This is a genomic window from Streptomyces canus (assembly GCF_041435015.1).
GTDB classification, from domain to species: Bacteria; Actinomycetota; Actinomycetes; order Streptomycetales; family Streptomycetaceae; genus Streptomyces; species Streptomyces canus_G.
In genome coordinates, this window is the sequence record NZ_CP107989.1 from 114726 (window position 1) to 230068 (window position 115343).

96 protein-coding genes and 14 pseudogenes (2 of these 110 cut by a window edge) are annotated in these 115343 nt (G+C 69.6%); 52 read left to right on the plus strand and 58 right to left on the minus strand.

Annotated elements, in window-relative coordinates; genetic code table 11:
* Window positions 1-4, plus strand: partial view of a hypothetical protein gene (locus tag OG841_RS00565; RefSeq protein ID WP_328643344.1) — the 3' end only. Its footprint begins 500 nt before the window's first position; the window shows 4 of its 504 coding nt (coding positions 501-504); its start codon lies off the left edge, out of view; its stop codon occupies window positions 2-4.
* 30 nt (window positions 5-34) lie between these two features.
* On the opposite strand, the gene OG841_RS00570 is transcribed toward OG841_RS00565, so the two are convergent.
* The gene (locus OG841_RS00570; protein ID WP_371562485.1) at window positions 35-532 is read right to left on the minus strand and encodes a hypothetical protein; all 498 of its coding nucleotides are present in this window, start codon (window positions 530-532) and stop codon (window positions 35-37) included.
* A gap of 368 nt (window positions 533-900) precedes the next feature.
* Here OG841_RS00570 and OG841_RS00575 point away from each other — a divergent pair, with 368 nt between their 5' ends.
* Window positions 901-1437 (plus strand): hypothetical protein, encoded by a 537-nt coding sequence (locus tag OG841_RS00575; RefSeq protein WP_328635796.1) that lies wholly within the window; start codon window positions 901-903, stop codon window positions 1435-1437.
* On the opposite strand, the gene OG841_RS00580 is transcribed toward OG841_RS00575, so the two are convergent.
* From OG841_RS00580 to OG841_RS48590, 7 genes and pseudogenes are all read right to left on the minus strand, one after another.
* On the minus strand, window positions 1394-2311 hold the full coding sequence (locus OG841_RS00580; protein WP_328635795.1) for an IS5 family transposase: 918 nt from the start codon (window positions 2309-2311) through the stop codon (window positions 1394-1396). The genes OG841_RS00575 and OG841_RS00580 overlap by 44 nt on opposite strands.
* Before the next feature lie 300 nt (window positions 2312-2611).
* Entirely contained in the window at window positions 2612-3076 is a 465-nt protein-coding gene (locus OG841_RS00585) for a DUF4279 domain-containing protein (RefSeq protein WP_328643342.1), read from the minus strand.
* Window positions 3067-3369, minus strand: a pseudogene (locus tag OG841_RS00590) (ATP-binding protein); the annotation flags it as partial. The pseudogene OG841_RS00590 and the gene OG841_RS00585, both read right to left, overlap by 10 nt.
* A 145-nt stretch (window positions 3370-3514) precedes the next feature.
* On the minus strand, window positions 3515-3751 hold the full coding sequence (locus OG841_RS00595; protein ID WP_328643341.1) for a hypothetical protein: 237 nt from the start codon (window positions 3749-3751) through the stop codon (window positions 3515-3517).
* 100 nt (window positions 3752-3851) lie between these two features.
* Window positions 3852-4139: a hypothetical protein gene (locus OG841_RS00600; protein ID WP_371562490.1), complete on the minus strand. Its 288-nt coding sequence runs from the start codon at window positions 4137-4139 to the stop codon at window positions 3852-3854.
* Between the two features lie 329 nt (window positions 4140-4468).
* A complete protein-coding gene (locus OG841_RS00605) occupies window positions 4469-4948 on the minus strand; it encodes a hypothetical protein (protein WP_328643788.1) in 480 nt (159 codons plus the stop codon).
* Between the two features lie 403 nt (window positions 4949-5351).
* Window positions 5352-5571, minus strand: a pseudogene (locus tag OG841_RS48590) (transposase); the annotation flags it as partial.
* Between the two features lie 102 nt (window positions 5572-5673).
* Here OG841_RS48590 and OG841_RS00615 point away from each other — a divergent pair.
* Window positions 5674-6147, plus strand: coding sequence for an RICIN domain-containing protein (locus tag OG841_RS00615; protein ID WP_371562494.1), 474 nt, complete (start codon window positions 5674-5676; stop codon window positions 6145-6147).
* Between the two features lie 134 nt (window positions 6148-6281).
* On the opposite strand, the gene OG841_RS00620 is transcribed toward OG841_RS00615, so the two are convergent.
* The 4 genes from OG841_RS00620 to OG841_RS00635 all read right to left on the minus strand — a co-directional run bounded on the left by OG841_RS00620 (window position 6282) and on the right by OG841_RS00635 (window position 8775).
* Window positions 6282-6692, minus strand: a complete 411-nt coding sequence (locus OG841_RS00620; RefSeq protein ID WP_371562497.1) for a hypothetical protein — start codon at window positions 6690-6692, stop codon at window positions 6282-6284.
* A 210-nt stretch (window positions 6693-6902) separates the two neighbouring features.
* The gene (locus OG841_RS00625; RefSeq protein ID WP_328643338.1) at window positions 6903-7073 is read right to left on the minus strand and encodes a hypothetical protein; all 171 of its coding nucleotides are present in this window, start codon (window positions 7071-7073) and stop codon (window positions 6903-6905) included.
* Window positions 7037-7519: a hypothetical protein gene (locus OG841_RS00630; protein WP_328643337.1), complete on the minus strand. Its 483-nt coding sequence runs from the start codon at window positions 7517-7519 to the stop codon at window positions 7037-7039. Before OG841_RS00630 ends, OG841_RS00625 begins: the two co-directional genes overlap by 37 nt.
* A gap of 197 nt (window positions 7520-7716) precedes the next feature.
* On the minus strand, window positions 7717-8775 hold the full coding sequence (locus OG841_RS00635) for a PucR family transcriptional regulator (protein WP_328643336.1): 1059 nt from the start codon (window positions 8773-8775) through the stop codon (window positions 7717-7719).
* A 252-nt stretch (window positions 8776-9027) separates the two neighbouring features.
* On the opposite strand from OG841_RS00635, the gene OG841_RS00640 reads away from it, so the two are divergent.
* Window positions 9028-9438: a hypothetical protein gene (locus tag OG841_RS00640; protein ID WP_371562501.1), complete on the plus strand. Its 411-nt coding sequence runs from the start codon at window positions 9028-9030 to the stop codon at window positions 9436-9438.
* 112 nt (window positions 9439-9550) lie between these two features.
* On the opposite strand, the gene OG841_RS00645 is transcribed toward OG841_RS00640, so the two are convergent.
* Window positions 9551-10357 (minus strand): alpha/beta fold hydrolase, encoded by an 807-nt coding sequence (locus tag OG841_RS00645; protein ID WP_371562504.1) that lies wholly within the window; start codon window positions 10355-10357, stop codon window positions 9551-9553.
* 522 nt (window positions 10358-10879) lie between these two features.
* Here OG841_RS00645 and OG841_RS00650 point away from each other — a divergent pair.
* Together OG841_RS00650 and OG841_RS00655 are read left to right on the plus strand one after the other, a co-directional pair.
* Window positions 10880-12114: pseudogene (locus OG841_RS00650) on the plus strand (cation:proton antiporter).
* Entirely contained in the window at window positions 12101-12559 is a 459-nt protein-coding gene (locus OG841_RS00655; protein WP_328643333.1) for a CBS domain-containing protein, read from the plus strand. The pseudogene OG841_RS00650 and the gene OG841_RS00655 overlap by 14 nt, the downstream one beginning before the upstream one ends.
* Window positions 12560-12759: 200 nt before the next feature.
* Here OG841_RS00655 and OG841_RS00660 read toward each other — a convergent pair whose 3' ends face one another.
* Window positions 12760-13542 (minus strand): phosphotransferase enzyme family protein, encoded by a 783-nt coding sequence (locus OG841_RS00660; protein WP_328643332.1) that lies wholly within the window; start codon window positions 13540-13542, stop codon window positions 12760-12762.
* Window positions 13543-13844: 302 nt separating this feature from the next.
* On the opposite strand from OG841_RS00660, the pseudogene OG841_RS00665 reads away from it, so the two are divergent.
* The 5 genes and pseudogenes from OG841_RS00665 to OG841_RS00685 all read left to right on the plus strand — a co-directional run.
* Window positions 13845-14323, plus strand: a pseudogene (locus OG841_RS00665) (transposase); the annotation flags it as partial.
* An 89-nt stretch (window positions 14324-14412) separates the two neighbouring features.
* A complete protein-coding gene (locus OG841_RS00670) occupies window positions 14413-15708 on the plus strand; it encodes a sensor histidine kinase (protein WP_371562509.1) in 1296 nt (431 codons plus the stop codon).
* On the plus strand, window positions 15705-16355 hold the full coding sequence (locus tag OG841_RS00675; RefSeq protein WP_371562512.1) for a response regulator: 651 nt from the start codon (window positions 15705-15707) through the stop codon (window positions 16353-16355). Before OG841_RS00670 ends, OG841_RS00675 begins: the two co-directional genes overlap by 4 nt.
* A gap of 224 nt (window positions 16356-16579) precedes the next feature.
* Window positions 16580-17347, plus strand: a complete 768-nt coding sequence (locus OG841_RS00680; RefSeq protein WP_328643329.1) for an ABC transporter ATP-binding protein — start codon at window positions 16580-16582, stop codon at window positions 17345-17347.
* Window positions 17348-17463: 116 nt separating this feature from the next.
* Window positions 17464-19995, plus strand: coding sequence for an ABC transporter permease (locus OG841_RS00685; protein WP_328643328.1), 2532 nt, complete (start codon window positions 17464-17466; stop codon window positions 19993-19995).
* A gap of 333 nt (window positions 19996-20328) precedes the next feature.
* Here the strand turns inward: OG841_RS00685 and OG841_RS00690 are convergent, their stop codons facing one another.
* The 5 genes from OG841_RS00690 to OG841_RS00710 form a co-directional block, all read right to left on the minus strand.
* Entirely contained in the window at window positions 20329-20640 is a 312-nt protein-coding gene (locus OG841_RS00690; protein WP_365121795.1) for a hypothetical protein, read from the minus strand.
* A 211-nt stretch (window positions 20641-20851) separates the two neighbouring features.
* A complete protein-coding gene (locus OG841_RS00695) occupies window positions 20852-21622 on the minus strand; it encodes an SDR family NAD(P)-dependent oxidoreductase (protein WP_328643326.1) in 771 nt (256 codons plus the stop codon).
* A gap of 85 nt (window positions 21623-21707) precedes the next feature.
* A complete protein-coding gene (locus OG841_RS00700) occupies window positions 21708-22565 on the minus strand; it encodes a hypothetical protein (RefSeq protein ID WP_371562519.1) in 858 nt (285 codons plus the stop codon).
* 264 nt (window positions 22566-22829) lie between these two features.
* Window positions 22830-24314, minus strand: coding sequence for an APC family permease (locus OG841_RS00705; RefSeq protein ID WP_328643324.1), 1485 nt, complete (start codon window positions 24312-24314; stop codon window positions 22830-22832).
* Between the two features lie 83 nt (window positions 24315-24397).
* A complete protein-coding gene (locus OG841_RS00710; protein WP_328643767.1) occupies window positions 24398-26053 on the minus strand; it encodes an amidohydrolase in 1656 nt (551 codons plus the stop codon).
* A gap of 185 nt (window positions 26054-26238) precedes the next feature.
* Here OG841_RS00710 and OG841_RS00715 point away from each other — a divergent pair, with 185 nt between their 5' ends.
* From OG841_RS00715 to OG841_RS00735, 5 genes are all read left to right on the plus strand, one after another.
* Window positions 26239-26850 carry a TetR/AcrR family transcriptional regulator gene (locus tag OG841_RS00715; protein ID WP_328643323.1) on the plus strand — a complete coding sequence of 204 codons (612 nt, stop codon included), beginning with the start codon at window positions 26239-26241 and terminating at the stop codon, window positions 26848-26850.
* Window positions 26851-26911: 61 nt separating this feature from the next.
* Window positions 26912-27475 carry an MBL fold metallo-hydrolase gene (locus tag OG841_RS00720; RefSeq protein ID WP_328643322.1) on the plus strand — a complete coding sequence of 188 codons (564 nt, stop codon included), beginning with the start codon at window positions 26912-26914 and terminating at the stop codon, window positions 27473-27475.
* Between the two features lie 55 nt (window positions 27476-27530).
* Window positions 27531-27965, plus strand: coding sequence for an SDR family oxidoreductase (locus OG841_RS00725; protein ID WP_371562523.1), 435 nt, complete (start codon window positions 27531-27533; stop codon window positions 27963-27965).
* A 596-nt stretch (window positions 27966-28561) separates the two neighbouring features.
* The gene (locus OG841_RS00730) at window positions 28562-29002 is read left to right on the plus strand and encodes an Lrp/AsnC family transcriptional regulator (RefSeq protein ID WP_266554746.1); all 441 of its coding nucleotides are present in this window, start codon (window positions 28562-28564) and stop codon (window positions 29000-29002) included.
* Between the two features lie 715 nt (window positions 29003-29717).
* Complete coding sequence (locus OG841_RS00735) at window positions 29718-32669, plus strand: aminotransferase (protein ID WP_371562527.1); 2952 nt, start codon at window positions 29718-29720, stop codon at window positions 32667-32669.
* A gap of 188 nt (window positions 32670-32857) precedes the next feature.
* Here OG841_RS00735 and OG841_RS00740 read toward each other — a convergent pair.
* Window positions 32858-33657: pseudogene (locus OG841_RS00740) on the minus strand (IS5 family transposase); the annotation flags it as partial.
* A gap of 160 nt (window positions 33658-33817) precedes the next feature.
* On the opposite strand from OG841_RS00740, the gene OG841_RS00745 reads away from it, so the two are divergent.
* The 4 genes from OG841_RS00745 to OG841_RS00760 all read left to right on the plus strand — a co-directional run bounded on the left by OG841_RS00745 (window position 33818) and on the right by OG841_RS00760 (window position 37030).
* Window positions 33818-34516 carry an SDR family oxidoreductase gene (locus OG841_RS00745; protein WP_328643320.1) on the plus strand — a complete coding sequence of 233 codons (699 nt, stop codon included), beginning with the start codon at window positions 33818-33820 and terminating at the stop codon, window positions 34514-34516.
* A 213-nt stretch (window positions 34517-34729) separates the two neighbouring features.
* On the plus strand, window positions 34730-35128 hold the full coding sequence (locus OG841_RS00750) for a hypothetical protein (RefSeq protein ID WP_371562531.1): 399 nt from the start codon (window positions 34730-34732) through the stop codon (window positions 35126-35128).
* A gap of 425 nt (window positions 35129-35553) precedes the next feature.
* Window positions 35554-36456, plus strand: coding sequence for a hypothetical protein (locus OG841_RS00755; protein ID WP_371571048.1), 903 nt, complete (start codon window positions 35554-35556; stop codon window positions 36454-36456).
* Window positions 36457-36574: 118 nt separating this feature from the next.
* A complete protein-coding gene (locus tag OG841_RS00760) occupies window positions 36575-37030 on the plus strand; it encodes a hypothetical protein (RefSeq protein ID WP_328643317.1) in 456 nt (151 codons plus the stop codon).
* Between the two features lie 108 nt (window positions 37031-37138).
* Here the strand turns inward: OG841_RS00760 and OG841_RS00765 are convergent, their stop codons facing one another.
* The gene (locus OG841_RS00765) at window positions 37139-40984 is read right to left on the minus strand and encodes an nSTAND1 domain-containing NTPase (RefSeq protein ID WP_371562535.1); all 3846 of its coding nucleotides are present in this window, start codon (window positions 40982-40984) and stop codon (window positions 37139-37141) included.
* A 660-nt stretch (window positions 40985-41644) separates the two neighbouring features.
* On the opposite strand from OG841_RS00765, the pseudogene OG841_RS00770 reads away from it, so the two are divergent.
* Window positions 41645-41788, plus strand: a pseudogene (locus tag OG841_RS00770) (MarR family transcriptional regulator); the annotation flags it as partial.
* A gap of 23 nt (window positions 41789-41811) precedes the next feature.
* Here OG841_RS00770 and OG841_RS00775 read toward each other — a convergent pair.
* The 10 genes from OG841_RS00775 to OG841_RS00820 all read right to left on the minus strand — a co-directional run bounded on the left by OG841_RS00775 (window position 41812) and on the right by OG841_RS00820 (window position 51125).
* On the minus strand, window positions 41812-42042 hold the full coding sequence (locus OG841_RS00775; protein WP_371562538.1) for a hypothetical protein: 231 nt from the start codon (window positions 42040-42042) through the stop codon (window positions 41812-41814).
* A gap of 211 nt (window positions 42043-42253) precedes the next feature.
* Window positions 42254-42823, minus strand: a complete 570-nt coding sequence (locus tag OG841_RS00780; protein WP_371562541.1) for a hypothetical protein — start codon at window positions 42821-42823, stop codon at window positions 42254-42256.
* A gap of 162 nt (window positions 42824-42985) precedes the next feature.
* A complete protein-coding gene (locus tag OG841_RS00785; RefSeq protein ID WP_328643313.1) occupies window positions 42986-43792 on the minus strand; it encodes an SAM-dependent methyltransferase in 807 nt (268 codons plus the stop codon).
* An 81-nt stretch (window positions 43793-43873) separates the two neighbouring features.
* Window positions 43874-44125, minus strand: a complete 252-nt coding sequence (locus tag OG841_RS00790) for a DUF397 domain-containing protein (protein WP_371562544.1) — start codon at window positions 44123-44125, stop codon at window positions 43874-43876.
* On the minus strand, window positions 44122-44997 hold the full coding sequence (locus tag OG841_RS00795) for a helix-turn-helix domain-containing protein (RefSeq protein WP_328643311.1): 876 nt from the start codon (window positions 44995-44997) through the stop codon (window positions 44122-44124). Before OG841_RS00795 ends, OG841_RS00790 begins: the two co-directional genes overlap by 4 nt.
* A gap of 387 nt (window positions 44998-45384) precedes the next feature.
* Window positions 45385-46746, minus strand: a complete 1362-nt coding sequence (locus OG841_RS00800; RefSeq protein WP_371562548.1) for a CapA family protein — start codon at window positions 46744-46746, stop codon at window positions 45385-45387.
* A complete protein-coding gene (locus OG841_RS00805; protein ID WP_328643308.1) occupies window positions 46743-48641 on the minus strand; it encodes a CocE/NonD family hydrolase in 1899 nt (632 codons plus the stop codon). The genes OG841_RS00800 and OG841_RS00805 overlap by 4 nt, the downstream gene beginning before the upstream one ends.
* Window positions 48641-49513 carry a substrate-binding periplasmic protein gene (locus OG841_RS00810; protein WP_371562552.1) on the minus strand — a complete coding sequence of 291 codons (873 nt, stop codon included), beginning with the start codon at window positions 49511-49513 and terminating at the stop codon, window positions 48641-48643. The genes OG841_RS00805 and OG841_RS00810 overlap by 1 nt, the downstream gene beginning before the upstream one ends.
* Before the next feature lie 61 nt (window positions 49514-49574).
* Window positions 49575-50360: an amino acid ABC transporter ATP-binding protein gene (locus OG841_RS00815; RefSeq protein ID WP_371562555.1), complete on the minus strand. Its 786-nt coding sequence runs from the start codon at window positions 50358-50360 to the stop codon at window positions 49575-49577.
* 3 nt (window positions 50361-50363) lie between these two features.
* The gene (locus tag OG841_RS00820; RefSeq protein ID WP_371562559.1) at window positions 50364-51125 is read right to left on the minus strand and encodes an amino acid ABC transporter permease; all 762 of its coding nucleotides are present in this window, start codon (window positions 51123-51125) and stop codon (window positions 50364-50366) included.
* Between the two features lie 150 nt (window positions 51126-51275).
* Here OG841_RS00820 and OG841_RS00825 point away from each other — a divergent pair, with 150 nt between their 5' ends.
* The 3 genes and pseudogenes from OG841_RS00825 to OG841_RS00830 all read left to right on the plus strand — a co-directional run bounded on the left by OG841_RS00825 (window position 51276) and on the right by OG841_RS00830 (window position 54973).
* Window positions 51276-52358, plus strand: a complete 1083-nt coding sequence (locus OG841_RS00825; protein ID WP_328643304.1) for an ArsR/SmtB family transcription factor — start codon at window positions 51276-51278, stop codon at window positions 52356-52358.
* Between the two features lie 276 nt (window positions 52359-52634).
* Window positions 52635-52709, plus strand: a pseudogene (locus OG841_RS48595) (IS200/IS605 family transposase); the annotation flags it as partial.
* A gap of 347 nt (window positions 52710-53056) precedes the next feature.
* Complete coding sequence (locus OG841_RS00830; protein ID WP_371562563.1) at window positions 53057-54973, plus strand: PAS domain S-box protein; 1917 nt, start codon at window positions 53057-53059, stop codon at window positions 54971-54973.
* Between the two features lie 255 nt (window positions 54974-55228).
* Here OG841_RS00830 and OG841_RS00835 read toward each other — a convergent pair whose 3' ends face one another.
* Window positions 55229-55996 (minus strand): transposase, encoded by a 768-nt coding sequence (locus tag OG841_RS00835; RefSeq protein ID WP_328638698.1) that lies wholly within the window; start codon window positions 55994-55996, stop codon window positions 55229-55231.
* A 401-nt stretch (window positions 55997-56397) separates the two neighbouring features.
* A complete protein-coding gene (locus OG841_RS00840; RefSeq protein ID WP_371562566.1) occupies window positions 56398-57309 on the minus strand; it encodes an LLM class flavin-dependent oxidoreductase in 912 nt (303 codons plus the stop codon).
* Between the two features lie 61 nt (window positions 57310-57370).
* Here OG841_RS00840 and OG841_RS00845 point away from each other — a divergent pair, with 61 nt between their 5' ends.
* Both OG841_RS00845 and OG841_RS00850 read left to right on the plus strand, forming a co-directional pair.
* On the plus strand, window positions 57371-57832 hold the full coding sequence (locus tag OG841_RS00845) for a MarR family winged helix-turn-helix transcriptional regulator (RefSeq protein WP_328643301.1): 462 nt from the start codon (window positions 57371-57373) through the stop codon (window positions 57830-57832).
* Window positions 57833-58268: 436 nt separating this feature from the next.
* Complete coding sequence (locus OG841_RS00850) at window positions 58269-59006, plus strand: SAM-dependent methyltransferase (protein WP_328643300.1); 738 nt, start codon at window positions 58269-58271, stop codon at window positions 59004-59006.
* 79 nt (window positions 59007-59085) lie between these two features.
* Here OG841_RS00850 and OG841_RS00855 read toward each other — a convergent pair.
* The 4 genes and pseudogenes from OG841_RS00855 to OG841_RS00870 all read right to left on the minus strand — a co-directional run.
* A pseudogene (locus tag OG841_RS00855) lies at window positions 59086-59351 on the minus strand (IS256 family transposase); the annotation flags it as partial.
* Between the two features lie 59 nt (window positions 59352-59410).
* On the minus strand, window positions 59411-60628 hold the full coding sequence (locus OG841_RS00860) for a sensor histidine kinase (protein ID WP_328643299.1): 1218 nt from the start codon (window positions 60626-60628) through the stop codon (window positions 59411-59413).
* 1 nt (window position 60629) lies between these two features.
* Window positions 60630-61316 carry a two-component system response regulator CseB gene (cseB, locus tag OG841_RS00865; protein ID WP_328643298.1) on the minus strand — a complete coding sequence of 229 codons (687 nt, stop codon included), beginning with the start codon at window positions 61314-61316 and terminating at the stop codon, window positions 60630-60632.
* A gap of 77 nt (window positions 61317-61393) precedes the next feature.
* Window positions 61394-62251 (minus strand): endonuclease/exonuclease/phosphatase family protein, encoded by an 858-nt coding sequence (locus OG841_RS00870; protein WP_371570507.1) that lies wholly within the window; start codon window positions 62249-62251, stop codon window positions 61394-61396.
* Window positions 62252-62976: 725 nt separating this feature from the next.
* Between OG841_RS00870 and OG841_RS00875 the strand changes: the two genes are divergently transcribed.
* Window positions 62977-64536 (plus strand): trypsin-like serine protease, encoded by a 1560-nt coding sequence (locus OG841_RS00875; RefSeq protein ID WP_371570510.1) that lies wholly within the window; start codon window positions 62977-62979, stop codon window positions 64534-64536.
* A 624-nt stretch (window positions 64537-65160) separates the two neighbouring features.
* Here OG841_RS00875 and OG841_RS00880 read toward each other — a convergent pair.
* A pseudogene (locus OG841_RS00880) lies at window positions 65161-65355 on the minus strand (LacI family DNA-binding transcriptional regulator); the annotation flags it as partial.
* A 180-nt stretch (window positions 65356-65535) separates the two neighbouring features.
* Between OG841_RS00880 and OG841_RS00885 the strand changes: the two are divergent.
* Window positions 65536-67692, plus strand: coding sequence for a glycoside hydrolase family 36 protein (locus tag OG841_RS00885; protein WP_371562572.1), 2157 nt, complete (start codon window positions 65536-65538; stop codon window positions 67690-67692).
* A 275-nt stretch (window positions 67693-67967) separates the two neighbouring features.
* On the opposite strand, the gene OG841_RS00890 is transcribed toward OG841_RS00885, so the two are convergent.
* The 3 genes from OG841_RS00890 to OG841_RS00900 form a co-directional block, all read right to left on the minus strand.
* A complete protein-coding gene (locus OG841_RS00890; protein ID WP_371562575.1) occupies window positions 67968-68906 on the minus strand; it encodes a serine protein kinase RIO in 939 nt (312 codons plus the stop codon).
* 837 nt (window positions 68907-69743) lie between these two features.
* Window positions 69744-71363: a phytoene desaturase family protein gene (locus tag OG841_RS00895; protein ID WP_371562579.1), complete on the minus strand. Its 1620-nt coding sequence runs from the start codon at window positions 71361-71363 to the stop codon at window positions 69744-69746.
* The gene (locus OG841_RS00900; RefSeq protein ID WP_328643292.1) at window positions 71356-71853 is read right to left on the minus strand and encodes an SRPBCC family protein; all 498 of its coding nucleotides are present in this window, start codon (window positions 71851-71853) and stop codon (window positions 71356-71358) included. The genes OG841_RS00895 and OG841_RS00900 overlap by 8 nt, the downstream gene beginning before the upstream one ends.
* 210 nt (window positions 71854-72063) lie before the next feature.
* On the opposite strand from OG841_RS00900, the gene OG841_RS00905 reads away from it, so the two are divergent.
* Window positions 72064-72207, plus strand: a complete 144-nt coding sequence (locus tag OG841_RS00905; RefSeq protein WP_328643291.1) for a hypothetical protein — start codon at window positions 72064-72066, stop codon at window positions 72205-72207.
* A 348-nt stretch (window positions 72208-72555) separates the two neighbouring features.
* Here OG841_RS00905 and OG841_RS00910 read toward each other — a convergent pair whose 3' ends face one another.
* Window positions 72556-73050, minus strand: a complete 495-nt coding sequence (locus tag OG841_RS00910; RefSeq protein ID WP_371562583.1) for a lamin tail domain-containing protein — start codon at window positions 73048-73050, stop codon at window positions 72556-72558.
* 1099 nt (window positions 73051-74149) lie between these two features.
* Between OG841_RS00910 and OG841_RS00915 the strand changes: the two genes are divergently transcribed.
* On the plus strand, window positions 74150-74467 hold the full coding sequence (locus tag OG841_RS00915) for a hypothetical protein (protein ID WP_328643289.1): 318 nt from the start codon (window positions 74150-74152) through the stop codon (window positions 74465-74467).
* A 1386-nt stretch (window positions 74468-75853) separates the two neighbouring features.
* Here OG841_RS00915 and OG841_RS00925 read toward each other — a convergent pair.
* Window positions 75854-76300, minus strand: a complete 447-nt coding sequence (locus OG841_RS00925; RefSeq protein ID WP_371570513.1) for an ATP-binding protein — start codon at window positions 76298-76300, stop codon at window positions 75854-75856.
* A 598-nt stretch (window positions 76301-76898) separates the two neighbouring features.
* Between OG841_RS00925 and OG841_RS00930 the strand changes: the two genes are divergently transcribed.
* The 5 genes from OG841_RS00930 (at window position 76899) to OG841_RS00950 (ending at window position 84343) form a co-directional block, all read left to right on the plus strand.
* A complete protein-coding gene (locus OG841_RS00930) occupies window positions 76899-77069 on the plus strand; it encodes a hypothetical protein (RefSeq protein WP_057613752.1) in 171 nt (56 codons plus the stop codon).
* A 256-nt stretch (window positions 77070-77325) separates the two neighbouring features.
* Window positions 77326-80394: a SpoIIE family protein phosphatase gene (locus tag OG841_RS00935; protein ID WP_371562588.1), complete on the plus strand. Its 3069-nt coding sequence runs from the start codon at window positions 77326-77328 to the stop codon at window positions 80392-80394.
* Between the two features lie 144 nt (window positions 80395-80538).
* The gene (locus OG841_RS00940; protein ID WP_371562591.1) at window positions 80539-82071 is read left to right on the plus strand and encodes a sugar ABC transporter ATP-binding protein; all 1533 of its coding nucleotides are present in this window, start codon (window positions 80539-80541) and stop codon (window positions 82069-82071) included.
* Complete coding sequence (locus OG841_RS00945; RefSeq protein ID WP_371562594.1) at window positions 82068-83126, plus strand: ABC transporter permease; 1059 nt, start codon at window positions 82068-82070, stop codon at window positions 83124-83126. The genes OG841_RS00940 and OG841_RS00945 overlap by 4 nt, the downstream gene beginning before the upstream one ends.
* A 53-nt stretch (window positions 83127-83179) precedes the next feature.
* Complete coding sequence (locus OG841_RS00950) at window positions 83180-84343, plus strand: substrate-binding domain-containing protein (RefSeq protein WP_371562597.1); 1164 nt, start codon at window positions 83180-83182, stop codon at window positions 84341-84343.
* Between the two features lie 50 nt (window positions 84344-84393).
* On the opposite strand, the gene OG841_RS48600 is transcribed toward OG841_RS00950, so the two are convergent.
* A complete protein-coding gene (locus OG841_RS48600) occupies window positions 84394-84588 on the minus strand; it encodes a DUF7677 family protein (protein WP_419184329.1) in 195 nt (64 codons plus the stop codon).
* Window positions 84589-85340: 752 nt separating this feature from the next.
* Between OG841_RS48600 and OG841_RS00955 the strand changes: the two genes are divergently transcribed.
* The 3 genes from OG841_RS00955 to OG841_RS00965 all read left to right on the plus strand — a co-directional run bounded on the left by OG841_RS00955 (window position 85341) and on the right by OG841_RS00965 (window position 88529).
* A complete protein-coding gene (locus OG841_RS00955) occupies window positions 85341-85712 on the plus strand; it encodes a hypothetical protein (protein WP_328643284.1) in 372 nt (123 codons plus the stop codon).
* A 205-nt stretch (window positions 85713-85917) separates the two neighbouring features.
* Window positions 85918-87999: an NAD-dependent DNA ligase LigA gene (gene ligA, locus OG841_RS00960; RefSeq protein WP_371562601.1), complete on the plus strand. Its 2082-nt coding sequence runs from the start codon at window positions 85918-85920 to the stop codon at window positions 87997-87999.
* A gap of 161 nt (window positions 88000-88160) precedes the next feature.
* Window positions 88161-88529 carry a BlaI/MecI/CopY family transcriptional regulator gene (locus tag OG841_RS00965; protein WP_328643282.1) on the plus strand — a complete coding sequence of 123 codons (369 nt, stop codon included), beginning with the start codon at window positions 88161-88163 and terminating at the stop codon, window positions 88527-88529.
* A gap of 810 nt (window positions 88530-89339) precedes the next feature.
* On the opposite strand, the gene OG841_RS00970 is transcribed toward OG841_RS00965, so the two are convergent.
* Complete coding sequence (locus OG841_RS00970; protein ID WP_328643281.1) at window positions 89340-90965, minus strand: multicopper oxidase family protein; 1626 nt, start codon at window positions 90963-90965, stop codon at window positions 89340-89342.
* Between the two features lie 76 nt (window positions 90966-91041).
* Entirely contained in the window at window positions 91042-91452 is a 411-nt protein-coding gene (locus OG841_RS00975) for a hypothetical protein (RefSeq protein ID WP_328643280.1), read from the minus strand.
* A 348-nt stretch (window positions 91453-91800) separates the two neighbouring features.
* Between OG841_RS00975 and OG841_RS00980 the strand changes: the two genes are divergently transcribed.
* From OG841_RS00980 to OG841_RS00990, 3 genes and pseudogenes are all read left to right on the plus strand, one after another.
* A complete protein-coding gene (locus OG841_RS00980) occupies window positions 91801-92070 on the plus strand; it encodes a DUF5134 domain-containing protein (protein ID WP_371562606.1) in 270 nt (89 codons plus the stop codon).
* Between the two features lie 265 nt (window positions 92071-92335).
* Window positions 92336-92629 carry a heavy-metal-associated domain-containing protein gene (locus OG841_RS00985; RefSeq protein WP_328643278.1) on the plus strand — a complete coding sequence of 98 codons (294 nt, stop codon included), beginning with the start codon at window positions 92336-92338 and terminating at the stop codon, window positions 92627-92629.
* Between the two features lie 92 nt (window positions 92630-92721).
* A pseudogene (locus OG841_RS00990) lies at window positions 92722-93250 on the plus strand (RNA-guided endonuclease TnpB family protein); the annotation flags it as partial.
* A gap of 353 nt (window positions 93251-93603) precedes the next feature.
* Here the strand turns inward: OG841_RS00990 and OG841_RS00995 are convergent.
* Window positions 93604-95673: a putative Ig domain-containing protein gene (locus OG841_RS00995; RefSeq protein WP_328643277.1), complete on the minus strand. Its 2070-nt coding sequence runs from the start codon at window positions 95671-95673 to the stop codon at window positions 93604-93606.
* A 955-nt stretch (window positions 95674-96628) separates the two neighbouring features.
* Here OG841_RS00995 and OG841_RS01000 point away from each other — a divergent pair.
* On the plus strand, window positions 96629-97528 hold the full coding sequence (locus OG841_RS01000; RefSeq protein WP_328643276.1) for an aminoglycoside phosphotransferase family protein: 900 nt from the start codon (window positions 96629-96631) through the stop codon (window positions 97526-97528).
* Window positions 97529-97611: 83 nt separating this feature from the next.
* On the opposite strand, the gene OG841_RS01005 is transcribed toward OG841_RS01000, so the two are convergent.
* Window positions 97612-98718, minus strand: coding sequence for a serine hydrolase domain-containing protein (locus OG841_RS01005; RefSeq protein WP_328643275.1), 1107 nt, complete (start codon window positions 98716-98718; stop codon window positions 97612-97614).
* A 157-nt stretch (window positions 98719-98875) separates the two neighbouring features.
* A pseudogene (locus OG841_RS01010) lies at window positions 98876-99023 on the minus strand (IS630 family transposase); the annotation flags it as partial.
* Between the two features lie 321 nt (window positions 99024-99344).
* Here OG841_RS01010 and OG841_RS01015 point away from each other — a divergent pair.
* The 4 genes from OG841_RS01015 (at window position 99345) to OG841_RS01030 (ending at window position 104654) form a co-directional block, all read left to right on the plus strand.
* Complete coding sequence (locus OG841_RS01015; protein WP_328643274.1) at window positions 99345-99695, plus strand: hypothetical protein; 351 nt, start codon at window positions 99345-99347, stop codon at window positions 99693-99695.
* A 279-nt stretch (window positions 99696-99974) separates the two neighbouring features.
* Complete coding sequence (locus OG841_RS01020; protein ID WP_328643273.1) at window positions 99975-100550, plus strand: PadR family transcriptional regulator; 576 nt, start codon at window positions 99975-99977, stop codon at window positions 100548-100550.
* A 94-nt stretch (window positions 100551-100644) separates the two neighbouring features.
* The gene (locus tag OG841_RS01025) at window positions 100645-102369 is read left to right on the plus strand and encodes an acyl-CoA dehydrogenase family protein (RefSeq protein ID WP_371562614.1); all 1725 of its coding nucleotides are present in this window, start codon (window positions 100645-100647) and stop codon (window positions 102367-102369) included.
* A 290-nt stretch (window positions 102370-102659) separates the two neighbouring features.
* The gene (locus OG841_RS01030) at window positions 102660-104654 is read left to right on the plus strand and encodes a right-handed parallel beta-helix repeat-containing protein (protein WP_365122753.1); all 1995 of its coding nucleotides are present in this window, start codon (window positions 102660-102662) and stop codon (window positions 104652-104654) included.
* Between the two features lie 189 nt (window positions 104655-104843).
* Here the strand turns inward: OG841_RS01030 and OG841_RS48605 are convergent.
* Window positions 104844-105548: pseudogene (locus tag OG841_RS48605) on the minus strand (transposase); the annotation flags it as partial.
* 70 nt (window positions 105549-105618) lie between these two features.
* Here OG841_RS48605 and OG841_RS01040 point away from each other — a divergent pair.
* The 3 genes from OG841_RS01040 to OG841_RS01050 all read left to right on the plus strand — a co-directional run bounded on the left by OG841_RS01040 (window position 105619) and on the right by OG841_RS01050 (window position 107407).
* A complete protein-coding gene (locus OG841_RS01040; RefSeq protein WP_328643269.1) occupies window positions 105619-106008 on the plus strand; it encodes a hypothetical protein in 390 nt (129 codons plus the stop codon).
* 97 nt (window positions 106009-106105) lie between these two features.
* On the plus strand, window positions 106106-106375 hold the full coding sequence (locus OG841_RS01045; protein WP_371562619.1) for a hypothetical protein: 270 nt from the start codon (window positions 106106-106108) through the stop codon (window positions 106373-106375).
* 285 nt (window positions 106376-106660) lie between these two features.
* Window positions 106661-107407, plus strand: coding sequence for a phosphotransferase family protein (locus tag OG841_RS01050; protein WP_365122761.1), 747 nt, complete (start codon window positions 106661-106663; stop codon window positions 107405-107407).
* Window positions 107408-107573: 166 nt separating this feature from the next.
* Here the strand turns inward: OG841_RS01050 and OG841_RS01055 are convergent, their stop codons facing one another.
* Complete coding sequence (locus tag OG841_RS01055) at window positions 107574-107744, minus strand: hypothetical protein (RefSeq protein WP_328643266.1); 171 nt, start codon at window positions 107742-107744, stop codon at window positions 107574-107576.
* A 199-nt stretch (window positions 107745-107943) separates the two neighbouring features.
* Window positions 107944-108606: a non-ribosomal peptide synthetase gene (locus OG841_RS01060; protein WP_371562624.1), complete on the minus strand. Its 663-nt coding sequence runs from the start codon at window positions 108604-108606 to the stop codon at window positions 107944-107946.
* 566 nt (window positions 108607-109172) lie between these two features.
* On the opposite strand from OG841_RS01060, the gene OG841_RS01065 reads away from it, so the two are divergent.
* Window positions 109173-109754 (plus strand): hypothetical protein, encoded by a 582-nt coding sequence (locus OG841_RS01065; protein ID WP_371562626.1) that lies wholly within the window; start codon window positions 109173-109175, stop codon window positions 109752-109754.
* Here OG841_RS01065 and OG841_RS01070 read toward each other — a convergent pair.
* A pseudogene (locus OG841_RS01070) lies at window positions 109733-110274 on the minus strand (transposase); the annotation flags it as partial. The gene OG841_RS01065 and the pseudogene OG841_RS01070 sit on opposite strands and share 22 nt — an antisense overlap.
* A 153-nt stretch (window positions 110275-110427) precedes the next feature.
* Window positions 110428-111330 carry a LysR family transcriptional regulator gene (locus OG841_RS01075; protein WP_365122766.1) on the minus strand — a complete coding sequence of 301 codons (903 nt, stop codon included), beginning with the start codon at window positions 111328-111330 and terminating at the stop codon, window positions 110428-110430.
* Window positions 111331-111487: 157 nt separating this feature from the next.
* On the opposite strand from OG841_RS01075, the gene OG841_RS01080 reads away from it, so the two are divergent.
* Window positions 111488-111781, plus strand: coding sequence for a DUF1330 domain-containing protein (locus tag OG841_RS01080; protein WP_365122769.1), 294 nt, complete (start codon window positions 111488-111490; stop codon window positions 111779-111781).
* Window positions 111782-111954: 173 nt separating this feature from the next.
* Here the strand turns inward: OG841_RS01080 and OG841_RS01085 are convergent, their stop codons facing one another.
* From OG841_RS01085 to OG841_RS01100, 4 genes and pseudogenes are all read right to left on the minus strand, one after another.
* Window positions 111955-112119, minus strand: coding sequence for a hypothetical protein (locus OG841_RS01085; protein WP_371562630.1), 165 nt, complete (start codon window positions 112117-112119; stop codon window positions 111955-111957).
* 266 nt (window positions 112120-112385) lie between these two features.
* The gene (locus OG841_RS01090; protein WP_328643260.1) at window positions 112386-112715 is read right to left on the minus strand and encodes a hypothetical protein; all 330 of its coding nucleotides are present in this window, start codon (window positions 112713-112715) and stop codon (window positions 112386-112388) included.
* A gap of 302 nt (window positions 112716-113017) precedes the next feature.
* Window positions 113018-113547, minus strand: a pseudogene (locus OG841_RS01095) (ATP-binding protein).
* Between the two features lie 13 nt (window positions 113548-113560).
* Window positions 113561-114754 carry an MFS transporter gene (locus OG841_RS01100; RefSeq protein WP_365122781.1) on the minus strand — a complete coding sequence of 398 codons (1194 nt, stop codon included), beginning with the start codon at window positions 114752-114754 and terminating at the stop codon, window positions 113561-113563.
* Between the two features lie 105 nt (window positions 114755-114859).
* On the opposite strand from OG841_RS01100, the gene OG841_RS01105 reads away from it, so the two are divergent.
* On the plus strand, window positions 114860-115343 hold the 5' portion of the coding sequence (locus OG841_RS01105; RefSeq protein ID WP_328643258.1) for a TetR/AcrR family transcriptional regulator. Its footprint extends 125 nt past the window's final position; 484 of the gene's 609 nt are visible here — the first part of the coding sequence; it begins with the start codon at window positions 114860-114862; its stop codon lies beyond the right edge, outside the window.

Sequence of the window (115343 nt, forward strand, 5' to 3'; positions counted from 1 at the left end):
GTAGCTCATTGGGCCAGGTTGGGCGGCTGCGCCATCACAGCTGACCGCTGATCAGTCGAGCCAGCCCTTCGAAGAACTCCTGGAGGTCGGCGGCGGCGAGGTCGAACCGGTCGAACCACGAGGCGGTGGTGGACCGCCAGACCCGCCCGGAGCCTGCCAGCGCGAACAAATGGCCGCCGCCGTCGCTGGCGAATACCAGGGCAGGCTCCTCCCCGTCGATCTGGATGGCCCCGTACTCGCGGTAGTGGTCGGCGACCATTGAGGCAGGGTGGATGAAGTAGCCACTGTCCACGTCGGGCAGGGAAACCTCGTCGATCACCCAGTACATCGTGGTCAGGTCCGAGGGAATCGGCGTCAGTTCCACCAGCGCGTCTGTGGCTTGGTGGCTCTCGTCCGTTGCGAGCGCGACCAGGTTCGTGCCAGGTGGGAAACCGTGCCGCGCCTGGAACGACTCCATCACTTCCGTGAGTGTCACGTCCGCTTCCTCGCACCAACTGCGGACCCAGTCGGCCTCAAGCCGCTGATCAGCCACGATCGACCTCTTCAGCCCCTGTAGGACTCGCTCTCTGCAAGCCTCGAAGAACATACAAGAGGTTCAGAGATCTGATCACCGCTGGGTTCATCAAGCGCCTTCAACACCAGTCAGGGCGTCCAGCATGGCTTGTCCGGCATGGGTGGGGCGGAGTGATTCGCCCCGTCGGGGCGGATATAGAGCTGGGCGTCCAGGTCCCTTCCAGGGTAGCGAACTGGGTGTAGAGGACTGCCCGAGTGGTGCCGAGATGGCGTGAGAAGCTGTTGTCTTTTCGGGCGTGATCGGTGCGTTTCCGCTGGTCGGGGATAGCAGTGGTGATTCCGTGGGAGTCGTGGCCTGTCGGGTCGTCGCTCCCCGGGAGGTCACGAATGCCGTCCGTCGTCGGACTGCTGGAACAGCACGAGGTCGCCGCTCGCCGTCGAGTCGACGGGCTGCGGGAGGAGGCCGACCGCATCCAGGCCGAACTGGCCGCGGCCGAGCAGGAATGGCAGGAGTGGGCGATTGCCCGCAGGCGGGTCGACACGGTGCTGGCTCCGGACGGCGGCAACACCGCCGGCACAGAGGTCACTGAGGAAGCGCGGGATGCGGACGCGCCGCCGGAACCCCGGGACGCGGCGAAGCCGAAGTCGCAGGTTCCGGTGTGGCGCCAGGGGCTGGCCTGGTCGGTGCTGTCGGTCGACTACCAGCGCATCCTCACGACGCTCGCAGACCGGGACCGGCTCCATCAAGGGCCGCTGACCTGCCAGGAGATGGCCCAAGCGTTCGGCATGGACGTGGTGCCGGCACGAGTGGAGGCACTGCGGTCGAAGGCGAAACGCCTGGTCGCGCGGGGCTGGCTGGCCGAGCGGCAGCCGGGCCGGTTCACCCTCGCGGCAGGCGTGACCGGGCCAGGCGGCGCGTCATGAGCAGGGTCATCGACCAGTAGACCATCGCCTCGGCGCTGGCCGTGCGCCGCTCGAAGTCGCGCACCAGACGGCGGCTTCGCATCAGGTGGGCGAAGAACCGCTCGACGATCCACCGCTTGGGCAGCACCACGAAGCCGCGCATGTCGTCGCTGCGTTTCACGATCGCCAGGACCAGCGCGAGCGTGGCCAGGCAGTGCTCGACCAGGCTGCCGGTGTAGCCGCCGTCGGCCCAGACCAGTTCCAGCCGGTGGTGCACGTCGGCGACCTGCCCAAGCAGGCCCTGGGCGGCGATGCGGTCACCGGTGTCCGCGGCGGTGACCATCACACCCAACAGCAGGCCGAGCGTGTCGACCACGACATGCCGCTTGCGCCCGTTGACCAGCTTGCCGCCGTCGAAGCCCCGGCTGTCCGCGCCGACCACCGCGTCCGCTTTGACGGACTGCGAGTCGATCACCGCGGCCGTCGGCTCCGCATCCCGCCCCAGTTCCTCGCGGGCCCTCGCGCGCAACCGGTCGTGGAACTCCTTGACCAGAGCGTTGTCCCGCCAGCGGCGGAAGAATGCGTAGACGCGGTCCCACGGAGGGAAGTCGGCGGGCATCGCCCGCCACTTGATCCCGTTGTCCACGAGATACCGGATCGCATCGAGCATCGCCCGGTGGCAGTACCCCTCCGGCCGGCCTCCCCGGCCGCGCATCCAGCCCGGCACCGGCAGCAGCGGGCAGACCGCGGCCCACTCTCCGTCCGTCATGTCGGTCGGGTAGCGAGGCTGCCGCTTCCCGTTGTCGGCGGCGTTTCCGAACCGGTGAGCCAGGCAGTCACACTCCCAGGTGACCGCGCTGGACTGCCCGGCCATCGGCACGCAAGACTGCTGCACCAGGGCCTCCTGCTGCTCGGTGATTCGACACCAACGAGCTGTTCAGGAGGCCCTGTTCGTATGCGCCCAGCGTCCCGCGACCACCCGATCGGGACTCCCGTTCGACGCGCATCCCTCAAGATCGAAAAGACAACAGTTTCTGAGACCTCGGCGAGGGTGCGAAGCTTGGCATTAATGGTCTGATCTGGCCCCACTCTTTCGGCCCGAGTTGGCTCCAGAGAGACGACCGGGTCGGTTAGGTTCCAGCTCGAAGTAGCCCCGGGTTTTGGTCAGTTCTGGCCCCACTGGAGAGACGGGAAGTCAGTCGTTCTCTGCTGCCATGTCGTACTCGTCGACATCGAGCTCTGCCCCTGTTGCTGTGAGGAATTCAAGGACGTCGCGGCCCAGGTGCCAGCCGAAGAGGTTCGTCCTGTCGGCTGGTGAGAGGAGCTCTTCCTCCTGGTCAGTGTCGTTGAAGTAGCGCACCACATGCAGAACGGCGCTTCCGGGGCCTTCCTCGGTTGCAATGCGGCTGGCCAGTTGAGCGATGGCCTCCGTGTGAGGCTGGAGCCTTCCGACGACTCGGGACATCTGTTCGTTGACCCGCAGCTCGCGACCACGGCAGACGATCTTCCAGTGATGACAGGACGGAATGGCGACTGGTGAGGTGCTCCGGCTCGCCCTCACCGTCGTCTCGTCCGGCTCGATGCCCAGCAGCCGGGTGATCTCGTCGGCGGTGGTTCGCTCGCTGGAGAGAGCGAAGTAGACGTATTGAGTCAGCGACACCGGTGGAGACTACTGGGGTGATGGCACGGTCGCGTCGCAATTTTTTTCGCCTGCTGGCGGGCCTTGGTCTGGGCAAAGCGGCAGGACTCGGTGCCGGTCTGGATGATGGTGCCGTTGAAGGAGAGCCGGTGGACGATGGCCGCGCAGGGCCGGGGGTCGGTAAAGGTCTTGGTCCAGCCCCCGAACGACCTGTTCGAGGCTGTCGCAACACTGTCCTTTTCCTCCCGCTCCGTCAGAACCTGGACCAGCATCTCGGCGCTGCGGCGGTCCAGTTTGAGGTGGCCGAGCTCATCAAAATTCCCGGCGTGCTGTGGCGCCTCCCGAAGTGGTGAACGTCCCGCGGCGTCGTGGGCGTCCGGCTGAGGCAGAGGCAATCCATCAAGATCAGGGCCAGCAGGGAGAGCCCCAGCAGTTTCTGCCACCATCTGAACTCGACCATCAGGACCGCGGGTCGGGGCGGAGGGCCTGCGCGATCGTGGCGAGCCGCGCGGTCTGCTCAAGGCGGTCGTCCGTGATGTGCTTCGTCGCTACAGCCAGACTCATGTTCCAGCGGATCCGTTCCAGGCAGAAGGCGCGCATCTCTTCGTCGCTGACCTCGGCGGAGGCGGTTTTCGGGGCGTCCTGTGGGGTGGGATCCGGCTGGTGCGTCCGGTTCCAGGGCCTGTCTTTGGGCATGAGGTGATTCCCTACTTCCTGGCGGTGGTGGCGAGGTCGGGGTGTCCGGCCGCGGTGGCGTCCACCACCCCGAGTTCGTGATGACCGACGACGTGAAAAGTCAGGCGGAGAAGGTTCCGTCGGGGTACGCGGGGCCCGGCGTGCTGAGGGCCTGGAGTGCCCGTTCCAGTTCGGCGAGCGCACCGCGCATCACCATGACTGCCCCGCCGAAAGCGAGCCCGGCCATACCGGTCGAGACGAGGTCCGTCGGGTTGGCGGCGAAGCTGCGGGATACCCAGCGGGCGCCGGCGTCGTCCTCGTCGACGTACTCGGCCGATTGGAGGGCTGCCACGGCTGCGGGCAGCTCGGCCGCACCCCAAGGGCCGAAGTCGTCAACATCCTGAACCATTTCCACCACAGAAGCGCATGCGTCCTCGAGGGCTTTCCGTGCCTGTGCGACTCGGCTGAAGCCGGGGCCGAGTACGTCGTCGATTCGGTTCACGGTCAGCGGTCCTCCACGGTGCCAGCGGTGAGCCGTGCGGCCACGACCGCCAGCGTACGGGCCGGGCAGGGGCCAGTGGGCGTACTTGCGTTGCGCGCTCGGAAGGACAGGACGGCACGACGAAGTAGTCGGCCGAAACGCTGCCCCCGGCCGGTGCGCCGCTACGGTGGGGACGCAGAAGGCCCGGTACCGCATCCCCCGTCGGTACCGGGCCCTTCGTACGCATTGGACGAGCATCACGGTGCCGACGGGCCGGGTGCGCCATGCAGTTGGGCGAGGATCGTGATCGAGGTGCGGACCATTCCGACGGCCAGCGGTGGTGTCAGCACGGCGTGGGTGAGGTCTCCGTGGGCGTACTCGTTCCGGATAGGCCGGCCACAGCTGTCGAGGAGGTCGTACTGCTCCTCGGTGATCAGTCCGTCGGCGTGCGCTTTCTTCAGGTGGTCGGCGAGGGTTCCCCTGCTGCCGTAGCGGTCGGAGAGCGCCGCCTCGATGGCGATGATCGAGGTTGCGGCGCCGATCATCATGAACTCGTAGCGGTAGTAGCTCATGCGGATCAGCTCGCGGGCCGTGGTCAGCACGCTCTCCGCGGGCTGTGGCAGCCCTGGCGGGATGACGAGGTCGCGGACCAGGTCGTGCATGTCTTCGAACCGGCCGGCCCAGTGACGGAAACGCGTGTCGGGTACGGGCCAGGGCAGTTCAGTGGTCTCGCTCATGTCCGGATTCTGGCAGCGCGGCCCCGAGAGGACAGCTTCTTTACCGGCACCCTGTGAGGCCGTTCGCGGTTCAGCCTGCATAGTCGTGCTGGATCCGGTCCTACGCGGGCAGCCATGGTGTCGGCGGCCTGCTCGAAGGCGGCCCACCTGCACTGGTTCCGCCGCCTGCGGATCCGCTGGGAGCTCCGCGATGACATCCACGAAACTTGTCACTCGGCGTCGGCTCAAGAACCACCATGCATGAGCCGCGCGACCGCGGCCGTCTGCAGCAAGAACTTCCGTTCGTCGGCCCTGAGACCGCGGAGTGTCCAAGGTCCGTACAGACCTAAAGCGTGTCTCTTTGATGGGTTGGTCAGTTGATCGGATGTGTCTGTCCGGTTAGTGATCACTACGGTCCAGGCGATGTCGTCGACGGCATCCGCTGCGGCGAGGACGGCGGCGAAGATCTTCTCCCACGTGCCGTCGACGGCCCACCTGATCAGCCGCTTGTGGGCCGTCCGGAACGAGCCGAGCTCCTCGGGGAGGTCCCGCCGGGGCGAGTTGGTGCGGTACTTCCACGCGATGGCCTCGAGCGTGCCGCGGTGATCGGCCCTGCGCTGTCCCCGGACCGGATCGGCCGGCATGAGCGGCTCGATCCGGTGGTTTTCCCCATTTTTCAGGCGTAGGCGGTGGTGTTCAAGGATCCTGTCGAGGTACCTCTGAAAACCACTGCAAGGAGACCCCCAGTGCGCCGCCCGACCCGGAAAGCCTTCGCCGCCCTCATCGCCGCAGCCGGCCTCGCCCTCCCCCTCCTCACCCCCACACCCGCCTCGGCTGCCACCACCACCAGCCGCTTCGCGAACTACCGCTACGGTGACTGCCTGCGCGAGACCTCCGAAACCGGCCTCAAGGGCGACCGCTGCACCACCGGACGCGGCAGCCTCCTGTGGCAGTGGAACGGCCGCCTCAACACCAGCACCACGCTTAAGAACAACTTCTGGGGCCGCTGCCTCGACAGCAATGACCGGGGCGACGTCTACCCCCTGCGCTGTAACGGCGGCTCATACCAGAAGTGGCGCACCGTCCAGCCCACCGCCCGCAGCGCCATCATGCTCCAAAGCGTCGGCACGGGCCGCTGCCTCTACCAGCAGGACAACGGCTACTACCGCACTGCCCGCTGCGACCGAGGCGCCCAGAACCAGCGCTTCACCATCGGCTGAACGGATCTCCCGACCGCTTCAAGATGCCGCCGGGCGAGCAGCTCTTCTTTTTACGCGAGGCCGGAAGGCGGTCCGTTGGCCGCGGTGGGATGACCTTGAACGGGGTGTACTTCCCGTCGTAGATCAGATGGCGTCTACTGCCCGCCTTTCCGCGGTCGACCGGTGACGGGCCGGTCGCCTCGCCCCCCATTTTTCGCGCGGATGTGGGATGCATCCACGCAGGCCCGGGTCCAGTCCAGGGCGTCGGCCGCGTGCAACTCGGCGAGGCCGACGTCTTGCGTCCGCTTCATGGCCGAGGGGGTGCCGTGCCGTCGGTGCTGGGAATGCTGGAGGAACCAGAGGCGGCTGCCCGCGTGCGGGTGGAGGGCTAACTGGCCGACGCACGCCACCGCGAAGGCGACAATAGTCGAGGTGAGGTTGCCGTTTTTGAAGGTGACCAGCAGGGCGTCGTAGTTGGTGGACAGCACCAAGAGCGTCGCGTAGAGCACCGCGATGGCCGCGCACAGTCCTTCCAGCAGGCGTAATACCCGTCGAGCTCCACTCATCCGCTTCTTCCCCCCTAGCCTGGCCGACCGCAGGGGCCGTCAGTTGGTACGGATGGCCGTTCCTGGATGTTCTCGGTCAGCCGTCCGTCCGTGTCCGTTTCGACGGAGTGACTCTCTCCCGTCTTCCGCTGGGATATGGACGGGGGTCCGTACTGGGGTGCGGGAGGTCCGGAGGATTTGATCAGGCCGCGTGTCGTACTCATCACGCCGTCACTCCCCTTCGGCGCACGCCTCGACGTCTTCGATGCCGGTGGGGCGGCCGGCCCGCGTCCACCGCGCGTACGGGCCGGCCGCGATGAGCAGGGTGGCCACCAGGGAGAGCACCGGCCAGCCGCGCAGCAGATTCACCGCCAGGGTGAAGGCGACGGCCACGGCGGCCACGCGTTGACCCAGGACAGGGCCGTTTTGTCCTCGCCGCGGGCGAAGCGGGCCATGGCGACGAGTCCGACGAGGAAGCTGACGAAGACGGCGACCGCGTAGAACAGCACGAGCTCCTGCTCCTGGCCCGCCGCGGCGACGATGATGAGCGCGGCGGCAGCGAGGTAGACGACCACCGACCAGTAGGGGGTGTGGTGGCGGTTGACCCGGCCGAGGACCGGCGGCAGTACTCCGGGCTGTTCGGGTGTGCCGGACAGGGCCTTGAGCAGTCCGGGGCCGGCCTGGAAGGAGGAGCTGGCCGCGGCGAGCAGGAGCAGCGAGCTGGTCAGCTGGAAGGCCGTTGTAGAGCCAGCCGGCCCGGCTGCGGCGTGCGCGATGTCGGCGATCTGGGTGGAGTCCGTGCCGGGGAGGCCGGGGCAGCAGTCCCCGAGAGGCACGTGGAGGTTCACGAGATATGACGGCAGCATCGGAGCTAGAGGCTGACGGGCCGTTACTCGGTCGTGAGCTCTCGGACGACTTGGTCGACGGGTGGAATGAGTTGGCCCCAGGATCCGGACAGTTCTGCGGTCGGCGCTCCTTCCAGGCTTGACGTGATCAGTCATCTCGGGCGCGGCTACTTGGCACGGTGCGCTCGGGAGGTCTGGTGTCAGAGGTCCTTGGCGGGCCAGTCCAGCAGCCGGGCGCCGATCACCGCCGTCTGGAGCATGTAGCGGTGGGCGGGGTCGGCCGGGTTGGCGCCGGTGAGTTTGTGGATGCGTTCCAGGCGGTAGGTCAAGGCGCGCACGCTGAGGGTCAGGCGGCGTGCGGCCTCGGCGGCGACGCAGCCGGAGTCGAAGTACGCGGTGAGGGTGTCCAGGAGGGGCTGGGCGCCGCCGCGGGCCGTGGTCAGCGGGCCCAGAGTGCCGGCGACGAGGTCGGCCATGGCCTGGCGGTCGCGGGTGAGGACGGGGTAGACGAGCAGGTCGGCGGAGCGCAGCACAGGGTCGTCGAGGTGGAGGCGCTCGGAGAGTTCGAGGACGCCCAGGGCCTCTTCGTAGGACTGGACGACGCCTCCCGGACCCGGTTGGGGTCGTCCGATGGCGACCCGGCCGCCGTCGGTCGCGGCGTGCGCCTGTTTGGCGAAGTAGGTGAGGACCTCGTCCTGGTGGCCGGGGGCGATGCACAGCAGCCGGCCGTCCTTGGTGGTGAGCAGGATGCTGCGGTCGCCGAAGCGGGAGATGAGGGCCCGTTCCACCTGCCGCGGCACCAGGTCGCCCTCGTCGTAGGCGTCCGGGCCTTGGGCTACGGCGACGGCGTGGGCGTGGGACAGGCGCAGGCCGAAGCGTTCGGCGCGTTCGGCAAGGCGGCCGAGGTCGCTGCGGCCGTAGAGGAGGTCGTCGATGAACTCCCGGCGGGCGGCCTCTTCCTGACGCACCGCCAGGCGCTGGGCGTGTTCGTATCCCTCGGCGAAGGCGTCAATGACCTGCTGCACGGCAGCCAGGGCATCGTCGACGGAGCCGGGCGAAGTAGGCCACGCGGTGCGGGCAGCGGTCAGATGCGCGCTGACGAGGGCACGCAGCCCGTATCCGGCCTCGGCGGCCTGCTCCCCGAGCGCGCGGCGGGAGGAGATCTCGTCCCGGGTGAGGCGTCGCCCAGTGGCCGATACCTCGGCCAGTATCTGGGCGTAACCGTCCAGATAGTGCTCCGGGAGTTCCCGGTCTGTCACGTCGTCCCCCGGATTCTTGACGCGCCGGTGAGGATCCTGGCGGCCACCGGCATGCAGACCCTAATGAACGCTGCCGGGAAGCGGCAATGCGCGGCCGGGATCGGATCGTGCAGCATGGCTCGCGGGGAGCACAGCGGATGATTTTGGTGCCGGATACCGGCAGGTGCCCGGCACCAAGGACCAGAGCGGCCGCTGGACCAGAGCGGCCGTGCGCCGTCGGAGACGCGCCCGTGCCGTGAGGGGGGCCAGGAGATGCGGACCTTTCCAGCAGCGGCCACGGGCCCGCTCACGATCCTGCTGACCGCGGCGTTCGTCGTGGTTGTCTGCTTCTGGCTCCTGGCCGCCGTGGGCGTTGCCGACGTCGACAGCTTCGACACGGATGTGGACTTGAGGGCGTGGCATATGAGTCGGGTGCCCGTGACCATCGCTTTTTCGCTGCTGGCGGTGCTCGCCTGGTCCTTGAGCGTGGGAGCGGCGGTTGTGCTTGCTGTGTTCGCGCCCACGCTGCCTGCCAACGGGCTGCTGCGCCTGATCGTCCCGGTGGGAGCGCTGCCCGGCGCCTGGATGGTGACCTGCCTGATCGTAGGGCGGTTGCACCACCTTTTCCCCGATGTACCCGCGCTGTCCGGGCTCAGCGAAGCTCGCACCGACGATGACGCCTGACCGAGGGATGCGGGCGGCCCGGATCTCTGCGGGGGCGCATCACGTGACACCAGCACTTCACGCGCTACCGACGGCTTCCGTACGTCGGCGTCGTCCTTTGGCTCCCCTGGCGTTATGCCGGACTGCCGTCTGATGGCGTCCCCGTGGCGCGCCGGATGGGGAGCATCGTGGGGACCGGGTCGTTCGTGAGGAAGTCGAGAATGAGCCGGTTGACCTGCTCGGGCTTCTCCATCGGCAGCGCGTGAGAGGTTCCCGGGACGACGGCCAGTTCGGAGTTGGGGATCGCGCGGTACAGGGCAATCGTGTGTTCGAGTGTGATGAGGTCGTCGTCACCGACGAGGACGAGTGTGGGCGCGCTGATACGGGCCAGGTCGTCGGTGGAGATCGCTGGCTGTGTGCGGATCATGTCGAGCACCTTGTGCACGATGACCGGCCAGTGTTCGGCGCCGTCCGGCGACACGGCTTCGTACATCTCACGGAACGCCGCCATATCGGGAGCATCCGCTGACATGTGGTCCAGCAACGCCGGCGCCGCAGAGCTTTCCGGACCGGGGAGGAAGTTGGCCCCCATGGCCACAACCTTCCGGACCAGGTCAGGGCGGGCAATGGCGACGAGCAGGGCGACAATGCCGCCATCGCTCCATCCGACGAGATGGGCCGGGCCTTCGACGACCGACTCGATGAAGGCGATGGTGTCGTCGGCCATGTCCTGGTACGACAGCGGTCCCTCAGCGTCGGGTGTACGCCCGTGGCCGCGGCGCTCGGGGAGGAACAGGCGGTACCTCGCCGCGAGATCGGCCCGCTGAGCCCCCCAGGTCTCGTTCGTGCACAAGCCGCCGTGCAGCAGGAGCAGCGGATCGCCAGCGCCCTCTGCCTCGTACCACGTCTTCACGCCGGGTAGCTCCACATATTCGCCCATCGCCGCACGCCTCTCTGGGATGCCACCGTTCCTCCTCAGTCTCCGCAGCCGATGGACCGACCCGCAACGCGACGGTGCATCTGAGCGCCCAGGTGCGTGAGCATCCACGTGGCTGCCCGCCCGCTGACCGGCGCGATTGGCCTTCCGCCACCTGACGAGCCGCATTTCGTCAGTAGCCCTTCACCGGCAGGGAGTCGGCTGTACGTCTTGCCCGGCCCTGGCTCGCCCTTCCGCGGCCACCCAGCGGACCCGGGCCGACCAGGTCATCACCATCCGCACGACCAAGCACGGCCGGTCCTGCACCAGCCCGTATCACCCGCGAACTGGCGGCCGGGACGGCCACGGCACATGGGCAGACAGAGACGGTTTTCTTTCCGGAACCCGGCAGTGACCAGCACGTCAGAGTGCCCGCTGGCGGCCTGTAAGTGCCATGTAAAGAACGGGTAGGGTTCCCAGCGGTGTGCCGGAAAGCCTGGTCGGCGATGTGAGGACAGCTCTCTTCGTTGATCGGGGGTTCAGGTCATGGTGCTCGTTGTGGTCTTCGGGGTGGCGCTGCTCATCGCGGTGCTGCTGTCCGGTCTGGCCGCCCGGACCGTTCTGTCGACGTCCTTTCTCTTCCTGGCCGGCGGCGCGCTGGTCAGTGACGGTTTCCTGGGGTTGATCCACATCGCGCCGGACAGCGAGATCGTGTCCGTGACGGCCGATCTGGCGCTGTTCGCGGTGCTGTTCACCCACGGCATGCACGTCTCCTTTCCCAAGCTGCGCGCCAACTGGCGCAACCCGGCCCGCGCCCTCGGACTCGGCATGCCGCTCGCGTTCGCCGGCATGGCGCTGATCACGCACTACCTGGTGGGCCTGGACTGGACGACGTCGTTCCTGGTCGGCGCCGTGCTGGCGCCGACCGACCCGGTGTTCGCCTCCGCGATCGTCGGGCGCGAGGAGGTCCCGGCGAAGCTGCGGCAGCTGCTGAACGTGGAGAGCGGCATCAACGACGGGCTCGCTCTGCCGGTCGTGCTCATCCTGATCGCCACGGCCGGGCCGGCTTCCGGGCACGCCGAGGCGTCGCTGGGGAAGATCGCGCTCGAGCTGGTCCTCGGGCTGGCGTTCGGTGTGGTCCTGCCGTTCGTGGTGATCGAGCTGGTGCGGTTCCGGCTGCTGGGTGCCGAGCCCAAGCTGCAGCCGCTGCTGCCGCTGGCGATCGGCGTGATCCTTACGCGGTCTGCCACCTGACGCACGCCAACCCCTACCTCGCCGCGTTCTCCGCGGGTGCGGTGCTCACCGCGCGGGCGCTGGAGGCGAAGGAGTCGTTCGAGCCGCTCGGCGAGGCGTTGGCGGAGCTGGCGAAGTTCGCGGCGCTGCTGGTGTTCGGGGCGCTGCTGACGCCACAGCTGTTCGGCGACCTGTCCTTCGGCGGCTACGTCGCCGTGGTCCTGGCCATCGTGCTGATCCGCCCGGTCTCTCTGCTCCTGTCCCTGGTCGGGGCCCGGTTCGACCGGCGGGAGAAGCTGGTCGCGGCGTGGTTCGGGCCGAAGGGCTTCGCGTCGGTGGTGTATGGATTGCTGGTGCTGCAGGCCGGGATCCCGCAGGGCGAGGAGGCGTTCACGCTCATCGCCGTGTGCATCGCCTTCTCGATCATCGCGCACAGTTCCACCGACGTGCCCATCGCCCGCATGTTCGACGTCAAGGACCTCGTCGGTGTGCCCGACGGCGACGAAGCACCCCGTCCCGCCAAGGAGGCCGGCCGTGCCGACGTATGAACTCGCCGAGCCCTACCCATATGTGTCGACCGACGACGCGGCCACCGACGCGGCCCGGCTGCCGGCCGAGCACCAGCTGCCCGCACTGCTGGTCGTCGGCCGTGACGACCAGCCGTACGCCGTCGTGCCCGGCTCGCAGCTCCTCGGACGGCTCGTTCCCGAGTACGCGTTGCAGGATCCTCCGCCCGCGGCCAGGTTCGACGACCGGGACCTCGACGACGTATCTGACAGGCTCGTCGGGCTCACGGTGGCGGAATGGCTGCCGCGCCACCGGTTCCGGCCGCCGACGGTCGGCCCGGCCGCCAGTGTCCTGCACATCACGGCTCTCATGCAGCGCACGCACACCCCGCTGGTCGCCGTCGTCGGACGCGACGGCGACCGGACCTGGTTGGTCGGCGCGGTGACAGCCGCCCGCCTGATGGAACGACTCATCGGAGGAACGTGAACGGCTGGCACAGCTGGGCGGCGCCACCCTGCCACCGTGACGTTCCGTCAACTCTGCGCCGAGCAAGGCAGCGAACTGGCCGTCACCGGCACGCACCTGGCCCGGCGGAAGGGCGAGCTCTTCGCTCCAGCGTCCGGCGAACACCCAGGTGAGCGGCCTAGTTCGAGGCCCAATTCGACCTCAGACCATGAAGGACAAGCTCAGCCGGCGAGCAGGGCGTGCACCCACTGGTCTTCGCGTTGCTCGATGTATTCGGCGTCGTTTCGCCAGGCGTCACCGTGGCCTTCAGCCCACAGCCTTGCCCAGGGTTGAACACCTTGGGCTGCCTGGTCTCGCAGGAAGTCGTGCATGGAACGCGTACGGCGCCCCAGCAGAGGGACCAACCGACGACGTTCGGACTCATCGAGACCGTACGCGTCGGCGAAGACTCGCAGTCGTTCCGCCGCGTCCGGGCGCTGCCAGTCTGGATGTGCGGACAGCGGGATGAACCCGTGAATGGCGTATGCGACATCCCACAACAGGGAGCCGGGACCTGCTGCGTCCCAGTCGATGAGGGCCCACCGCGTCTCGTCTGCGACCACGAGGTTCCAGGGGGCCAGGTCGTTATGGACGATGATGTCGCTGCCCTCGGGAGGGATCAGTGTCTGCCAGTGCGCGTCGGACGGGGGCGTGAAGTCCTGCACGGCATCGTGGAAGTCGCGGATGAGGCGTGCAACGCGAGCCAGTTGTCGAGCGGGTTCCATCAGCGAGAACCGGTCGGGCCAGACCACATGTCCCGGCATGAAGGTCAGGACCTCACGTCCTTGATCGTCAATGCCGAGTGGGCGAGGCGCCGCGCTGAATCCCACCTCGTTCAAGTGGGCAAGCAGGGCATGCACGGAGGGAGTCCACGGTCCGGCCGGACGGCGAACGGTGTCTCCGACGCGAACGACACCATCACTGACGTTGCCGCCCGGCAACGGCTGTTCATCATCGTGCTGCATCGAACCAGTGTGTCGGACCAGCTCGCCATGATCACCCCATTAACGGGGGAACGTCAGAGTGCGGACAGAGGTCAAAGAACAAGCTGAAAGAGCGTTTTGCCCAGCGAGCTTGTTTGGTGGCGTTTCAAACGGTGAGCGGGTCTGCGCCTGCTGAGGCGAGAGTGGTGGATACGGCCTGTGCGACAGGAGACTCCGTACCTCTGCCCGTTTGAGTTGAGTCGCTCCCGTCTGATCCCAAAGCGCCCCCGGTTGACGCTGTTTGCGCCCTGGGGATGCGTCGGGCATGACGGTACTACCGAAACATGACGCGCCAGCGCCTGTATCCCAGCGACCTGTCCGATGCCCGCTGGGAGTTGATCGGCCCCACGCTCACTGGCCTGGACATCGGCCGGCCGCCTGAGCACGATCTGCGCCGCATCATGGACGCCATCCTCTACGTCGACCGCACCGGGATCCCGCGGCGTTACCTCCCGCACGACTTCGCACCGTAGGAGACGGCCTACGGCTACTTCGCCGCCTGGCAGAACGAAGGTGTCTTCGATCGGCTCGACGGCCTGCTGAGGCGCCTGGTGTGTGAAGCCGAAGGCCGCAACGCCGAGCCGAGCGCCTGCGTATGGGACGCGCAGAGCGTCAAGACCTCCGCCAACGTGCCAACGGCTGGCCAGGGCATCGACGTAGGCAAGAAAATTGCAGGCCACAAGCGCCACACGGCGTCGACACGCTTGGCCTGCTGCTGGCCGTCTGGGTGATCGCGGGGAGGGTCTCGGACAACTCCGGCGGGTGCGCGACGCCCAGCCCGCGCACACGCCCACCGACCCGCGCACGGCAGGCGGGCGGTAATCGCCGCCGTAGGTGCGTAGGGTGACGCGGATGCGCATAGCTGTGTCCTCCGGTCGGCGTGCCGGTTACCGAAGTTGGCCGGGGCGGATCCTGATCTCGGCGCTGGCACTGTTGTTCCTCTTCTCCGTCTATGAGGACGTGCGGGGACGGATCGTCTTCGACACGGCCTTCGACAGGGAGGCCTTCGCCGGGGACTGGGTGCCGGTCTGCTCCGGAGCCCTGGTAGGGGCGATGGCCGTGCTGGCCTTGGTGCGCGATTCCCGATGGGTCACGCGGGTCGCGCTGGTGGCCTGCGCCGGCACTTTCGTGGCCACGGTGGCCTACCACCTGCTGCCGGTGAACATGGTGACCAGCGAGAGCAGCGGCAGCGAACTCATCGGCCTGCTGGTCCTCCTCGCCGTGGCGGTGCGCCGCTGCACGCCCCGGTGGGCCCCGGTGGTCGTGGCGGCCTTGGGCATCAGCGTGTTCTCCGTCCCGGTGCTACGGGACTCGGATCCCGGCGACTTCTCCGAAAGCACCCTGCTGGAACTGGCCCTGGCCTTCGTCTGCGGCCTGGTGCTGCGCCTCTACGACGTCCAACAGGAACGCACCGGACAACTGGTCCGGCAGGAGGAACGGCTCGCGCTCGCCCGCGACCTGCACGACACCGTGGCCCATCAGGTGACCGCGATCGTGGTGCAGCTGCAGGCCGTGCGCCATGTCACCGGCCGGGGCACCCCCGACCCACGGATGCTGAACGAGATGCTCGCGGCCGTCGAACACGCGGGCGGCGAGGCGCTGACGTCGATGCGGCGTCTGGTCGGTTCGATGCGCGGTGACGAGACCCCGCGGCATCCGGAGAACCTCGGCGAGGTGCTGACCCGCATCGTGGACGAGGCACGGGCGACGGGACTGCCGATCCGGCTGGACCTCGGACAGGAGCTGCCGGGGCACGTCCCCACGGAGGTCACCGGCGGACTGAGCCGCGTCCTGCAGGAAGCCCTGACCAACGCCCAGCGCTATGCGCGCGGAGCGCGGTCGGTGGACGTGTCCGCCCGGGTCGCGGCACGCCACGCCGAACTGGTCGTCGAGGACGACGGACAAGGCTCTCCGTCCGGACACCACGGCAGCCTCGGACGGCTCGGCGGCGGCTTCGGCATCATGGGCATGCGGGAGCGGATCGAGCTGCTCGGCGGCACCTTCGAGGCGGGGCGCCGACCCGAAGGCGGGTGGCGGGTCCACGCCTCCGTACCGCTGCACCCCGACGAGGCTTCACGGAACGCCCGTGCATACGGGCGGCACGCCGTACGATCCGGGTTGCGGCTACGGGAGGGCAGGACGGCATGACCATACGCATCCTGGTCGCGGACGATCAGTATCTGGTGCGTGCCGGGTTCCGCATGGTGCTGTCGGCCGAGCCCGACATGGAGGTGGTGGCCGAGGCCGCCGACGGGGCCTCGGCCCTGTCGCTGGCCCGCGAATTGAGGCCGGATGTGTGTCTCGTGGACATCCGGATGCCTCCGCCCGACGGTCTGGAGGTCACCCGCCGACTGGCCGGCGGCGGTCATCCCGGAGCGCCGAAGGTGGTCGTGGTCACCACCTTCGACCTCGACGAATATGTCTATACGGCGCTGTCGAACGGAGCGTCGGGCTTCCTCCTCAAGGACGCCGGTCCGGTGCTGCTGACCGAGGCCGTCCGGGCGGCCGTCCGCGGGGACGCCATGGTCGCCCCGCAGATCACCCTCCGTCTGCTGCAGCACTTCACCAAGGCGCGGCGACGCGGCGCAGCCGAACCGGCCGAACCGCTCACCGACCGCGAGGAGGAGGTCATCCAGGGCATCGCCCGCGGACTGACCAACCCGGAGATCGCCGCCGAGCTGTACATCGCGCCCAGCACCGTCAAGACGCATCTGGGGTCGGTCCAGGCGAAGCTGGGCCTGCGCAACAGGGTCGAGGTCGCGGCCTGGGCCTTCCGCTCGGGGCGTGCCGAATAGCGATCGCGCCGTAAGAGCGGTCCGGCCGGAACAGCGGTCCGGCGGTCATCGCGGTCGGGCCGGAACGGCGGTCCCGCGGCGATCTCCCCCGATCGGGGGATGCGGTGCCGGATGTTCGGGGGATCCGTCGGCAGGTGGCCGGGCGGGAGGCTCATGGAGGTCGCCATCAGCGGCGACACCCTCTGGCACGAGGGCAATCCATCGAGCGTCCACCGAGGATCGGCATGCACGCACACCTGCCCCCTTCCGCCCCGGAGAGCTACGCGGCCCACGCCACCGACCTGACGAAGGTGTACGGCACGGGGGACACCCGTGTGGTGGCCCTCGACGCGGTCACGGTCGGCTTCGTCCGGAGCCAGTTCACCGCGATCATGGGACCCTCCGGATCGGGGAAGTCCACCCTGATGCACTGCATGGCCGGTCTCGACTCGCTGTCCTTCGGATCGGTCCACCTCGGCGACACGGAGATCGGCTCCCTGAACGACCGTCAGCTCACCCGGCTGCGCCGCGACCGCATCGGCTTCGTCTTCCAGGCGTTCAACCTGCTGCCCACCCTGAGCGCTCTGGAGAACATCACCCTCCCCATGGACATCGCCGGCCGCAAACCGGAACGGGCCTGGCTGGAGAGCATCGTCCAGATCGTCGGCCTGGCCGACCGGCTCGACCACCGGCCCGGCCAGCTCTCCGGCGGCCAGCAGCAGCGCGTCGCCGTCGCCCGCGCGCTGGCCGGGCGGCCCGACATCGTCTTCGCCGACGAGCCCACCGGCAACCTGGACTCCCGCAGCGGGGCCGAGATCCTCGAGTTCCTGCGCGGCTCCACGAGCGCACTGGGCCAGACCGTCGTCATGGTCACCCACGACCCCGTAGCCGCCTCCTACGCGGACCGCGTCGTCTTCCTCGCCGACGGGCGCATCGTCGACGAACTCCACGCGCCCACCGCAGAGGCCGTCCTGGGGTGCATGGGACGCCTGACACCCGCGCACCACGCCTGACGCCCACGCCACGCCTGACGTCCGCTCACCGCGCCTGACGCGCGTACGCCCCGCGCCTGACGCGCGTCCCGCTCCCCGAGCACCCCCTTGCCCGGCACCCTCCCGGAAGGCCGCACGTGTTCCGCACCGCCCTGCGCAACGTCCTTGCGCACAAAGCCCGCCTGCTGATGACCATGCTCGCCGTTCTGCTCGGCGTCGCCTTCGTCGTGGGCACCCTCGTCTTCACCGACACCGTCGGCAACGCCTACAAGGAGCGCTACCTCACCACCCTGCGCAATGTCTCGGTCCAGGCCACACCGCCGTTCGACGAGAAGACCGGCGAGCCCGGAACCGTGGGCGAGGACACGCTACGGCGCCTGCAACGGCTGCCCGGTGTGGCGTCCGTGACCGGCTCCGTCGAAGGTTTCGCCGCTGTGGCCGCGAAGGACGGCCGCCCCCTCGGCGAGGACAACGTGGCCATGGCGGGCAACTACTTCCCCCAGGCCGACGGCAAGGACGACCGCCATCCGCTGGCCACCGGACGCGCCCCCACCGGGCCCGACGAGGTACTGGTGGACACCAGCACCGCCGACCAGGGCGGCTACCAGGTGGGCGACACCGTCCGGCTGGCCGTCGACGGACCGGTGCTGCGCAAGAAACTCGTCGGCATCGTCCGCACCGACAACGCCTCCGGCTCCGGCGGCACCGCGGTGTTCTTCGACAACGCCACCGCGCAGAAACTATTGCTGAAGCGGGGTCAGTACGACGGTTTCTCCCTCAAGGCCGAGCGCGGCGCCTCCGAGCAGCGGCTCGCGGCCGAGGCGCGCGACCTGCTGCCCAAGGACTTCGACATCAGCACGGGTGCGCAGTTGCGCGAGCAGCAGCGGGCCGCGGCCGCCGAGGGGGCGAAGGGGCTCGGCCAGGTGCTGCTCGTCTTCGCGGCCATCGCCCTGTTCGTCGGCGTCTTCGTCATCGGCAACACCTTCACCATGCTGGTCACCCAGCGTTCGCAGGAAGTGGCCCTGATGCGGGCCGTCGGCGCCGAACGCCGCCAGGTGACCCGTTCCGTCCTCATCGAGGCCGCCCTGCTGGGGCTGAGCGCAGGGGCCGCGGGGTTCCTCCTCGGTATCGGCGTGGCCATGGCTATGCGACAGCTGTTCGCGTCCACCGAATCCGGCGTCCCCGACGGGCCGTTGGTCGTCGCTCCGGGCACCGTGCTGGTCTCGTTCCTGGTGGGCGTGGTCGTCACCATGCTCGCCGCCTATCTGCCGGCCCGCCGCGCCGCCGCCGTGCCTCCCGTGGCCGCCATGTCCGCGCTCCACACACCCCCGCCGGCCCGCAGCCTCCGCAGGCGCAACGCCATCGGTGTCGCCCTGATCGTGATCGGTGTGCTCGGCGTGGTGCTCACGGCGTCCAGCGGCGTACAGGGCCGCACCACCGTCCTCTTCCCGTCCGCCCTGCTGCTCATCGGCATCATCGTGGTGACCCCGGCGCTCTCCGGCCCGGCCATCGCCCTGGCCGAGCCCCTCCTGCGCCGTCTCGGTGTCCCGGGCACGCTCGCCGCGCGGGGCGCGCGACGCAATCCCCGGCGCACCGCCTCCACGGCCTCGGCCCTGATGATCGGGCTGTCCATGGTCACCGGCCTCACGGTGGTCGCGGTGTCCGCCACGACATCGCTGCACCAGCGGGCCGAGAACATCGTCACGGCCGACTTCGAGATCTCGTCGAGGAAAGGCGACTACCTGCCCGCGTCGGTCCATGACACGCTGGCGAAGTCCACGGCCGTGACCTCCTCGAGCCCGCAGCGCCGGAGCACCGTCCGGACCGGCCGCAACGAGGTGAACCTGACCGGTGTGGACGCCCGGAGCATCGGCGACCTCCTCGACCCGAGCTTCGCATCGGGGTCGCTCGCGGCACTGGGCGCGGGCGGCGGCAAGAACCTGCTGATCGACACCACCACGGCCGACAACTACGGATGGACCATGGGCCGGCGGGTTCCGGTGGTCTACGGCGACGGCAGCCGGGACACCCTGCGGATCGGCGGCATCTACCACGACGACGACTTCCTCCCGACCACCATGATGCCGCTCGCCACCCTCCAGCCCCATCTGAAGGAGATCGAGGACACCTCGGTCCTGGTGCACACCAAGGACGGCGACGGCGAGACGGTACGGCGGTCCCTGCAGCGCGCCCTCGACCAGAACCCCCTCATCCAGCTGCGGAACACCGACGACCTGGCCGATTCCGCCGGTGGCGGGGCCATCACCCTGCTCCTCAACATGCTGTACGCGCTGCTGGCCATGGCCGTGGTGATCGCCGTCCTGGGAGTCGTCAACACCCTCGCGATGTCCGTGTTCGAGCGCACCCGTGAGATCGGGATGCTGCGCGCGGTGGGACTCCAGCCCGAGCAGACCAAGCGGATGATCCACCTGGAGTCCGTCCTCATCTCGCTGTTCGGGGCCCTTCTGGGCATCGGCGCGGGCATCTTCCTCGGCTGGGCCGCGGGCAGGATGGCCTCCGACAGCATCCAGGGGTACGAGATGGTCATCCCCTGGGGCCGCATCGCCGTGGCCCTCGCGGGCGCCGCACTCGTCGGCGTGGTGGCGGGACTCTGGCCCGCCCGCCGGGCGGCCCGGCTGAACGTCCTCACCGCCCTCAAGGCGGACTGAGGCGCGCGGGACGGCTTGGTACCCGGGCGGCGGTCGGACTGGTTCCACGGCCGCCACGCGTGCCACCCAGCGCATTCCCCCGAATGCTCCGGGGCTGCCCGCCCGAGCGCTCAGGGGCAAAACCTTGGTGACCTGGCCACAACGGCAGCTGGCGAACCGGCGGACCAGCGATAGCCGCGGTTTGATCGTCCCGTCCCACTTCAGGAAGCGGGCCCGCTGCTGTTTGGCCCACCTCTCGGACATGGACTCGAACACGGCGGGTTCGGGGTACAGGTAGGAGATCGCGTGCACGGTGCCAGAGGATTGCAGAGCAGACCTCTCGCACCAGCGGATTCACTCGTACTTCGACCCTGCGGAGTGCTGCATCACGTACGACTCCGCCCCGTTCTCCTGGGGACGTTTTCCGGTGAAGTAGAGACAGATGATGGCCGCAGCGGTGCCGAGGTGCCGCATCAGAGCGGCGGACTCGTTGAAGTCCACGTGGTCGCGCCAGGGCCTCCCCTCGATCCGTCCGGTGACCGGCACCTGCAGCGGACACCGCCCCGGCCGCTGGACCACTAGCGAGGTGAGTCCGTGCCGTTTGGTGAACCGGTCGACCTGCGTGAGGCTGGCGCCGGTAGTGGCGGCGACAAGGATGCGGGCCACGGCCGGCGCGCCTTGGTGCCCAGCAGCGGGCAGGGGCGCACCAGTGTCGCCGGCCGCGCGTGACCAGCCGCCCGGCCAGAGGCGATCTTCGCTCTGCTGATGGCCTTTCAAGTACTGATCCCTGCCGAGGCCGATGTTGCGCCGAATGACGTACGGCAGTGGGCGGGTGCCGCGCACGGACCGTGCCGGATCCCGGCAGATGCGGGCGTCGTCAAGGGCGCGGCCAGGTCTCGGGAAGACCGTGTCCGCCGTCGGCGACCAGCACCGATCCGGTGACGAACGATGCCGACTCGTGCGCCAGGAACAGGACACATGCCGCGATCTCGTCCGGAGTTCCGCTGCGTCCGAAGGGACCCGCAGCGGCCGCGGCCGCCTCGAACTCCAGCTGGGAGCCGGTCGTCACATAACCGGGGGCCACGACGTTGACGGTGACGCCGTTGCCGACGGTCTCGAGAGCAAGAGCGCGGGACAGCCCCACCAAGCCCGCCTTCGCGGCCGTGTAGGTGGCCTGGCCCGGCATCGCGTTGACGGTGCCGGTCGTGGAGCCGATCGACACGATGCGTCCGTACCCCGCCGCTGTCATGGTCGGCGTCACGGCGCGGCACATGAGGAAAGAGGTCGTCAGGTTGCGGGCCAGGGCCGCGTTCCAGCCGGTCAGGGAGAGGCGGGCGACGTCGTCGGCGGCGTCCCAGCCCGACGTCACGGATGTCATGCCGGCGTTGTTGACGAGTACGTCGATGCGGTCCCAGCGCTCCAGGGCGGCCTGCACCAGGGCGTTCGCGGCGCCGTCGACGGTGAGGTCGGCGACCACGCCGACGGCGGCGGGGCCGAGTTCCGCCGCTCGCTGGTGCACCCGCTCGGACATCGCGCCCAGGACGACACGGGCGCCCTCCTCGACGAGGGCGCGGGCGACCGCGGCACCGATGCCGTCGGGGGCGCCGGCTCCCGTGACGATGGCTACTCGGTCCTGAAAACGCGTCATCCATTACCACCAAGGGTCGAGCGGGCTGGGGAGTCGGTGCGATGGGCGCGGCTGTGGTCGCGCCCACGCGGGGCGAGCGGGACGGTCATCGTGTCGCGTCGGCTCGCCGCTGGGCATGGGGGAAGGTCAGGACGGGGTCATAGCCGCCGTGGCCCCAGGGGTGGGGGGTGACCACACCGGCGACGGCGCCGAAGACCGTGGCGACACGGGCCGTGTCCCGGGCAGCGGTGAGGGCGTAGGCCAGGAGGTTGAGGTCGGCGAGGGCCGCCGCGTGCCTCAGTTGTCCCGCCGGGGTCCACGCTTGCAGAGCCCGGTCCAGGACGCGGGATGCCTCCGGTCCGTCCCGCAGGCGGTCCGCCATCAGTCCATGGACTCCTTCGCGCGACAGGGCTGCGTGGTAGCGGTCGATCAGCGCCATGAAGGGAAGGCCGGCTGCCGGGGCCGTGGCGGGAATCGCGGCCTGTGCCCGGTCGCCGAACTCCATGGACTGGGCGCGGGAGCCGCATTCGCGGGGCGACAGGTAGCCGTACATCTGCACGTGGGGTTCGCGGTGCGACAGGTAGCCGTACATCTGCACGTGGGGTTCGCGGTGCCACGGGTCTCGGGCGGCGATTTCCCGCCACACGGGAAAGGCCTCGGTGCGAGGCCTGCGCCGCTGCCGCAGGAGGCCGAGCCGCACCACCCACGGGTTGGGGTCGTGCGGGCGCAGACGCGCCGCCGTGACGCCAGCTCCGACGGTCTCGTCGAACTCGGCGTCTGCGGTGGGTGTGCGGGTGCCGCGTGCCATGGCTTCCCAGGCGAACAGGGTGTGTGCGTCGGGGTGCCGGGAGTCGTGCTGCGCCCAGGAGCGCTGGGTGCTCGGGCGCGTGGACGCGGTCAGGACGGCGAGTCGGTGTGCCCGGCGGTCCCAGTCGTCACCGGCGTCGTCGAGCAGGCGCTGCACGAGGGGGGGGCGACCAGGACACGGGTGTGTCCTGTGCCCCGCCCGGTGAGCCGACGGCACACCGGGCCCAGTTCTGTGTCGTCGACTTCGGCCGCCAGGCGGGGAGCCGGCTTCCTGTGGCGCCCGAGGATCATCAGGATGCACCGTCTCGTGGTCGGATGTGGGGCAGCGGGCGCGGTGCCCGGTACGGCGGAGGCGACGCGGGACGGAATGGTCCGCCGGGGCGGGAAGCCGCCTCCGTGTGGCGGGATCCGGCGGCGTCGGTCAGTCGATGTCGGTGGTGGCAAGCTTGGCGTAGACGTCGGGCCTGGTGCGGCGGATGCGGAGGGCGCCGAACACGCCGGTCAGGAACAGGGCCGGGGTGAGCGCGGCAAGCGTCCAGTTGACGACCGGACCAGCGCCGGTGAACAGATCGAGGCGCTTGCACACCAGCCCCGTGGTCAGGGTGAGGAGGATGCCTGCGGATGCTGGTGCGACCAGGGTGCGCAGGCGTCCCTCGCCCCGCGTGGCGGGGTTGCGGCGGAAGAAGGCCACCACGGCGAAGGCCGCCACGGCCTGCAGGACCAGGATCCCGACCACGCCGGGGGTGTTCACCCAGAGGAAAAACTGGTTGTAGGGGTGGACGCCGATCGCGGCGAAGACGGCGACGACCACGACGGCCAGGAGGCTCTGGGCGATGCCGGCGATCCATGGCGAGCCGTGGCGCGCGTGGACCTTGCCCAGGGCGGCGGGAGCGACCCGTTCGGCGGACAGCGCGTAGGCGTAGCGGGTGATGGCGTTGTGGAAGGAGAGCAGCGCGGCCAGCAGGCTGGTGATGATCAGGATGCGCTGGAGGTCGGTGGCCCAGGTGCCGACGTAGCGGGTCATGGCGGTGAAGAACAGCTCGGCGGGGTTCTGTGCGGCTGCCCCGGCCACCTGGTCGCTACCGAAGGCCTGGATGATGACCCAGACGATGAAGGTATAGAAGAGGCCGAGGAAGCCCACGGCCAGGTAGGTCGCACGGGGCACGGTGCGGTCGGGGTCGCGGGCCTCTTCACGGTAGATGGCGGTGGCCTCGAAGCCGATGAAGGCCGCGACGGCGAGGCCCAACGGACCGCTCATCTTCGAGGTGAAGACGTTGGAGGGAGCGAAGGAGTCCAGGGTCAGCCCGTGCGCCCCGCCCTTGATCAGGATCGCGCCGGCGAGCAGCACCAGGATCGCGGTCTCGGCCACAAGGAGGGCGGCCAGGACCTTGGCCCCGAAGTTGATCGAGCGGAAGCCGAGGAACCACACGACGGCTATCCCCGCGAAGGCGTACACCGGCCAGGGCAGGTCGATGCCGAGGAGGTCGTTCATGGTGGAGGCGGAGAAGAAGCCGAAGGCCCCGAACACACCGATCTGCAGGGCGTTGTAGGAGAACAGCGCCACCAGCGCCGCGCCGAGCCCGGCCGGGCGGCCGAGACCACGGGCGACGTAGGAGTAGAACGCTCCGGCATTGCGGATGTACGGCGTCATCGCGGTGAAGCCGACCGCGAACAGACACAGCACCACCCCGACGCCCACGTAGGCGGCCGGGGCACCGATGCCGCCGAAGAGGATCGCGAGGGGTGCGACACCGGCCATCACGGTGAGCGGGGCGGCCGCGGCGGCGACGAAGAAGACGATGTCGGCGACGCCGAGGGTGCCGCGCTGGAGGTGAGGGCTTGTCTCGGGCCCCGCGGGCTGCGGGGATCGGGGTTGGGCTGCGGTGGGGACGTGAGCGTCGGTCATGGAAGGTCTCCGCGTGATACGTGTGATCGAGGGAGGGAACGGGTGTCCCGGACACGCGGGCCGGTCGGGGCGACGACGGACGGCTATCGTCTCCCGGCGGGAACGTGTGCGGAGGTGTCGGCATGGTGGGTGGGCCGACCGGCGAGCCAGGTGCCCAGGACGGGCAGGCCCGCGAGCGCGGCGGGTGCGGTCTCGACCGGGTCGGCGGCGAGATGCACCAGATCGGCGCGCATGCCGGGGCGCAGGACGCCCCATTCCTTCTCCTCGAACGCCTGATGGGCGCATCCCGCGGAGTAGGCGGTCAGAGCGGTCTCGATGTCGATCCGCTCCTCAGGGAGCCAGCCGCCGTCCGGGGTCCCGTCGGGCGTCTGGCGGGTCACGGCGGTGGCGATGCCCCGCAGTGGTTCATGGGCGGTGACCGGCCAGTCACTGCCGAAGGAGACCTGAGCGCCGGAGGCGAGCAGGGCGGCGATCTGGTACTGCCGGCCGCCGCGCTCGGGGCCGATCCTCGGCAGCGTGAGCTCGGTCATCAGGGGATCCGACTGGGCCCACAGCGGCTGGAGGCTGGCGATCACCCCGAGTTCGGCGAAGCGCGGCAGGTCGGCGGGGTGGATCAGCTGGGCGTGGGCGATGACGGGGCGGCGGTCGCGGGTGCCGTTGATCCGGGCCGCGGCCTCGATGACGTCGAGGGCGGTGCGGACCCCGCCGTCGCCGATGGCGTGGATGTGCGGCCGGAACCCGAGCGCGTCCACCGCGGTGACGGCCTCGGCAAGTTCTTCAGGTGCCCAGTTGGCGATACCGTGCGAGTGCGCGCAGTCCGTGTAGGGCTCCAGGAGAGCGGCGGTGCCCGACTCGATGACGCCGTCCGCGAAGAATTTGACGGTACGGGCGGTGAGCAGTCCGGGCGCCGCGCTCTCCACCAGGTCCCGGTCGGCCGCGAAACGGGCGATCCGCTCGCGCCAGCCGTCGGGTTCCAGGATGAAGGCGAGATCCGCGCGGACGGGCAGACCCGGCTCGGTGGTCGCGGCGTCGATCCAGACGTCGGCATGGTGCGGCTCGACCCAGGCGTCCTGCACCCAGGTCACGCCGGCGGCGGCGAACAGGGCAGCGGCCTCCCGCAGCGCGGCCACCTGCGCCTCGTGGGACGCCGGGGGGATCAGGGCGAGTACGGGGCTCAGGGCGCCGAACTCGCGAAGCGTGCCCAGGGGTTCTGTCGTTCCGTCCCGGCGCAGGATCTCTCCGCCGACCGGATCGGGGGTGTTTGCCGTGTACCCGGCGCGGCGCAGCGCCTCGCTGTTCACCCAGGCCGTGTGGTGGTCCATGGTGCGCAGCACGACCGGGCGGTCGGGGACGGCGGCGTCCAGCCACCGGGCGTCGAACCGGCCGTCGGGTGCCAGCCACGGGTCGAAGCCGTCGCCGCTGACCCACTCGGCGTCGGGGTGCGCTTCGGCCCAGTGCCGTACGGCCTCGACGATGGCCTCGGCGCTTGCGCAGTCCCGGACCGGGACCCCGTGCAGCCCCAGGCCGCCCATCACCGGATGCACATGGCTGTCACCGAAGGCGGGGAGCAGTGCGCCGCCGACCAGATCGACGACGGTGGTGCGAGGACCCCGGGCGGCCAGCGCAGCCGCCCCCAGGGCGCTGATCCGGCCGTCGACCACGGCGAGGGCCTCGTGGACGGAAGCGCCCAAGGCGCCCGTACGGATGGTCCCGCCAGTGAAGACGATGTCGGCATGCATGGGTGTCACGGTGCCCTTCTCTCACCCGACCGCTTAATTGAAAGGCGTTCGGTTTCGGGTAATGTAGGCGCCGCCCGCGGCAACGGAAAGAGTTTTACCGAAAGAAATTCAGTAACGTTTGAGTTACGGCGAGCGCTGTGCACTCCGGCAGGCGCGGACCCGCGACACAACAGCGAGGAGCGACCGTGGGACGGCCACGCACCCCCCTGCTCGACCGTCGGCGCATCGGTGCCGCAGCACTGCGACTGGCGGACGAGAAGGGCACCCTGACCATCCCCGCCCTCGCCAGGGCTCTCGGCGTGGCCCCCTCCGCGCTCTACCACCACGTGTCCGGGCGGGACGAGATCATCTCCCTCATGCGCGAGGAACTCGTGCTCACGACCGGTGGCGACAAGGACTGGTCACAACCCTGGGAGAACGGTCTGGAGGACTGGGCACGCACCTACCTCTCCGCCTTCGCCGCCCACCCGGGAGCGGTCCCCCTCCTCGCCACCGCACCACTCGCCGAACCCTTCATGCACACGATGTACGAGAAGGTCGCCGAACTCCTCATTGCAGGCGGCTTCCCCGCGCACCAGGTCATGCCAGTGATCACCGCTCTGGAGAGCTTCGTCCTCGGCTCCGCCCTCGACCTCGTGGCGCCCCCCGTGATGCTTTCCGACGTCGCCCGCGACGCCACTCCGCACCTCAGCACCGCCCTCGACCACACACCCACTGACCACAGTCGGGCCGCACACGCCTTCGACATCGGCCTGCGCGCCCTGCTCACCGGCTTTCGTGACCTGCTCAACCACTGAGGGGAGTCCGAAAGGCCGGTCGAGCGGTGCCCCACGACGACCAGATCCCCAGGAGCCGATCATGCCCGCCGCGTTTCACGTGCTGACCACCGGCTACGCCCACGACCGCGTCGCCAGCACCGTCACCCTGCTCACCGAGGACGACACGGTGGCCGTCGTCGACCCCGGCATGGTCGCCGACCGCCGGCTCATCCTCGGCCCGCTCGCCAAACTCGGCATCGAGCCGCAGGAGGTGACCGACGTGGTCTTCAGCCATCACCACCCGGACCACACCCTGAACGCCGCCCTCTTCCCGGAAGCGCGCTTCCACGACCACATGGCCGTCTACCGCGACGACATCTGGGAGGAGAGGGACGCCGACGGCTATGCGATCTCCCCCTCCATCACCCTCATGACGACCCCCGGCCACACCCCCGAGGACATCAGTACAATCGCCACGACCGACCAGGGGCTGGTGGTCCTCACCCACCTGTGGTGGGGCGCCGAGGGCCCGGCCGACGACCCCTTCGCACCCGACCGCGACCAACTGCGCGCCGCCCGCGAGAAGGTTCTGGCCCTGAACCCCGCCCTGATCGTGCCCGGTCACGGCGTGCCCTTCGCCCCCTCTCCTTCTACCCCCCTCTAGCTTGACTCTGTCGTGGATCTTGGTGATTCCCGGCGCGGCGACATGATCAACGGGCATGCTCGGGGCTGTTCCGCAGGCCTGGCGTCGTACCGGGTCGACACCCCGGCCAGGACGGAGTAGGCAAGTGCGTCCCGCGCGGGTGGCGCGGGCGCGAGGCGGTGCCCGCATCGTCAGCCGCGGCAGCTCCCCGCCGACGAGTGGACGGATTCCTCTTGTTCGGCAGGGCTGCTGGGGCTGTCCGGGGCGCTCGCCCTTGGTGTCGTACGGCGTCACCGTGAACGTCGTGGCCCCCGGCTATGTTGCGACAGGCTCCCAGCTGGAGTTCGAGGCAGCGGCCGCTGCGGCGGGCCCGCTCGGACGCAGTGCCACACCGGACGAGATCGCGGCTGGCGTCATGTTTCTGGCGCACGAATCGGCGTCGTTCGTCACCGGATCGACTCTCGTGACCGATGGCGGGCACGGTCTTGCGGAGACGTGGCCACGACCGTGAGTCTCGTGCAGCTTCTCGGAGCCTTCTCCGAGGTAGAGACGAGCCCCTGGGGCCAAGCGGCCAGCAGGGAGTAAGGAAGACGCCCGGCTTGACGCGACGTGGGAGCGCCCGCCCTGCGGCACCTCCCCGAGCGGTGTCGTCCCCGAGCGCCGAGCCGCACGTTCAGGCCCGTCGGAGCGACGATCGGGAGGCAGGACGCGCTGCCACGGCACCTGCCGCCCGGCCATCGCGCGGCACTTGTCGATCCAGAACACCCGGCAGCCCGGATCACTCGGCGAGCAGGGGCTGCCTGCCTTCGAAGCGGTCGCTTCCGCGTCAACCACCGGGCCGGAACGGGGGACATGACGATCCCACCCGGAACCGCAGGTCGTTCGCCGAGAGTGACTGGTCCGTCGGTCACTGGGTCCTGGCAGTGCCTCCTGGCCGGGGCTTCGGCAGGACTGCCGACGAGGCAGGTTCCCTGGCCGGTGTCACGCGGCTTCCAAGATCCGAACGATTGATTCGACTTCGTCGGCGGAGAAATCAACTGCGCCCTGCGCGTATTGCGCGCGAATCGATTGCGTGCTTAGCTGCTCGCGCACCTAGGAGGTGTCCTTATGGACGACATCGATCGGGCCATCCTGCGCGAACTGCAGGCCGACGGTCGCATCCCCTACGCCGATCTCGGCCCGAAGGTCGGCCTGTCGGCGTCGGCCGCTCGGCAACGGCTGCAGCGGCTGATCGACTCCAAGGCGGTGCAGGTCGTCGGCGTCACCGACCCGATGGCGATGGGCGGGCAGGCCATGGCCCTACTCGGGCTCCGCGTCGACGGCGATCCGCGAGCGGTGGCCGACGAACTCTCACGCCACGACGAGGTCGTCTACGCCGTGTTGACCGCCGGCACCTTCGACTTGTTCGCTGAGGCCGTCTGTCGCCATCCGCGTGACCTGCTGGACTTCGTCAACGACGTCGTGCGTCCCATCGAGGGCGTGACAAAGGTGGAGAGCTTCCCCTACTTCGGGATTCACACGCACCGGTTCTTCTGGAACGTCGGCTGAGGAGCGCCGTGATCACCGTTTCCGCACCCCCGCACGCGGCACCCGGAAGGGACAGTCTGCCCAAGCCCAGCCCCAGTACGTGAGCGGCTGGTGTCGGCGTGAAGCCACTGTCGAGATCGGCAATCGCCGCACGCGTGCGCCGGGCATGGCACGGCCGCCCGTCGAACAAGCACGTCAAGTTCGACAACATCGCTTGACCGCAAGGACTGGCACCGCACGATCTGCGGGCACCGACAGCCCGCCACACAGTCGTAAACCGTCCGCCCATCCGGGGGACCGATCGCCACCAGGGGCCCTGACCAGGACACCCCTCCCGAAAGGCCGGCACGCGCATGGAGTAGTACGAGCTCGAACGCCTCTCCCGGGCCCAACTGGCGGCCATGCGGCGCAGCCTTTGACGTCGCCGCCGAACCGTCCCGGGCCGCCGAAACTCCGATGGGCACCAGGAGGTCTATCGCCGCGGTCTCGCCGAGGGCCAGGAGCACCGCGGTGCGCACCCGGGTGAGGCATCCGTGGACTCGGTGGCGGCGGAGTGAGGCGGCGAGGAAAACCCTCGACGCTACTGCGGGCCTCCCACTCTTTGTTTGTTGCACTCACTTCAGTGATCTGCGGGATGGCGTGGCCCGCCCCTCTGCATCACCTCTGTCCGATCACGCTCGCCGATCCGCAATGACCGGGCTGTCGCGGGTCAACCAACTGATGAACGGAGAATTCGATGGGCATCTCACCTGCCGAGTGGCTGGTGGCGCCGATGGTCGCAATCGAGGAGGAGCGGGCCGCAGCCCTCCTCACGGAGCGATTCGGCATAGAGGGAACACTCGAGGAACTGGGCAGCAACCACGACCGCAACTTCCGGGTGCGCACCGGTCTGAATGAGCACGGGTACGTCTTCAAGGTCTTCAACCCGGTCATTGACCGCGCGGTACTGAGGGCGCAGTCCGAGGCCACCGAGCGCCTCGCCCGGGCGCTGCCGAAGCTGCGGCTACCGCGGGCCCGGGTAGGAGTCGACGGGGAGCACATCCAGACCGTCTCCGTGGACGGCCGGGACTACGACTGCCAATTGCTCGACTACGTTCCCGGTGAACCGATCATGGACAGCCGCTATCTGGCTCCGCGGGTGGTGGCACGGCTGGGAGAGCTGGCCGGACGCATCACCGCGGCCCTGGAAGGTCTCGACATACCGACTCCGGACAGGCCGATGCTGTGGGACCTGCGCAACGCCCTCGAAGTCGTCGAGGCTCTGGCCCCGCACATGGTCGACCAGCGAAGGGCCGAACGTGTGCTGCGAGCCGCCCGCGCGGCACAACCACTGGTGGAGCGGCGCGCCGCGCGGATTCCCCTACAGGTCATTCACGGCGATGTGGCCGACAACAACGTGGTGTGCCGGACGGACCCGGACGGCCGCCCCATACCGGTCGGGCTGATCGACTTCGGAGATCTCACACACAGCTGGGCCGTGGCCGAGCTGGCGGTCGCCTGCACTTCCGTCCTGCATCATCACGGAGCCACACCGGCTTCGGTGCTGCCCGCGGTCCGCGCCTTCCACGCCGTACGGCCGCTCGGCGGAGACGAGCTGGACGTGCTGTGGCCCCTTGTCGTACTGCGCGGCTGCGTGCTGGTGGTATGCGGGCAGCACGCCGCGCTGCAGGACCCCGGCAACGGCTACGCCACGGCGGCCCTTGACCGTGAGTGGGCCATGTTCGAGGCCGGTGCGTCGGTACCGGCCGAGGTGATGGCGGCCCACTTCCGGCAGGTGATCGGCGAACCCGCCCCGCACAGCGATCCGCCGACCTCGAGCCACCCACTTCTCCCCGAACTTCCCTCCGAAGCAACAGTGCTCGACCTGTCCGTCACCAGCGACGCGCTGCACGGTGGCAGCTGGCTCGATCCGGACGCGGAGTCCGCTGTGGTCGCACGGGCACTCGCCTCGGGCGGCACGTCAGTGCTGACCCGGTATGGAGAGTGCCGTCTCACCCGTACACGGGTCGACAACACAGAGCAGAGCGCCACGCTCGCGCTCGGCGTGGAGGTGCACCTCACCAGCCCGCTGGCGGTCCACGCGCCGTGGGCCGGCACGGTCACCCGGCACGCCGAGCACGGAGTGACCCTGACCGCCGAGGGGCTGCATCTGGTACTCGACGGCATCAACCCGGCTGTCGCGGTCATCGACGGAGGAGAGGCCGTATCCGGTCAGCAGTTGGGCAGCGTCGCCGCACAGGGCAGCTGGTATCGGTTGGATGTGCAACTGTCCCGGCTCGGCACGGGAATTGCACCACGCTTCACTTCGCCAGGGCTGGACGCGGGCTGGCTGACGATGTGCCCTGATCCCACCGGCCTGATCCTCCCCCGGGCGGATCGCCCCGTGGTGGACACGTCCAGGGAGCCGGAGAGCGTCCTGCTGGAGCGTCGCGTGAGGTCTTTCGCCACCGTGCAGGAGCACTACTTCGAGACGCCTCCGCAGATCGAGCGAGGCTGGCAGCACCACCTCGTGGACACCCGCGGCCGCGGTTACCTGGACATGCTCAACAACGTGACCGTCCTGGGCCACGGTCACCCGCGACTGGTTGAAGCAGTGCACCGGCAGTGGCAGCGGCTCAACACCAACTCCCGTTTCCACTACGCATCGGTGGTCGAGCTGTCGGAGCGGCTGAGCGCGCTCCTGCCGGACGGACTCGACACCGTCTTCCTCGTCAACAGCGGCTCCGAGGCCGTGGATCTGGCACTGCGGCTGGCCTGGGCCGCTACCGGGAGGCGCGATGTCGTCGCGGTGGAGGAGGCGTACCACGGCTGGACCTACGCCGGTGACGCCATCTCCACCTCGACGGCCGACAACCCGAACGCCTTGGCCACCCGCCCCGCGTGGGTGCACACAGTCCCCACGCCGAACAGCTACCGCGGCCCGCACCGCGGCCCTGAGGCGCACCTCTACGGCCCCGAGGCCACGGCAGTGATCGCCGACCTGGTCAGGTCCGGACGCCCGCCGGCGGCGTTCGTGTGCGAGCCCTACTACGGCAACGCCGGCGGAATGGCTCTGCCCGACGGCTACCTCGAGCACGTCTATGCCGCCACCCGGGAATCCGGCGGTCTCTGCATCGCCGACGAGGTACAGGTCGGCTACGGTCGGCTGGGCTCCCACTTCTGGGGCTTCGAACAGCAGGGCGTCGAACCGGACATCGTCGCTGTCGCCAAGGCGATGGGCAACGGCCACCCCCTGGGGGCAGTGATCACCCGACGTGAGATCGCCGACGCCTACCGTTCGCAGGGCTACTTCTTCTCATCGGCCGGCGGCAGCCCGGTCAGTTCGATGGTCGGCCTGACCGTGCTCGACGTGCTCCGCGACGAAGGTCTCCAGGACAACGCCCGCACGGTCGGCGCACACCTGCGAACGCGGCTGCTGCGACTCGCCGACAAGCACCCGCTGATCGGCGCCGTCCACGGCAGTGGCCTGTACCTGGGCGTCGAGTTCGTCAGAGACCACGAGACACGGGAGCCGGCGACCGAGGAGACAGCCGCCATCTGCGAACGGCTACGAGAGCTGGGCGTGCTGATGCAGCCGACTTCGGACCGGATGTGCGTCCTGAAGATCAAGCCACCGCTGTGCCTGACCACGACGAGCGCCGACGTCTTCGTCGACGCCCTCGACGACGTACTCACTCACGGATGGTGACACACAATACGGACGTACCAGTCGGCGGCCGCCCTGTGGCACCGATCAGCTCCGGCTGAAAAACGTCGGCTCTCAGGTGTTCGACGACGCGCCGGACAACGACACCAAGGTCAAGGACACACAGGGCCGGCCATTCGACCCTCGTTCTCGGAAAGCTCTGCCGGTCCGGACTTCGGTGGAAGCGTCACCCTCTTCTTGTACCGCTCCTTGTCCAAGCCGGGCGGCCGGCCACCGGCGCTGCTGCGCCTGCGACGACCGGCCGCCTGGTCGGCCTTCTCCGGGATGACATGACGAATGCCTCGTTTCCGCAGGTAGGCAGGGGTACGGCGATTGCTGTATCCCTTGTCCGCGCTGACGCTGTCCGGTGTGGTGCGGGGCCGACCGGCAGCCAGGCGCGGCACCCGGATCCGTTCCATGACCGGCTCGAACCGGGTGCAGTCCGCCCGCTGCCCGGGAGTGACGAGCATCGACAGCGGGCGGCAGCGACCGTCCGCGCTCAGGTGGAGTTTGGTGGTGAAACGCCGCGTGAGCGGCCGAGCGTCTCACCTCCTGCACCACCTCCGCCAGGAGGTCGATCAGTTCCGCCCGGATCCGAGCGTTCCCGACCGCCTTGCCAAAGCCCCCTTTGGGACGCGGTGGCGGCGCCAGCCGGGCGCCGGCCGCGTGCCGGTGGGCTCGCACGGAGGTCGATTCCACGGACACATCCCAGTCGATGTCGCCAGCCGCGTCAGCCTCGGCCTGGACCCGCTGGAGGAGCAACTCCCAGGTGCCGTCCGCTGACCAGCGGCGATGCCGCTCGTGCACCGTCTTCCACGGGCCGTGGCGTTCCGGCGGATCGCGCCCACTGCACGTCTGTCCGGATCCGGTACAGCACTCCGTTGATCACCTGCCGGTGGTCCCGCCATCGGCCACAGCGTCGGTTGCTCACTGGCAGGAGCGGCTCAAGTCGCCCCCACTGGGCGTCAGTCAGATCATCCCTATGCCCCACAGTCCTATCAACGACTCAACTGATCGGCATGACATTGCCTAACTCCTGATCCACAGTCAGGAGCGGAGCCGTCGGAGAAAGCCGGGAGCGAGCGTCGAAGATCGCTGGGTAGAGTGCAGGCGCTTTGCCCCGATGACCCCGTCGCCGAGGAGGCCGTCCCATGGAACCCGTCACGCTGATCACCGGTGGCTCGACCGGAATCGGCGCCGCCACCGCCCGCGCCCTGCTCAAGCAGGGCCACCGCGTGGCCGTCACCGGACGCGACGCGGACAAGCTGGCCGCCTTCGCCACCACCGCGGGGGCGGGCGAGCGGCTGCTGATGATCACCGGCGACGCCGGCGAAGCGGATGACGTCGCCGCCGCCGTCCGCCACGTGCTGGACACCTGGGGCCGACTGGACAACGTCATAGCCAACGCTGGTTTCTCCCTGCCCGGCAACCTGGAGACCCACGCCCCTGAGGAGATGCGCGCCATGATCCTCACCAACGTCCTGGGCCCCGCCCTGCTGATCCAGGAGACCCTGCCCCACCTGAGGACCTCCAAGGGCCGCATCGTGATCATCGGCTCGGTCGCCGGCGTCCGCCACACCCCCGGCAACCTCTACTCCGTCACCAAGTGGGCCGCCCACGCCCTCGCCGAGAACACCCGCCTCCTGGTCGGCCAAGACGGAGTCGGCGTCACCGTTGTCGCCCCCGGCATCGTGGACACCCCCTTCTGGCACGCCCGCGGCGGCACCCCCGAGGCAGCCGCCACGATGACCGCCGAGCAGATCGCGGACACCATTGTGTTCGCCATCAACCAGCCCGCGGGCGTGGACATCAACCACATCACGGTGCGGCCGACGGGGCAGGTTGGCTGAGGTAGAGCTCCCAAGGGTCGTACGGGGAGGCGCCTTTGGCTCCGCCAAGCACAGTGTGGCGCGGGCCGGGGGCGCCTTCGGACATGGGCCGCCACCCCGCGGCGCTCCTAAGCACCGCTACCGCCGTTGCCTTGATCATCTGGCTTTGGACTTGAGGTCATCTCACCACGCAAGAGGACGGTAGGCCAGTCCATATTTCTCCCTTTCGTCCTCGTGATCGAGAAGGTGTGGGCGGCCTCGCGGTGTTTCCTTACCGCCACCGATCCCGCTGCCGAGACCTGGATCGGGGCCAAAGCCGCCCGGATCCTGGCCGGCGGCGCCTTGGGCGCCGTCGCCGGCATCCGCACGCAAGCCGACCGGCTGGGCCTGTCCGCAGATCAACGGGCCGCGGCGGACGGGGCCTGCCGCTACCTGGAGAACAGCGCCGCCCATCTCCACTACGACGAGGCCTGGGAGACCGGGTGGCCCATGGCCAGCGGCATGGTCGAAGGGGCAGCACGTCATCCGGTGGCTGACCGTCTCGATATCACCGGCAGCCGGTGGAGCGTCCCCGGAGCAGAAGCCGTCCTGACCCACCGGGCCCTCATCAGCAACGGCGACCAGGAACCCTGAGGGGCGGTTGCCGGGATTGCGCGTGGGTTCGGTGGGGGCGGTACAGGATCAGCCGGTGACGGAACGGGCCCGGCCGAGCGCGGCCGTGACCACCTGGGTGTAGTACCGGCTCTGGCGCGCGAACTCGTGACGCGCGGCCTCCCATACGTGCTCGCGTTGCAGCCGGGCGCCGGTTTCGGGCGGTTGGGGCGGCTCGCCGACGACATCCGCCTGAGCGGCTCGGCACGAGCAACGGCCCCGTCACCGACCGGCACAGCCGGGTTCAGAACCAGGTCAGGGCCCACACAGCCCGAGTTTTGTTCAGAGTCTGTTTGTTCAGCCCGTTCGGGCCGACGTCGAACAACCAAGACCGCTATCCCTTGGTCGGCGGGCACCGACCAGGGCCCGCCTGGAAAGGGGGCCCGGTGGTCGTGACAAGGCGGAGGGTGAAACGGGGGACGCTCCTCGCGGTGGCGCTCGGTTGTGTGGCCGCGGGCGCCGTGATCGCCGCGGCGGAACAACGGCCGCCGGACGCCGGAAAACCCGCCGGCGCTGCCGTACGGGACCTCACGGCTCAGGAGAAGAACCGGCTGTACCAGGCGGAACAGCTCCTGCTGCGCACCTGTATGCGGGAACACGGCTTCGAGTACCGCCCTGTACTGCAAAATCCCGTACCGCAGGCCAGGGAGTTCCCCTATGTCGTGGACGATGTCGCCTGGGCCCGGAAACACGGCTACGGCAGCGACATACAGCGCGAGATGGCCCGGGTACGCGAGACGGATGTCAACCAGCGGTACTTCCGCTCCCTGCCCCCGGATCGCCGCGCGCAGGCCTTGCGCGCGGCCAACGGTCAGGACCCGAACGGCGTCACCGCTCGCACGCTCGACGGCATGGTGCTGCGACGGAGCACCGAAGGCTGCCAGTCGGCGGCCGACCGCGTCCTCTACGGCGATCTGGCGGCCTGGTTCCAGGCCGAGGTGACGCAGGATTCGCTCCCGGAGGTACGCCACAAGCGCGTCATGGCCGATCCGGCCTTCGGGCGGGCCGTCACGCAGTGGGCTCGTTGCATGCGCGCCGCCGGCCATCCCTACGCCGACCCCGCTCAGTTGCGAGAGGAGGCGCTGCCGGGCCCGGGCGAACCCGCGCTCGCACAGGGGCAGGAGATCCGCCTCGCCGTGGCCGAGGCCCGCTGTGCCGCCGACAGCGGCCTGGCCCGTACGGCACACGCGTTGGACCGGACCTACACGATCCGGCTTCGCCACCAGTACCGCTCCGAGCTGGACGCCGCCCAGCGGCTTCAGCGCGGAGCCCTTCCCCGTGCCGACGAGGTCATCGACGACACTCGCTGACCCCTCGGGGCGGGGCGAAAAGAGAACGCACCACCCGCACCACCCGCACCACCCGACCAAGAAGCCGAGAACGGCCGTACATCGCGGCCGAGTCACATCACCCGTGAAAGGCATTGCCATGCGCGTATCACGCTCGCTCGTCCTCGGGACGGCCCTCGTCGCCCTGGGGACCGGGCTCCTTCCCGCCGTCACCGCCCACGCGGCCCCCGACACCTCCCGGACCACGTCCGCGTCAGCCGCCCCGACCGTGCCCGCGGGCGTCCAGGCCGACGGCTACCTCCACCTGTACCGCGACACCAACTACAACAACTACTGCGCGGGTTACGTCGGTAACTCCGCAAACTGGGGCACCTGCCGCAACCAGGTCTCCTCCCTGTGGAACAACGGGTACCCCGGCAGCCTGGACGACGTCTGGGTGTACTACAGCACGGACTACAGGGGCGCGCGGCGGGGCGTCTACAACGGTGTCGCGATTCCCGACCTCGCGCCGTACCCGTTCGACGCGGGGACGGGCACCGGAGCGGGCGAGTCGATCAACAACAACATCGCCTCCCACAAGTGGACGAACCTGTAGCCGACGGACGTGACGAGGTCTGCGGGCCGCTCTTCGCAGGCGGCCCGCAGCGCCTCACACGTCCTCCCTCCCGCACTCCTCCGATCGTCCCGCACAGCCGATCAGCGATCAGCACGGCGGCCGGTAGGACGCCTCCGGGAGGTGTTGGTGCCACTGACCGCGGGTGAGGTGCGGGCGGGCGGTCCGGCACACGCGGGCGGAGACCCGTTCGGGGTCGGGGTCCCACAGCCGCACCGTGTGGTCGTTGGAGCCGGTGGCCACGGTGCGACCGTCGGCGGTGAAGGCGACGGCGTTGACGTCTCCAGTGTGGCCCGTCAGCGTCGCGAACTCCTCGGGAGCCTGCCGCCCTGCCGGTACCTTCCACAGGCGCACCGTGTCGTCGTTGCCCGCGGTTGCCAGGGTCCGGCCGTCGGGGCTGAAGCCGACCGCGTGCAAGGGCTCGGCATGCCCGGTGAGGACGATGGATCGGCCCTGGAACCGGCCGTGGGTCAGGGGCCACAACCGTGCCGTGCGGTCGTCGCTCGCGGAGGCCAGCACCCGGCCGTCGCCGCGGAATGCGAGTGACTTGACGACCTGGGTGTGCCCTCGGAGCGTGCCCAGACTCCGCGGCGGCAGGGACGAGGTGAGCGCCCACAGCCGGATGACGCCGTCCGCACCTCCGCAGGCCAGGCTGCGACCGTCCGGCGCGAGGGCCAGGGATTCCGCCGTGCCGGGCAGGAGAGCCCGGGAACGCGGGCGGTGCGGGTCGGTGATGTTCCACAGGCGGGCGCCCTCGTCGTCGGCGGTCACCGCCACACGGCCGTCGGGGCTGATGGCGACCGCGTCGACCGCGCCGTGCGCCGTGAGAGCGGCCAGGAAACGGGGCCGACGTGGATCGGTCACGGACCACAGGCGGGCCGTGCCGTCCAGGCTCCCCGAGATCAGGGTCTCGCCGTCCGCGGTGAAGGCGAGCGCGTTGACCGCGGCCGTGTGCCCGGGGAGGGAGGCCAGTTCGCGTACGGCGCGGGGGCGCGCTGTCGACCACAGGCGGACGGTGCCGTCATAGCTGGCCGACGCGAGCACGCCGCCCCGGGGGGCGACCGCCACCCCGTAGACCGAACTGCTGTGCGCTGCAAGGGTGTCGGTGGCCAGGTCCCACAGCCGTGCGGTGCCGTCCTGGCTGCCGGAGACCAGGGTGGAGCCGTCCGGGGCGAAAGCCACGGACGTCACCGCCCCGTCGTGCCCCGTCAGGTGTTCCGCCTGATAGGGGCGGCCGGCACCGTGCAGGCTCCACAGCCGCACCCCTTCCACGCCTCCGGAGGCGAGGCTGTGTCCGTCGGGGCTGAAGGCGACCGCGTAGACCTTGTCCGTGTGACCGCTCAGGGTGGCCGCCCGGGGAGCGCTCCGGCGGTCGGTGACCGCCCAGAGACGTACGGTGTGGTCCCAGCCGGCGGCCGCCAGGGTGCGACCGTCGGGGCTGAAGGCCACGGACGTGACGATGCCACGGTGCCCTCGCAGCGGCGGCAACGGCCGTGGACGGCGAGGGCGGGTGACATCCCACCGGCGGACGGTGCGGTCGGTGCTCCCGGCGGCCAGCGTGCGACCGTCCGGGCTGAAGGCCACAGACGTCAGACGGCCGACGCTCGTGACGGGCCGTCCGGGCACACCGGTGACCGGACGCAGACCGGTCATCGGCCGCAGACCGTGCCGCCGCGAGGGGGACCACAGGCGCAGGACGCCGTCCTGTCCGACGGTCGCCAGGGTGCGGCCGTCCGGGCTGAAGGCCGCCGAGAGCGGGACGCTGGTGTGGCGGGTCGACAGCCGCCGGGGGCGCCGGTGATCGGTGATGTCCCAGAGCTGCACCGTGGCGGCCCTGTCAGTTGCCTTCGGGTCGCCGGGCGCACCGCCGGCGAGGAGCAGACGGCCGTCGGGACTGAAGGCCGTGGCACGTGTGGCTTCCGTGAGAACGGGACCGCCCTGGACAGCGGGTACCGTGCCGACGGCCCGCGGCGCGTGCGGGCGGGTGCCGTCCCACAGCCGTATTCCGCCGGCGTGGCCGGTGGCCAGGAGACGGCCGTCGGGGCTGAACAGCACGGGCACGTCACCCCGGTGGCCGGCCAGTTCGGTGGCGTACGGGGTGGTGAAGGCGCTGAGCAGGCTACTGCGGGCCTCGACCGTGGGCGCCAGCCGATAGGCGGCCAGCGACAGCTGCAGTGACAGGGCGGGGTCGGCCGACCGCAGCGCCCGGACCTGTTCGGCGACCCGCCGGGAGGTGGCGATGTCCCGTTGCTGATCGGCTCTGTGCTGGGCTCGGACGGCGACGACCGTGGCGATGCTCGTCAGGGTGAGCAGCAGGCTGAGCAGCGTGATCAGACGGCGCATGCGCCGCACCCGCCGTCGGGCGGCAGCCTGCTCGGCCAGGTCGGCGGCCCGAGAGGCATCGAGGAACCCGCGCTCCAGAGCGCTCATGTCCCGCGCGGCACCGGCGGACCACTCGGCGACCAGGGCCAGGCGCGATCCGCGGAGCAGGACCTCGGGGTCCCGGCCGACCGATGCCCAGGTCTGGGCGGCTTCGGTGAGCAGGCGGTGGGCCCGCACGCTGTCGCGGTCCTGGGCGAGCCAGTCGCGCAGGCGGGGCCAGCAGCGGATCAGTGCCTCATGGCTGATCTCGACGCTGTCCTGGTCCAGGGACAGCAGGCGTGCCGCGGCCAGCCGTTCCAGGGTCACCGCGGTGTCGGGGTCAGTGCCGTCCACCTCGTCGCGGGTGATGCGCCGCTTGGTGTCCTCGGTGCCCTCCCCCAGCGCGCACAGGCGCAGGAACACCCCCTTGGCGACCCGCTGTTCGGACGCGGTCAGGCCGGTGTAGACGCTCTCGGCCGTACGGGCCAGGGCACCTTCGATTCCCCCCGCGGCCTGGAATCCCGTCAACGTCAGCGTGTTGCCCCGTCTGCGCCGCCAGGTCTCCAGCAAGGCATGGGACAGCAGAGGCAGGACTCCCACCCGGTCGTGTGCGTGGGCCACCAGTTCCGCGAGCAGCGCTCCCTCCAGCGTGCACCCGGCCCGGACGGCGGGCCCGGTGATCGCCCGGCGGAGTTCGTCGGTCGTCAGCGGACCCACGGCGACCTGGGCGCCCCCGCATGCCTCCGACAGTTCCGGGTGTCGGGTGCAGTGCGGGTAGAAGTCGGCACGTACGCCCAGCACCACCCGGCAGCGGCTGTCCTCGGCGTGCGCGGCCGCGACCAACGCCCGGATGAAGCGGGACCGTTCGTCGGCCTCCCGGCACAGCGTGAAGACCTCCTCGAACTGATCCACGACCAGCAGCAGCTCCGCGCCGTCGCCCTGGTCGGCCAGCGCTTGCCGCACCGCCCGGTGCAGGGCCTGGTCGCCGGCGGCGGAATCGACGTGCTGGGTCTCGGCCGAACGCGCGGCAGACGGGACCAGAGCGGCCGCGCTCGTACGCACCGGGTGCGCACCGGGCACGAGCACCACCGTCCGTCGCTGACCGTGTGCCGTCTGCCAGCGCGGCACGACACCCGCGCGCAGTAGGGAGGACTTGCCCGACCCCGAGGCGCCGAACACCGCGACGAACCGGCTCTTCTCCAGCTGGGCCGTCACCGCGTCGACCAGTCTCTCCCGTCCGAAGAACCAGTCGGCGTCCTCCGCTTCGAACGCCGCCAGCCCGCGGTACGGGACAACCTCGCCGGTGCCGTCGGCCGGGCCGTCCCGCTCGGCTCCCCCCGCCTCGCTGTCTGCGGCGGCCAGCTCGGCCGCGACCTCCTGCCACCGCTCCCTCCACTGGCGTACATCACCGTCGCACGCCTCCACATAAGCCACGGCGACGGACAGCGTGGGCAGTCGACGCCCCGCGGCCGCCTCGGAAAGTGTCGCCGCCGAGTAGTGCGCGCGCTCGGCCAGGTTCCGGTAGGTCGGGCTGCCCGCCTTCTGCCGCAGTCGGCGCAGATCGGCGGCGAACATGAGTAACGAAGTCTCCCCCACGTCCAGCGGACGCTCTCTGCGCGGCACCCAAGTCCCCCTCATGCACCGGGCCCACATCTGTCTCATGGAGCATGGCCGAGTGGGTCGCCCGGAAACAGTCATTACGCGCCAGTTGGAGAGCACGCTGACAGCCGGCCTCGCGCCGAACTCCGGCGCGGCCCCGGGACCAACGGCCGCATGGCGCGCCGCGTCGCCTGTTCAACGTGACTTCGGCTGAACTCACGGAATGATCACTGCCAGAGTGATGGCGGCGAGGTAGCGGTCGGGCTGTCTGTCGTGGCGGGTGGCGGTGCCGCGCCATTGCTTGAGTCGGTGGCCGCAGCGTTCGACGACGTTGCGGCGACCGTAGACGGTCCTGCCGAAGCCGCAGGGACGCTCGCGGCGGCGTCGGCCCGCGAGTTGGTCGACGCGCCCGGGAATGGGCGCCTTGCTTCCGCGTCTGCGCAGGTACGGTGCCGGCCGCGGCTGTGAAGGACAGCGGCCGGCCCCGCCCGCCGCAGAGCGTCCGAGCCCGCGTCCTTCGAGCCCCGTCGGCGGCCGTGTGCTGCTGGGCCCCGACGATGGTGGAGTCGAGTGCGACCAGCCACTCCACCTCCGCCCGTCCCTGGGCTGCGGCCAGGAGCCCGTCGAAGGTTCCGTGAGCACCACGACGGCATCAACCTGCGCACCCTCGCCGAGTCCCTGGCCTCGACCCCGCCGTCCACCGGTCGGCTGTGCGACCGGCTGGTGGCGGCCGGGTTCGTCGAGCGGGTCGTGAGTGTCCGACTTCGCCGTGCCGTTCGGCCGCAACCGGACCGCTGGCGTGGCTAGGACTGACGGCGTGCGAAGAGGACCGCACCTGGAACGCTCTCGTCGGGGTCGATCGGCATGTGGGCCTCGACGGTGAACCCGGCATCGCGTAGCCAGGCCGCCACTTGGTCAGCCTGGCGGCGGTGGGCGTGGACGTTCATCGGGTGGCCGCCGTATCCCTGCGTCTTCAGCCTCGACTCGTCGCCGACGTGAAAGCCGAGCAGCAGTGGTCCGCCGGGACGCGACACGCGCCGGAGGTGGCCGAAGACCGTGGACACTGCTTCGTCGGGGACGTGAATCAACGACCAAAGTGCGAGCAGGCCGACGACTGAAGCATTTCGAGGTCGAGGTCGAGGTCGGTCATCGAACTGAAATCACCACACCAGCGCCGAGGGGCTTCGTCATGTCCCCCCTGCCCGGCCCGTCCCCACGGCACAGAAGGAAAGAGGCTCAGAAGCCCTACTTCAATGCGGACATCAGCGCTGAAGCAGTGGGCCCTGCATTCGTAGAAGGGATTTTCCAGCGGAATGCGATGCCGTTGCCGTCGACGTAGGCGAGGGTGCCACCCTTCTCGGCCGCGGTAATATCGAACGCAACAGAGTCGGCCTGGTAGGTCTTGGGCGAGACCTCAGGAAAACCCTCACTGAACCCAACGGGAGCGATCCTTCCCGCCCCCCTGCTGTTCCCCGCCTTGACGGTCTTCCCGTCAGGTGTCTCCCACCGGAAGCCGCCCTTGTCGGCTGTGGTCGTCACCGGGGTCTTGGACCGATTCCCGGCCTCGAACCTGACGACCGCGAAGAGACCGTGCTCCGGAGTTTCAGCGCCGGCCTTGTCGACGTAGACGACGGCATCTGGTGTGATCTGCGCGGTACCCCTACCACCGACACCCGCCGTGTCAGCGCTCTGCCCGAGCCTGAGCGCGATGTGCGGACTCGGCTGCGGATCGCTCTTGTCATCACTGTCGGAACAGGCAGTGAGACTCAGGCAGCAGGCTGCTGCGAGCGCGGATGCTCTGAGGATGGGGCGCATGGTCCTCCTGGGTAGAAGCAGACGCGGTAGGCAAAGTCTGCAACACGCCGGCACGGTAGGTGGATCAACGTCGGGGGACACGGATGCGCTCCGGATGAAGGGGCGCTCTCCCCCGCCGTGCGGGTGCATCCAACTCCCGCACGGCGGCTGGCCACTGCTGCGCTACGGCTTGATGCCCACCGCGGTCCACAGGCTGACCTCGGCGTCCGAGGCGACGGGCTCCTCGTCCGGGCGCCAGCGGTGACCGACCGTGACCCCGGGGTCGAGCAGCTCAAGGCCCTCGAAGAAACGGGCAACCTCCGCGTGGCTGCGGAACTGCACCGGCGTGCCGGCGTTGGTGTAGATGTCCGTGACCTTCTGCCACGTGCCCGGGTCGAAGTCCGGCGTGCAGTGACTCAGGGCCAGCGCGCTGCCTGAGGGGAGCGCCTCCAGCAGGCGGCTCACGATGCCGTACGGGTCCTGCGCATCCGTGACGAAGTGCATGAGCGCGTTGAGGGACAACGCCACGGGCCGGCCGGTGTCCAGTACCTCGGCCAGCTCCGGCGCGTTCAGCAGCGCGCCCGCGTTGTTGACATCCGCCTCTATGTACGTCGTGCGGCCCTGGGGCGTGCTGCGCATCAGGCGCTCGGCGTACCTGAGGACCAGCGGGTCGTTGTCGGCGTACACCACCCGGGCATCGGGCACCACCGACTGGGCGACTTGGTGCAGGTTCGGCTCGGTGGGGATGCCGGTACCGATGTCCAACCACTGACGGATGCCGTGTTCACGGGCGAGGACTCGGGTGGCCCGATGCATGAAAGCACGGTTCTCCCGGGCGCAGGTGAAGATGCCGGGGTAGACCGCCGCTACGGTCTCGGCCGCCTGCTTGTCGACGTCGAAGTGGTCCTTGCCGCCGAGGTAGTAGTCGTACATCCGGGCCGAGTGGGGCCGACTGGTGTCGATCTCCCGCGCGGCGTGCGAGTTGGTCATCCTGTCCATACCTTTCGGTGCTGTGCGTGGGGGTGTCGGGAAGGCGGTGGCCGGAGCTGGTTCAGTCCTACCGGTCCGGATTCAGCAGGCCGCCAGGTGGTCGGCGAGGCCTTGTTTGATGCCTGTGACGAATGCGGTGATCTCCTGCGGGGTGTAGATCAGCGCGGGTCCGGCCGGATCGGTCGACTGGCGCAGCGCCACCCGGCCGTCGGCCAGCAGCTTCGTCTGGACGCACTGGCCGCCGTTGGGCCCGCTCCACGGGGACTCCCAGCCCTGCTCGCCCAGGTCGGTGGCCGGCATCCCGTTGTAGACATGAGAGTCGGTGGTGGTCATGAGTACTCCTTGCGCATGCGGTTCAGCAGCGCCTTGCTGTCCGCGTCCGAGCTCAGCAGGGACATGCGGTTGTGCGCCTCCAGATGCGCCGACACGTCCGCCCGCTGGTCCAGGTACATCGCGCCCGAGAGGACCTCGGTGTACACGATGTCCGGCAGCTCCCGCTCCTCGAAACGGAAGTAGGTGAACGGGGCGCACGCTCCCACGTGGGCGCCCGCGGTGAACGGCACCACATCGACACTGACGTGCTCCAGCTCCGAGACCTCCAGGAGCCGGTCGATCTGCTCCCGCATGACCTCCGGGCCGCCGACCACCCGGTGCAGTACGGCCTCCTCCATCACCACCCACAGCGTGGGCGCGCCGGGTCTGTCCAGCAGGCTCTGGCGGCGCAGCCGCAGGTCCACACGCCGCCCCAGGTCCTCCTCGGACTCGCCCGGGAACCCGCCGCGCAGGACGGCGCGCGCGTAGGCGTGGGTCTGGAGCAGCCCCGTGACGTAGTGGGGCTCGTAGGCGCGCAGGGTCCTGGCCCCGGCCTCCAGGCTGACGTAGGCGCTGAACCAGTTCGGCAGGACGTCCCGGTAGGTGTGCCACCAGCCGGGCTCGTTGGCCCGCTCGGCGAGCTCGACGAACTCCTCGATCTCCTGCCCGTCCGCCCCGTAGGTCTCCAGCAGCTTCTCCACGTAGAGCGGCTTGAGGGCGACCTCCGCCTTCTCCAGACGGCGGATCGTCAGGGGTCCCACTCGCAGGGTCCGTGCCGCGTCTTCCAGTGAGGCGCCTGCGGCCTGCCGTCGCTCCTGAAGACGCCGGCCCAGGATCATACGGAGAACGGTGGGGGCACTACTGCTCCCCGCAGCCGACCGGCCGTCGCTCACTCTGGCACCTCCTGAGGGGCTGTCACCGGCTCGAGTCTGACACCGACTTGGCGACGTGACCACACAGATGCCAGCTTCCTGAAATTATCAGAAGGCTGGTTTCAGGTTGAACTTGGGTGTGGGGACTGTCACTTGTAGGAGCACTTTCCCCCAGGGCGCCGGCACGGCGGAGCCAACCACCGCTATGACAGCGCGTGTTGGCAGGCTTTCGGACTTCAGCACGTCCCCCTGACCGGGCGCATTCGGTCCCCACGGACGGCCGACATCTTCGGTCAGTTCTGCGGCATCGGACTCCCGGTCCGGAGCCAGCCCCTGAGCGGTCAAGGCGTAGATCATCGTGGGCGCGTTCGCCGGCCCGGTCATGCCCCGCACGTATCCATCGACGGGTCAGAGGCTGAGGTGTCCGATGCCCTCCCGGATGGTGATCTCCGTGCCGAACGGCTTGGAGAGCCGCTGCAGGCGTAGCAGGATCCGCTCCGAGGTGGGCCGGTCGGCGAGCCGGGGAATGCCACGGTCAGCATCGCGTGGGCCGTCCCAGTGCAGCTCGATCGGATGCAGTTCCACGGCCCGAAGGGCGCCGTCGTTGTCGAAGCGGCTGACCGCGGCCACGGACTCGTACCAGATCTGCTCGCCGAAAACACCGTGGACTCGTTTGCGTTCCAGGAACTCGGCCTCGGTCTCGTGCTCGCGACTGCCCTCCTTGTCGTAGGCACCCGGGGTCAGCGGCTGCTGCGTGTTCTCCATGAAGACGAAGTTGCCGAGGGAGTAGAAGATCGGGCGTCCCCGATACACCTCGATGCCGCGCAACTGATGGGGGCCGTGGCCCAGGAACACGTCGGCGCCGTTGTCGATCGCCTCGCGGGCGAAGAGCGGAAGGAAGTCGGGGGGCTCCTGGCTGTAGTTGCCCGGCTCGTGGGTGTGCATCGTGGCGATCGTGAAATCGGAGGTCTGCTTGGCCTGCCGGACGGTGTGCAGCACTTCGTGGCGGTCCGACTCGTGCACGGAGAAGCGGAACTCCACGGCATCGGTGTGGGGTTCTGGACCGGGCTTCGCCGCGTAGCGGGTGCCGAACAGGGTCACGGTGGCGTCCCTGCCGTCGGCGGCGAGGACGGAGGTGCGGACGAAGCCGCGTGGCAACGCGTCACGGATCAGGGCGAGTTCGCGAAGACGCCGGGCCGGGACGAGCACATGGCGGGTGGTGCGCAGGGCGTTGACGCCGGGGCGGCCGGGAACCCGTCCGAGGGGGTCGGCTGCCCGGGACATGGGCTCGAAGCGGGTGGCGACGGAGATCAGGGAGACGCGGCCCGCGGCCGTGGTGAGGAAGCGCGGAGAACGCGCGTCGGCGAGGGTGTCGCCGGTGCCGGCGTGGACGATGCCCGCCTCGGTGAGCAGACGGTCGGTGGACCTCATGCCGGCCACGCCCCAGTCGGTGGTGTGGTTGTTGGCCCTGGCCATCAGGTCGAACCCGATCCGGCGGAGATCCGCAGGCACGCGCGAGGTGCTGATCAGCCATGATCCGCCGGATTCGGCCTCGGGCCAGCCGTCGAAGTCCGTCAGGTCGACGGCTGTGCTCTCGAAGTTGCCGAAGGTCACGTCCGCCGACCGCAGCAGTTCCAGCAGGCCGGGCGAGCGGGTTTCCAGCAGCGGGGCGAGCGCGTCGTCCACGACCAGGTCACCGACGGCGGCCAGAGTGAAGCCGTCGCGCACATTCGCCCGGCGCCAGGCGGGAGACAGCCTTCCGTCGGTCATGCGGGGCGTCCTCCTTCGGGCTTCGGGCGGAGTGCGAACAGGGTCAGCCACGAACGGCCGCCCGTGTGGACGCGGTTGGTGGCGACGACCTTGCGCCGGTCGCCGACTTCCGTACCACCGGTGTTGGAATTGACGTCGAAGCGCGGGAAATTGCTGGAACTGACGTCGAGCCGCAGCCGGTGGCCGGCCAGGAACAGGTTCGCCGTGTCCGGCGCCTCCACCGTGATCTCGTACGTCTCCCCCGGCGTCATCAGCTCCGGCTCGCTGAAGGAATTGCGGTAGCGGCAGCGCAGGATGCCGTCGGTGAGGTTCATGGCGAAACCCTGCGGACAGTCCTCGCTGGGCGGGTGGACGTCGATGAGCTTGACCGTGAAGTCGGTGTCACGGGCGGTGGACGACACGGTGAGGTGCACGGCGACCGGTCCGACGACCGCCAGGTCCTCGGTGAGCGGTGGGGTCTGGAACACCAGCACGTCGGGTCTGCTGTCGAGGGGCAGGTGGGGCTCGGTCACGCCGAAGAACCGGTCGTCGGGATGCTGGTGGAAGGCGCCGCCGCTCATCACCGGTTCGCCGGAGGTGATTTGGCCGCCGAGGGTCGGCACCGGGTCGCGGGGGTCGAAGTCGTATTCCAGGAAGGAGCCTTGGGCGTCGCACGTGCGGGAGGCCGTCGCGAGGGTGCCCGCGCTGCCGAGGACGAGGGTGAGGTTCGCGCTCTCCTCGGGCGGCCACGAGGTCGCCGTGCACCAGTGGCCGCCGTGGTCGAGTCGGCCTTCGGCGGTGCGTCGGCCGGAGCCGCCCCCCATGAGGAAGTACCGCACCGCAGACGGCGGTTCCGCCATGCCGGCCGGGCCGAGGTGCGCGTCGAACCAGCTCAGCCGCATCGCCGCGTAGTGCTCGGCGAGGCTGCCGTCCAGCCGGGCCTGCGGACCGAAGTCGACGTCGCCGGCGAAGCTGTGGCTGCGCCCGCCGTGGGTCCACGGGCCGAGCACCAGATACGCCGGACTGTGCTTCTTCCGGCCGAGCTCACGGAAGTTCTCGGTGGCGGTGCGGACGTAGGGGTCGTACCAGCTGGACATGTGCAGGCTGGGGACGTCCGGGAAGGCGTCGTAGAAACCGCGTGCGTAGATGCCCGGTTGCTGCCAGTAGGGGCCGAAGGCGCCGTTCTCCCACTGTTCGAGGAGGTAGTCCTCGTACTCGGGGACGAAGCGGAGCGGGCTCGCGCCGCGCCGCCACGGCATGCGGGTGAACCATGCCTGAAGGTCCTCCGACTCCAATGAGGCGCGCAGGACCGGATCGGTACGCACCGTCTCGCTCACCTTGGCCCGGTGGAACGCCCAGGTGGCCTGCTTGAGTTCGAAGGCCCCGCCCATCCGGGTGCCGGCCTCGTAGGCGCTGGCGAAGCCGCCGGAGTCGAGGAACATCGCGGCCAGGTGCGGCGCGCCCAGGGAGGCCAGGGCTGCCTGGGCGTGTGCGGAGTAGGAGACGCCCATGGTCGCGACCCGGCCGTCGCACCAGGGTTGTTCGGCGATCCACTCGACGGTGTCGTAGCCGTCGGTCGCCTCGTTCAGGTACTTGACGAAGGTGCCCTCCGAGTCGCCCCGGCCCCGGCAGTCCTGTCGTACGATCCGGTACCCGCCGCGGGTGAACACCTCGGCCACGGTCTCGGGCGCCGGCGGGTTCTCGCCGCCGAGGGCGCCGTCCGAGGTGCGCGCGGCCCGGCGGCCGTACGGCGTGCGCTCCAGGATGACGGGGCCCGGTCCCGGGTCGGGCCGGCCGGCGTAGACGTCCGCGACGAGCTGGATGCCGTCCCGCACCGTCGTCCGCAGCACCCTCCGCCAACACGTCCGCCCGCCGGGCAGCAGGACCCGCTGCCACTCGTCGTCGACTGCGGGCATCACTTGGCTCCGGGGAACTGGGACGTCAACGCGGGCCATGCGGCGAGGAGTTCGGGCTGCGGCCGGGTGGTGAAGTACTTGCGGTAGAGCTTGGCGTAGGTGCCGTCGGCGACCATGGCGCCGATCTCCTTGTCGAGCGCCTTGAGGAAGGCGCCGTGCTTCTTGGGCACTGCCATCGAGGTCGGGTGGTCCACCGGAGCGGACACCGCCTGGCGCAGGCCCTTGTACTGCTTCATGAACTCCGTCGCGTCGGGGCCGCCCACCAGGAAGGCATCGATGCTGCCGTTGAGCAGCTGGCTCACCGCCGCGTTCTGGGCCTGGAAGCGGACCGGCTGTGCCTTCGGTATCCGCGTGGGCAGCTGAGCCTCCTGCGAGGATCCGGTCACCACTCCGACCCGCTTGCCGTTGAAGCCGTCGAAGGTGGAGATCGTGCTCTTCGAGGTCGTCAGCACGGTCACGGTGCTCCAGAACAGCGGCTTGGTGAAGTCGACGCTCTTCTGCCGTTCCTCGGTGACTCCGAGCCCGGACGACGCCAGGTCGTACTGACCGGCGGTCAGGCCGGCCAGCGATCCGGTGACCGATGTCGACTTGTAGTCGACCTTGAGTCCCAGACGCTTCGCGGCCTCGTCGGTCACGTCGACGATGAAGCCGGCGGGCTTGCCCGAGTCCTCGGCGTAGGCGAAGGGGGGCTGGCCGGTCTGGGTGGCGGATCGGATGGTCCCGGCCTCGATCAGACCGTACGGGTTCGCCGCCTTGCCGGTGTCCGCGCTGCCGCTGCCTCCGCAGCCGGTGAGCGGCAGGACGAGGCTGGAGAGGGCGGCGAGGGCGAGCAGTCTGCGACGACTGAGGCCATTACGGGACGATATGGACATGGAGGGGTCTCCTCGAGGAAGGGTGGGCGGTGGAAGGGGAGGGGCTCGAAGAAGCGGCGCTTCAGAGGACGCGGGCGAGGAACTCGCGCAAGCGCGCCGTCTGAGGGTGTTCCAGGGTCCGCCGGGCCGGGCCCGACTCGGCGATGCGGCCCTCATCCATGAAGATCACTCGGTCCGCGACCTCACGGGCGAAGCCGATCTCGTGCGTGACGGCGATCATGGTCATACCGGATGCGGCGAGCAGCCGCATCACGTCGAGCACGTCCTTGACGAGCTCGGGGTCCAGCGCCGAGGTGGCTTCGTCGAACAGCATGACCTCGGGCTCCATCGCCAGGGCTCGGGCGATCGCCACCCGCTGCTGCTGACCGCCCGAGAGCTGACTTGGCCGGGAGTGGGCCAGCCCTGCGAGGCCGAGCCGCTCCAGCTGGGTCATGGCGGCGGTGTCGGCCGCCTCCCTGCCCATCCCGCGGATCTTGCGCAGGGCGACAGTCACGTTGTGCAGGACACTCAGGTGCGGGAACAGGTTGAAGTGCTGGAAGACCATGCCGACCCGGGTGCGGACCGCGTCGACGTTCACGCCCGGACCGGTGATCAGGTCGCCGCTCAGGCGGATCTCGCCCGCCGTCGGTGCTTCCAGCAGGTTCATACACTTCAGGAGCGTGGACTTGCCCGAACCGGACCGGCCGATGACACACACGGTCTCGCCCGCGGCGACATCGAGGTCCACCCCACGCAGGACCTCCACGTCGCCGTAGCGCTTGCGCAGGTCGCACACGGCGACCGCCGCCGCGGTGCCCGTGCCCGCCTGGTCGGATCGGGAGTTCTCACCGGACAGCGTCTTGGCCATGGCTCAGACCTCCATTGCGGCGGGGGCGGGCGTGCCGGCGACCGGAGGGGCCGAGGGTTTGTTCGTCTTCCGTCCGCCGGTACGCAGGCGCAGGTCGAGCCGGTTGACCAGGAAGGTGAGCGGGACCGTCAGCATCAGATAGCAGGCACCGGCGGCCACGAGGGCCGAGGAGTTGTACGTCGCGGCCTGCCGCTCCTGTGCGATGAAGTAAAGCTCGCGCTGTCCCAGACCGAGCCCGAGCAGATACACCAGCGCGCTCTCCTTGATGTCGATGATGAACTGGCCGGCCAGAGCGGGCAGCACGTTCCGTACCCCCTGCGGGACAACGATCACCCGCATCGCGGTCAGATAGGACATGCCCAGGCTGCGGGCCGCGCTGAGCTGCCCGGACGGGACGGCCTGGATGCCGGACCGGAAGATCTCCGCCAGATAGGCCGCCGATATGAGGCCGATGGCAAGGACCGCATAGCCGAGCGGATCGCGGCCGAACGGTCGGATCCCGGCCGACGGCAGGCCCAGGCCCACCAGACTGACGGTCACGATCGCGGGCAGACCACGGAACACGTCCACGTAGATCCGCGCGGGCAGCCGCACCCACCGGCGGTGCGACAGCAGCAGCATCGCGAGCAACACACCGAGCACGACACCGAAGACGATCGCCAGCCCGGCGATCAGCAGGGTGTTACGCAGGCCCTCGGTCAGCAGGACGGGGAACGCCTTGAGTAGTTCGTCGGGGTTGAAGAACGTCTGCAGAAACAGGTGCATCGGCCGGAGCCTCTCGCTGCTCGGACTGCTCGGAGCGGAATCGACGACTGCTCTGAGCGGCGGGAATTGGACGCAGCCTAGGTCGGCCGGCCGGCCGCGGCCGTGATGCTTACCGCGCACGCGGTAAGCATCCGCTGTAACCTGCGCGGCATGGCCGTTGTCATCGCTTTGCAGGGCGCGGTTCCGGCGGACGTGGCCGTGGGCCTCTCACCGCTGGCCGAGCTGATGGCATGCCTCCATTCGATCGCCGAGCCCGAGCACCACCTCGGCGTACGCCCATGGCTGGAACGCGTGCGCACCGACCTGTCTCCTGAGTCCCAGAGCCTGATCGCGGTCTACGCACCCCTGTGGACCCGGCGGCGCTGCCGTCTGCTGATGCCGCTGGAACCGCCCCTGGGACAAACACTGGAGCAGGAACTCGACCGTCTGGAGGCGTTGCCGCTGAACGACTTCGTGCTGGGTGTCGCGCCGAGTGTGCACGGTGGTGTCTTCGACACCCGCGCCCTGCTCACCGACCAGGCGGTCCGTGACGCCTACACGGTCTCCAGCGAACGGCGCTCATTCAGCCGCGGCGAGCTGGCCCGCAGCCTGCTCCAGGCCCCCGAGCGGATGCGGGCAGGGCTGCTGGAACTGCTGCGGCGCTGTGCCGCCGAGTTCTTCGACGCCGAATGGACGCGGGTACAGCACCGGCTGGAGAGCGAATGCACCCGTCTGAGGGCCCGGGTCCAGGCCCTGCCGCTCCCCGAGGCACTGGCCTCGCTCAGCCCGAACGCCGTCGTCCGGCACAATCCGCCGGCGGTCGTCTACGACAAGCTGCAGTCACTCACGGCCGACCTGCGCGGCCGTCGCTGCCTGCTCGTACCGTCCGCGCACTCCCGACCGCATCTGATCGTCAAGAACGACCCGCCCTACCCGCTCGTCGTGCACTTCCCCGTCGAGAACACCACTCAGGTGGAACGGGCCACGCTGGCGCAGGTACGGCTCAGACTGGCGGTCCTGTCCGACCCCGCGCGGCTGTCCCTGTGCCGGCACCTGGTGAACGAGCCCATCACCACATCGGACCTGGCCGTACGGACCGGGATGACCCTGCCCCAGGTCTCCCGCCACCTCGGACGCCTGCGCGAGGTGGGCCTGCTGACCTCCCGGCGGGACGGCCGACAGATCCACCACCGGTTGGATACGGACCGCCTCATGCATCTGGGCGTGGACGTGCTGACCTCGATCGTCCGCTGAGGCCGGTACCTACGAAGCGCCGTACGGTTTCGTCTTCGCACACAGCCGATTGAGGCACGCGGGGCGGAGAGCTGCACCCCGTTCCTGGAGTCGACTCCACTCCCCTCGGGACAGTCCGGAGCCTCCATCGGGCCCGGAGCACTTCATGAGCCGGTGGGTGGGCAGATTGAAAAGCTCTCCAGGCTGAAGCCCGGATGTTCCCGCTTACCTTGCGGCAGTGTGCTTGACGCGCTTCGCGCGCCCGACGACTGCCCTCCCGGCAGCCGGGATGGACACAAGGTCCAGCTCTCGAAGCTGGTCAGTTCCGTCAAGGGCGTCAGCTCCCGGCGGCTCCGCCAGGAATACGCCAGCCCCAGAAACGGCTCAACTGCCTCAGCTCTGGCAAGTTCGAGGAGAAGCCCTTCGCCGGGCGGGCAACGACCGAACGAACGGCAACCCGCCCCCCCCTGACCAGCATCTCCCGCACGCCGAGGGAACCTCACAGGGGATTCGGCACAGCAGAGTGCGCGGCCGACCGGCTGACGTCGACAGCCTCCTCAGTTCGCCCCTTCCGCGGACGTGACCGCGCCACGGAAGCCGCGCCTCCATTCCGGCCAGGAAATGTCACGAAAGGACACTTCGCTACAAGGCGCCCGCACTCACTGAAGTGGATGCTGAAATGTGCCATGGAACCAGGCAGGCGCCGGACGCACCCCAGCATGATCCCTGTGGCTGAGGAGCCGTTTCGCGCGTTGCTGGAGGCGGCCCCCGACGCAATGGTCATCGTGGACGACACCGGCATCATCCGCCTGGTCAATGCCCAGACCGAAGCCCTGTTCGGGCATCCCCGCAACGAACTGCTCGGCCGTCCCATCGAGATGCTGGTCCCGCAGCGCTTCCGCGCTCAGCACCCCGGTCACCGTCTGGACTACTCCGCCAACCAGCAGGTCCGCCCCATGGGCGCCAACCTGGACCTGTACGGGCTGCGCCGGGACGGAGTCGAGTTCCCGGTCGAGATCAGTATCAGCCCGCTGCAGACCCCCGACGGACTGCTGATCTCCGCCGCCGTACGTGACGTCAGCGAACGCAAGGCCGCCGAGGCCCGCTTCCGCGCCCTGCTGGAAGCCGCCCCGGACGCCATCGTCATCGTGGACGACACCGGCACCATCCAGCTGGTCAACGCACAGACCGAAGCCCTCTTCGGCTACCGGCGCGAAGAACTCCTGGGACAGCCCGTGGAAATCCTGGTCCCCCAACGTTTCCACCATCACCACCCCGCCCACCGCCACGGCTACGTCGACAACCGTCGTGTGCGTCCCATGGGCGCCGGGTTGGAGCTGTACGGGCTGCGCCGGAACGGGGCCGAGTTCCCGGTCGAGATCAGCCTCAGCCCGCTGGAGACCCCGGAGGGCACGCTGGTCTCCGCCGCCATCCGCGACGTCAGCGAACGCAAGAAGGCCGAGACCCAGCTCGCCGAACTCTACGAACAGCAGCGCCATGTAGCCCTGACCCTGCAGCGCAGCCTGATGGGCTCACCTGCCCCGCTGCCCGGCATGGACACCTCCAGCCGCTACTTCCCCGCACGCCAGGGACCCGGCGTGGGTGGGGACTGGTTCGACCTGATTGCCCTGGGCGGCGGCCGCATGGGCGTTCTGATCGGCGATGTCATGGGCCGCGGCCTGGAGGCCGCCGCCGTCATGGGCCAGCTGCGCTCGGCCTCTCATGCCCTGGCCAAGACGGGCATGCCGCCCTGGCAGCTGATGCGGGCCCTGGACGCGGTCGTCAGCGAATTGCCCGACCAGCTCGTCACCTGCTGCTACCTGGTCCTGGACCCCGACGAGAGCGCCCTGACGGTGTGCTCGGCCGGTCATCTGCCGGTGCTGGTGGTCGATACCACCGGACAGGTCCGCAGGCTCCCGGTTGATGTCAGCGTGCCGCTGGGCGTCGGCGATGTGCCCCACCAGGAGACCCGGCTCACGGTGCCGCCGGCCTCGGTGCTGGCCCTCTACACCGACGGTCTGGTGGAAACCCCCACCAGTGACATCGAGTTGCAGATCGACGCCCTTGCCATCGCCCTGGAAAAGGCCGTCGCCGACACCGACTGCCTCGAGCGGGCCGCCAACTCCGTTCTCACCGCCTTGCTGCCCGACCCCCAGGACTACAGCGACGACGTGACGCTGCTCCTGGCCCGCATCCCGCCCGCCCCCGTGACCGCCGTGTCCGCGCTCCTTCCCGCACAGCCCATCAGCGTGCGGGAAGGGCGCCAATTCCTGCGTCACACGCTGCGGGACTGGCACTGCGAGGCTCTCACCGACACGGCTTGCCTGCTGGCCTCCGAGCTGCTGTCCAACTCGGTGCGCCACGCCTGCGACCCTCTGCGGCTGCGCCTGCGCCGGACCCGGGACGAGCTCCACATCGAAGTCTGCGACGGCAGCCCGGTCCTGCCCCGTGCCAGGACCGCAGGCCCCGACGAGGAGTCGGGCCGCGGACTGGCCCTGCTCGACCAACTGGCCTCCACCTGGGGCACCCTGCTCGCCGAGGAAGGCAAAACCGTGTGGTTCTCTCTCCCCCTGCCCGGCTCTCATGACCGCCAGGGCGAGAACACGTCAGGAGACGCGAGCGACCATCCGGAGTAATCGCTCCTGACCCAGGCAGTTCCCCCTGTCCCCGCGGAGCTGATCTGTCGCACGCCGAATCCGGCGAAGTGAGCGGACGTCGCCAACAGCCCTTCTGGCGACTCGACAGCCTTGGGATCGGTCACGTTCTCACTGGTCGACACCTTCCTGCGCTACCACCACGAGCAGGGCCTCTCCAAGCGTCTGCTGACCAGCCGCGACATCTTCGTCCCCGAGTTCCTCGACACCTAGAGGTTGTCCCGTATGGGGCGTGAGCTATCCGGTGAGGGCCAGGTTGTGGAGCCGGGCGATGCCGAGCATGGCCTGGTGAACGCCGTTGCCCTTGAGGCGGCAGTCCCGAAGGATCTTCCAGTTCTTCAGCCGGGATAGGGCGTGTTCGACTCGTGCCCGTGCCCGGCGGTGGACGGCGTTCTCTGCTTCCTGTTGCGGGCTGAGGTGTCTTTGGCCTCGTCGCCTGCGGTGCGGGATGAGAAGGCCAGTGCCCTGGTAGCCACCGTCGGCGATGGTCGGGGCACCGCGGCAGACCCGGTCCACACCGGATTCGGTGAACGCCCGGCAGTCGTTGCGACTGCCGGGCAGCGGCAAGCCGATCGCCACCACCAGGCGGCTGTTGGCGTCGATGACGACCTGCAGATTCGTCGAGTACCGATAGTTCTTGCTGGACGCGGCGACGCTGCGGTCCCGGGTAGGCACCAGGGTGCCGTCGACGATGTAGACAGTGTCCCTGCGCGGACGTCGGGCCGGCGCGATGGCCAACAGCGGTGCCAGGTGATCGAGGATACGGTCGGCCGCGGACTTCGAGACCCCGAACAACGGTGCCACCTGCCGCAACGTCAGGTTCGTGCGCCAGTACGTCGCCACCAGCAACACCCGGTCCTCCAGCGGCAACCGCCAGGGACGGCCCCGCTGAACGTCACCCCCGCGACGCCGCACCAACGCCACCAGCCTGGCGAACTGCACCTCGCTCAACCCGGAGAACGGCTCGATCCACTTCGGATCATCAGCTGAAATCACCCCACCCATGCCCAGCCAACGCACCAACCACCCCACCGGTTACGGGACAACCTCTAGTCGGGCCGATCAGGGTCAAGAGCACCCGCCAGCCCGCAGGGCAAGGTGAGCCGCCGCTGGCCGACACCGCCCTCCCTCGCGCCCCACGTCACCGCTGAGTTCTCCCCAGACGGCTGCCGCCAGTGCCGTGTGAAGACCGCCTGCGCACGCTGACGTCCGCAAAGCCGCCTTCCTGCCGCGGGTCAGGCCAGCGGTTGTGGCCTGACCCGCGGGGCAGCGGACGGCCGCAGTCACCGACGTGCCCGGGCCGGAAAACTCTCGGCGTCAGCTCCGGCGAGCTGGAGTGACCTGGGCATTCGCAGGGCTTGCAGGGTCAGCCAAGGAGGTTGTCAGCGTCGCTTGCCAAGGGCCGGTCAGGCGCCGTTCTCCCGGACAGGGGTGACAATCTCGTCGACAAGCCAGCGGGCGGCCTTGTCTGGATAGGGGCGGGGCAGCGCGAGTACGACGTGCTGGATGCCGGCGGCGGCGAGTGCGCGGACGTGGGCGCGGGTGGTGGCGGGGTCGGTGTAGTCGACGATGATCTGCGCGGAGCGGGTGATCTCGGCGGGATCGCGGCCGATCGCCGCGCAGTGCGCGTTCAGGACACGGGCGCGCTCGGCGATCCAGTCGGTGCCGTTGTGAGGCGGGCCGGGGACGTTCCAGATGGTGGCGTGCTCGGCGATGATGCGCAGGGTGCGGTCGCCCCATCCGCCGAGCAGCAGCGGCGGGCCGCCAGGCTGGACCGGGCCGGGGCCGTTGCGGGTGCCACGCAGGGTGGTGAAGGGGCCTTCGTGATCGAAGACCTCCTCGGCCCACATGCGGCGCAGAATGGTGATCGTCTCGGTGAGGCGGGCCAGACCCTCGCCGGGACTCGGGAGCGGGAGCCCGTAGGCGGCGTACTCGGCGACGGCCGGGTTGGGGCCGTCGGGCTGTCGGGTTCCGCCGACGCCCAGGCCCATGATCAGGCGCCCTTTGGAAATCACGTCCACAGTGGTGGCGATCTTTCCGAGGTGGGCGGGGGCGCGCAGCATGTTGCTGGTGACGAGCAGGCCGAGACGGAGTCGGGTGGTGCGAGCGGCCAGTGCGGCCAGCAGCGTCCAACCCTCCAGAACGGCGCCGCCGGGCGGCCCGGCCAGCGGCATCAGGTGGTCCCACAGCCAGGCGTCGTCGAGTTCAGGCAGTTCGTCGGCCTCCTCCCAGACGCGGAGGATGTCGTCGTAGGCCAGGTGCATGGGCGTCGTCTTGACGCCGAAGCGGAGCGCGCGGTGCGGTGCGTCAATGGACATAACCATCACCGTACGTGATCATCAGCACTACTGACTATCAGGTGATGGTTAAGATTTTGGGATGGCGGAGAATGACGACGACGGGGCCGCGGTCGAGGACCTGCTCGGTACGCGGCTGGGTTACCTGCTCAAGCACGCGCAGCTGCAGCTGGCCAAGCTCGCCGGGCCCGCACTGGCCCCGTTCGGGCTGGACGCGCGGGAGTTGGCGGTACTCGCGGTGCTGGCGGCAGGCCGCCCGCTGTCGCAACTGGAGGCCGCGCGGCGGCTGGGCGTGGACCGCACGACGATGGTCGCGCTCGTCGACGCACTGGAGGGCAAAGGGTTGGTGGAGCGGCGCCGCAATGAGGAGGACCGCCGCCGTAACGTCGTTGAGTTGACGGAGCGGGGCAGACGGGCGCGAGCCGATGCGGAGGACGCCCGCGAGGCGGCGGAACGCCAGTTCCTCGCCCCGCTCGGCGAGAAGGACGCGGCGCGCCTGGTGAAGGCGCTGCAGGTGCTGATCAGAACTCCGAACGGGTCCTGAAAGGCCCCATTCAACCGGAATGCCTCGGCAGAGGTCTCGCAGCTCTCCGAGGGCCACGGCGAGGTCGCGCAGTCTGGCGAGCAGTGGCGCGTGGGCAGTGTCTTAGAGGAATGTCCGGGAGATTCGTGCGCGGGTGGCGACGCCGGCGACGGTCACCGCTCCGCCGTCTGTCGGCGTACACGTGAACGTGCATGGCTACGGATGAACGTGCAGGGTCCCTGATGTGCTGAGGTTCGGGGTTCGGCACTCTGCTGCCTGTTGGTCGAGGTCGCAGAGACGGGGTGGCCGTGGTCCGTGGAGCCTCGTCAGTCGCGGTCCACGAAGGCGTCACAGTGAGTAATTGTCAAGACCTGTAGATCGACAGTTGCCCTGGAGGGCTTCAGCCCGCGACCGAAAACGAGGTGCGAGCGGCCTCTGGCGCTGACAAGCTGCGCCGGTGAATCGTGAACAGATCTCCGGGATCGCCCATGCTGATCACCCCATAAAGTCTCCGCTCGACGACGATTCGGTGCGCCGGCTTCTGGAACGCGGCGTCCCGCGTGGCGACGAGAGTGTGCTCGACCTTGGTTGCGGCGGCGGGGAATGGCTCCTGCGCGCCCTGGCCACGCGCCCGCAGCTGCACGCCGAGGGCGTCGACATCTCCGAGGACGCCTTGGCGCAGGCCAGCCAGGCAGCGAGCCACCTCGGGGTCCAGGAGCGCCTCGTCCTCCACCACCAGGAGGCCGCGGATTTCGTCTCCTCGCAGTCGTTCGACCTTGTGCTCAGCGTCGGGGCCACGCATGCCTTCGGCGGTCTGCTCCCCACCCTCGCAGCGGCGCGCAAGTACCTGGCTCCCGGCGGCCGCGTCCTGATCGGTGAGGGGTTCTGGGACCGCGAGCCCTCCCAGGAGGCCGTCGAGATGCTCGGAGACTTCACCGACCTGGCGACCACCGTGGACCGCGTCGTCGCCGACGGCTGGATTCCCGTGGACGGGCACGTCAGCACGCGCCGCGAACTGGACGACTACGAATGGGCATGCTGGGGGTCACTGGCCTCATGGGCCCTGGACCACCCTGGCGATCCGGACAGCGCGCAAGTGCTCGCGACGGCCAACACCCGGCGCTCCGAATGGCTGCGCGTCTACCGGGAGACTTGGGGGTTCGTCTCCCTGGTCTTGCGTCAGACCTCCGGCTGACGGACCTCGGCGCAGCCCAACCCCTGCCCTCGCAGATCGCAACACTCCTCGGCCGGTGTCTCGTGGGTTCGTCTCGTCCTCAGGCAGCGAGGGACACGGGGCGTTCGACGAGTTGGCCGCGTTCGACGCGGGCTCCAGCACGGACGAGGGCAACGAGGTGGGGTGCGTTCACGGCTCGCCAGCGGGCCTGGGCCGACTCGATCAGCTTGAAGACCATGGCCAGTCCGGCCGCGCGGCTGCCTGCGCCTTTGGTGACCTCGGTCCGCAGGCGGACGTGGCGAAGGTCGATTCGATCGGGCTCGTGGCCCGCGGGTGGATCCCGTGCTCGGCGGGGAAGTCGAAGAACGCCGGGAGCTACGCCGCAATGATCCGCGGCTCGGCCCTCGGGCGCATTCGGGCCTCGGTCAGCCGGGCGGGAGGCGCAATGTGGCCATAGCGCCTCCGTCGGGCGCATTGGCGAACTCCAGGCGTGCCCGGATGACTTGTGCCTGGCCCAGCGCGATCGTCAGCCCGAGGCCGTGGCCCTGGCCGCGCTCGACCGCTCCGGTTCGGAAGCGTTGCGGCCCGTGGGCGAGCAGCTCCGACGGGAAACCCGGGCCGTGGTCGCGTACGACGACGGTGGCGCCGTCCACCGCCACGGTGACCGGTGGCCGCCCGTGCCGGTGGGCGTTGCCGACCAGGTTCGCGAGGATCCGGTCCAGCCGCCGTGGATCGGTACGTACCGTCCCAGCACCCGCCGCCGACACCCGCACCGTCAGCCCGGTGCGCCGTACCGAATCCTCCACCAGCTCTCCGAGCGGAACGGTCACCGGCTCAGACTGTTCCGCGCCCGCGTCCAGCTTCGACACCTCCAACAGATCCTCAACCAGCGTGCGCAGCACCCTGACCCGGTCCCGCACCAGATCGGTCGCCTCGCTCGCGGGCAGCAGTTCCGCCGAGGTGACCAGTCCCATCAGCGGGGTCCGCAGTTCGTGCGCGACATCGGCGGTGAACCGCTGCTCGCTGCGCAGCCGACGCTCCAGGCTGCCCGCCATGTGGTCGACGGCCACCGCGATGTCCGCGATCTCGTCCCTGCTCCGCCCCGGGCCGCCGGTCCGCGCGTCCAGTTCACCTTCGGTGATGCGGCGCGCTGTGGCGGCGACCCGGCGCAGCCTGCGGACCAGGAGCTCGGTAACCAGTGCTGACAGCGGAAGAACTATGGCCAGCGCCGCGATCGCCGCGTACGTCATGTGCCGGTCGAGTGCCTTACGGCTGAGCCAGTCGAGGTCCATGTGGACCCGGACGCCCGTCCACCGGCCCTCGGACTCCTGGGCGGCCCACATCCAGGGAACATGCGCCACACGTGTGTCGTACCAGGTCTGGGGGCTGCCGTCGGCCTTGCGTACCTGCTCGCGGAGGGTACGGGGCAGTTCGTGGGGGCTTGTGATGATGGCGTCGGCCGCGCCGGGCTTTCGCTGCGACGCGTCGGCGAGCTCGCTGAAGGCCCTGGCCTGGCCCTCCGCGATCGAGCGCTCGTACGTCGCCGTGTGCACGAGGACCCCGATGACCAGGGCCACCACGCAACAGGTGATGCCCACCAGAGCAGTGATCTTCCAGCGCAGCGAGGCGAAAGGGCGTGTCATGTCAACGCACGAGCTTGTAGCCGAAGCCGCGGACCGTTTCGATCCGATCGGCGCCGATCTTCTTTCGCAGCCGCTGCACGCACAGGTCCACGACCCTGCTGTCCCCGTCCCAGCCGTAGTCCCACACCTTGCGCAGCAGCCTCTGCCGCTCCAGCACCGTCCCCGGATGCGCGGCGAACTCCAGCAACAACCGCAGCTCGGTCGGCGTCAGGACCACCGGCTCACCGGCCACTCGCGCCTCCAGCCCGTCCGTGTCGAGCGTCAGGTCTCCGAAGGTCAGCACCGACCGGCCGTCGACGGTCGGCTCGGCGCGTGTGAAGGTGGCCCTGCGCAGCAGCGCGCGTATCCGTGCCACCAGAACCGGGGACTCGACGGGCTTGACGACGTAGTCGTCCGCGCCTGCCTCCAGTCCCCCGACCACGTCGAGCGAGTCGCCGCGCGCGGACATCATCAGGATCGGCATCAAGCTGGTCTCCCGCACCCGCCGGCACAGTCCGATGCCGTCGAGGCCCGGCAGCATCACGTCCAGGAGCAGCAGGTCGTGTCCGCCCGCGCGGAACAGCTCCAGCCCTGCCAGCCCGTCCTCCGCGGACGCCACCGTGTAGCCGTAGCGCTCCAGCATGAGCCCCACGGCCCGGCGGATCACGGCGTCGTCCTCGACGAGGAGCACGTTCACGGACTCGGACACCTGCCTCACCTGCTTACCTGTCACACGCGCACGACTCAACAACCCAGGCACCACACGAGTAAGAAGGAAGAAAGCCCTCAGAGGTTGACCGAAGCGGCGACCGGGCGGTGATCGCTCCCGGTACGCGGCAGCGTCCATGCCGCCACGGGATCGACCCCTTGTGTGAACACGTGGTCGATCCGCACCACCGGCAGGGCGGCCGGCCAGGTGAATCCGAAGCCCGCGCCCGCCACCTGCTGCGCCGACCGCATCACCGAGGTCACCGGGGTCAATCCGCGGTCGTCCGCGGAGCCGTTGAAATCGCCCATGAGGATCCGCCGCCGCTCCGGAGCACGGTGGACCGCGTCAGCGAGCCGCACCACAGCGTGATCACGCCAGTTTGTTGTGAACCCTTCGGCCGGCCGCACCCGCACCGACGGCAAATGGGCCACGAAGACCGCGACAGGTCCCTTCGGTGTCTCGACCGTCGCATGCAACGCCCGCGTCCACGCCATGATCGGCACCGGCCGCACGTCCCGCAACGGCCGTTTGCTCCACAGCCCGACGGTGCCCACCACATGGTGGTACGGATATGCGTCGGCCAGCATTCGCTCGTAGGCGGGGGCGTTCGCGTCGGTCAGCTCCTCGAGCCCGATGACATCGGCGCCGGAGGCGGTCAGCAGACGGGAGGCCGGGCCGGGGCCGGCGTCACCCACGTTGTGGCTGACCACGGTCAGGTCGCCGCCCGTGCCGCGTTTGTCGACGAGTGTTCCGCCGAAGAGGGACACCCACGTCACGGCCGGCAGCAACACGGCGACCAGCGCCGTCGCAGATCGCCGGACCAGGGCAGTCACCAGCAGAGGGAGCACGGCTGCGCCCACCCAGGGCAGGAAGCTCTCGACGAGGCCGGCGGGCCGGCCGGGACCGTTGGGTATCCGGCGGTGGAGCAGGAGCATGGTGGTGCACAGCAGCGCGAGCGCCGCCGTCACCCGCCCGCGCCGCCATGACCACGGCGCTGTAAGCCCTTTGGCGCTGGAACTGGCCCTGGCCCTTGGCTCACCGGCGATCGGTACCGGCGTCCGCGCGCCCCGTGTCCCGAGGCTGCCCAGCCCTTCGACGTCCACGCTCGGCTGACCGTCGTCCGGCCCTGCCGGCTCTGCCGCAAAGGTGGAACCGGCCGGGTCCGCCGCCGCGTTGCAGCCGTTGCTGGATCCGAGTCGCTCGGCGCCCATGGTGACGGGCGTGACGGCCGGCAGCGAGGTGAGCGCGATCCATGGCGGCGCATGGCGCAGCCGTCGGCCGGCCTGGGTGTGCAGCGGCATGAGACAACCTCCGAACGGTGTGGAAAGGGGGATGCCGCCCACAGTCGGGCGCCCGTGTATCGGGGGCACGGTGACCGTGTATCAGCCGTAGCTGAGGTGTGTATCGGTTGCGCGTGCCTGCATCCGGCCGCGACCGTTCCACGGCGCGCGTCCCAGGGCTGACACACAACTGAGCGGCTGCCGCGACGCGCCTGATACGCAGGTGAGACCAGCCGGAAGACTGCTGGGCCCAGGATCGAGGCCGGAGGGGACGGCCGGGTGCTGTTCCTCCGTACAGGTCCGCCGGAGCTGGTGCCCGGCGGCGGACGAGAGAGGAGTCGCTCATGCGCAAGGGAACAAGCCGAAGGGCGGGAGCCGTCATGACGACGGGGGTCGCGGTGACCGCGACCCTGTTGGCCGCCTTACCGGCGCAGGCCATCGTGGGCGGCACCGAGTCAACCCGCGCTTACTCCTTCATGGGTTCGTTCCAGCCGTCCTATCCTGCGCCGCCGCGCCCGGACGGACACGGCTGTGGGGTGGAGGTCCTGGCGCCGCAATGGGTTCTGACGGCCAGTCACTGCGCCGGCCGGAATCCTACTGATGCGAAGGTGGGTGTCCCGCGTGGCTGGAAGGTCCGGGTCGGGTCACTGGACACCACGTCCGGAGGCGAGGTCGCCGAGGTCGACCACTACTACCGGTTGGCGACCACTCGCGATGACGGGGGGTTCTGGGGCCGGGACATGGCGTTGATGCACCTGCGGACCCCGGTTCGCGCCAAGCCGGTGCGGATCGCTTCGACCACACCGCCGGACAACACGCCCGTCCGCATCATGGGCTGGGGCATGACCTGCGACGACACTGACAACGCGGCGTGTTTCCCTACGCGGCTGCGGGAGGCCGACACCGTGGTTCAGCCGATCTCGACGTGTCCGTCAGCCGTGCCCGGCGGAGAGTTGTGTGTCGGTAGCGACGACGGCAGCGTCGCCGCGTCGAACATGGATTCCGGTGGGCCCGCGCTGGTCCGCGAGGGCGATCAGTGGGCCGTGGCCGGTGTGGTCAGTGGCCCCGACGAAAGCGGCAAGACGCTGTACACCGATGTCACCCGGCACGCCGACTGGCTCAACGGCGTCATCACGGGCACCGACGTGCCCCCCGATGATCCGATCCCGGACGTGGAAGGCTCGGTGGATCTGAGCGGCTGTGCGGGCTCAGTGGTCCGCACCCCCATCTCCCGGCCGCAGGACCCGGCTCTGTTGCTGACCAACGGTCACTGCGTGCAAGGACAGCGGCCCGGGCCCGGAACCGCGATGGTGAACCAGCCGGCCGACCGCGAGGTACCCATCGCCGACCGGCAGGGCTACCCGCAGACCACCGCACGTGCGAAACGGCTCGTGTACGCGACGATGACCGGCACCGACATCGCGCTCTACCGCCTGGACAAGACCTACGCGCAGTTGAGGAGCGAGGGCGCGAAAATCTTCCACCTCACCACCACCCCCGTGCGCGCGGGCGACCCGCTGACCATGGCCTACACCAGCCACCGCTTCAACTGCACCGCCGAGACGGTGGTCACGCACCTGCGGGAGGGCGGCTACCAGCAGGACGACTCGATCCGCTACGCCGCCGGCGAAGACTGCGCCCCCTGGCACGGCACATCCGGTTCGGCGCTGCTGGCCCCCGACGGCTCCACGGTCGTGGGGATCCACAACACCCACAACGAGGCCGGCGAGCAGTGCACCGACAACAACCCCTGCGAGGTGGGTCCGGACGGAGCCGTGACCTCCGTGCAGGGCCGTGGTTACGGCCAGCAGGTCGACATGATCACGGACTGCCTGGCCAGGGGATCGAAACTCGACCTCTCCCGTCAGAGCTGCACCCTCACCGGTGCCACGCGCCGCCCTGCCGACCACGACAGCCACCCCGGCGACCACAACCGATAGCGCCTCCGGCTGTGGCCACGGCAGGCATGATGGTGGGGTTTGCTTTCCGGTGCCGCGCATCGCAAGGCGCCGGAGCGCCCCGATGGGGCGCCCCCGCTCGAGTGAAGTCGAGCGTGAGGGAGGAGCTACTGGGCGTGTCTGTTTCGTTGGCTCATCAGTTGATCGGGGGCACCTGTCCGATGAGTGATCACTGAGGCGATGTGGAACCGGACCGAGCCGCTGATGTCGGCCGACCCGCTCCGCGGACGCCGGGGACCGACCACCGCCGCACGCTCGAGGCCATCGTGTGGAAACACTGTCCCGGGGCGTCCGGCCGGGCGGCGGTGCTTCGACGGCCGCGGCGCACGGCACGTGGGCCGGGACACGGTCCAGCGCCGCCGCCCCGAGCCGGTCGAACCCGATGACGATCACGCCGCCGACCGAGGCGGCCTCGGCGATGGTGCGGTCCAGGTCGTCCCCGGGAGTGACGACTCTTACGCCGACCGAGTAGCCCGCCACGCGGGCGGCCTCCTCCAGGCCCTGCAGGGTCGCTGCGTAGCCGTAGAGGACGGTGTTGGACGTCAGGACCGTGACCGACTTGGTCACCCCGCCGGCCAAGGCGAACGCGGTGGCGTTACGCCGGAAACCGAGGGATTCGACGGCTTCCTCGACCCGGCGGCGGGTCTCCTCCTTCACGTTCGGGTGGTCGTTGATGACCCTCGAAACGGTCTGGTAGGAGACGCCGGCCGCCTGGCCGACGTCGCGGATGCTGGCGGGCTTGCGCTGAGGTCCCGAGGGTTCGGCGTGGGCACCGGAGCTTGTGTGACCGGTCACAGACATGCGAGGATTGTGAGCGGTCACAACCCGGCCGTCAAGAGCCGGAACCCACGGCGCTACCTCTCCGGCAGGAAAACGCCGTCAGCGGTCTCGGCGCCGGGAACCCCGTCAAACCGTGTCCTCCCTGCGAAATCGCCAGTATCGGACCGCTGAGACGATCACCATCCCCGAAGGGAAATCGCGTTGACATCAGCACCGGAAACCACCCACGGGGCCTTGCTGTGGAGCCATGCCACCCTCGGGCTGCGTGCCGTCAAGGACCCCTCCGGATCGGTCCGACTCACCACCGCGGGGCAGGTATGGGACTCCCTCCTCCCCCTGGTCGAGGTCAATCTCACGGGACACGGCCGCACCTGGTCGGGAGAACGTTCCATCGACACGACCGTCGGCAGCCGCCTGGTGCTGCGCGACCACGAGACGGTCGCGGACGGGGAGTGGCGGCACACGACCATAGGGCTGACCGATCCGCAGACCCGCCTCACCGCGCACGTCACCCTGAGCACCGTCCCCGGGGCAGGTTTCGTGCGCTCGCGGGTACGTCTGGTCAACGAGGGCGACGAGCCCCTGCAGGTGGAGGGCGTGTCCTGCCTCACCCTGGGCGGCATCACCGACCAGGAGAGCGGTCTCGACGGGCTGACCCTGCACTGGGCGGACAACGACTGGCTCGCCGAATGCCGCTGGCGGCAGGCCGCGTTCCGGGACCAGGTGGTCCCGCTGAACCGGGCCGCCCACGGTCACGAGGGCCGCGGCTGCTTCGAGCGGTACTCACAGGGCTCCTGGTCCACGGGACGGCAGCTCCCGGTCGCCGGCCTCACCGCCGGTGACGGAGGGGCCTGGTTCTGGCAGATCGAGTCCAGCGCGGGCTGGCGCTACGAGGCCGGGGAACGGGAGAACGCCGCCTACCTCGCCCTCTTCGGACCCGATGACGCGCACCACCAGTGGCGGCAGACGCTCGCCCCGGGTCAGGAGTTCACGACGGTGCCCGCTGTCCTCGTCCACTCCACGAGCGGCGGCCTGGACGCGGCGTTCGGTGAACTCACCGCCTACCGGCGCCGTATCCGCCGCGCCCACCCCGACCACCAGGCGCTGCCGGTGATCTACAACGACTACATGAACACCCTCATGGGTGACCCCACCACCGACAAGCTCCTGCCGCTGATCAAGGCAGCCGGCGCCGCCGGCGCGGAGGTCTTCGTCATCGACGCCGGCTGGTACGACGACGACGCCCAGGGCTGGTGGGATGCCGTGGGCGCCTGGGAACCCGCCGGCCGCCGCTTTCCCGGTGGCATCCACGAGGTCCTCGACGCCATCAGGCAGCACGGCATGACCCCCGGTCTGTGGCTGGAACCCGAAGTCGTCGGTGTCCGCAGCCCCCTGGCCCACAGCCTGCCCCCCGAGGCGTTTTTTCGCCGGGGCGGGGTCCGGCTGACCGAGCACGGCCGCCACCACCTCGATCTGCGTCACCCGGCTGCCCGCGCCCACCTCGATCAGGTCGTCGACCGAATCGTCGGTGAATGGGGAGTGGGCTACCTCAAACTCGACTACAACATCAACGCCGGTCCAGGCACCGAGAACGACGCCGAAAGCGCGGGCGCCGGCCTGCTCGGGCACCACCGTGCCCACCTCGACTGGCTCGCCTCGCTCCTGGACCGGCACCCCGGCCTGGTCCTGGAGAACTGCGGGTCCGGGGGCCTGCGCATGGACTACGCGCAGCTGGCGGTGGCGCAGTTGCAGTCCACCAGCGACCAGCAGGATCCCCTGCGCTATCCGCCCATCGCGGCAGCGGCGGCAACGGCGGCGGCACCCGAGCAGGCCGCCGTGTGGGCGTACCCCCAACCGGAGTTCGGCCTCGACGCGATCGCGTTCACGATGACCACGGCCCTGCTGGGACGCGTGCACCTGTCCGGCTTCCTCGACCGCATGAGCGAGGAGCAGTCCGCCCTCGTCCGCTCCGGTGTGGACGTCTACAAGCACATCCGGCACGACATCGCCGGGGCGCTCCCGTTCTGGCCGCTCGGTCTGCCCGGCTGGGAGGACGACTGGCTGGCACACGGACTGCACACCGCCGACACGATGTACCTTGCGGTGTGGCGGCGGGAACCGACCGCGGGCAGTGCGGACACGGGCGCGAACCTCACGATCTCCGGGAACGCCGAGGCCGACAGCCGTGCTTTGCGGGTCCCGCACCTCGGCAACGGCCGGCTGATCCCCGAAGTGCTCTACCCGGGCGCCGCGGATGCCATGGCGACCTGGGAAGCGTCCGAGGGGCTCCTCACCGTCACTCTGCCCCGCCCGGACACCGCTCTTCTCATCCGCCTCGGCGCCACACCGGCCCCGTAGCCTCCCGAGACCGCCTTTCGCCGCCGGATGCCGGGGCGCGTTCCACCGGACGAGGAACGGTTCGCGCTGCGCCGCGCCCACTCCGCCGGCCGGTGGACGGTGCGGGCGTCGAACGCCCGCATCGCCCCTGACGCCGGCCGTCGCGCGCTCCGGACAGTGACCGCCAGCCGACATCACACAAGCGGCTCGTGAGGCGCTGACTGTCGCGCCGGGCTCGCTCATAACCGCCCAAGGACAGTTCATGAGCCGTCAGAAACGGGCCTGACCCGCCCGGTTCAGAAGGCGTGCGCCATCAGCTCCGCGAACAGCGCGTGTTCGTCGACCTCAAGGCCCCGCGAGCGGAACCAGCCGCAGATGTTGGCGCAGTCCCGCTGGAGGAAGGTCATCCCGTTGAGGTTGCCGACCAGATCGACGATCTGTGGCAGGTCGATGATGACCAGCCGCTCGCCCGCCGCCAGGATGTTGTACGCCGACAGGTCGCCGTGCACGACGCCGCTCTGGACCATCGTCGCCAGCGCATCGGTGAGCTGCTCGAAGTACGCCACCAGCAGCTCGCGTGAGGGGCGAGTCTGGGCGAGCCGGGGCGCGGTCGCGACGGCGCCGTCCTCGTCGACGACGGTGATCCACTCCATCAGGATCTCGGTGCCGTCGATCTGGACCGGGTAGGGAACCGGCAGCCCGAGATTCCACAGCCGCACCAGCGCACCCCACTCGGACACCGCCCACTCACCGGCCGCGACCTGCCGGCCGAAGGTGCTCTTCCGCTTGATAGCCCGCTCGTCACGTGAGCGCTTCATCGAACGGCCCTCGGTATAGGAGGCGGCGCGGTGGAAGGACCGGTGCTCGGGAGAGCGGTAACGCTTGGCCGCCATGACCACGCCACCGGAGGGGTCGAGCGGGTCGGCGCGTTCGACGAGGTGGACGTCGGCCTCCTTGCCGGTTTTCAGGACGCCGAGCTCGGTGTCGATCGCTCCCTGCGAGGTCACCACCCAGTCCGGGAGCGGCTCGGGGCCTCGGCAGAGGGGTTCGACACTGAGCCAGGTCGACCAGCGCTGGCCGTCGGCGAGGTCGTCGTAGGCACGGAAGTCGAAGACGAACCGGTCGTCGATGTCGCCCAGGTCGTCCGAGGGCGGGACGTAGCGGTTGGCGTCGGTGCTGAAGGCGTCAGGAAATTCCGGGTGCTGAGGGTGCTGCGAGAGATCGTCGTGAGACATCGCTGGAGGTGCTCCATGAGGCGAGAGAGAGGCGGTCTGCGGGCAGGCCGAGGACAGTCGTGGTCACGGTCGAGCCTCCTCTCGTGGAGCACCGGGCAGCTCCCGGTGGCTCGCCCATGGTGAGGGTCGGACACGGGGCGCGGCAACCGAATAAAGCCGGCCCGCGTCGGGCTGCCCCAGCGGTGCAGTCGGTTTCCGCCGTGATCCTCAGGACCGGGCTCGACCTGTTGCTCTTGGACGTCCCGCTGCATGCCCTCGTGGTCGGCACCCGGACGGGCAAGAAGTGGTGTCCTTCCGACCCGACGGCGACGACCGTGACGCGGCGGCGTCCTGATCCTCCCGGCCGGGCACCCTCCGGCCGACCGCTGCGCTGCCCCCGCCGTCTCTCGGGTCCGTGCCGACGGGGTGTTCGGATGCGCCTCAGGTCTCCGGGCCCGGTGGGCACGCGGCGTGGTCGGGGTGGCCGGGGGTGCGGCAGTCCTCCTTCACCTCCGCCTCGTACGCGCGTTCGCGGCCCTGTGCGAGCTCCGCCGCCGCGGGATGACGTTGCCGCCAGGATCTCCACGCGGACCTTCTCGGCCCATTCGGTGTAACTGGCTTCGCGCAGCAGCCGGGCGGCACGGTCCCGCTCCGGGTCGGCGCCTCCGGTCAGCTGGTGGAACGCGTACAGACTGCCTCTGGCCCGCTCGGTCGTCTCCGGGCATTGGACGGCGCGCCGAGAGCTTGGACGGCCTTGTCGTCGGCCCAGGGCGGCCACCGGTGGTTGCGGTCGGGTCCGTCCGGACGTTTGGGGCTGTCGGGGGCTTCCTGGAGGTGGTTCCCGGGTGCTCCTTGGCGTCAGCGGCTGGTTCCGGTGCGGTCGCGGCGAGTCAGCAGCCGTTGGGCGCGGGCCAGACCGGGTGGCCGGTGGCGGTGCAGTACGGCCCGGGCGGCGTTGGCGCCCGGTGCGCCGTGGACGCCGCCGCCCGGGTGGGCCCCGGCGGAGGCCAGGAAGAGGCCGGGGACGGCGGTCTCGGGGCGCCCGGTGCCGGGGGCCGGGCGGAAGACGAGCTGCTGATGGATCGCGGACGTGCCTCCGTTGATGGCTCCGCCGCGCAGATTGGCGTCGAGGGACTCGAGGGTCGGGGGTGCCAGGATGCGGCGGGCGCGGACCAGGGAGCGGAAGCCGGGGGCAAAGCGTTCCACCTGGCGTTCGACCCGGTCGGCCATGAGTTCCTGGTCCTTGCTGTCCCAGCGACCGGTGATGCCCTCGTCGCCGGCGTCGGCGCCGATCTCGTGGGGGATGTGCGTGTAGGCCCAGGCCGATTCGGTGCCCTGCGGGGAGCGGGTGGCGTCAGCGGTGGTCATCTGGCCGAACAGCAGGAAGGGCCGTTCCGGTACCTCCCGCAGGGCGATCTGCGCGGCGAAACGAGTGAGCTCGTCCAGGCCGTCGGCGAGGTGCACGGTGCCCGCCCGGGACGCCTGCTCGGCCTGCCAGGGCACCGGGCCGTCCAGCGCCCAGTCGACCTTGAAGGTGGCGAGGTCCCACTGGAACCGGCGCAGGTCCTCCTGAAGCTGCGCGGGCAGGTGCTCGGGGTCGAGGAGATCGCCGTACAGGGCGGGCACGGACACGTCCGCCAGCACCGCCCGGCGCGCCACCACCGCGTCACCGGCCGCCGTCCGCACGCCGACGGCCCGCCCGCCGCGGACGACGATCCGCTCGACGCGCTGCCCGCAGCGGATCCGCCCGCCGTGAGCCTGCAGGCGTCGGGTCAGGGCCCCGGTCAGGGCCCCGGAGCCGCCGACGGGGACCGGGAAGCCGTACGTCTGTCCCAGCATGCCCATCAGCCAGCCGAAGCCGCCGCTGCCCGCCGACTCGGGGGCGAGATCGGCGTGCAGGGCGTTGCCGGCCAGCAGCAGCCGGCCGCCCTGGCCGCGGAACTCCTCTTCACCCATACGGCGTACCGGCAGCACCAAGGTGCGTGCCATGCGCAGTCCGCCCGCGGCCCGCAGCCGCCGGGCCAGCCGTGCCGTCGCGCGCACGGGCGGGAAGGGGGTGAACAGGGCGTCCAGGATGTCGGGGCGCAGGGACTCCCAGACATCGTGCAGGTGCCGCCAGGCGGCCCCGTCGCCCGGTGCGAAGGCGTCCAGGGACGCGGCGGTGGTGTCGATGTCACGGTCCAGGAGGGCGCAGCTGCCGTCGGTGAGCGGGTGGGCGAGCACGCTGGGTGCGTGGCTCCAGCGCAGCCCGTACCGGTCCAGGCGCAGCGCGGTCAGGACCGGAGAGGCGGCCGCGAGCGGGTAGAAGGCGCTGAAGACGTCGCTGACGTAGGCGGCATCGACGCCGTGGTCGTGGCGGACGGCGCCGCCCGGCTCCGGCTGCTCCTCCAGCACGTCGACGCTCCACCCGGCGTCCGCGAGCACGTTGGCGGCGACCAGGCCGTTGGGGCCCGCCCCGATCACCACGGCGTCAGGCATGCCCGGCTCCCGCCGCGCCCTTCACCGACGCCGGTCGCGGAGCCCCGCGGGCCTCTCGCACCTCGTTCTCGCACAGCCGGGCGAGGCGGGCCAGCATGGTGCGGTGGCGCATCTGGATCAGCGCTTCGAAGCCGACGTTGTGCAGCCGGCCGCCCGCCCCCTGGAGGGGGTGCTCGTCCACGATCACCAGGCAGTGCTCGCCCCACGGCCGCAGTTCTATCGCGATGCGTGCAGTGCCCAACGGTCCGGCGTGGGCCTCCAGCTCCAGGCCCTCGCCTTCCTCGCAGCGGCGTACGACCGTCTCGTTGACCAGCTTGAGCGGGCCGAGCGGGACCTGGAAGCGGATTGCCGCGTCCTTGTGCGGCCACTGCCCGCGAACCGGCTCGGAATGGGAGGTTCCCACCACCCACTCCGCGTAGCGGTGGCCGTCGGCGAGGACGGCCCACACCGCGCTCGGGCTGACTTTGATCAGACGATGGCGAACGGCCACGGATACCTCCAAGGGACTGCCCGGACCGGGTTGCCCGTCGGCCGTGCCCCGAGTGCCCGAGCCTGACGGGTCCAACCGGTGCCCCCCGGAGACCGGGCTCTTGTCCCGCCGACGGCCCGGGCGGGGGCCAACGTGCGGCATCAGCCATTCGGACGCATCCTGAAGTCCGGTCACTTCCTCAGACCAAGGCCCACAGCCAAGGGAGGTCCTGTGATCGTGCTCGCGCTCGCGCTGCCCCTCCTGATGATGGCCGCTCTCTTCGCCCTCGACGCCTTCGAGAACTGGCTCTTTCCCCCCTCGGAGCCTGCCGGGAACGCACCCCCTGCGGACACCACGCAAGACCTCGCACCCTGACGACGGATACAGGGCAGCCACCAGCCGGTGGCTGTGTCGCATCAGGCGACGGCTCGCGGACCCTCGATCGTTCCTCCGTCCCGCAACCGGATCGCAAGACTGCCCTTCGGGGACGCGGCCCGGGCCACCCGCACCGTCCCCGCCTGGCTCCCCGCGGTCCCTTCGGCCGCATCGACATCCGCAGACACCCCGCACGACAACGTCGGCCTTCAAGACCACAACCAGGTCTCGAAGGCCGACGTGACGTTGGGCCCCGGAATCAACCGACCAGCATCCGGGCGAACCGTCCGGGGCCACATCCCGTCACACCTGCGGCGTCACCCCGTGCCGCAGGTGCGGGAAGGCGGGTCAGTGGTGGTGGCCACCGCCATGGTGGCGACCGTCGTGACCGCCGTGGCGGTGGTGGCCCCAGGATGCGTTGTCGATGAAGCGGTCGTGGTCGTTGCGCAGGGTGGCGGTGTCGGAGTGGTTGTCCCACACCTCGTTGTGGCGGTCCATGTAGAGGTCGCTGTCGGTGTCGTGGCCCCTGCCGGTGTGGATGCGGACCGTGGCGCGGCCCTCGAGGCGGTAGTGGTCGAAGGTGTAGGTGTCGCCGTCCTCGTTCTTCAGGGTCCAGCCGTCGAGGTTGACGGTGCGGCGGGAGGTGTTGATGAGCTCCACCCATTCCTTGTTCAGGGAGCGCCGCGAGCGGTCGTCCCGGCCGGGTGAGTCGTACTGGACCGCGCTGATCTCGACCTTCGTCCGGTCGGGCCGGGCGTGGTCGGCCGCCGATGCCGGCAGCGCCACCGCCCCGACGATCGCGGCGGCCGCGAGCGCGGCGGCGGACAGACGACGGGCGGTCACCGTGGAAGAAGACACAAGGCCCCCAGGCTGTACGGGCACCCGCCCTGGTCCCGGCCCCTTGCGGGGCGGCGGAACGGGCTGGTGCGGTGTGCGGGTGGCGGCCGGTCGGCCGCACATCCACACCATGGCCGTGCTGTGCAGGTTGTGAACGCAATACGGACGGTCCGTTACTGGTCATCCACATTGCTGTGACTCTTGGATGCATTGTCCATTTATGCGGCGAACGCACCAAGTTGACGCCACGCCAGATCACCGACCGGTATGCGCCTTGGCCACTCGCCCGCGATCGCCGCAGTTCGCCACCCCAGCCCCTGGCGGGCCGTCACCCGAAAGTGCGTAACAGGCTCTCTGGGCGCCGTGCGTCCTGGAGTGCGGGAGTTCGGGGTTGCGGGGCCAGGACGGGCGGCGCGTGGCGGGCCGGCTGCACCCAGTCCACCGAATGACGAATCGCCGCCTGGACCACCTTCATGGCCGGAACCGACTCCTACCGCGATGCAAGCAGCGAGCCCGGTCGGAAGTGCCCGGTCGACTCGCACCGAGGCAGTCGGCCGCCTCACCAGACCTCATGAGCGGCTGGCCGACGGCCCATCAGGACCGAGCACGACCCGCCACTCATTGAGGGACACCGAGAATCGGCCGGCTTCAGCCGGATCGGCTGTCGGCTGTCGGCCCACCAGGTCTCGAACTCACCGACAGTGCCTTCCGCTGGCCAATCCACACTCCGAACGGGAAACAACGCAGCATCGACGAAGCCTCCGACGGTCAGGCCGATGTCCACGAAGGTCCCGATCACGCCGGGCCGAGGAATGTTTTGGGCAGCAGAGTCCCGTTGCAGAATGCGCCTTCCCAGTCGTGACCTCCGGGACGCGCCACCCCCAGTAGCTGCGCGACCGTCGCGCGAAAGTGCGTAACGGCGCTCGGCCGCTGCCCGTGTCTACGAGCGGCTGGTCACGCGCGGCCGGCTTGCCGCTGTGTTGGTCGGAGAAGACGATGAGCCGCCGATGACGCCATCGGCGTGACATCACGCGGCAACCGCAACCGCAGGTGGCCGTGTCGGGCTCTCCCCTTGCACATCCACCCACTGCTGGAGGAGAACGACGTGACCATCGACCTTGAACACCACACGCCGCAGGCCTTCGTCGACCCCTACGCCGCCGATCCGGCGGAGAGCGCCTGGCCTCCAGCCGCAGCCTGGCAGGACATGGACTACCTGCTGCCGCCGCCCAACCCCTCCGAGCGACTCAGCATCCTCATCGACCCCCGCGACCAGCACCGCCTGGCCCTGCACGCCGTGCTGACCGCCGCCGGTATCCCGCCCCGGCCCGAGGACCGCGACGCCATCGACCAGCTCAGCGCCCTGCCCTCCAGCATCAACACCACCCTGCAGCGCTGGCTGCAGCACACGGCGTCTCAGTGACCGCGCTCATCGACGGCGAGGAAAGGCCGGTTCGATGTGTGCAGTTCCCAGTGATCGACGTGGAGCAAGCCACCGTGCGCGTGGGTCCCCGCTTCCCAAGGGGTGATCGATGGCCTCCAGGACACGGCTCTTCACATCGGACCCTTCAGGACCCGTGTGGGGGCTGAGGGCCAAAGACCCGGTGGAAGGCTGCATGACCTCTCGTGGTCACGACAGTGGCGTCGGGCCCTCCCCCCTGTTACCCCCGCCCGTACGCGGCCTGCACCGCCGCGATCGCCCGCTTGTAGGCGTCGGTCTGCGTGTCGGTCGTCGGCTGCGCACCAGGTCCGGCCTCAGCCGAACGGCGGGCGCCTCGTGCGCGGTGAGCGGGGCCAGCAGGCGGGCGGCGTCGGACGTCAGCACGTCCGACTCGAACAGGATGAACAAGCCGCGCCCGCTGCCCGGCGGATGCCAGCACTGCGCGTGCCCGGGACGCACCCACAGCCACCGGCCTCGGGCGAGGGTCCGCGTGACGTGGTCGACATCGTGGAGCAGCTCACCCTCGGTGACGTGGATCAGGTAGTGGAAGGTGGCACGGCCCGGACGGGGCGCATTCCACGGCCAGTCGTCATGCTCGGCGAAGAAGTCCTCGACGTGCTCACCTCCAGGCCGTACGGAGTACCGACCGGGGGCTGGAAACCGTACAGCGGAACCGTGGCCTGCCCGGCCTGCCCGCTGCGTCCGACACGCGGAGACGGCCTGGGATGTCGCTTGTCGACACATCGCCACGGTCATCGGCCGACGGCTGGGCCTGCCGGTCGAGTCGGTACCGGCGGAGACCTTCGGCCCCCTCGGCCAGATCTTCGCGAGCGACCAGCCCTCGTCCAGCACGTACACCCGGCAGGCGCTCGGCCGGCAGCCCAAGCACCCCAGCCTCCTGGAGGATCTGGAGAACATCCGGCCCTGACGGCCACCGAGACGTTCGGGCAGGCACCTTGCCGAAGCGAGCCCCCGTTCCCGGCCATGAACTTCGTGGTCCGAGCACCGGTTTCAGCCAACGGCCGTCGCGCCAGGCGGCCCACCTACCAGTTCACTGGAAGATCAGCTTCGAAAGTTCGCGCGCGTCCTTGGGCGCCAGCCGGGACGGATCTGCGACCTCCGGCAGCTCGACCGTCCGCGTCTGTGCTGCCGCGATGCTCATGGGCGCCATCCTGTTCCCCTCCCAGGTCGTTCCCGCCGCCGCGGCCAGCCGAAACGGCCGACGACGCAGCGCCTACCCCCACATCCTGCACCCACTCCCCCGTCCTCTCGGTCTGCCAGTGGTTGCAAGGGGACTCCCACGCCGTCGCCGAACCGAACCGCGCAGGCCGGGGGGAAAGCCAGTGGGGGCAGGGGAAAGGTCGGCCACTACTGAGGGCGGCGTCCTGCGAGGGCACCGTCCAGGTCGTCCGGCAGGGCGATGCGGGCCGTGATGCGTTTGCCGACCGGCTCCCGCTGCACTTCGAAGCCCTGCGCGACGGCCATGACAATCTCCAGGCCGTGCTGCCCGACCCTTCCCGCATCGGCAGCCCGGGCCACCGGCAGCACCGGATCGCTGTCCCAGACGACCACTTCGACCACGGCGCCGACGATCCGCAGCTCCATCAGCACCGGCCCGGGAGCGTACTTGCGGGCGTTGGTGACCAGCTCGCTGACCACCAGCTGCGTCAGGTCCATCACGCGTGCGGACACTGGCATGCCGTGCTCGGTCTGGACACGGGCAAGGAAATCCACCGCCCGGTGGCGTGCCTCGGCGATGCAGGATCCGTCACCGTCCAGGGCAACGGTGTCCTGAACCGGAAAGGCACCGGGCATCACGCTGCCCTCACCATCGCGGACTGATTCCGTCGGGTCCACCCTTGTTCCCCCCGTTCACACGCCTGCGGGTACCCGGCACTATGCCGCACATGTCCCGTGAGGACTGGGCAATGGGCCGTATACGTGTTCGCCGTAGCATCGGGGCACGATATCGGCGCACGATCGCGTCGCCGCCTTGAACCCCATCAGTGAGCGCACTCGGCGAGGACACGGTGACCGCGGCTCTTCGCCGCCCACGGGACGGCGAAGAGCCGCGGTGCCGCAGCAGACTCGGGGATGGCTGCGGCACCGTCCCGCCCGACCCAGCGGCGCGGCAGGAAGAACACACCCCGGGGCCAACCGTGCCAGTGCCCCGCCATCCGGACACCAGGCTGCGCCGATCGGGTGGGGCGCAGCAGACCCGCGGGCTCGTCGCTCGTGCGCCGACGGAGGACTCCGAACAGCGGCCACCTCTGCGTTCAACTCGGTCCCGACGGTGACGTGAACGCCGTGGAGAAACCGAGTCCAGTGCCCGGATGAGCAGTGAAGAAACCAGGGAAATCGACCGTGTGTTCTTGCATTCGCCGGGCACGAGGAGCGACGGAGGTTGATAACCATGGTTCCCCTGCTTGTCGTTCTTCTGCTGGCTCTGATCCTCTTCGGCGCGGGTTTCGCGCTGAAGGCACTGTGGTGGCTCGCGGTCATCGTGCTGGTCGTCTGGCTGCTGGGCTTCGTCATGCGCTCGGCCGGCACCGGCGGCCGCAAGGGCCGCTGGTATCGCTGGTAACCGCCCAGCGACAACATGCCTGTGGGCTCCGGATGTATCCGGAGCCCACAGGCATGTCCCGGATCAGGACACCACCCCGACATGCGCCAGCGCCTCTGAGTCTCCTGGGCTGAGTGCCGCCCGCCAGCCGCGTCCGCCCGTCACCGGGCCATGTGGCACGGGCACTCCGTGACGCGTGACCGTAATGCCCGTATCCTCATCAATGCCAGACTCTCTTCCGAGCAGCGGATTGTCGCGGGCGCAAGTGAGGCGAAGCGTGGTTCGGTCCGGCGAGGAACTCAAGCCGACGGGACGTGCGACGGACGGCACGGGGCCCGCCAGTCCGCGTGAGCTGTTCCTCCAAGGGGAGCCGGTCGCGGAGGGCGTACGGCCGTCCATCCTGAACTCGTGGCAGCGCTCCCGCTCCTTGGGCCTGTCTCCGGACACGCTCGACTTGCCCTACCGGGAGGATTTCGACCCGGGCGGCCGTATCGTCCGGGCGGCCGTGCCGGTGCTCGACCGGCTGCAGGCCACGTTCGCCGGGAGCCAGGTCAACATCTCCGTCGCCGACGCGAACGGGACGGTGCTGCTGCGCCGCTTCGGGGACCCGTCGATGACCAGGAGCCTGCCGGCCATCCAGGTCGTGCCCGGGTTCGTGTTCGCCGAGCAGGTCGCCGGCACCAATGGCATCGGGCTGGCACTGGCGGAGCGGCAGCTCATCCGCGTCTACGGCGCCGAACACTTCGCGGAGCGCTCCCAGCAGAGCGCCTGCGTCGCGCTGCCCGTTCGGGACCCGCTCAGCGGACGCATCGAGGGCGTCCTGTGCCTCGGCTATCCGCGCGGTTTCGAGCGGCCTGTCCTGGGCGTCGCGATCCGCAGGGCGGCGGAGGGCATCGAACGGCGGCTGCTGGCGCAGAGTTCCGCGCACGAGGGTGCTCTGCTGCGGACGTACTTGGCCGCCGGGACCGGAACCGGCGGTCCGCAGCGCGGCGTGGCGATGGACGCGCTGGCGAACGAGTTCCGTTCCCGTGACGAGGCGATCCTGAGGGAGAAGGCCGCCGAGCTGATCTCCGGCGCGCAGCGGGGTGCCGTCGAGGTGCCCCTTCCCGATGGCCGGCGGGTGACCCTCGTGAGCCGTCCGGTGACGAGCAGTTCCGGGGTGCGGGGCATCGCCATCGAGGCCGTACTGCCGGGCGCCCCGGTCGGGCAGCCGCTTGCCCTACGCCACCAGACGGACGAGCTTCCCGCCCTCGCCGTCCCGCTCTCGGCCGCGCGCCCGGCGATCATCTTGCCGCCCGGCCACCTCGCCGTGGTCCCCGGCCCGGTCATCACGGCCGACGGAGACGCAGGCCCGGCCGGGCCGCACGCGACCGCCGAGCCCGGCGCGAGCCTCTCGGCGGCGGGCGACGGGCGCGCCGTCGGCCCGGTCGCGGGCGACAGCGACCGGGGTTCCGGCGAGCCGGAAGCGGCCGGTGGTCACCACCGGCCCGGCGAGCCCGGCACGATCGGCGGGAATCAGGGCGCCACCGAGCCCGGCGCGGCCCTTACGGTCCGCGGGGGCCAGAACGCTTCCGAGCCCGACACGCCCCTCGTGGCCGGCGGAGACCGGGGCCCGGCGGATGAGCACTCCGAGGCCGCGTTCCCGGCCCGCGCGCTGGTGATGCTGGGGGAGCCGCACGTCGGGGCCTACGCCCTGGCCGCCCGCCGACGTCTGGAGCTGCTGTCCGAGGCCAGTACCCGCATCGGCACCACCCTGGATGTGCGCCGCACCGCCGAGGAACTGGCCGAGACCGCGGTCCCCGGACTGGCCGACTTCGTCACCATCGACCTGCCCGACGCCGTGCTGCGCGGCGAGGAGCCCGCCGATCCCCTCGCCGACCTGCGTCGTACGGTTCTCCACGGCATCCGTGGGGGCCTGCCCTTCACCCCGCCCGGCACGCGCATCGACTTCGGCCCGACCGCGCCCCAGCTGCGCTGCCTCACCAGCGGTGAGGCCGTGCTGGAGCCGGACCTGAAGGCCGCCGCGGGCTGGCTCGTCCAGGACCCCGAGCACACCGCGCACCTGCTGACCCACGTCCACTCCCTCATCGCGGTCCCGCTGCTCGCCCGCGGTGTCCTCCTCGGCATCGCCAGCTTCTACCGATCCGGTGACTCCTTCGGGGACGACGACCGCTCCCTGGCCCAGGAACTCGCCTCCCGCGCCGCCCTGTCCATCGACAACGCCCGGCGCTACACCCACGAACGCAGCATGGTCCTGGCCCTCCAGCGCCGGCTCCTCCCCCACGGCCTGCCCGACCAGGACGCCGTCGAGGTCGCCCATCGCTACCTGCCCGCCGAGTCCGACGTGGGCGGCGACTGGTACGACGTCATCCCCCTGTCCGGCTCCCGCGTCGGGCTCCTCGTCGGCGACGTCGTCGGCCACGGCATGCTCTCCGCGGCCACCATGGGCCGCCTGCGCACCGCCGCCCGCAGCTTCGCCGAGCTCGACTTCCCGCCGGAGGAGGTCCTCACCCACCTGGACAACCTCGTGGGCCGCCTGGACCGGGAGGACCCGGACGGCAAGGGCCCCGGCGTCATCGGCGCGACCTGCCTCTACGCCATCTACGATCCGACCTCGCAGCGGTGCCTGATGGCCCGCGCCGGGCACCCACCGCCCGCGCTCGTCCACCCCGACGGCACCGTGACCTACCCCGAGCTCCCCGCCGGGCCCCCGCTCGGCCTCGGAGGCCTGCCCTTCGACGCCGCCGAGGTCGACCTCCCCGCGGGCAGCCAGCTGGTCATGTACACCGACGGCCTCATCGAGGACCGCCACCGTGACGTCGACGTGGTCCTGGAGCAGCTGCGCGAGGCCCTGGCCCGCCCCGAGCGGGCCCCCGAGGAGACCTGCCGGGCGGTCCTGGACACCGTCGCACCCGCGCACCCGCACGACGACATCGCCCTGCTCGTCGCCCGCGTCCACGCCCTGGACCCCGACCGGATCGCCGCCTGGGAGATGTCCGCCGACCCGGCCCTCGTCGGCGAGGTCCGGGCGTCCGCCATGCGGTGGCTGTCCGACCGGGGACTCGACGAGGCCGCGTTCGCCGCGGAGCTGATCCTCAGCGAGCTGATCACCAACGCCATCCGGCACGGCGCCGAGCCCATCCGGGTACGGCTGCTCTACGGCCGAACCCTGATCTGCGAGGTCTCCGACGCCAGCAACACCGCCCCGCACCTGCGTCGCGCGGCCAGTACCGACGAGGGCGGCCGCGGCCTGTTCCTCGTCGCGCAGCTCTCGCAGAGCTGGGGCACGCGCTACCTGCCGGAGGGCAAGGTCATCTGGGCCGAATGCGAACTCGACGCCGCGTGACGAGGCGACCGGCCCCGTGCCGACCTCCTTTCCCGTCCTGTTGCCCGTCCGGTTCCCCGTCCAGGAGGGCGCCCCATCGGCGCCGCGCCGATCCGAGTGGCGCCCGAAATGCTGTAGTTTGATCGGGTGTGCGATGCTCCCGACATGCCGGCGAAGGCGGCTTCGCCCTTCGGGCCCGAACCCCTGGTCCGTATCCGCGGGCTCAGCAAACGGTTCGGCGGCACCGTCGCGCTGGCCGAGGTCGGCCTGGACGTCCACCCCGGCAGCGTCCTCGCCCTGCTCGGGCCCAACGGCGCGGGGAAGTCAACCCTCATCAAGATCCTCGCCGGAGTCCACGACGCCGACGCAGGACAGATCACCGTCGCCGGGGAACCCCTCGGCAGCCCGACCGCCACCCGGAGCATGTCCTTCATCCACCAGGACCTCGGGCTCGTGGAATGGATGACGGTCGCCGAGAACCTCGCCCTGACCGCCGGGTACGCGCGCCGGTCCGGTCTGATCTCCTGGCGACACACCCGCGAGCGCTGCGCCGACGCCCTGCGGATCGTCTCCACCCCACTCGACCCCGGCGCCCCGGTCTCCGCACTCGCGCCGGCCGACCGCTCGCTGCTCGCCATCGCCCGGGCGCTGGCGGCCCACGCACGGATCGTCGTCCTCGACGAGCCGACCGCCCGCCTGCCCGCCGCGGACAGCGCCCGGCTCTTCCACGTCCTGCACGACCTGCGCGACCGAGGGCACGCCATCCTCTACGTCAGCCACCGCCTGGACGAGGTCTACCAGGTAGCCGACGCCTTCGCCGTCCTGCGCGACGGCCGTCTCGTCAGCCACGGCCCGCTGGCCGGCCACAGCCCGGCCCGGCTGGTCCACGACATCGTCGGCGAGGCGGACGAACCACCCCTCCACCGCACCGCCCGAGCCCCGGCCGACGCGCCGCCCGCCCTGACCCTCGACGGCGTACGCACCGCCGGCACCGGCCCCGTCAGCCTCGACCTGAGGGCCGGAGAGGTCCTCGGACTGGTCGGCCTGTCCGGAGCCGGGCACATGGACCTGGGCCGCGCCCTCGCCGGCGCCCAGCCCCTCCTGGACGGGCGGGCCGTGCTGCACGGGCGGCCTTACCGCCCCCGCACGGTCGCCCAGGCCGTCGCCCTCGGGGTCGGCCTCGTGCCGGGCGACCGGCTGCGGGAGGGCTGCCTCGCCGAGCTGACCGTACGGGAGAACCTCTTGGCCAATCCCGGCGCCGGAGGCCTGCCCGCACCGCGCTGGATCGGCCCCCGCAGCGAACGGGCCCGGGCCGCGGCCCTGATCGAACGGTTCGCCGTGCGCCCCCGGGACACCGAGATCCCCATCGCCACGCTGTCCGGCGGCAACCAGCAGAAGGTCATGATCGGCCGCTGGCTGCGGTCGGACCTGCGGCTGCTGATCCTGGAGGAGCCGACCGCGAGCGTCGACGTCGGCGCCAAGGCCGCGATCCACCGGCTGCTCCAGGAGGCGCTGGAGGCGGGCCTCGCGGTCCTGCTGCTGTCCACCGACTTCGAGGAGGTGGCGAGCCTTTGCCGACGCACGCTGGTCTTCGTGCGCGGGACCGTGACGGCGCAGCTGAGCGGCCCCGCACTGACCGTCGCCGGACTCACCCGGGCGGCCTCGGCCCTGCCCCCGTCCACGGCCCGGCACGCATGACGCCGCCACCCCGGCACCGTCCCGGCGGCCACCTCGTCGGCGCCTACGGCCTGCTCGTCCTCACCGCCCTGCTCTACCTGGTCTTCTCCCTCGCGCTGCCGGACACCTTCCCCACGCGGGACACCGTCGACTCCATCCTGTCCAACCAGTCGATCCCGGCGATCCTGGCGCTCGCCGCCATGGTGCCCATCGTGACCGGCGCGTTCGACCTCTCCATCGGCTACGGCCTCGGACTGGCCCATGTGATGGTGCTGTGGCTCGTCGTCGAGCAGAGCTGGCCCTGGCCGCTCGCCTGTCTCACCGTGCTGGCCGGAGGACTGGCCGCGGGCGTCCTCAACGGCGTCATCGTCGAGTTCGGACGGATCGACTCCTTCATCGCCACCCTCGGCACCGGCAGCATGATGTACGCCGTGACCGGCTGGATCACCGACGGTGGCCGGATCGTCGCCGGCCCACAGGGCCTGCCGCCCGCGTTCACCGACCTCTACGACTCCTCGTTCCTCGGCCTCCCGGTCCCCGCCTTCTACGTGCTCGCCCTCGCGGCCGTCCTCTGGCTGGTGCTGGAGCGGCTGCCGCTCGGCCGGTACCTGTACGTCGTCGGCTCGAACCCGCGCGCGGCCGACCTCGTGGGCATTCCGACCCGCAGGTACACCGTCTACGCATTCGCCGCCTCGGGCCTGATCGTCGGTCTCGCCGGCGTGCTGCTCGCCGCCCAGCAGCAGATCGGCAACCCGAGCGTGGGCCTGGACTACCTGCTGCCCGCCTTCGTCGGCGCCCTCCTCGGCTCCACGGCGATCAAGCCCGGCCGGCCCAACGCCCTCGGCACCGTCGTCGCCGTCGCCGTCCTCGCCGTCGGCCTCACCGGCATCGGCCAGCTGGGCGCCGAGTTCTGGACGGTCCCGCTGTTCAACGGCGGCACCCTCCTCATCGCCGTGGGCCTGGCCGGCTACGCGGCCCGTCGGCGGCTGCGCGGCGGCGCGGCCCGCGACACACCCGCCTCGCCGCCCCCGGCCCCTTCCTCTCCGGCGCCGGGGAGCGGGACGTTACCGCCCTGACCCCTCGGCACGCCCGCCGCGTCGATCCCCTCACTCCCCTCACTGGAGTTCCCGTGCACCGCACCCACAAGGCCGCCCCCGCAGCCCGCACCGCGCGGCTCGCCTCCTGCGCCCTGCTGGCCACAGCCGCCGCCCTCGTCGGCTGCGAGCGCGGTTCCTCCAACAGCTCGGAAGAAACCGCGACAGGCTCGAACGGCTGCCCCGCCGTCCACGCCCGGGCTCAGCAAGCCGTCACGCGGGCGCAGCAAAACGACATCCCCTGGGCAGGGCCCACCAGCGGCCCCGAGGCGGTGTCCAACCGGACGATCGTCTACGTCGCCCAGACCATGACCAACCCCGGCGTCGCGGGCGCCGCCGACGGGGTACGGAACGCCGCGCGGGTCATCGGCTGGAACGTCCGGGTGATCGACGGCGGCGGCACCCCGGCCGGCATCCAGGCGGCCATGAGCGAAGCCGTGGCCCTGCGGCCCTCGGGCATCGTCATCGGCGGGTTCGACCCCGACTCGACGGCCCAGCAGACCGCCCGGGCCAACGCACAGGGCATCCCGCTCGTCGGCTGGCACGCCGTCCCCGAGCCCGGCCCCAGCCGGCAACCCGACCTTTTCACCAACGTCACCACCCGCGTCCAGGAGGTGGCCCGGATCAGTGCGCAGTGGATCATCTTCGACTCCGACGGCCGCGCCGGGGTCGTGCTCATCACCGACGCCTCGATCCCCTTCGCGCGGAACAAGTCCGACCTGATCCGCAAGGAGCTGGCACGCTGTCAGGGGGTACGGCTGCTCTCGGTGGAGAACATCCCGATCCCCGACGCCAGCGTCCGCACCCCCCAGCAGATCTCCTCCCTGCTGTCCCGCTTCCAGGACCGCTGGACCCACTCCGTGGCCATCAACGACCTGTACTTCGCCGACGCCGCCCCCGCCTTCCGCGCCGCCGGCGAGAAGGGCTCCGGCCCACCCTTCAACATCGGGGCCGGCGACGGCGACCCGTCCGCCTTCCAACGCGTGAACAGCAGGCAGTACCAGGCCGCCACCGTGCCCGAGCCGCTGTCCCTCCAGGGCTGGCAGATCGTCGACGAGTTCAACCGCGCCTTCTCCGGCCGCCCCCACAGCGGATACGTGGCGCCGGTGCACATCGCCACAGCCGCCAACAGCCAAGGCGCCACCACCTGGGACCCGTCGGGCTACCGGGAGGCGTACCGAAAGATCTGGGGGAAATGACGGCTGGTCAGATGCCCGTCCCGGCCACTCGAATGACATCACGTCAACGGTCAGTGAAGTTGGCATTCCCACGGCTCGATGTCCGGCTCCCCCGGGTGCAGCTCCCCCGTGCAGTATCGGTTGAGCCAGGTTGCAGCCCGGCACTCCGCGTGCTTCTCGTTGACCGGTTCTCCCTGCGCATCCAGTTCGAGGACATTGGCGAAGATTGCGACGCGGATCTCCATCTGGGAGGGCGACTCACGCAACTCCGCCCACTAGTCGATCCCTTTCGGCGTCGAGTGGCCTACCGACCCACGGGCGAGCCGTCCAGCAATGCGTCGGAGGGCTCCGGAAGCACCATGACTGAGGCCTCCCGCCGCAGGAGGCGACGAACTCTCGGGAGGTGGTGCCGATGGTTACGGGGACACTTCTCAACCAGTCCGGATTTCCGGAGTCAACGCAATCCTGCCGCTGGCACTTTGCTGCCCATCCAGAATTCCTGCGTTGCCGCCGAGGGCTACGACGGGGTCGTCAACGACTACTTCCTTGTACGCACCGTCCGTGTCAGTCCCCGCGGGACGCTGACAGACGACCATCTGGCCGCAGAGAACGTCAGCGGTCCGAGGTGGTGGCACCCTGACGAGATCGCTTCCTATGACGGTCCCGACCTGTTCTCACCGCGCGGCCTTGGAGCACCCTTGACGACATTGCTCACCTCTGGGGTTCCGGCCGGCCCGGTGCGGCTCGGCCTGTGAACAGGTAGCCCAGTCGCGGTGTGGTGAGGCTCCGACGCACCCGTGCACGTCCGCCGAATTCGCGCAAAGAATCGAAGTATGCGTGATTCAATGCCTGCGTGGTGGATGACGGTACTTTCCTGGGGCCACTGGAACGGGCCAGCGACCACTGGGTAGTTGGCGACCGGACACGAGCGGGCGGCCGTTGGGTGGAGTTCCGTCCAGATGGGCTCTTCCAACGCGAGCCGGACTCCGACGGACGGCTGATCCCATGGTCCAGGATCGTGAGCGGCATCCGCATCACCTGGGGCAAGCACTCCTGGAACATCAACGACAAGGGCGTATACACGCTGAAGGGAACGGTCGCCGGACGCAACGGCGGCTGGTTGCACATGACGCTGCGTCACTCGTATGAGGACGACCAGATGGGCTTCGACCGGCACGCGCGCCCGTACCGGGCTGTGGACGCCCTCCGGTTGGAGTACCTGCTACGACACCTGGTCGCCGAGGGCACTCCGCATCTTCTCGGCGACTCGGACTGGGTGGGCCGTGCCGTGGCGTACCTGGCCGGCGGGACGAACCTCTGGCTCACCGCCCCTTCGCTGCGACGTGTGGCAGCGAAGGCGCTCGCGGCGGCCGGCCCCGGCAGCGCCTGACCGCTCTACCGCGAAGCCGCCGCCGACTTCGTGATCGCATCCGCTATCCGCAGCGCCATCTGCACCTGGCTGGCGTCGCGGTGCGTCGGTGTCCACGAGGCACTCCCCCGTACCTCTGAGGACGCCGAGGGGCTTCTGTCCGCAACCACTCTGAAACGATCGGCCAGCCAGTGGTGTTGTCAGTGGTGGAGTGCAGGATGACTGCATGACCACACCAGTTGCGCAGATCGTGGACGCCGCTGCCTACGCGCAGGCCGTCGAGGACGTCGTGGCGGCCGCGGCCGCCTACTACACGGACGGCACCTCTCCACTCGACGACGACGCCTACGACCAGTTGGTGCGCGGCATCGCCGTGTGGGAGGACACGCACCCCGACCAGGTGCTGCCGCACTCCCCCACGGGCAAGGTCGCCGGCGGCGCGGTCGAGGGCGATGTGCCGCACACGGTGGCGATGCTGAGCCTGGACAACGTGTTCTCGCCCGAGCAGTTCACCGCGTGGACGGCCTCGCTGGCCCGCCGGATCGGGCACGAGGCGGAACGCTTCAGTGTGGAGGCCAAGCTCGACGGTCTCGCCGTCGCGGCCCGCTACACCCAAGGGCGCCTGACCCGGCTGATCACCCGCGGCGACGGGATCGCCGGGGAGGACGTCTCGCACGCGATCGGCACCCTCGAAGGGCTGCCGGAGAAGCTGGACCAGCCGGTCACCGTGGAGGTGCGCGGCGAAGTCCTCATGACGACGGCCCAGTTCGAGCACGCCAACGAGGTGCGCACCGCGCACGGCGGGCAGCCGTTCGCCAACCCGCGCGGCGCGTCCGCGGGCACGCTGCGGGCCAAGGACCGGGCGTACACGGTGCCGATGACGTTCTTCGGTTACGGCCTGCTGCCCCTGCCGGACACCGACGCCGGGCTCGCCGAACGGCTGGACGCGCTCGCCCACAGCGAGCTGATGGCTCTGGCCGCCCGGCTGGGAGTGCACACCGCCGACGCCACCGCGGTGCCCACCGTCACGGCCGCGACCGTGGACGAGGTCCTGGAGCGCGTGCGGGAGATCGCCGCGCTGCGCGCCGAGCTGCCCTTCGGGATCGACGGCATCGTCATCAAGGCCGACCTGGCCGCCGACCAGCGAGCCGCCGGTTCCGGGTCGCGCGCGCCCCGCTGGGCTATCGCGTACAAGCTCCCCGCCGTGGAGAAGATCACCCGCCTGGTGGCGGTGGAGTGGAACGTGGGCCGCACCGGGATCATCGCCCCGCGCGGCGTCCTGGAGCCGGTGGAGATCGAGGGCGCCACCATCACCTACGCGACGCTGCACAACCCGGCCGACATCACCCGCCGTGACCTGCGGCTGGGTGATCACGTCATGGTCCACCGCGCCGGCGATGTCATCCCCCGCATCGAGGCACCGGTCGCCCACCTGCGCACCGGCGACGAGCAGCCCATTGTGTTCCCCGACAGGTGCCCCCGGTGCGGCTCCGCCATCGACACCCGCCAGGAGCGCTGGCGGTGCGAACAGGGCCGTAACTGCCATCTGGTGGCCTCCCTCTCCTACGCCGCCGGCCGCGACCAGCTCGACATCGAGGGCCTGGGCGCCACCCGCGTGGTGCAGCTCGTCGAAGCCGGCCTGGTCGCGGATCTGGCCGACCTGTTCGCCCTGACCCGTGAGCAGCTTCTGGCACTGGAGAGGATGGGCGAGACGAGCACCGACAACCTGCTCGCCGCCCTCGCCACGGCCCGGACCCGGCCACTGTCGCGGGTGCTGTGCGCGCTCGGCGTACGCGGCACCGGCCGCTCCATGTCCCGCCGTATCGCCCGCCACTTCGCCACCATGGACAACATCCGTGCAGCCGACGCCGAGGCCCTGCAGCAGGTCGAGGGCATCGGCCCGGAGAAGGCCCCCTCCATCGTCGCCGAACTCGCCGAACTCACGGAGCTCATCGACAGACTCGCCGCGGCAGGGGTGAACATGACCGAACCCGGCGCCACTCCCCCGCCGGGGGCTGACGACGACCTGGCCACACCGGCCGACGCCCCGGACGACCGTCCGCTTACGGGTATGACGGTCGTCGTCACCGGCGCGATGACCGGGCCCCTGGAAAACCTCAGCCGCAACCAGATGAACGAGCTCATCGAGCGGGCCGGCGGCAAGTCCTCCTCCAGCGTCTCCAAGAAGACCTCCCTCGTTGTCGCCGGCGAAGGCGCCGGCTCCAAGCGGGCCAAGGCGGAAACCCTCGGCATCCGCCTCGCCGCACCACACGAATTCGCACGGCTGGTCGCCGACTATCTGCCCTGACACCGTCACCCCCGGCCGCCTGACCGCTGCGCCCACCGGCACGGCCCAGGGCAATGGGCGTCCTCCCGGAGCGAGGAGGCCGCCTATCACCCCGGGAAACAGAACCGACATGGCCGCCTACCATGGCCTTGCGTATTCGGTGGCGAGAGGAAGTCAGGGGCATGCGGCGACTGGGGGATCTCGAGGCAGAGATCATGGATCGCCTCTGGACGTGGAACCGGCCGACGACGGTGCGTGAGGTCGTCGACGACATCAACGAGACGCGGCCTGTCGCGTACACCACAGTGATGACCGTCACCAACATCCTGTACACGAAGGGCTGGCTGCTGCGCGAGAAGCAGCGCCGCGCCTGGGTCTACACCCCGGTCCGCAGTCGCGAGGCGTATGCCGCCGCCCTCATGGAGGACGGCCTGGAGGAAAGCAAGGACCGTCCGGCCGCGCTGGTCCACTTCGTGGAGAACATGTCCGAGGAAGAGGTCGCCGCCCTACGCAAGGCCCTGCGGAGCGTAGGACGACAGGCGAAGGCGTGAACGCGGCCCCCGCCCCAGCAGCTGAAGGCCCTTGAGCAGGCGCGCACCAAGGCCGGTCAGAAGAAGGACGTGGTCCAGGGCAAGCTCAGAGAGGCCCGCAAGCTCCTCAACAGCCTCACCGCCGAGCAGCACCAGGATGGAGGCCGCCCAGGAGCGCACGGACGCCGCCTCGGGCAGCAGCGACACACCGGCCAGCTACAACGGCCCGGCCGGCGACCGCGGCAGGACCGCCGTCGAGTTCGCGTACGCCCAGCTCGGCAAACCCTACGAGTGGGGTTCCGAACGGCAAGACCATCCACGCGCCCCGCGCCGCGAGCAGGCCCTGAGCGCCAACGCCCGTACGACCCGAGGATTTTCCGTAACCGCAAAACGCCAGACGGCCCGCGTCGCACTCGCCGCTCTCGGCCTCGCCGCCTGCGGAAGCGGGCCCTCCGCCACGATGGTCGCAGCCTCGGAGTGGTCGACGGCGCTGTCCCACGTGCACGGCCTGGGCGTCGACTCGGACGACGAACGTGTGTACGTCGCGACCCACAACGGCCTCCACACGGTTGCCGAAGCGCAGGAGCCCAAGGTCGTCGGCGAGCGCAAGGACGACTTCATGGGCTTCACCGTGACCGGCGACAGCACGGTGGCAGCACCGAGGAGAAGCCGGTCACGCGGAGGACGGACAAGGCCACTGATGCCGAGAGCGGGCATGGCACTTCGGCTTTCTACTGAGCGGCCGTACGACGCCCAACTCTCCGCGTGTCATCGGGGTCGTGCACATGCCGGAGGGCTGGAGCAACCCTTCGCCCTCCGGCATGCGTGCGGTCAGCCTCGGTATGCCACGTTCGCCATCATCCCGGCCTCACCGTGGTACGCGTTGTGGCAGTGCAGCATCCACTGGCCAGGGTTGTCGGCGTCGAAGAACACGGACAGCTTCTTCTTGGGCAGCACGATCGCGGTGTCCTTGCGCGGCCCCACGGCGCCGAGTTGGTACGTGTGGCCGTGCAGGTGCATCGGGTGCCACATGTCGGTGCCGTTGATGAAGTCGAGCCGTACGCGCTGGCCCTCCTCGATGACGATGGGGTTCGCCTCGGGGTCCTTCATGTCAAAGGGCCTGCCGTTGATGGCCCAGTTGTACTTGTGCATGCCGCCGGTGAGCTTGATCTGGTGCGTTGCGTCCGTCTTGGCGGACTTCAGGAGCACGTCGTCGGCGGCGCGCAGCTGGGACGCCGTCATGATCATGCCGTTGAGTTCCTTCGGGCGGACTGTCGCGGGCGGCTTGCTCCCCGAGCCCGTGCGCACCAACGCCAGACCGTTGGCGTTCTTGCCCTCGGCCAGGGCGACGAGCGGGAAGACGCCGTCGCCAAGGGTGACGAGGACGTCGTACCGCTCGCCCATGCCGACCAGCAGAGCGTCCACCTCCTGGTGGCGGACCGGGAAGCCGTCGGTGTGGGTGATGGTCAGTTTGTGGTCGCCGAGGGCGACGCGGTAGGCGGTGTCCCCGCCCGCGTTGATGATCCGCAGCCGTACCTTCCTGCCGGGCTTGCCGGTGTAGACGTCCGGGTCGGCCGCCACCCGGCCGTTGATCAGGTGGTAGGGGTATTTCACGTCGCCGGCGTCGCCGCCGAGCAGGTCGCTCTCGGCGCCCATGAGCATGAACTTCATCGACATGCCGCCGGACGAGGAGGCGGAGGCCGCGGCGGATGCCGAGTCCCCGCCCATGTCCATCCCGCCCATGTCCCCCATGTCGTGGCCCTGCATGCCGCTGGAGCTGGAGCCTGCGCTCTCCCCCATGTCCATCCCGCCCATGCCCTGCCTGAGCTCGGCGAAGACCTCGTCGGGGGTGCCGGTGACGCCGTCGACCCAGTCGTCGAGGAGGACGACCCACTCGTCGTCGTACGCGAGTGTCTCCTTGGGGTCCTCGACGATCAGCGGGGCGTACAGGCCGCGGTCGAGCTGGACGCCGACGTGCGGGTGGAAGAAGTACGTGCCCGGGGCGTCGGCGAGGAAGCGGTACGTGAAGGTGGACCCGGCCCGGACGGCGGTCTGGGTCGCCGGGGGCACGCCGTCCATGTCGTTGCGCAGTGCGATGCCGTGCCAGTGGATCGACGTGGTGGTCTTGTTCGGGAGTTGGTTGGACAGCTCGGCGACCAGGGTGTCGCCCACGGAGAGCCGGACCTCCCCGCCGGGGGTGCGGCCGTCGAAGGCCCAGGTCTTGGGCATGACGCCGCCGCCCAGGTCGATCATGGCGGGTGCGGCCGTCAGGGTGACCTTCCGCTGGTGTCCGGTGCTCTTGCGCTTCTTCTCGGTGGCGGCGACCGCCGAGGCGTCGGGGCTGATCAGGGCGGTGCCGCTCCCGGAGCCACTCGCATGGGTGCAGGCGGCGAGTGCTCCTGCGCCTGCGGCTCCGAGCCCGGCGAGCAGGACGGAGCGGCGGTTGGTGCTGTTCATCGTGTGGGTGTCCTCTGTGTCGTAACTGCCGATGTGGTCACGGAGGGACGGCACATCGCGCGCCGTCCGGCGCGGCCTATATGCGCAGTTGAGACAGGACGGACAGGTCTGGCGGGGAGCGGCCGACCGTAGCACCGGGTGCGCGGCCGACCGCGGCCTGCCGCAGGTCCGCCGACAGGTCGCACGCGCTCCGGCAGGGCGGCGCGAGCTGTACGGAGTCGACGCTCGCCGTGGTGCAGTGCTGCATGCCCGGCATGGCGCAGCCACCGGCGTCGGCGCTGTGCCTGGAGGAGGCCAGGGCGTGGTGCGAGTGCGAGGTCCCCGCCTCCGTCGCGTGGACGGCATGGGCGGCACCCCGCATCGGCGAGACCGCGCTCACGGATGTCTCATGGTGAACGAGTACGGCCAGCGCCACGGACAGGGTGAGGAACACCCCGTACGCCCAGCGGACGGCTATGCCGCCGCTGCGAGCTGTCCGAGTCCTCATGAGCTCCACTCGTCCTCACCGGTCACCCTGCCGAGTCGACATCCTACCCCCCGGGGGTACACCGCGCTTGTTCGATGGATGTCGCTGTCCGGGCCCGCAGCCCACCCCATGAGCGCTTCCGGGCCTGCGGCGACAATCCGCGCGGCCGGTACGCGCTGCCCACCTGAACGCCCCCCAAGCCCCAGAACGTACTAAGGACACTAGCAGTCGAGGCGAACGCCGCGCCCCGATCGGGAAGGTGAACATGGCAGTTACGGCGCCCAGTTGGACCATCGTGCCGATCGCCGCCGTCAGTGCGGTCCGGGTGGTGACCACGTGCGGTGAGGCCCGATTCGCGGGGGCGGCGACGTGCTGATGGGCCTGTCCATGACCGCCATGGCGGCGCTGCTCGCGACGGCCCGCCGGTATGCGGGCTACGGCATGTGGTGGGCGGTGGGGTTCGGCGTCCCGGAGCTCGGGGGTGTGGCGGTGGCGGTCAGGCACACCCGCGAGGGCGGGTGGAAACGCGGCCGTCACCGGGTCCACCTCATCATCGGCGGCGCGGGCATGGTGATCATGACCCTGGCCATGACGAGCACACCATCCGGAGCGGTCCTCGCGCTGGGCGGCGGGCCGTGAGAGCAGCCGGCCCTGATCCAGGAAGACCGCGTCCAGCGCGACCAAGGCGAGGACCAGCGCCGCGGCAGCGGTGAACCGTGCGGCTGGTCGCGCCTCGGTGAACGCCGGAGCGCGCATGGAACCTCGTCGCGGATAGTCCCGTGTGGGCAGCACCACAGACTCGCTATATACCCCTAGGGGGTATAGTGTTGGCCTCTGGTGAGGGGCTTGAAGCAACACCTCTCTCCGATGACCACCCACGCACCCACGTTCGGAGGAAGAAGCCATGACCACCGAGACGAACTCCGGCTCCTGCTGCGGCTCCGGTTCCTGCGGCTCCGACACCACGGTCGACGTCCAGGGCGTCGGCGTCACCGCCGTCTACAAGGTGGCCGGTATGACCTGCGGTCACTGCGAGGGCGCGGTCTCGCAGGAGATTTCCGCACTGGAGGGCGTCACCGCGGTCACGGCAGTCGCCAAGAGCGGGGTGGTGACCGTCACGTCCACCACCCCGCTCGACGAGGAGGCCGTCCGTGCCGCCGTCGACGAGGCCGGCTACGAGCTCGTCGGCCGGGCTTGACCACCTCGCCGAGGATCCCGGCCCGGCAACGCGAATCCCTCCCCGCGCCGGGACGTATCGCTCCGCCGATACGGACGCCGTACGTCCCGGCCTCCACCGGCTACCTCGCCGCCGGGCGGGGCCTTGGCCGGTACCGCAAGCGACAGCCTGCCCTGCGTGCCACGCTCCAGAAGAAGCGCACCAAGAGCGCCAAGCGGCGGCTCAAAGCCCGTGCCCGCAAGGAAGCACGGCACGCCGCGAACCAACCACATCATCTCCAAGACGATCGTGACCGAGGCTGAACGCACCGGACGCCGCCTGTCGCTCGAAGAACTCAAGGGCATCCGCAACCGGGTACGGCTCCGCAAGCCTGGTGGCACCTCCCACGCCCTTATGGCAGTGGGGGAGGGTCTCACTCCGCTCCTGGGCATTCGCCCAGCTCGCAGACTTCATCGTCTGCAAGGCCAAGCGGGCAGGGGTGCCCCTGGTCTTCGTTGATCCCGCGTACACCTCGCAGACGTGCGCCCAGTGCGGCCACCTCGACAAGCGAAACCGTGTCGACCAGGGGCTTTTCATCTCCCGGGGTGCGGGGTCGTTGCCCACGCCAACCGGACTGCTTCCCACAACATCGCCGACCGGTGATGTAGGCGTCCGACGGCGCCCAGGCGGAACTGGCCGGTGACGCGCGACCGCGCATCCACACGGCGGCACCCCTCATCCCGATGACCACGAAACCCACGGGCATGGCTCTCAACACCGTGGGTGCTCGTCGGCGCACCCCCGATCGAGTGGCCGTCCGGATCGCCACCCGGCCCCCCTTCGGGCTGGGCCATCAGCGTCATGAACACCTGCTCCCAGTGCGTGGGCCGCCCTTGTCCACACCCAGCTGCGAACGCGTCATCCAAGACCGCCGGCGGTGTTCGACTGAGGGAATAACGGGTGTCCCGCACGCGGACGGTCTCCGCGTGCGGGATCGGGTACTCCCCTTGGGGGGATCAGCTGGTCGTCAGGGCGGTGTCGTCCACGACGAAGCTGGTCTGGAGGGAGGAGTCCTCCACTCCGTTGAACTTCAGGGTGACGGTGGAGCCGGCGTACGAGGACAGGTCGAAAGACTTCTGGGCGTACCCGGAGGCCTTGTTGAGGTTGGAGTAGGTGGCCAGGGTCGTCGAGCCCGCGGTGACCGTCAGCTTGTCGTACGCGCTGCTGGTCGAGGTCTCCGCGGTGTCGATGTGCAGGTAGAAGGTGAAGGTGGCCTTGCAACCGCTCGGCACGGTCACCGACTGCGAGAGCGTGTCGGTGTGCGCGGAGCCGTAGCCGTCCAGCCAGGCGAAGTAGGAACCGGCATGCGCCGCCTCGCTGGTGGAGTTGGTGATGACCCCGCTGGACGCGGTCCATGTGGTGTTGCCCGACTCGAACCCGGCATTGCCGAGCAGCTGCGTCGAGGTGCAGGTACCGCCGCCGGAGCCGACGGTCCAGGTGAAGGACGTCGAGCCGGAGGCGCCGGTCGAGTCACTCGCGGTGACGGTGACCTGGTAGGTGCCCGCGGTGGACACCGTCCCCGTGATCTTGCCGGTCGAGCTGCTGATGGACAGGCCGGTCGGCAGCCCGCTGGCGGTATATGAAAGGGCCGCGCCCGCGCTGTCGCTCGCGCTGATCTGCAGGCTGACCGAGCCGCCGGTCGTCGTCGACTGGCTGCCCGGGTTGGTGACGGTGACCGTGTTGCCGGAGGTGCCGCCGGAGGCGAAGGCGGTGGTGCCGTTGGGGGTGCCCCAGCCGGTCGGACCGTCGTAGCCGGTGGTCGCGGTGCAGAAGTACGACGGGGAGCAGGAGCCGTTGTTGCCGCTGGTCACGTCGTACAGGTTGGAGGTGTGGGTGTACGGGTACTTCGCCGGGTAGTCACTGGAGCCCGGGGTGCCTGCGAGGGCGTAGACACCGGCGACGATCGGGGCGGAGGCGCTGGTGCCGCCGTAGACCGCCCAGCCGGAGCCGCCGTAGGTGTCGTACACGGCCACACCGGTCGCAGGGTCGGCGACCGCGGAGACGTCGGCTTCCATCCGCTTGGTGCACCCGGTGTCGGTCTGCCAGCTCGGCTTGGGGTCGTAGGCCGAGCAGCCGGAGCCGGTGCCCTCGGTGGAGTTGGTCTTCCACACGGACTCGGTCCAGCCGCGGGAGTTGGAGGACGTGGACAGGGCGGTGCCGCCGACTGCGGTCACGTACTGGGAGGTCGCCGGGTACTCGGCGCCGTAGGCGGAGTCACCGGAGGAGACGGTGATCGCGACACCCGGGTGCTTGAAGTACGAGGTGTCCTCGCTGGTCTGGGAGGAGGACTCGTCGCCGCCCCAGCTGTTGGAGACGACCTTGGCGCCGAGCGAGACCGCCTCGTTCTCGGCGATGCCGAGGTCGGTGTCGTTCGCGGAGCTGGCCTCGACGAGGATGATGGTGCAGTTCGGGCAGACGGCGCTGACCATGTCGATGTCGAGGGCCTCCTCGCCGGCCCAGCCACTGTCGTTGGTCGGCAGCGAGGTGGTCGAACCGGTCTGGCTGACCTGCTTGAAGCAGCCGTTGGCCTTGGTGCAGGCGGAGAGACCGTAGGTCGAGCGGTAAGTGGCGAGGTCCGACTCGGCGTTGGGATCGTTGTAGGCGTCGACCACGGCGACCGTCAGGCCGCTGCCGCCGGTGGTGGGCAGGTTGTAGGCGCTGTGCAGGTTGGCCGGGGAAAGGCCGGAGGGGGCCGCGGCGGCGAGCGCCGAGGCGAGGCGCTGCTTGATGTCGGTGCGGCGCTGGGCGAAGCAGGACGCGTGGCCCGGCTCCGCGGTGGCGCACAGGTGAGTGGTGGGTACCTTCTGCCCCGCCTTGCCGGTGGAGTGGAAGGTCTGACGCGCGGGGTCGGTCAGCGCCTTGTTGTTCTGCGTGACCTTGGTGGTGTGCGGGTGGGCGACAGCAGGCTGGGCGCCGGCCGTCGGTGCCGCGACGAGTCCGGCGACGGTGAGGGCGAGGGCCGGGAAGGAGACGGCGAAGAGTCTTCGCAGACTCCGTCTCCGCTTGCTCAGACGTGACTCACGCATGGGGTTCTGCCTCCGTTGACGTGGGGATGCGCACTGGATTGGCAGGCCCGTGACGCGCGTAGCGGCGGCGAAACCGCGCAGCCATGAGCATGACATTCAACTGACCCGAGATGCCCAATGAACGTGACATGACAGGGTGCGAGAGGAACGTAAATCCGAGGCGGGCGAACCGGCAGTGCCGCAAGGAATTCTTTGCTCCGCCATAGGATGAGATTGGCCACTCCATTGGAGGTGACTGGGGCGGGCTTGGCGCAGAGCAGGGGAAGACTGAAGCCGGACGAGCCACCAGGAGTGTTCTGTTCACCGAGGCGTGGGCACTGTGCACCCGGGCGAGCCAAATGCTGTGAGGCGGCCCCACACCGCCGTGCCGTCTCCGGCCATGCACGATTCCGATGGCAATGGGGAGTTCGCGGCACACACACGGGCGGCGCGGACCATGCGGCCGGCAAAGAGGTTCGTGATCCACACGCGATGAGCAGAAGGCGCCGATGGTTTTGCAGAGATCCGGCTGAGACTACGCCCCAGCCGTTCCCGCACTCTTCCTGGGAGTGCCGCCCAGGCCCGGCTCCGGAAGGGGGAGGACAACCGCGAGGGAGACGGGACAGGAGCCGCTGACCGGCGGGATGGCCGGGCAAGGGAGTACGGCCACCCTCACCCGTTCGGGGATCTACCCGAGTCGGCACCTCATCCCGGCTACGGACCTGATGCCGACGTGGGCCACTCCCCCCTCTCGGGCCATGGGCCAAGGGCACGTCGGAATGGTGGGTGCGCCTTCAGGCTGAGAGGGCTCAGGTGTGTACTGCGGAGCTCGTGCCATGCTCCGAACCATTTCGAGTGGTGCCATCTCCTGATCTGCAGCTCTCAGAAACCGAATTGGTGATGCCGGAGGAATCACAGGGAGATGATCCGCAGTGCGTCAGCCGCTCCGCCTGCCGCCTCAGTACTGTGACGTCGCATGACCGACACCGAGATCGAGATCACCGCAGACCTCGTGCGCGACCTGCTGCAGGAACAACATCCAGACCTTGCGGGGCTGGCCATCCGCGAGGTGGCGGGCGGCTGGGGCAACCAAATGTGGCGCCTCGGGGACGAGTTGGCCGTGCGCATGCAGCGCATGGATCCCACTCCGGAGCTCCAGCTCAAGGAGCGGCGGTGGCTACCCGTGCTGGCTCCGCGCCTGCCCCTCCCGGTACCGACCCCGGTACGGTTCGGCGAACCGTCTCAGCGCTTCCCCAAGCACTGGACCGTGATGACGTGGGTGGACGGCGAGCCGCTGGACCACGGCACGATCAGCCGCGGCGGCCACGCGGCCGACACACTGGCGGGCTTCCTTCAGGCGCTCCATGTGGAGGCGCCCTCCGAGGCACCGATAGCTGCCGACCGCGGCGCCCATCCCAGGAACTGCACGGACGGCTTCGAGAACTTCCTCCGGGCCGTTGCCCCCGACGACGACATCACTGCCGACGTCCGGTCCGTCTGGGACGACGCCGTTGCAGCCCCCGCGTGGCAGGGCCCGCCGGTGTGGGTGCATGGCGACCTCCATCCCGCGAACGTCGTCGTCTCAGCCGGAACGCTCTCGGGCATCGTCGACTTCGGTGACATGTTCGCCGGCGATCCGGCGTGGGACCTCGCCGCCGCATGGGTGTTGCTCCCCACGGGCACCGCCTCACGGTTCTTCGACAGGTACGCGCACGCAGACGAGGCGGCGATCCGGCGCGCCCGCGGGCTGGCCGCGATGAAGAGCCTCTTCCTGATGCTCATGGGGCAGAACGGAGACCGGGGCCTTCCCGGCGGCAAGCCGCACTGGGGACCCGTAGGCCGGGCAGCACTCGATCGTGTCCTGAAGGGCGTCTAGTGCTGTGACCGCATTGGTTCGCCGGGTTGCCCGGGCGTCGGTCGCTGGTCGGCATGCACCGGACGGGATGGGAGGTACGGCTGTCAGTCGGCGAGCGCGGCGTTGACGATCGCCTTGATGTACGGAAGGTCATTGCCGGTCCCTGTCGGGTTCAGGGAGTACACCACGCGGTGTCGGAGGTCGCGGGTGGCGAAGAGCCCGTTGTCCCAGCCGGGGCGGGAACCGGTCTTGCCCCACGCGTACTCGCCACTTGGGAGCTGGTAGCGCAGGAGTCCGCCGATGCTGTAGCAGGCAGCCTGGCCAACGCAGTTCGTGTTGCCGGCGGCGCTCTTCACGTTCGGTACCTCGAAGACCAGCTTCTGCTGGGTGGGTGGGAGCAGGCTGCCCCGGAACAGTGCGGTGATGAAGCGGTCCAGGTCAGCGGCGGTGGAGACCATGCCTCCCTCGGCCCACGGGTATGGGCTCTGCTCGGTCACGTCCTGCCCATCGAGGTACACCTCCGCGTGAGGCGAGGGGATCGTCGGGTCGTCGGCGGCGGGCAGGCTGGTGTGCCTCAGGTGCAGCGGCCAAATGATCCTGCGTTGCAGTTCGTTGTTGAAGGAGTGGCCGGTGACCTTCTCGACAATCAGGCCGAGGACGAAGGAGTTGAGTCCGTTGTACTGCTGCTCGGAGCCGGGTGCGGGCGGCGCGTCGGTGGCTGCGGCGAACGAGTCGCGCAGGAAGTCTTCGGGCGTCACGGATTTGAGCTGCCATCCGGGTCCGTCGGCTGGGCCAGGGGTCGGGGCGGGCTTGGGCAGGCCGCTCGTGTGGTCGAGGAGCTGGCGCACGGTGACGCGGTCGTACTCCTCGGGCAGCGCCTGGGGGACGTACCTCCGCGCCGGTGCGTCCAGGCCGATCCGGTGCTCGGCGACGAGTTGGAGCACCACCGTGTTGGTGAACGCTTTGGTGACGCTGCCGATCCGGACATGGGCGTCAGCGGTGACTGGGCCGGCGGTGGCGCTCACGCCGTCCCGTCTGATCAGCGCGCCCGCAACGACGTCGTCGGGCAGGTGGTCGAGGATGTCCTGGACGGTGGGGTTCGCGGAAGCCGAGGCACTGGGAGCAGGTGTGGCGGCGGCCGTGGGCAGGGCAGCGCCGGCGGTGAGAGCGGTGGCCAGGGCGAGGGTGGTGGCGGCGAGGCGGATACGCATCGAGGTTTCTCCTCCACGGCGTTATGGCACTTGTTGACCACGCCAACTCTGCTGCGTGCAGCCGCCGTTGCCCATCAGTGATCACCCTGATCACGACCCTGGACTGCCCCTGACAGATGTGACCTGGTGCTGCCACCCCATCAGTTCGCCGAATTGGTCAGGCTACGGTCGTGAGCGGGCGTCCGCCCCAGCGGGTGCCATTCTCGCTGCGGATCCGGGCGCGTTCCTTGCGTTCCGGCGGCCAGGACGCCCGGGTGGCGGGCGTTGGCGTTGCGCCAGTGCAGGTAGGCGTGCAGGGCATGCGTCGGTCAGACTGCGCACACGCAGGATCGGGCACCGAACCTCCAGTGGTCGGATCGGACGTCGCCGCACATCCAACCGCTGCGACCACCACCCCGGCGAACCAACGCGGTCAGAGCACTGGCGTCCTGCGCCGGTGATTCGTCGGCGGAGGGGGCGAGGGAGTCGAACCGCGATGACCTGTGGACGACCACGTAATTCCCATTCCCCAGGGCCAACTTCACGTAATTCCCCAGGTGGCCGTCCGCCCTGGCAGCGGCCTCGGTGCTCACACAGGAGTGTTGCACCTCGGGAACCAGCGAAGGCGGCTGATCGTCTTCCCGGACATGCCTTCCGTTCTCATTCTCGGAGTCGATCCGAACACTGTGCCTGGCATGGACGGGGACGTGATCCGCGCGGCTCTCGACCAGGAACTGGCACGTTTCGGTGACCATGCCATCGATGCATCCATGACGCTGATTGCGCTGGACGAGTCAGCAGAGCCCGCGATGATCGCGGCACTGTCCGAGCGTGACTGGGACGTCGTCGTCATCGGTGGCGGGATCCGCAAGCCGGAACCTCTTTTGCCGCTCTTCGAGCAGGTCGTGAACCTGGTCCGACGGCATGCGCGGAAGGCTGCGATCGCGTTCAACACCAGCGGTGGCGACAGTGTCGAAGCAGCCAAGCGGTGGCTGTGAACCCGGGCCGGCCTGGTCAGCCGTGCTCACCCAGGAGGTAGCCCTCGGCCGTCGCCCCTCCTGCCAGCACGTCAACCCCGGCGTGGGGAGGGAGTTGTGCCGCAGGAGGGACCGCGGACAACTGGGCGGATGCGGGTGGAGAGCAGCTCGCTCCGAACGATTCCCTGGTGTCCCCGGGCAGAGCCCCGACTCCCGCGAAGGCCCCCGGCCGGGGTGAGCCGCGTCGCATCGGCGTGGGCGGGCTTGCTATGCAACGAGTTGCATAGCACGATCGTCGCCATGGCGCTCGAACACGCGATCCTGGTGTCGCTCCTGGAGAAACCGGGGTCCGGCTATGAGCTGGCCCGGCGTTTCGAGCGGTCCATCGGCTACTTCTGGACCGCGACCCACCAGCAGATCTACCGCGTGCTCAAGCGCATGGAGAACGACGGCTGGGTCGACGCCCGTGACGTCCCGCAGCACGGGCGGCCGGACAAGAAGGAGTACTCCGTCGCCGACCTCGGCCTGGCCGCACTGTCCTCGTGGCTGCACGATCCGATCGAGCCGGAGAGCGTCCGCCACGACCTGGCGGTGAAGATCCGCGGTGCCGCCTTCGACGACCCGGCCGCCCTGATCCAAGAGGTGGAGCGTCACCGGCAGGCGCACCGCGACCGGCTGGCGCACTACCTCGCGGGCGAGGAGCGCGACTTCACAGGGCCCGAGGCGAACGCGGCAGCGCCGGACGCACCACTGCACGCGGAACGCGAGCTCCAGCACGTCGTCCTGCGCGGCGGCATCGCCTACGAGCGGATGATGATCGGCTGGCTGGACGATGTGCTCGCCACGCTGGCCCGCTTCGGCCCTGCCGGCCACTGACCGCCGCATTCGCCCGCCGCTCCGTTCCTCCCGCTCCCCCAGCCTCAGACTTCGCTGTTTCTTACCTGTCCTCCAGACCTAAGGGGCCCTCACCATGGCTGACCAACTCCTCTTCAACCCGCGCACCTACGACCCCGCGCACTTCGACTCCGAGACGCGCCGCCTGCTGCGTGCCACCGTCGACTGGTTCGAGGAGCGCGGGAAGCGGCAGCTCGTCGAGGACTACCGCACGCGCGTCTGGCTCGGTGACTTCCTCGCCTTCGCCGCGAAGGAGAACCTGTTCGCCACCTTCCTGACGCCCTCCTCCGCCGCCGGGGAGAGCGAGGCGGACAAGCGCTGGGACACCGCCCGGATCGCCGCGCTCAACGAGATCCTCGGCTTCTACGGCCTGGACTACTGGTACGCCTGGCAGGTGACCATCCTCGGCCTCGGCCCGGTCTGGCAGAGCGACAACGCCGCCGCCCGCGACCGCGCCGCCCAACTCCTCGCCCAGGGCGAGGTGTTCGCCTTCGGCCTGTCCGAGAAGACTCACGGCGCCGACATCTACTCCACCGACATGCTGCTGGATCCGGACGGCGACGGCGGCTTCCGTGCCACCGGCTCCAAGTACTACATAGGCAACGGCAACACCGCCGGACTCGTCTCCGTCTTCGGTCGCCGCAGCGACGTCGAGGGCCCCGACGGCTACGTGTTCTTCGCCGCCGACAGCCGTCACCCGGCCTACCACCTGGTCAAGAACGTCGTCGACTCGTCCAAGTACGTCAGCGAGTTCCGCCTGGAGGACTATCCCGTCCGGGCCGAGGACGTCCTGCACACCGGCCGCGCCGCCTTCGACGCCGCCCTCAACACCGTCAACGTCGGCAAGTTCAACCTGTGCACCGCCTCGATCGGCATCTGCGAACACGCCATGTACGAGGCTGTCACCCACGCCCACAACCGCGTCCTCTACGGCCGTCCCGTCACCGCCTTCCCGCACGTGCGGCGCGAGTTGACCGACGCCTACGTCAGGCTCGTCGGAATGAAGCTGTTCAGCGACCGCGCCGTCGACTACTTCCGCTGTGCCGACCCCGACGACCGCCGCTACCTGCTCTTCAACCCGATGACGAAGATGAAGGTGACCACGGAGGGCGAGAAGGTCATCGACCTGATGTGGGACGTCATCGCCGCCAAGGGCTTCGAAAAGGACAACTACTTCGCCCAGGCGGCCGTCGAGATCCGCGGACTGCCGAAGCTGGAGGGCACGGTCCACGTCAACCTGGCGCTGATCCTGAAGTTCATGCGCAGCCACCTCCTCGACCCGGCCCACTTCCCGGACGTGCCGACCCGCCTCGACGCCGCCGACGACACCTTCCTGTTCCGGCAAGGACCGGCCCGCGGCCTCGGCTCGGTCCGCTTCCACGACTGGCGGCCCGCCTTCGCAACGTTCGGGCACCTGCCCAACGTCGCTCGCCTGCGCGAACAGGCCGACGCCCTTTGCGAGTTCGTCGCCACCGCGGCCCCCGACGCCGAGCAGAGCCGCGACCTCGATCTCCTCCTCGCCGTCGGCCAGCTCTTCGCCCTCGTCGTCCACGCACAGCTCGTCCTGGAACAGGCCCGCCTCACCGGCCTGGGCGAAGACGTGCTCGACGAACTCTTCGCCGTCCTGGTAAGGGACTTCTCCGCACATGCCGTCGAACTGCACGGCAAGGACTCGGCGACCCGGAACCAGCAGGAGTGGGCGCTGGGCGCGGTCCGGCGGCCCGTCGTCGACCCGGCGCGCACCGAGCGAGTCTGGCAGCAGGTCGAGGCTCTGTCCGGCGCGTACGAGATGGCCCCGTAGGCACGTCGCGCCGTACCCCTCACCGGTGGTGGCCCCGCAAGCCGCGCTGGAGCGGGACGAGGGCCGGCAGGTGTGCCCGGTGTGCGAGTCGGTATGGGTGGCTGCGGTGGATCACCGCAGCCACCCATACTCACCGCGGTCCATCCATCGGCCGGCCACATCTGGATCTGCTGAGGCGAACCACGGGTGGCCGCGATTCCGACTTTGGTCGACGATGCCGCTACCTCAGGACGACTGCGCACCATCTCGTGCTGCCCCAGGGTGGAACTTCCTTACGTTGAGGAGGCAGCATGGCGATCTTCCGGACCCGCACAAGGGCTGGCGTCATCACGCGGGCGGCGGTGGCGACCGGGCTCTCGATGGCGGCCGTGCCGTCTGCGGCAACGGCCCTACCGGCCCCAACGGCGACTCCCACGCAGCTGTACGTCGCCCCCTGGGGCAAGGACTCCTGGGCCGGCACCCTGAAACGGCCCTTCGCCACACCGGCACGCGCGCAACAGGCCGTACGCACCCGGGCACCGCGGATGACATCGGACCTGGTGGTGAACCTGCGCGGCGGAACTTACAGCCTCAAGGCGCCACTGCGCCTGTCGGAGGCCGCGGGGGACTCCGGCCGGGGCGGCCACCGGGTGGTCTACCAGCCGTACGGCTACGGGACACCGCGGCAGGAGCGGGTGACGATCAGTGGCGGCCGTCGGATCTCCGGGTGGCGGCCGGACCGACGGCTCAAGGGGTTCTGGCGCGCGGACGTGGGCGGGCTCGAGACCCGCCAGCTCTACGTCGATGACCGGCGCGCCACGCGACTCACGCACGACGGCACAGGCTTCCCGGGCACGCTGAAGGCGACCAGGACCGGTTACGTCACCACCAGTACCGTCCCCCGAACCTGGCGGAACCCCGGCGACATCGAGTTCGTCTACCGAGCCGGCTATCTCGAAGGCCGCTGCGGAGTCACGGGGATCTCCGCAAGCGCCCGCCGGACCACCGTCACCATGGACCAGCCATGCTGGGATCTGGCCCAAAAGCTGTACGGGGGCACGGAGTTACTCGAAGCCCCCAGCAGCGTGGAGAACTCCCCCGGCTTCGCACCCAAACCCGGAAGCTGGTATCTCGACCGCTCCCGGCCCGGACACCATGAGCTGCTCTACTTCCCGCGGCCCGCGGAGGACATGCGCCAGGCCAGGGTGGTCGCCCCGGTCCTGGAGTCCCTGGTCACCGGCACCGGCCGGCCCGGCCGCCCCCTCCACGACGTCGGCTTCCGCGGCCTGACGTTCGCGTACGCCACCTGGCTGGCGCCCAGCGAACCCGCCGGGTTTCCCTCGGCGTGGAGCATGTACCTGCGGCCCGGGAAGGGCGAGGACGCGAAGGTGCTCACGGTGCCGGGCACGGTCGCCTTCCGTACCGCCGAGCGGATCACCTTCGAGGGCAACCGTTTCACCCACCTGGGCGCCCAGGCACTGGAGTTCTCCGAGAACAGCTCGTACAACGTCGTCGACGGCAACGTCATCAGCGACGTCTCCGACGGCGGCATCCTGATGGGAGTGGTCCCGCCCGACCAGAAGGGGACCAACCGCGGCAACCGGATCACCAACAACTGGATCCACCACATCGGCGCGGACTACCACGCAGCCTCCGGCATCTGGGACACGGCGACCCAGGAGACCACCATCGCGCACAACCAGGTCAACGACGTGCCCTACACCGGCATCCTCTCCGGGCCCGGCGACGACCTGCGGGGCATCATGCGCCGCAACCGCCTCCTCGACAACCGCGTCTTCGCGACGAACCGGATCCTCGAGGACGGGGGCGGCATCTACCTGCGCGGCGAACAGGGCAGTTCCTTCGCCGACGGGGCCGTCATCAGCGGTAACGCGGTCACCGACAGCAAGCACGGCGACTGGAACGTCGGCATCTACACCGACGACAGCACCAACTGGGCCACCGTGGACCGCAACACGGTCTACGACTACGTCGCCTCCATCGGCGGCTGCAGCGAGGAATGGGGCAACCGCCCCGTCCAGAACGTGCGCTACCGCGGCAACTTCTGGGACGACGCCGTGCCCCAATGGCTCGAACGACGGGAGTTCCCCGGAGCCTGGCCGCCGGCCGACAAGCAGAACCCGGAGGAGGGGTGCGGAGAACCTCACCGCCTCGCCTTCGCCGACAACACCCTCCTGCCTCCTCGTAACCCCGGCCAGGCCTGCGCCGCCAACGCCGACTGCGCTGCCGTCCTGGCGAACGCCGGCCCTTCTCCGTTCCACCGCAAGCGCTTGGGCATGCCGTGACTGAGCACCGTATTCGCGTACGTGCCTATGGTTGTGCCCCTGCCCCTGTCGGCTTCACCGGAGCGGGAGGCGGGACAGTCGGCATCGCGAACGTCGCGCCTGCCGCTGCCACATGCTCGGCCAGGGCTGGGGGCCGGCCGAGGGCAGCGCCGCTGCCCTCGGCAGCGACCGGTGCTCATCGGACGGAGCTGCGCCAGGCCGTTCCCGTTCACCTTTACGGGCAGGCCGCAGCAACTGGACTCCATGCTCGGACAGTTCGCCTTCGCAACGACGGCCCGAAGTAGCTCTGGTCGCCGATGAGACTCTGTCGGGGGCGCTCTCGCAGAGGCTCGCATCCGGCGGCCAGGAGGTCGAGGAGGGTCTCGCGTTCGTCGGCCTTGGCCCCGGTCAGGACGAAGGCGATGGGCAGGCCCTGAAGGATGCCCACCAGGTGCAGGCGCAGGCCCAGAAGTAGCGGCTGTAGCGGGCGCAGTAGCCGTAATCGGCCCGGCCTGCCAGGTCGCAGCGTTTGACGGTCTCGCGGGTGCGGCGGCATTCCACCGGGGTGGAGCCCACGGCCCCTACGTCGTCGCTCCACACCGAGGTGGTGGCGGCCAGGATCCGGTTGACGCTTCGCATCGGACCAGCGGCCTTGCCGCTTGTTGTAGCCGGGCTGCCGGGGCAGGTAGGGGAAGACGTGGCTCGGGTGGGCACGGGCCTGGCGGAGCCATTCGGCCTCGGTGGCGGAGCCGAGTATGGCCTGCATCGTGGCGAGGGTGACCAGTTCGGCATCGCTCAGGCGGGGCGTCATGCCGACCGGCGGGCGCCACGGCGCCAGCTCGGGATGCTCCTTTCAGGATGGTCGTCGGTCGTCGCATAGTGTGCTGTCGCGAGGGTGTCCACGTCGTTCGTCACTAAATGATCTTGGACACCCTCGTTCTCGTCTCCGCAGGCACCCCTTGGACCACGCCACCAGGAGGAACCAGTGTCATACCCGCAACTGCTCACCCCCGAGGAGAAGCTCGCCGACGCGAAGAAGCAGCTGAGCCTCCCGCGTATCGTCGTGATCTGCGGCTCCACCCGCTTCATGACCGAGATGACCGAGGCCGATCTGCGGGAGACCAAAGCCGGAAAGATTGTCGTCAAACCGGGTTGTGACATGAAGTCGCCGCACGAACTGTGGTCCGATCCTTCCGAGGCCGAGGCGCTGAAGGTTCGACTCGACGATCTGCACCGGGCGAAGATCCGGCTCGCTGACGAGGTGCTCGTAGTCGGCGACTACATCGGAGACAGCACTCGAGCCGAAATCGTCTACGCCCGGTCGCTGGGCAAGCCCGTGCGGTTCACGCACCCCGAAGTCGACCCTGACGCCTGACCGCCCTCCGCCACCTCGACAACCAGGGCCGGCAGCCCGCCGCCTGATCCACGCTTCCTGCTCGCCACCTCGGTGTGTGGTCGGTGTCCGAGGGACGGTGGCTCCACGCAACCCGATCGCCGACGCCGAACCGGGCATCCTGCTCCTGCCCCGTGGTGACCACGTGATCTCTCTCGTCGGCCACCCGCGACTGCTCGACACGGCTACCGGGCGCCTCGTTGCGGAGTGGCCCGAAGTGGGCGTACCCGTCAAGTCCACATGCCTCGGCGTCAGCCACGTCCCCTCTCCCGCGGTCGCCCTCCATCCCGACGGTACCCGGCTGGCCATCGCGCAGGCTCAAAACATCGCCGTCATCACGCTCTCGTGATCCAGCCCGCTGCACAAAGGGTGATGGTGCGCACGGAATCCCGGATGCGCCCATCCGCTGCGCCTGGCGAACGCGCAGGTCACGAGATCCATTGCTGACAAGAGCACGGTTTTGCCAACCCGCTGCTCACGAACTCCCTTTGTTGCCAACGAAGTCGCGGATCCCAGAGTGAGTATCCCGGTGAGGTTGAGGTCCGCAAGGACGTCAGTGGGACGCGCTCAGCCGCGTCATCGCACGCGATAAACCCGGTGACGTCGACGATCAACCCCGGGATACTGGTCGCCCATGGATGAGGTCAAGGTCGTCGTCGCCCATTCCGAGCGCGCGACGCTGCGCGTCGGTGACGTGTTCTTGAAGGTGGACTCCGATCAGGCGCGCATCGACGTCGAGGTCGAGGCCATGGCCCTTGCGCCCGTGCCAACCCCACAGGTCCTGTGGCGGAAGCCGCCCGTGCTCGCGATCGCCGCAGTCCCGGGCGCGGCGCTCGGCCGCCTGGGCGAGCCGTCGACCGCGTCGCCGGCGACGTGGGCCGCGGCGGGCGCCGCCATCCGAAAGCTGCATGACGCACCGTTGCCGCCCTGGCACGGCCGGCGCCGCCGGGAGCCCGACGAGTGGGCGGCAGAACTCGACGGCGAGTGCGAGTTGCTCGTGAAGAACGGCGTCCTGCCCGCCGACCTGGTCACCCGCAACCGCCAGGTCGCCGAGGCCGCGCTCCGTCCGTGGACTCCAGCATTCACGCATGGCGACCTGCAGATCGATCACGTCTTCGTCGACGGTGGCGAGGTCACCGGCATCATCGACTGGTCCGAGGCGGGCCGGGGTGATGCCCTGTTCGACCTCGCCACCTTCACGCTCGGACACGAGGAACACCTCCACGACGTCATCGCCGGCTACGGCACCGACATCGACCTCGACGAGATCCGCGCGTGGTGGTCGTTGCGAAGCCTGCTGGGGGTTCGCTGGCTGATCGAGCACGGCTTCGACCCCTTCGCGCCGGGCTGTGAGGTCGACGTGCTGAGATCCCGGATGTGAGGCTGTGCGGGCCCGACTGCTGCTGATGCGTTCTGACGCCTCGAGCAGGCCATCCGTTGGAGCGATCGCCCGCCCTCGTTCCCGACAAAACGCGGTGCCCACTCGCCGCCTACAGATGAGGGCCCAGCCAAGGGACGAGCGCCGTGGTGAACGCCGTCACGGATCCTCAGGCGACCCAGCGCCGCGGCACGACCGAGGCGTTCCACGCCCCAGCGGTACACGCCCCCGCCGGAGCCGTGCCCGGTGTGCGCCCGGCGAGGCGCGGGGTGATCTGGAACTGGCGGACCTTGTCCCGGTAGACCCCGTGGTCATAGCCACCGTCGGCGTACTGACTCATGAGTCTTCGCAGTTCAGGGTGGGGGATCTTCCGTCGGAGGGCACAGCCCCCGCCCTTCTTCCCCCGTCACGTTTCGCACGCTGACTTTCACCCTCGCGCGGTCAAGCCGCCTCCGGTGGCTCCACCGCGCATCAGCATGCCCGCACGCTCCCGTCGGCCAACAACAAGCCGAGCTTCCAAACTCACAAGGAGGCGACGACTACGTCATCAATGCGATGTGGGGGTGCTGGGGCGCCGCAGGGCAGATGTACAACTGCTGTCTGTAGCCGCTGCCGATCTGGACCGCGGTGGGCCGCCCGGGGTCGAAGTGGTCCAAGGGGGAGGACGGTTCAGCAGCTGGGTTCTCGTACGGGGACCAGCTGCGCCCTTCGTCGTCCCCTTCTTCGAACGTGGCGATGGTCAGCAGGACTTCCATCCCAGTGCCGCATTCAGGGCAGGGCCGCGGGGTGGGGTCGGTGGAGTCCCAGGCGGGCCAACCGCCGACCTTCCAGCCGGGTGCGCTGGACAGCACACAGTCGTAGTACGTCTGCGGGTCCATATCTTCTTCGGCTGCCTGTGGCACACTCCACTGCCTGAGCTGCTCCTGCAGTTCCGTACTCAGCTCCAGGTGGTCGGGATATTCGGTGATCTGTTCCGGGTGGAGCAGGCACGGCTCGGGCAGGTAGCTGTCGAACTGCATCGCGGGTGGTTCGGGGGGTGTGCTGAGGATGTCGGTGATGGTGGCTGCCGACCGCCAGAACAACGCGGTCCTGGGCATGATCGGATGGTCGAAGGGGCACCACAGAACCTGCAGCAGATCCGTTCCTTCAGGCGTGAGCAGATCGGGCACATCCCGTGCGTACAGTTGCGCGACGGGCAGCATCGCTATGGAACCGTCGTACGGCTGGACCGCCACCCTCAGCGGATACTCACGAGAGGGCCGGATTCGCTCGAGGGTCTCTCGTTCCTGCGGGGTCAAACTCCGGCCGTGCGAGGCGGCACGGATCCGTCGTTCCACCCGCACATCCGCTGGGGACAGGGCCGGGTTCACCCCGTCCACCACATGGGGGCCCTCGCAGTGGGGCCACGGCTCGCCGGCCGGCCACAGGAGTGGCCCGCCGACCGAGCTGTCGTACCACGTCGGTGCCCCGGGTCGCGGGTGCAACCGGGTCGCCGTGCGTGCCAGCGGGACCAGCTGAGGAAAAACCGCGGCGACATCGAGCGGCCGTGGCGGAGTGACAGGAGTGACATTCATAGCCACGATCTTGCCAACTGCCTCTGACAACGGCTCTCGTAGCCGCCCAGGCAGCTCTCTCCAAGCGTTCCGCAGCTGCTCTGTTTCCCGCACTTCTCAGGTACTCAAACACTCACTTGAGATGATGTCTCGATTGACTGGTCGAGCATCATAATGAGGTATCCCGGGGCTGGCCCGCACTGCATGATCGTGACATGACGAATCCTGCTTCCTTCCGTGACCAGTCCAACTGGGGCGATGGCTACGAGCTGGCCATCGAGGTTGGCTCCACTGGTAACGCCGAGCTGCAGACCCTCCTGAGTGCTCTGTGGTCGGCGGCAGGCGTGCGGGGGTGCTTCGGGCACCGCGACTGTGAGCCTGACGAGCAGGATGAGGTGCCGTGCACGGTGGCCTCTCTGAGTGAGTACGGCCACCTGCTCGGTCAGGTCCGCTTGCCGACGGGGCAGATGGCGGTATGCGGTTGCATGGCGGTCCGCGGTGGTGACGAAAGCAGTGACTGGCTGGACTTCTACGTTCCCACAGGAGCGTTGGACAAGACGGGCGCCGTGTACTGGGACGGCCAGCCGCACTTCAGGTCCGCGGTCATCGACGACTGGCTCGCCGGCATCGCGATGGAGACCTTCAAGCAGGCGCCGTTCAGCTTGGGTGTCGTCGGCTGGATGGTCTCCGGAGGTGCCGACGCCTCAGTGCTGGCGGGCGAGTTGCCCCAGGAACGCGGTATGGGATACCTGCTGCCGCGTGGCGGGGTCCTACGCTACGGGGCTGCCAACACCTGACGCCAACGACTCCCGCCGGCGCGAACTCTGCGGTGGCAGATGAGACTGCCGGCGGTGCCGACGAAGGCGAGGAAGTGTTCGGCCTTGCGCTCGTATCGGCGGTGCGGCCGACGACAGCCGTTCAGCCAGGACATCGTGCGCTCCACCACCAGCGGTATCGGCCCGGGCGCCCGGAAGGCTCGATACCGCGGCGGGCCATGCGAGGCACGATTTGCCGTCGCCGCAGCCAGTTGCGCAGATGGTCGAAGGCGCAGCCCTTGTCCTTGTGCAGCTTGGCCGGGCGGCGGCGCCGGGGCCCATGGCGGGAGCGGATCGGCGGGATGCCCTGCATCAGCGGGATCAGCGCCTGGCGTTCGTGCAGGTGGGCAGCGGAGATCCCCACCGAGATCGGCAGGCCGTTGCGGTCACCGATGACGTGAATCTTCGCCCCGAGCTTGCCGCGATCGGTCATTCGGTCCAGTCAAAGGCCCCCTTTGACCGCACGGACACTGGCCGAGTCCATCGCACAGCGCGACCCGTCCGGGGCCGTCATCGGATGCTGAGCCGCCGGCGTAGCGAGGTCGTGTCGGACATTCAGCAAGACCACCGTCGTCGTCATCACCGCGAAGTCCGCCGGGCGCAGGGTCTTCGGCCTCGCCACCGCAGGCGTCCGTCTCGCTTGGCCTCTTGCGCGTCAGTCCGGCAGCCAGTGCAGCTCGTGCGCCAGGGTTTTGGCGACGGCACGGATGCGGCGGTGCAGTGGCGACTGCTCGCGTGGCAGGACCAGGTGGATCGTCAGGCTGGGCGCGCCTCGCAGCGGTCGCCAGGTGAGACCGGCCGGTTGCGCCGTGGCCGCGGCTTCTCCGGCCGGGGCGAGGGTGACCCCGTCGCGCAGGTCACGCTGAGACATGTCGAAAGAAACTGCGGGCGTGTGGAACCGGGGGTGTGGTCGGGTGTCTCGGAACAGTGCGGAGAGCTGATCGTGGATCACGGGGTTGGCCGCACGGTCCGGGAGTCGCAGCGGATACGCGGCCGCGTCGGCGATCTCGATCTCCGGGTGTTCGGCCAGCGGATGGTGCTGCGCCAGCTGGACCCCGATGCGCGCACGCCGCAGCAGGAACCGGCGCACGCCACGGCCCGGCTGTTCACCGCGGGTGATCCCGGCATCGATGCGGCCGTCGGCGACCGCGGGGGAGATCTCCGGTGTCGCCATCGGGACAGCGCCGACCTCGAGTCCGCTGTTGCCGCGAATCAGCCTGTCCACCAGGGCTGGTGCCGTCTCGGCCCCGGTGCTGAGGCTGTATCCGATGCGCAGCATGCCCAGTTCACCGGCCGCCGCGCTCCGGGCGGTGTCCCATGCCCGGTCCAGCGCCGCCAGCGCGGGCGGCGCGGACTCCGCCAAAGCCGCACCGGCCGTGGTCAATACGACGCTACGCGTGTTGCGGACCAGCAGGGCCGTACCGAGTTCCGCCTCCAATCGGCGCATCCGGGCGCTGAGTGCGGGCTGTGCGATACCGATCCGTGCAGCCGCGCGGGTGAAGTTCAACTCCTGCGCCAGCACCAGGAAGTACCGCAGGCTCACCGTATCCGGCGCCACGTGCCCTCCCTGCCGATTGATAACGATCCGTTCTGAGTCTATCCAGTACCGGTCTTTCCCTCGACCGCAGATCAAGCCCTAACCTGCGCATGCGGGACCGATCGATCTGAGTGTCGATTCAACGTCGGACGTGTCCGGCCGAACACAGGAGGCTTCCATGGCTAAGGGCTACTGGGTCAGTGTCTACCCCGCCATTTCCGACCCTGCGAGGCTGACTGCCTACGACAAGCTGGCCCGTCCGGCTGTCCTGGCTGGGGGCGGGCGCGTCCTGTCCCGTGGCGGTCGAGTCGTCGCCCACGAGGCCGGAATCACGCAACGCGTCGTTCTGATCGAGTTCGACAGCTTTGAACACGCCGTCGCGGCATACGAGAGCGAGGTATACCAGAAGGCGCTGGTAGCCCTCCCCGACGGCGTCGAGCGCGACTTCCGCATCATCGAAGGCATCGACTGACCGGCGGGCCCAGCCAGCGCTGAGCATCCGTCACCTGATACGCACACGGTGCTGAACGACGACTCACGAGACGAGTTCGAAGCCATGCCCCGCGTCCCAGTTCGTCGTCGACGTCCTCGACGGCCTGATCCCTGTCGGGCGGGCCACGAAGCGGAGTTCGGGGCACCGACACATCATTGGCCCGACAACCGACTTGCGTAATGAACCCCCGGGAGCGCCCAGGCGCCCTCGTCCAGCGGCCAGCCCCCCCCCTGAATCAACAGGACCTCACGGGCGGGCGTCAGGGCGATGACGTCGGCGGTGTAGCGGATCGTCTCGAACTTCTCGGTCTCGGCCATGTGCACCTCTCGGTGGGATGGGTTAGTGGGTGGTGTCGGTGCCCACGAGGAACTGGTCGCTGCCGAGGTCCCTCGCGACCTGGGCGTCCGTGCCCTGGGCGCGCTGCAGACGTGCAGCGCCTCTGGGGCGTCCTGGGGCCGGTGTCGGGAAGGCGGGAGGCCAGGTACTCGTTGGCCCGGCGGACTTCCTCTTGGGTGAACAGCGTGGCGATGCGCTGCTCGTCGTCGGTGATACCGATCCCGAATATCCTTCTGCGCGGGGCGAGTCAGTGGGAGGAGATGAAGCCCTCCGACTGGTCGAGATGGAATGGAGAGCCGGTGCTCTCGGGAATCCATCCGTTGGCGCGAGCGGTTCGAATGCTGTCAGCAACGTCGGAAGGCCGGACAGGGCTTGCCTGTGTGCCGAACCAGTTGCTGGGGTGTGGCTGGTTGGTCGTGATCACCAGAGTGGTGCCGGGAGACTCGGCGTGTTCGACCGCATAGGTCAGGGGCGACCAGACCAGTCCCTGGTCGTAGGTGGGCCTTCCGCGAAGCCTCCATCGGTAGGTGGTGCCGTCGACGGTGATGCGCCGCGACCTCTTCTTCACCAGTGCCATGCCCACGTCCTTCTTCAAGGGCGAGGGTAGTGAATGGCCACTGACCATGTTCCACGGGTTTCCTGCGGCCGGGTTCAGCTTCTGCGCATCGGAATGACGTCAGGACTTTCCGCGGGGATGGTGGGACGGTCGGCCTCGGGGGGTGGCAAGCAGGGCGACGATGGTGACGGGCTTGTCGCAATGAGGGCAGTTGCGGGTTGCGGTCGGTGTCAGTGCGGTGGGCTGGGGCGATGGCCGCGCGGTCGGTTCTGTCTCGACGTTGTCGTTGGCATCGTGGCGCTCGCGTCGACGGCGGCAGGCTGCTACTGCCTTGCAGCGGGGCGAGCAATAGGTATGGCGGGCGACTGCCTGTGGGTTGACCTGGAACTGGGTCCAGCAGATCGGGGCAGTCTCGGAGTTCGGCCAGCACGTCCGATCACTCCCTTGCGGAGGTTGTCGGAGTGGGCCTGATGCGAGCGGAGGCGGGAGGACGGGCCGTCGATGCCGACCACGGCGGCCCGGTGCAGGAGGCGGTCGAGCATGGCGGCACCGACGGTGGCGTCACCGAAGGCGCCGCCCAGTCGGCGATGCCGACGTTGGTTGTGAGGATCGTGCTCGACTTCAGATACCGCTGATTGATCATCTGGAACAGGGCTGAGGCGCCGTCGCCGGGCAGGGGGAGGTAGCCGAGTTCATCGATCACCAGCAGGCGGGGGCCGGCGAAGAACCGCATGATGCTTGCCCCGCGTCCTTCGAGGGCGGCCTTGTGACACTTGGCCGCCAGTTCGGCCGCGGTGCTGAAGGAGACGCGGTGGCCGGCATCGACGGCGGAGCGGGCGAGCGCGACGGCCACGGTCAGTTCTCGGTCAACGCCCTGCGGGGAATGCTGCGCGCCGGCCGAATCCGACCATGACGAGCGCCATGAGTGTGAGAGCGATCATCCCGGCTGGAAGAACCGGTGCGCCCACGCCATCGACGACCACAGCCCCCACAGCGCCACCCGCGAAGATCGCCATGTTGAAGGATGTCGTCAGCATCGCGTTCGCCGCATCGGCGTTCTCGCCCGCGGCCTCCCCCATGGCCGTCTGCAGCTGCGTCGCCGAGCCGCCGAACGCGAGGCCCCACAGGACGATCGCGAACAGCGCGAGCACAGTGGACTGCTGCGCGGCGGCAAGAACCCCCCCGGCGACGATGAACAGGATCACACTCGCCAGGGTGAGCCTGCGAAGTGCGCGGTCGATGAACACGCCGGTGATCCAGATACCTCCGAGCGCAGCGACGCCGAAGACGAGAAGTGTGACGTCGGGCCGGAGGGCGAGACGCATCTGCCGCAGATAGGAAGCGATGTAGGTGTAGAGCAGGTTGTGCGCGAGCATCCAGACGAATACGACGGCGAGGATGGTCGCCACGCCGGGAATGCCCAGCACTCGGCTGAGCGGAGCGCGTGTCTGCGCCGACTGCCCCGGGGCGTCGGGCACGAGGAACTTCGCGAAGACCATGACGATGACGCTGAGCAGTGACATCGCGGCGAAGGACCAGCGCCACCCGACCGTCGAGCCCAGCCAGGCGCCAAGTGGTGTTCCGACGCCGAGTGCGACCGGGGTTCCGGTCATGGCGATGGCAAGGGCGCGCCCGGCGTGCTCAGGTGCGGCGATACGCCGGGCGTATCCGGCGAGCATGCCCCACAGCAGCCCGGAGAAGGCTCCCCCGACGAACCGGGCGGCAAGAGCGACGGTGAACGAAGGCGATACCGCGGTGACGGTGTTCGCGACAAGGAACCCGAGCAGGCCCGCAAGGAGGAGCGGCTTCCGCCGTGCCCCGCGCGTCAGCGCGATCGCGGGTATCGCCGAGAGGACCGTTCCGATCGCGTAGGCGCTCACGAGCTGGCCGGCGCCGCCTTCGGAGACGTCAAGTCCGGCAGCGAGCTGCGGGAGCAGCCCCGCCGGCAGCGTCTCGGTCATGATCACGATGAATCCGGTACACGCCATCACCACCAGTGCCGGAACGGGGAACGACTCGTGCGCTCGCTCGCGGACCGGCGTGGGGCACGTTGTGGTCATCGGGTCGGACTCCTCCACTAGTTATGGATTGACTGATCCGATATTGATAGACGTGCTTACGGGTGTCAAACTGGATCAGTCAGTCCGCAATAGAGGAGGTTCGCCGTGCCCCCCGTCGGTCGTCCCCGCATCTTCGACATGGAGGCCGTCTTGGAGGCCGCGATGCTGCTGTTCTGGGAACAGGGCTACGAAGCGACATCGCTGGCCCAGCTCCGCGAGACCACAGGACTGTCATCCGCGAGCCTCTACGGCGCCTTCGGCTCCAAGGAGGGACTGTTCGAGAAGGCCGTTGAGCACTACATCGCCGGACCGGGCAGCGTCACCGATGTCGTGGCCGACGAGGCGGAGAGTCCCCGCGAGGCCATCGCCCGTCTCCTCCACGGGTCGATCAACATGCAGACCGACACATCCCACCCTCGCGGATGCCTCGTCGCCCTCTCGGGGACGGTCCGGGCACCGGGAGCAGGCGAGGCCGGAGCGCGAAAGGTCGTAGCGGCGCGCCGCGCAGCGGACCGAGCACGCATCAGGGCGTGCATCGTACGCGGCATCGCCTCAGGAGAGCTCGCCGAAGACACCGACGTGGACGGCC

Excerpts from the sequence above, each read along its gene's own strand:
- OG841_RS00965 (WP_328643282.1), top strand. The coding sequence starts at position 88,161 with ATGCGGCGACTGGGGGATCTCGAGGCAGAGATCATGGATCGCCTCTGG.
- OG841_RS00940 (WP_371562591.1), top strand. The coding sequence starts at position 80,539 with ATGCCGGCGAAGGCGGCTTCGCCCTTCGGGCCCGAACCCCTGGTCCGT.
- OG841_RS01090 (WP_328643260.1), bottom strand. The coding sequence starts at position 112,715 with ATGGCACTGGTGAAGAAGAGGTCGCGGCGCATCACCGTCGACGGCACC.
- OG841_RS00730 (WP_266554746.1), top strand. The coding sequence starts at position 28,562 with ATGGACGACATCGATCGGGCCATCCTGCGCGAACTGCAGGCCGACGGT.
- ligA (WP_371562601.1), top strand. The coding sequence starts at position 85,918 with ATGACCACACCAGTTGCGCAGATCGTGGACGCCGCTGCCTACGCGCAG.
- OG841_RS00875 (WP_371570510.1), top strand. The coding sequence starts at position 62,977 with ATGACGACGGGGGTCGCGGTGACCGCGACCCTGTTGGCCGCCTTACCG.
- OG841_RS00705 (WP_328643324.1), bottom strand. The coding sequence starts at position 24,314 with ATGACCGACGCTCACGTCCCCACCGCAGCCCAACCCCGATCCCCGCAG.
- OG841_RS00605 (WP_328643788.1), bottom strand. The coding sequence starts at position 4,948 with ATGAGCGAGACCACTGAACTGCCCTGGCCCGTACCCGACACGCGTTTC.
- OG841_RS00830 (WP_371562563.1), top strand. The coding sequence starts at position 53,057 with ATGATCCCTGTGGCTGAGGAGCCGTTTCGCGCGTTGCTGGAGGCGGCC.
- OG841_RS00985 (WP_328643278.1), top strand. The coding sequence starts at position 92,336 with ATGACCACCGAGACGAACTCCGGCTCCTGCTGCGGCTCCGGTTCCTGC.
- OG841_RS00780 (WP_371562541.1), bottom strand. The coding sequence starts at position 42,823 with ATGCGCCCCATCCTCAGAGCATCCGCGCTCGCAGCAGCCTGCTGCCTG.
- OG841_RS00680 (WP_328643329.1), top strand. The coding sequence starts at position 16,580 with ATGCACGCACACCTGCCCCCTTCCGCCCCGGAGAGCTACGCGGCCCAC.
- OG841_RS01080 (WP_365122769.1), top strand. The coding sequence starts at position 111,488 with ATGGCTAAGGGCTACTGGGTCAGTGTCTACCCCGCCATTTCCGACCCT.
- OG841_RS01030 (WP_365122753.1), top strand. The coding sequence starts at position 102,660 with ATGGCGATCTTCCGGACCCGCACAAGGGCTGGCGTCATCACGCGGGCG.
- OG841_RS01050 (WP_365122761.1), top strand. The coding sequence starts at position 106,661 with ATGGATGAGGTCAAGGTCGTCGTCGCCCATTCCGAGCGCGCGACGCTG.
- OG841_RS00820 (WP_371562559.1), bottom strand. The coding sequence starts at position 51,125 with ATGCACCTGTTTCTGCAGACGTTCTTCAACCCCGACGAACTACTCAAG.
- OG841_RS00735 (WP_371562527.1), top strand. The coding sequence starts at position 29,718 with ATGGGCATCTCACCTGCCGAGTGGCTGGTGGCGCCGATGGTCGCAATC.
- OG841_RS00710 (WP_328643767.1), bottom strand. The coding sequence starts at position 26,053 with ATGCATGCCGACATCGTCTTCACTGGCGGGACCATCCGTACGGGCGCC.
- OG841_RS00760 (WP_328643317.1), top strand. The coding sequence starts at position 36,575 with ATGCGCGTATCACGCTCGCTCGTCCTCGGGACGGCCCTCGTCGCCCTG.
- OG841_RS00725 (WP_371562523.1), top strand. The coding sequence starts at position 27,531 with ATGCTCGGGGCTGTTCCGCAGGCCTGGCGTCGTACCGGGTCGACACCC.
- OG841_RS01055 (WP_328643266.1), bottom strand. The coding sequence starts at position 107,744 with ATGAGTCAGTACGCCGACGGTGGCTATGACCACGGGGTCTACCGGGAC.
- OG841_RS00575 (WP_328635796.1), top strand. The coding sequence starts at position 901 with ATGCCGTCCGTCGTCGGACTGCTGGAACAGCACGAGGTCGCCGCTCGC.
- OG841_RS00930 (WP_057613752.1), top strand. The coding sequence starts at position 76,899 with ATGGTTCCCCTGCTTGTCGTTCTTCTGCTGGCTCTGATCCTCTTCGGC.
- OG841_RS00810 (WP_371562552.1), bottom strand. The coding sequence starts at position 49,513 with ATGTCCATATCGTCCCGTAATGGCCTCAGTCGTCGCAGACTGCTCGCC.
- OG841_RS01065 (WP_371562626.1), top strand. The coding sequence starts at position 109,173 with ATGACGAATCCTGCTTCCTTCCGTGACCAGTCCAACTGGGGCGATGGC.
- OG841_RS01005 (WP_328643275.1), bottom strand. The coding sequence starts at position 98,718 with ATGCGTATCCGCCTCGCCGCCACCACCCTCGCCCTGGCCACCGCTCTC.
- OG841_RS00870 (WP_371570507.1), bottom strand. The coding sequence starts at position 62,251 with ATGCTCCTGCTCCACCGCCGGATACCCAACGGTCCCGGCCGGCCCGCC.
- OG841_RS01015 (WP_328643274.1), top strand. The coding sequence starts at position 99,345 with ATGCCTTCCGTTCTCATTCTCGGAGTCGATCCGAACACTGTGCCTGGC.
- OG841_RS00995 (WP_328643277.1), bottom strand. The coding sequence starts at position 95,673 with ATGCGTGAGTCACGTCTGAGCAAGCGGAGACGGAGTCTGCGAAGACTC.
- OG841_RS00945 (WP_371562594.1), top strand. The coding sequence starts at position 82,068 with ATGACGCCGCCACCCCGGCACCGTCCCGGCGGCCACCTCGTCGGCGCC.
- OG841_RS01060 (WP_371562624.1), bottom strand. The coding sequence starts at position 108,606 with ATGCTGCCCGTCGCGCAACTGTACGCACGGGATGTGCCCGATCTGCTC.
- OG841_RS00600 (WP_371562490.1), bottom strand. The coding sequence starts at position 4,139 with ATGGTTCAGGATGTTGACGACTTCGGCCCTTGGGGTGCGGCCGAGCTG.
- OG841_RS00975 (WP_328643280.1), bottom strand. The coding sequence starts at position 91,452 with ATGAGGACTCGGACAGCTCGCAGCGGCGGCATAGCCGTCCGCTGGGCG.
- OG841_RS00765 (WP_371562535.1), bottom strand. The coding sequence starts at position 40,984 with ATGTTCGCCGCCGATCTGCGCCGACTGCGGCAGAAGGCGGGCAGCCCG.
- OG841_RS00845 (WP_328643301.1), top strand. The coding sequence starts at position 57,371 with ATGGCGGAGAATGACGACGACGGGGCCGCGGTCGAGGACCTGCTCGGT.
- OG841_RS00800 (WP_371562548.1), bottom strand. The coding sequence starts at position 46,746 with ATGACCGACGGAAGGCTGTCTCCCGCCTGGCGCCGGGCGAATGTGCGC.
- OG841_RS00970 (WP_328643281.1), bottom strand. The coding sequence starts at position 90,965 with ATGAACAGCACCAACCGCCGCTCCGTCCTGCTCGCCGGGCTCGGAGCC.
- OG841_RS00825 (WP_328643304.1), top strand. The coding sequence starts at position 51,276 with ATGGCCGTTGTCATCGCTTTGCAGGGCGCGGTTCCGGCGGACGTGGCC.
- OG841_RS00645 (WP_371562504.1), bottom strand. The coding sequence starts at position 10,357 with ATGGGCGAATATGTGGAGCTACCCGGCGTGAAGACGTGGTACGAGGCA.
- OG841_RS00675 (WP_371562512.1), top strand. The coding sequence starts at position 15,705 with ATGACCATACGCATCCTGGTCGCGGACGATCAGTATCTGGTGCGTGCC.
- OG841_RS01025 (WP_371562614.1), top strand. The coding sequence starts at position 100,645 with ATGGCTGACCAACTCCTCTTCAACCCGCGCACCTACGACCCCGCGCAC.
- OG841_RS01100 (WP_365122781.1), bottom strand. The coding sequence starts at position 114,754 with ATGACCACAACGTGCCCCACGCCGGTCCGCGAGCGAGCGCACGAGTCG.
- OG841_RS00790 (WP_371562544.1), bottom strand. The coding sequence starts at position 44,125 with ATGACCACCACCGACTCTCATGTCTACAACGGGATGCCGGCCACCGAC.
- OG841_RS00785 (WP_328643313.1), bottom strand. The coding sequence starts at position 43,792 with ATGACCAACTCGCACGCCGCGCGGGAGATCGACACCAGTCGGCCCCAC.
- OG841_RS00595 (WP_328643341.1), bottom strand. The coding sequence starts at position 3,751 with ATGCCCAAAGACAGGCCCTGGAACCGGACGCACCAGCCGGATCCCACC.
- OG841_RS00720 (WP_328643322.1), top strand. The coding sequence starts at position 26,912 with ATGCCCGCCGCGTTTCACGTGCTGACCACCGGCTACGCCCACGACCGC.
- OG841_RS00805 (WP_328643308.1), bottom strand. The coding sequence starts at position 48,641 with ATGCCCGCAGTCGACGACGAGTGGCAGCGGGTCCTGCTGCCCGGCGGG.
- OG841_RS00640 (WP_371562501.1), top strand. The coding sequence starts at position 9,028 with ATGCGGACCTTTCCAGCAGCGGCCACGGGCCCGCTCACGATCCTGCTG.
- OG841_RS01000 (WP_328643276.1), top strand. The coding sequence starts at position 96,629 with ATGACCGACACCGAGATCGAGATCACCGCAGACCTCGTGCGCGACCTG.
- OG841_RS00895 (WP_371562579.1), bottom strand. The coding sequence starts at position 71,363 with ATGCCTGACGCCGTGGTGATCGGGGCGGGCCCCAACGGCCTGGTCGCC.
- OG841_RS01085 (WP_371562630.1), bottom strand. The coding sequence starts at position 112,119 with ATGGCCGAGACCGAGAAGTTCGAGACGATCCGCTACACCGCCGACGTC.
- OG841_RS00925 (WP_371570513.1), bottom strand. The coding sequence starts at position 76,300 with ATGCCCGGTGCCTTTCCGGTTCAGGACACCGTTGCCCTGGACGGTGAC.
- OG841_RS00660 (WP_328643332.1), bottom strand. The coding sequence starts at position 13,542 with ATGCAGCACGATGATGAACAGCCGTTGCCGGGCGGCAACGTCAGTGAT.
- OG841_RS00860 (WP_328643299.1), bottom strand. The coding sequence starts at position 60,628 with ATGACACGCCCTTTCGCCTCGCTGCGCTGGAAGATCACTGCTCTGGTG.
- OG841_RS00890 (WP_371562575.1), bottom strand. The coding sequence starts at position 68,906 with ATGTCTCACGACGATCTCTCGCAGCACCCTCAGCACCCGGAATTTCCT.
- OG841_RS01020 (WP_328643273.1), top strand. The coding sequence starts at position 99,975 with ATGGCGCTCGAACACGCGATCCTGGTGTCGCTCCTGGAGAAACCGGGG.
- OG841_RS00670 (WP_371562509.1), top strand. The coding sequence starts at position 14,413 with ATGCGCATAGCTGTGTCCTCCGGTCGGCGTGCCGGTTACCGAAGTTGG.
- OG841_RS00695 (WP_328643326.1), bottom strand. The coding sequence starts at position 21,622 with ATGACGCGTTTTCAGGACCGAGTAGCCATCGTCACGGGAGCCGGCGCC.
- OG841_RS00815 (WP_371562555.1), bottom strand. The coding sequence starts at position 50,360 with ATGGCCAAGACGCTGTCCGGTGAGAACTCCCGATCCGACCAGGCGGGC.
- OG841_RS00835 (WP_328638698.1), bottom strand. The coding sequence starts at position 55,996 with ATGGGTGGGGTGATTTCAGCTGATGATCCGAAGTGGATCGAGCCGTTC.
- OG841_RS00840 (WP_371562566.1), bottom strand. The coding sequence starts at position 57,309 with ATGTCCATTGACGCACCGCACCGCGCGCTCCGCTTCGGCGTCAAGACG.
- OG841_RS00620 (WP_371562497.1), bottom strand. The coding sequence starts at position 6,692 with ATGAGTGGAGCTCGACGGGTATTACGCCTGCTGGAAGGACTGTGCGCG.
- OG841_RS00745 (WP_328643320.1), top strand. The coding sequence starts at position 33,818 with ATGGAACCCGTCACGCTGATCACCGGTGGCTCGACCGGAATCGGCGCC.